The organism is Martinezella rhizogenes (assembly GCF_007002745.1).
GTDB classification, from domain to species: domain Bacteria; phylum Pseudomonadota; class Alphaproteobacteria; order Rhizobiales; family Rhizobiaceae; genus Agrobacterium; species Agrobacterium cucumeris.
Genome location: NZ_SGNY01000004.1, coordinates 168433 through 282360, shown reverse-complemented (window position 1 = coordinate 282360; position 113928 = coordinate 168433). Strand labels below are relative to the sequence as shown.

Here is a 113928-nt window from a genome sequence, read left to right as displayed (position 1 = left end):
AGGCGGTTGAAGGCAGCGGCACTGGTCATCGATTTTTCGAGGAACAGCTGCTCCAGCTGGTCGTCCAGCTGATGTGGCTTGTCCTTGCGCAAATCCACCAGCCACGGCCGGTAGTGGCCTGCAGCGGCGTCGTTCACCATGCAGGCGTCCATCGTCGCGTCGTCGATGCGGTTGAGTTCAAGCGTGAAAAACAGAAGATGTGCGGAAATATCCGTCAGCTTCGCCTGGGCATCTCCATAAAGCTTGCCGTTTGCCGGGTTCGATGTATCGGAAAAATAGGTCAGACCGGCAAAGGAGCCGATGCGACCGATAAGATCGTCCAGCGCCTCATATTCCTTCAGCGCAGTACCGATGCCTTTTTCGCCCGTGGCCTTTGCAGCCGCCTCAAGCTTGCCCTTCCACTTATCCTCGAAAGCGGTCGCCATGGCCGCCGCCTTTTCGATGTCGCCCTTATATTCCGGTGAATCGCCCGACGGGTAGAGATCCGAGAGCTTCCAGCCGGGCAGGTCTCCGAGTACGGGACCGGCAGTTTCGGCAAGGGAGAATGCGGGTTGCGGGGTGAGGCGATTGAGGGTCATCGAACACGTCCTTCTGATTATGCTTGCGAAGCATATGGGGCCTTTGTTTCCCGCAGCAATGGATAAAATGCAAGCAAATCTCAAAACTGGATGTTCAAGTCTCCCGTGCCAGAGTGCGGCACAAGGGACCGCATGACGCAGGTCCATAAACCGGAAACCGGAGCCAAAAATGACCGCGCATGTTCTCGTGATAGACGATGATCCCGTCCAGCGCCGCCTGCTCAAAAATGCGGTGGAACGTTATGGGCATATGGCCTTGCTTGCCGAAAACGGCAGGGCGGGGCTGGAGCTGCTCAAGCAATATAGCGGTGAGATCAATGTCATCGTCCTCGACCTCATGATGCCGGAAATGGACGGTCTTTCCTTTCTGAAAGCCGTTGGCGAACTCGGCACCGATGTTCCCGTCATCGTTCAGACCGGGCAGGGCGGCATCGATACCGTCGTCCAGGCCATGCGCGCCGGCGCTTTTGATTTCGTCGTCAAGCCAGTCTCGCCGGAAAGGATCGGCGCGGCCATTTCCAATGCCCTCAAGCTGGACAGGAGAGAGGCAAAGGCCCGCACGGGCAGGCGTGGACGGAGCAATGCAGTGAATTTTACCGATATCGTTTCCGCCAGCCCGGCAATGCTGAGGGTGATAGAACTGGCGCAGCGCGCCGCCCAGTCCAGTATTCCCGTGGTGCTGGAAGGCGAATCCGGTGTCGGCAAGGAAATGGTTGCCCGTGCCATTCAGTCTGCAGGCGACAGGGCGAACAAGCCGTTCATCACCGTCAATTGTGGCGCCATCCCGCATAATCTGGTGGAGAGCATTCTCTTCGGCCACGAGAAGGGCGCTTTTACGGGTGCTACGGAAAAACACATCGGCAAATTCATGGAAGCGGATGGCGGCACGCTGTTCCTCGATGAAATCGGCGATCTGCCGCTGGACGTGCAGGTGAAGCTGCTGCGCGCGGTTCAGCAGGGCGAAATCGAAACCGTCGGCTCGGCGCGGGTGCAGAAGGTCAATGTCCGGCTGATCTCCGCCACCAACAAGAACCTGATCGAAGAGGTGAAGGAAGGCCGTTTCCGCGAAGATCTTTATTATCGCCTCAACGTTTTCCCGATCACCATTCCGGCGCTGCGTCGCCGAAAGGAAGATATCCCGCATCTGGCGCGGGTTTTTGCCGAGCGTTTTTCCGCAGAACAGAAATTGCCCAATCCCGTCGGCCTTGATGCCAGCGCGCTGGCGCTTCTGACGGCCTATGATTGGCCCGGTAATATTCGCCAGCTTGAAAACGCGGTCTTCCGCGCCGTTGTCCTGTCGCAGGGCGAGGAACTGGCGGATACCGATTTTCCGCAGATCGCGTTGCAGCTGCCGGAATTCGCGACGATGGACGATGCGGGTGACGCCATCCGGTCCCCATCCGGGTCGTCGCTGAAGCTGGCCGCCTATTCGCCGCCGCCTCCGCTCGCCGAAAGCCACGCTGTTGTGGAAGAGACAACGGATGTTTCCACCACCATATACCGGGGCGGAAACCTGATCTCGAGCATGGACGACGCTGGCAATATTCGAAAGCTGGCCGAGATCGAAGAGGAGCTTATCCGCTTCGCGCTACGTTTCTATCGCGGGCAGATGAGCCAGGTCGCCAGAAAACTCGGCATCGGCCGCTCGACGCTTTATCGAAAACTGAAGGATTACGGCATCGATCCCGACGATCCCCTTCGAGATGCCGCATGACGCCGCAAATGGCGCATTGCCCGGCAGATCATGAAATTTGTTAACTTCTGAGCAAGGATATCCGCTTACCGTCTATAAACCTCTTGTTAGTGGCTGATTCACTATATAGAGGAAGGTTGCATGTGTGTGGCAATTTTGCCATCGTGTCACCGTATTTGACGTTCATTTGAGGCAATGTGACATAAATTGTCTTCCAGGCGGGGATCGAATTGCCATATCTGCATCGCAATAACGCGCTTTCGACAAAGATTGCGCGCGGCTTGATCAAGGATATATGCACGAAGCTGTCGGCGCGCGCTGTCACCTTTGCCTGCCTGATGCTCGCCGCCATGCCTTTCGTAGGTGTTTCTGCGACGGAAGCCGCCGCCGAAACGCGCAGCCTCAAACTGTATTATATCCACACCCGCGAGAAGGCGGTCATTACCTTCAAGCGCAATGGAAAATACGACCAGAAGGGCCTGCAGGAGCTGAACCGCTTCTTGCGCGACTGGCGTCGCAATCAGCCCACACGCATGGACCCGCGCCTTTTCGATCTCGTTTGGGAAGTTTATCGCCGCAGCGGCGCGACCGATTATATCAATGTCGTCTCGGCCTTCCGTTCGCCGGAGACCAACGGTCTTTTGCGTTCGCGCACCAAGGGTGTCGCAGAAAAAAGCCAGCATATGCTCGGCAAGGCCATGGATTTTTACATTCCCGGCGTGAAGCTTTCGACCCTGCGTGAAATAGGCATGCAGATGCAGATCGGCGGCGTCGGCTTTTATCCGAGCTCAGGTTCCCCCTTCGTGCACATGGATGTCGGCGGCGTTCGCGCCTGGCCACGTATGAGCCGCCAGGAACTCGTACGTATCTTCCCGAAAGGCAACACGCTGCACGTTCCATCCGACGGCAAGCCGCTTCCCGGTTATGAGCAGGCGCTGGCGGACTACAAGAAGCGCGTCAACTCCTCCTCCGTTCAGGTTGCATCCAGCGCCGGTGCCGGCCCCGCTTCCTCTGGTGGTGGTGGCAAGCGCAAGACGCTGTTGCAGGCGCTGTTTGGCGGTGGTGGTGATGAGGATGAAGATCCCGATAGCATCGCAGCCCCGGCGCCGGCGGAACGCCCGGCCGTCGCTCGCCCGGCAACGCCGCAGCAGGCAGCACCTGAGCCAGAACCGACGATTGCGGTTGCTTCCGCCCAAGCTCTTCCGGGCGTGAACGATGCACCGCTGCCGACGGCTCGTCCCGCCTTTGGCAACCAGCCGCCGGCCAATACCGGCCTTGCCACTGCACTTTACTCCCCGGCCCGCAATGCCGCGCAGGATGCCCTGCAGGCGGCGACGACGCCAACGCCGGCTTCCGCTCCGGCCGAACGCCAGCAATTTGCCGATCTGGCTGAAGTCTCCGTGCCCGTGCCCACACTTCTTGGGCCCCGTGGCATGAGAGGTGATGCGGAAGGATCGATCCTGACGGCTTCTGCCGATGGTGCGACCCCTGCGGCAACCGGTGAGCTTGCCTCTGTTCCGGTTCCCGCCAATCGCCCGGCCGTGGCTGAAGCCCTTCTTGCTGCCGCCAATGCCGATCCGGAAGGCGAAGACGATCTCGCCGAGGCGCGGCAGGATACGCTTTCTCCGACGGTGGTTGCGGCGCTTGAACAGAGCGGTCAGGCCGCGCGTTCGCAGGTCCAGTCCGCTGCCATGCCGACCGCCGCGCCCTTCCCGGCTGCCGTCAACCACAAGGTCACCGTTGCACCGGCTGAAACCGCCAAGGCGGAGCCGCAGGAAGGTTTCGGCGATGCCTTCGATCTGAAGCCTGCCATCAATGGCGGCCTCACTGCCGGCTTGCCGACCAAGGGCTCGCGCCCGAGCAAGCAGGATGCCGCCGTTTCCCACCAGGCGATGGTCGGCGGTGGTCGCCTGACGCAGGATTCGATCTCTGACTGGGCGCTCAACCAGAACAAGGGTACGACCGGACGCTCGGTAAAGGCGCCGCGCGTTATCGCCAACCGCATGCTCAGCCACGACATGTCGGCTTCGGCCACGTCGGCAAGCTTCAAGCCGGGTGCGGCAGCAATCGAGTCCAGCCGCTTCAGCACACCGGTGAAGATGCATTGAAACCTGCTTTTTCTGATATGGCCGAAAGGCCAACAAAAAACCCGCCGTTGCCGGCGGGTTTTTTAATTCCTGGATATTCCTTTATCAGACGCCGCTCTGGCCGTCCGAGCCGATATAGGCGATACGCACCATATTGGTGGCGCCGGGGGTGCCGAGCGGCACGCCGGCAGAGATGATGATGCGGTCGCCCGGCTTGCCGAAACCTTCGGAAACAACAATGCGACAAGCGCGGTTCACCATGTCGTCGAGATCGCTCGCATCACCGGTGACGACGCAGTGCAGGCCCCAGACGACCGACAGGCGGCGTGCGGTCTGGATGATCGGCGAAAGGGCAATGATCGGCACCTGCGGCCGTTCACGTGCTGCACGCAGACCCGTCGTGCCGGACGAGGTGTAGGTAACGATCGCCGACAGTTTCAGCGTTTCGGCGATCTGGCGGGCGGCGAGCGAAATGGCGTCGGCGCCTGTCGGCTCCGGCTGGGCGCGCTGCGCATAGATGATGTTGGAATAATGCGGATCCTGTTCCACGGTGCTGGCGATGGAGGCCATGGTGGAAACCGCTTCGACCGGATAGTCGCCGGAGGCGGATTCAGCCGAAAGCATGATGGCATCAGCGCCTTCAAAGACGGCGGTGGCGACGTCGGATACTTCCGCGCGGGTCGGAACGGGCGCGGTGATCATCGATTCCAGCATCTGCGTGGCGACGACGACCGGCTTGCCGGCGCGGCGGCAGGCGCGCGTCAGCTGCTTCTGGATGCCCGGAACGGCTTCGAGCGGCATTTCGACACCAAGATCGCCGCGTGCGACCATCAAGGCGTCGGAAAGCTCGATGATTTCCTCGATGCGCTCGACGGCCTGCGGCTTTTCGATCTTCGACATCAGGCCAACGCGGCCGCGCGCGATCTTGCGCACTTCGGCAAGGTCTTCAGGACGCTGGACGAAGGAAAGTGCAACCCAGTCCACCTCGTTGGTGGCGAGAACGGCATCAAGATCGACGCGGTCCTTATCGGTGAGGACGCCGACGCCGAGCAGGGTGTCGGGAAGGCTGATGCCCTTGCGGTCTGAAATCTTGGTGCCGGAAACAACGGTCGTGACGATGCTCTTGCCGTCGCATTTTTCAGCGCGCAGATGCAGCTTGCCGTCATCGATCAGCAGGCGGTGGCCTGGCTTGACCGCTTCGAGAATTTCAGGGTGCGGCAGGAAAACGCGGGTGTTGTCGCCGGGCGTGTCGTTGTTATCAAGCGTGAAGGTCTGGCCTGCAACGAGATCGACCTTGCCTTCGGCGAACTTTCCGACGCGCAGCTTGGGACCCTGCAGGTCGGCAAGAATACCGATGGGACGACCGTTACGGCTTTCGACCGAGCGGATACGCTGAATGAGCGTCCGCATCACGTCATGGCTCGCATGGCTCATGTTGATCCGGAAGAGATCGGCGCCGGCGAGATGCAGCTTCTCGATCATCGCCTCTTCCGAAGAGGCGGGGCCGAGAGTTGCAAGAATTTTGACTTTGCGGTTACGCTTCATCAGTTTTGATTTCCCTGTGTGCCTGGCGTATCGGAAAGCTGGACCATCCAGCTGCCCTGTCTGCCCGTGTCATATTCCTTGAAACCCATTCTCTGGAAGCTGCGGGCATAACAATCATCTACGCCGCCGATCTTGAACTCGTTTTCCGCCACGCACATGTTGACGTCACCGGTCCAGCGGCCGCCATGGGCGGCATCTTCGGCATAAAGATAATAATAACGCGATTGCAACTCACCCTCGATCAGCGTCGCGCAGGTCGAGGAGGGGACCTGCCACCAGCCTTCACTGACCCAGCCCTCCTGTGCCCGATAGCCGATTGCGACCCCCACGAGATTTTGCGTGCTGTTGCAGACGCGAAAATCCGCATGCGCGGTTTCCACGAACACAAACGGGGTCATAAACAATGCCGCTGCGGAAAAAAGACGGGCAAGGTGCCTGATGTGGCGAGGACGAGCGAGAGATGACTGAGTCACGGCTTCCATCCGGATTCCATGGTTATAATGAACACACTTCTTGGCGTGGCCGCCAAAGAAAGTCAACGCGAGTTTAATCGATTATATTGTTCGTGGGATCGTGAGTGCGGTAAGGTAGATGGCTGTTCTTCCGCCGAAACTTGCGCCCGGCCTCAAGCCATGCCATCAAGCTTTTCTCCTCAATCCTGCCCCAGAAAATCATCGATGAACGACTTCATACCTTATGAAATCATAGAAGGCGAATATGACAAAGGCATGGTTCTTCTGGCGGACCATGCGATGAACCTTCTGCCGGCACACTACGGCAAACTTGGCCTTCCGCAAACCGCTTTTCATCGCCATATCGCATTTGATATCGGCATAGAAGGGTTGACGCGGTCGCTCGCGGCCCGTCTTGGCGTGCCGGCGGTGCTCGGACGGTTTTCGCGGCTGCTGATCGACCCGAATCGCGGCGAGGATGACCCCACCCTCATCATGAAAATTTCCGACGGGGCAATCATTCCCGGCAATCACCCGATTTCGGATGAGGAATGGCAAAGACGCATCGAGATTTTTCACCGCCCGTATCACAATGCCGTTGACCGCGTGCTGACCGGCGTTGCCGAAGCCTCGGGTGAAGCGCCGCTTGTTCTGTCGCTGCATTCCTACACGCCCTTCTGGAAGGAAACGCCGCGCCCCTGGCATGCGGCGGTTCTGTGGGACACGGATAACCGCGTGGTCGACCCGCTCCTGGCGCATCTGCGCGCGACCGGCGACATTCTCGTCGGCGACAACGAGCCCTATGACGGGGCGTTGAAGGGCGATACCATGTATCGCCACTGCATGATGAAGGGCATACCGCACGCGCTTCTGGAGGTTCGGCAGGATCTGATCGCGGATGAGGAGGGGATTGCGGCCTGGTCCAACCGTCTTGCTCCCATTTTCGCCGCAATGAACGACGATCCGGTTTTGCATGAATATCAGCTGTTCGCCTCCCGCACCGGCCCCTATTGAGCCTGGAGTTGCACCATGACGAAAGAGAACGACACACAGCAGATCGAGTTCGAGGCGGCTGCCTTCCGCCGTCTGGTGCAGCATCTTCGTGAGCGCCACGATGTGCAGAATATCGATCTGATGAATCTTGCGGGCTTCTGCCGCAATTGCCTTTCCAACTGGTATCGGGAAGCGGCTGAGGCGGCTGGCGTTCCGCTCAGCAAGGATCAATCCCGGGAAATCGTCTATGGCATGCCCTATGATGACTGGAAGGAAAAATATCAGGCGGAGGCGAGCGACGCCCAGAAAGCCGCCTTTGAGCAGAACAGACCGAAGGAATAACCCCCGATCGACGGAAACGACTTGACGTGAAGCCCGGCAATGGGCAGTTCACAGGCCTGAATTTGTGCCGCCCGGCTGGCGGCGACCGGCGAAAGTTTTAGCCCGGATACAATGAACAGGGCTCACGCGAAAGAGCCGCCACTACGAAGGATGATATGATGGACGAAACGAGCACCACCGAAACCGTCGCCGCCGCCGAACTGCGCCAGTTCATCGAGCGCGTCGAGCGTCTCGAAGAAGAAAAGGCTGCCATTCAGGGCGACATCAAGGATGTCATGGGCGAGGCGAAGGGTCGTGGTTACGATACCAAGGCGATCCGCACCATCATCCGCCTGCGCAAGAAGGATGCCAACGAGCGCATCGAGGAAGAAACCATCCTGCAGACCTATATGGCGGCACTTGGCATGGAATGATCGGCTGACGGTCACTCAATAAAAAATCGCCGCTTTTGCGGCGATTTTTGTTTGGCCCCTTGGAACTCAGCCGCGTGTGCCGGCAAGCTTCTCGGAAAGATCGATTGCCTGTTTGCGGGCGTCCTTGTCAGCTGGATAAAGCGCCAGATAACGCTCCCATGCTTTCAGTGCCAGTTCGTCGCGTCCGGAGGCTTCGAGGATATTGGCAAGGCTCGCCAGCGCTGGAAAATAGCGCGGCTCCTTTTCCAGCGTCAGGTTGATATCCGCCATCGCCTTGCGGGTGTCGCCATCGGCAAAATGCACCATGGCGCGGCGATAGGGCGCCTGCACATAACCCGGATCGAGCAGAATGATCTGATCGAGAAAATCGTAAGCGGCGGCGTTGCGCTTTTCGTCGGAGGCTTCGCCTGCCCATTGCATCAGGAGATTGATCGTCGCGCTGCCGGAATCGTTCCATTCGGACGCGATCTGGTTGGCGATGCTGCGCGCCTTGACCGCATTCCGCTCTTTTTTCAACGATGCAAAAAGCGTGTCGATGGTTCCGGCCGGTGAAGGCGCCGCTTGCGTGGCCGCAGGCATTTGTCCATCCGCGGCATGAGCGATGGAGGTCAGTCCTGATAACAGGAGACCCTGAGCGACGATAATAGCCATGCAAAAACGATTTGGGCGCATGGGTTAAAGATTAACCCGCCTGCGCCCAATATCAAATGCAAAGTTTTGCTCTGTCAACAAAGTGATCCGCGACGTTGAGCGCGAACCGCAGTCGCAGTCAATCAGCCCTGACGAGCCTTGAAGCGCGGGTTCTGCTTGTTGATGATGTAGACGCGGCCCTTGCGGCGAACCAGGCGGTTATCGCGGTGACGGGCCTTAAGCGCTTTAAGCGAATTCTTGATTTTCATTTTACTGGTCCGCAGTTTTGCACGGCTTTTACCGTGCTTATTCAAACAATCAAAAGCGCGCAACGGGGCGCGCTCTTTTCGGTTGGCAGGCAAATACCCGTTTGACCCCTGCCTGTCAACACTTGCAGGTGTCTTTGCCTTAAAAGACTGAGGCTTTTCCTGTGTGCAAAAGCTCGGTCACATGGCCCATCTTGCGGCCGGGTCGTGCTTCCGTCTTGCCGTAGAGGTGTACGAGACAGTCTTTTTTCGACAGCCATGCCGGAACATCATCAATGTCGTCACCGATGAGGTTGGTCATGACACAATCCGAATGACGGGCCGCGCTGCCGGGCGCAAGGCCGGACACTGCCCGTATATGCTGCTCGAATTGCGAGATCACACAGGCGGCTTCCGTCCAGTGGCCGGTATTGTGCACGCGCGGCGCCATTTCATTGGCAACCAGAGAGCCATCGGACAGCACGAAGAATTCGATGCCGATGACACCGACATAATCCAGCGCCGCCAGAAGCTTCTCCGCAGACTGGACGGAAACTGCCGCAGCCGCTTTTGAGAGCGCAGCCGGCACGGTCGATGTGTGCAGAATGCCGTTCAGATGGACGTTTTCAGCCGGATCGTAGCAGACGACGGTGCCGTCCCTGAAGCGAGCGGCGATGATCGATATTTCCCGCTCGAAGGCGACGAAGCTCTCAAGGATGAGCGGCACGCCACCGAGCGCGTCGAAAGCACCTGCGCTGTCCTCGCCACCGCGGAACAGGCGCTGTCCTTTGCCGTCATAGCCCATGCGGCGGGTTTTCAGCACGCCCTTGCCACCAAAAGCTGCCAGGGCGGCCTCCAGTTCTTCCTGGCTGTCGATGGCGCGAAAATCGGCCGTCGGAATGCCGCAACCGTTGAGGAAGCGCTTCTCGGTCAGCCGGTCCTGCGAGGCGTTGAGCGCCTGCGGCGGCGGATAGACGGGAACGGAGGCGGCGAGCGTTTCGGCTGCCGCCACAGGCACGTTCTCGAATTCATAGGTCACGACATCGCAGCGACGAGCGAGTTCCGCAAGGGCGCTTTCATCGTCATAATTCGCGACGATCTGGTCGTTGCAAACCTGGGCGGCCGGGCAATCAGCCTGCGGCTCCAGCACGATGGTACGGTGGTTGAGGCGCGCCGCCGCCATCGCCAGCATGCGGCCAAGCTGCCCGCCGCCAATGATGCCGATGGTCAGATCATTCATCTTCGCCATCACTGGGCGCTGTCCATCGGATATTCGGCGACGGCTGCCGACTGGCGCGCGCGCCATGCATCCAGCCGGTCGGCCAGATCCTCGTCACCAAGCGCGAGAACCGCAGCCGCCAGAAGTGCGGCATTGATGGCGCCTGCCTTGCCGATGGCAAGCGTACCGACGGGAATGCCGGCCGGCATCTGCACGATGGAGTAGAGGCTGTCCTGTCCGGACATGGTCTTGGACTGTACCGGAACGCCGAAGACGGGCAGCGGCGTCATGGCGGCCGTCATGCCCGGCAGGTGGGCGGCCCCGCCAGCACCTGCGATGATGACCTTGAAGCCTTCGTCTTTGGCGCCATTGGCGAAATCATAAAGCCGGTCCGGCGTGCGGTGGGCGGAAATGATGCGCGCTTCATATTCGACATCAAGCGCATCAAGCGTATCGGCGGCGTTCTTCATGGTCTCCCAGTCCGACTGGCTGCCCATGATGATGGCGACGGGGGGTGTTTCTGCTGTCACGTGATTTCTCCGGATCAGGCGATGATATCGGGAATGACCTGATCTTCGATCTGGGTCATCTTGTCCTTGACGGCCAGCTTCTTCTTTTTCATGCGCTGTATCCGCAGCGCATCGCAGCTGGTCTGGATCATCGCGTTGATCGCCGCGTCATAGTCCTCATGCTCCTGGCGCAGCCGCGCCAGCGTGAGCCTGATGTCCGCCTGGTCCTGATCGGGCATCTTGTCATCCCCATTTTATGCCAGCCGGATAGCCTCCGGCGCGTATGTCATCGTTCACGAGCCTCTATCATCAAATCGCGGTAACGGGAAGTTATCCCTTGCGACCAAATTGCCCACTTATTGCCTTCATTTCGCCTTCGACAATATCGTTAATCCATGTCACATTGTCGTCGCAAACCTGAAACTCCAGCGATGGAGAGCTGGAGGTAGGTTTAAAAAAGGAAGGACGTGCCGCATGACCATTCAGGCTCATATTGCATCGCTCGAAAAGAAACACGGCGCTCTGGAGGAGCAGCTCGAAAGTATTCTTGCTTCCCCGTCTTCGGACGATACGGAGATTGCCGACCTCAAACGTCGTAAACTGCGCCTGAAGGATGAATTGCAGAGGCTCAGAGCCTCCACTAGGCATTGAATTGAATAAACCACACCGCAGCCTTTTATGAAATTAAGGACTGACGGTTTGTTCTCTTTAGGCCCCGGCAGCACCTGTGGTGCAGTCGGGGCTTTTTATTGGCTGGCGAAGGCTAAAGCGGCAACCCGTCCCATAGCAGCTTTGATGCGGCGACAAGCGCCATCGTATACATGAGCGGATAAAACACTGATGGTTTCATGTATTTCACCACTTTGGCGCCAGCGAGTGTCGCCAGCATCGCCACGGGCAGCAGGCTTGCCGATGTCTTGAGGTTGGTGGCGTCAAGCGCGCCCAGCGCAAAATAGGGGATGAGCTTGATTGCATTCATGATGGCGAAGAAACGCACGCTCATGCCGGTATAGGTTTTGGGATCGAGTTTTAGCGGCAGGACGTAGATCTGGAAGGGCGGCCCGCCCGCATGGGCCACGAAACTCGCATAACCCGACAGGCTGGACCAGAGCGTCGCGGCCGCCGGTCGTTGCGGTTTGGCCGGGATTGCCTGCCCCCTTCGGCTTTTGAAGCTCTCGTAAAAATAGCGCATGACGAAGAGGATGGTTACCGAGGCGACGACAAGGCGCATGGCGTCTGCCGATATGAGGCTGGAGGTGGCCCAACCGAGCGTGATGCCGGCGATTGCGCCCGGTAACATGATGAGGAGCGTTTGACGATGGTTATGGTGCCGCCACGCCCAAAGCGCCACGAGATCCATGACGATCAGGATCGGCAGGAAGATAGCCGCCGCCTGCACGGGCGGGATCGCCAGTGCCATAAGCGGCACGCCCATCAGTGCCAGCGCGCCGCCAAGCCCACCCTTGGAAAGGCCGACAAGCACGACTGCGGGAATGGCGACGAGAAAAAAATGAAAATCGGTCAGCATGGATGGATGGTTGATCCTTTCGCCGGTCCGGTTTATCGGATTTATCATATCAAAACGAGTGCAGATCGCTCCGGAAGTGTCTTCTGCCTGAAATGGACGAACCGATGACCATAGTTGAAGACCGCTGCCGCCTTGTCCTGATCGTCCCGCAATCGGGCGATGCGCAAAAACAGGCGGCAGATTTGGAAGACGCATTGCGGGGCGGCGATGTGGCCTCCGTCATCATTCCGCAATACGATCTGGATGACGCGTCTTTCCAGAAGTGGGCCGAACTCATTGTGCCGACCGTTCAGAAAGCGGGTGCTGCCGCTCTCATCGCCGGCGACAGCCGCGTCGCCAGCCGGGTGAAGGCGGACGGCCTGCATGTGGCAGGTAATGCCGAGGCGCTGGCCGAGGCCGTGGAAAACTTTACGCCGAAACTGATCGTCGGCGGCGGCAATGCGGACGACCGCCACAAGGCTCTGGAGATGGGTGAGGCCAACCCGGACTACGTCTTTTTTGGCAAGCTGGAAGGTGACATCAAGCCGGAGGCCCATCCCAAAAACCTGGCGCTTGGCGAGTGGTGGGCGTCGATGATCGAAATCCCGGCCATCGTCATGGGCGGCACGGATCCGTCCTCGGTGGTTGCCGTGGCTGAAACCGGCGTGGAATTTGTGGCGATGCGCAGCGGCGTTTTCGACAATGACGCCGGTGCCGCCCAGGCGGTTTCTGAAATCAACGCTTTGCTTGACGAAAAAGCGCCACGGTTTGGCGGTTGATACAGGCGATGTTCATGCGCTCGGTTCCTTTCTGCTTTTCCGTTTCGCTGCTGGCGCTTGCTTTTGGTGCACCGGCGGGCGTTGCCTTTGCTCAATCCGGGCCGCAAAGCGAGAGCAATGCGCTCTCCCGCCAGATGGAAGATGAGGCGCAGCCTTCCCGTCAGGGCAGGGTGCAATCCGAGGAGCAGAAGGATCTGCAGCCGTCGCAGGGCGTCAATGTCTATCAGCGCATGGGCGCAGACCTGCCGGCACTGCCGCCTGAGAAGGAATTCAAGGGCAGGATAGATGAGGCCTACGGGCATTTCCAGCGCGGCGAATATGTGCAGGCGCTCGACAAAGCGCTGAGCCGCGCGCAAAACGGCGATGCGTCCGCGCAGACGCTGGTGGCCGAAATGATGTCGCGCGGCCTCGGTATCGCCCGCGATGAGAAGACCTCGGCCTTCTGGTATCAGCAGGCGGCGCAGGGTGGCGATCCCGTCGCCATGTTCAAATTCGCCCTTATCCTGATGGAAGGCAAATTCGTTACCCGCGACAAGGTCAAGGCCGACGATTTCATGCGCCGGGCGGCGGAAGCCGGCAATGCGTCCGCCCAGTTCAACTGGGGGCAGATACTGGTTTCGGAAAATCCCGGCGCCAAGGGCCTGCTGATGGCCATGCCATTCTATGAAAAATCCGCCGAGCAGGGCATTGCCGACGCGCAATATGCGGTGTCGCAGATTTACTGGTCGGTCAAGGATGTGCCGGCAGACAAGAAGGCCAAGGCGCGGGACTGGCTGATGCGGGCCGCAAAGGCAGGATACGATACCGCGCAGGTCGATCTCGGCATCTGGCTGGTCAACGGTTTCGGTGGCGAGAGAAATCTGGAAGAGGGCTTCCGCTGGCTTTATGGCGCGGCGCAGCGTGGTAACGTCATTGCGCAGAACAAGGTGGCGCATCTTTACATTCAGGCGCTCGGCACCCGGCCAGATCCGGTGGAGGCGGCCAAATGGTATGTACTCTCCCGCCGTGCCGGTCTGAAGGATCCGGCTCTCGAGGATTTTTATCTTGGCATCACCGACGAGCAGCAGAAAAAGGGGATAGAGGCCGCAAATCGTTTCCGCCCGACGTGATGCAGGCCCGATCTTCCGGTGCCGGCTGGCCGGTGCGGGCTTTTTGCCTTGAATTTCCGCGCGTTTTGTGGTCTTGAACCGAAAACTTTCAATTCAAGAAAATAATGACGTGCCTGCCCGATGCGCTTTCGGGCGGTTCGCAAGCTTTCCAGGAAACAAATTCGATGGCCCGTTCAGCCCTTCTCAATGTCATGGTTCAGGCCGCCATCAAGGCGGGTAAGTCTTTGTCGCGTGACTTCGGTGAAGTGCAGAACCTTCAGGTTTCGGTCAAGGGACCGAGCGATTTCGTCTCGCAGGCGGACCTGAAAGCCGAAAAGATCGTGCGCGACGAGCTGATGAAAGCCCGCCCCACCTACGACTTTCTGGGCGAGGAAGGCGGCGAGGAAAAGGGCACGGATGGCGCGCATCGCTGGATCGTCGATCCGCTTGATGGCACCACCAACTTCCTGCACGGCATTCCGCATTTCGCCGTTTCCATCGCGCTCGAGCGCAATGGGGAAGTTGTCGCCGGCGTGATCTTCAATCCGGCCACCGACGAACTCTACACCGCCGAGCGTGGCGGCGGCGCGTTTCTCAATGATCGCCGCATTCGCGTTGCTGCGCGTAAAGCGCTGACCGATTGCGTCATCGGCTGCGGCGTTCCGCATCTTGGCCGCGGCAATCATGGCAAATTCCTCGTCGAGCTTCGCCACGTCATGGGCGAGGCCGCCGGCATCCGCCGCATGGGCGCTGCAGCACTCGATCTCGCCTATGTGGCAGCAGGCCGTCTGGATGGTTTCTGGGAAGCCGAGCTTTCTCCGTGGGACATGGCAGCCGGTCTGGTGCTGATTCGTGAGGCCGGCGGTTTTGCTTCCGACATCAAGGGCGGCACGGATATCTTCGGCAGCGGCACCGTTGCAGCCGGAAATGAATATATCCACAAGTCGCTTGTGGAAGTCGCCAACCGCCCGATACCGGGCCGCTGATCGATTTCGGCAGAAAACCTGCCGTTTAATGCAAGTTTCAGGCGCCCGGCGAACCCTTGCCGGGCGTTTTTGTTTTTCTGCGCACGGTCCGCTTCCGGTTTTGTAAAATGCCTGTGACGAAAGACCGGCTTTTCGCTTCAAATCGTCGCAATTTTCAAATAGCTTCCGCTAGATACGTGACCGAAGGGAATGCGAACGTTATGGCGGATTCGGAGTTACTTGATCTCGGCGTCGAGAAACCGGTGACCACGCGGCAATACAGCCACAAGCTGTCCAGCCCCACACCGTTTCTGTGGACGATGGTTCTGTTTCTGATCCTCGTCGGCTTCCTGGCGGCCATTCTTTACCGGCAGGCGCACACCGCCTTCATGACCAATCCCGGTCTCAACGGCTTCATTCTCGGCGTTTTGGCCATCGGCATCATTCTGGTGTTTACCCAGACCATGAGCCTGCGCTCTGAAGTGCGCTGGTTTAATGCCTTCCGCGCTGCCGGCAGCGTCGAAAAGGTCGGCCGTGCGCCCAAACTGCTTGCCCCCATGAGCACGCTGATCGGCAAGCGCGGCGAGGTTAGGCTTTCCACCGTCACGCAGCGGACCATCCTCGATTCCATAGGGACGCGTCTTGATGAATCGCGTGACACATCGCGTTATCTCGTCGGCCTTCTGGTGTTTCTCGGTCTGCTCGGCACCTTCTGGGGCCTGATCGGCACCATCGGCGCCATCAGCAATGTCATCCAGTCGCTTGATCCGAGCGCCGGCGACAGCAATGATATTCTAAGCTCGCTCAAAGCGGGTCTCACAGCACCGCTTGCCGGCATGGGAACGGCGTTTTCCTCATCGCTTCTGGGTCTTTCGGGTTCGCTGATCCTCGGTTTTCTCGATCTTCAGGCTGGCCGCGCCCAGAACCGCTTTTATACACAGCTTGAAAACTGGCTGTCTTCTGTCACCGATACGACGGTGGAGGGCCCAAGGGAATTCAAGGCTGAAGCCGGCGCCATGGTCAGCACCGAGCGTTCGCTTGCGGCCATGACCAGCCTTGCCGAAGGTATTCAGGGCCTCGTCAAGAATATGCGCAGCGAACAGCAGATGCTGCGCGACTGGATCGAGGCGCAACAGGAAGAATCGAAATCGCTTCGCCGCACGCTCGACCGGCTGTCGACGCGCATTGACAGCGAAACAAAATCCTCCGGACGCACCCGGCACGATAACGGGAGCGAGTAGCCATGGCGCTTGCGCGCAACCGCCGCCGCGACAGGGGTGTGGATTATTGGCCGGGTTTCGTCGATGCGCTGTCGACGCTGCTCATGGCCATCATGTTTCTGCTGACCGTCTTCGTGCTGGCGCAGTTTGTCCTGTCGCGGGAAATTACCGGCAAGGACGAGGTGCTGACGCGCCTCAACAGCCAGATTGCCGAATTGACCGAACTTCTGGCCATGGAAAAGGGCAACAAGCAGGATATTGAGGACGCGCTGGCAAGCCTGCAATCGACGCTCGCCTCATCGGAAAATGAGCGTTCGCGCCTGCAGGCGCTTCTCGATGCGGGATCGGGCAGCAGTGCCAACGCCAATGCCCGGATCGGCAGCCTGACCGGCGAGCTGGATGACCAGAAGCAGGCCAACTCCCGTGCGTCTGCGCAGATCGAATTGCTCAACCAGCAGATTGCGGCGCTGAGGGCGCAGATCGCTTCAGTGGAAGCCGCCCTGCAGGCATCGGAAGCCAAGGACACCTCGTCTCAGGTCAAGATCGCCGATCTCGGCCGCCGCCTCAATGTCGCGCTGGCACAGCGGGTGCAGGAACTGAACCGCTATCGCTCGGATTTCTTCGGCCGGCTGCGCGAAATCCTCTCGGATCGCGAAAATATCCGCATCGTCGGCGACCGTTTCGTCTTCCAGTCCGAAGTGCTGTTTCCTTCCGGCGGAAATGACCTCAATCCAGCCGGGCAGGCGGAAATGGAGAAGCTGGCGGCCGCGCTTATCGATCTCGCCAAGGAAATCCCGGCCGAGATCAACTGGGTACTGCGTGTGGATGGCCATACGGACAATGTTCAGCTTTCCGGTTCCGGTCGTTTCCGCGACAATTGGGAACTTTCCTCGGCCCGCGCCACCTCGGTGGTGAAATTCCTGATCTCCAGGGGCGTGCCGGCAAACCGGCTGGTTGCCGCTGGCTTTGGCGAGTTTCAGCCGATTGCTGAAGGCGATACGCCGGAAGCCCGCCAGCAGAACCGTCGTATCGAACTCAAGCTCACCGAACGCTAGTCCTACGGAGAACATATGACATTCTCAGATGAGCCTTATGCTGTAGCACAACTGGCAATGTCACAATTGAAGTCGGCCATCTATCTTTTGTTGAAAAGCGACAAGAGTGAGGGAATGAAGAATTCCGAGATCGGCCGTTCACTTGGAATCTACACGGGCCACGTAGAGCACGAAGGCCATATTTCACGTACTTTGCTGTCCATCATGGAGGCAGAGGGTGTGGTAGAGCAGAACAAAGAAACGAAGCTTTGGTCACTCAAGAAATTTTAGTCCGCACTGCTTTCAACATCTCCCACATGCGGCCATTGTGCGTTAATTTACAGTTTACGTTCGCGTAAAGGTAATTCCGCCATGTCTGGGAGGGGTTGATGGAGCGATATGATGTGATCATCGTCGGTGCGGGGCTTGCCGGGCTGGTGGCGGCGACCGAGGCGGTCGAGCGAGGACTGAGCGTCTGTGTCGTGGATCAGGAGGGCGAGCAGAACCTTGGCGGACAGGCGTTCTGGTCGCTGGGTGGTCTGTTTTTTGTTGATAGCCCCGAGCAGCGTCGGATGCGGGTGCGCGACAATCTCGATCTCGCAAGGCAGGACTGGTTCGGTTCGGCCGGTTTCGACCGTCCCGAGGATCACTGGCCACGCCGCTGGGCGGAAGCCTATCTGGATTTTGCGGCTGGCGAGAAGCGTGAATGGTTGCACCGGATGGGCATGCGCTGGTTTCCCGTGGTCGGCTGGGCTGAACGCGGCGGAGCGCTTGCCGATGGTCACGGCAATTCCGTTCCGCGGTTTCATGTCACCTGGGGAACCGGCCCCGGTGTGCTGGCACCTTTCGTTGAAAAGGCGAAGGCCATGGCGGCAAATGGTCGGCTCACCTTTCGTTTCCGCCACCGCGTTGACCATCTGGATATGACCGATGGCCGGGTGACTGGCGTTTCCGGGGCGGTCCTTGCAACGGATCCGGTGTTGCGTGGGCAACGGAGCAGCCGCGAAGTTGAGGGTGATTTCACCCTTTCGGCCTCGGCGGTTATTGTCAGTTCCGGTGGCATTGGCGGTAATCAGGAGATGGTAAGGCGCAACTGGCCGGTGGAGCGGCTGGGCAAGCCTCCGGCAGATATGGTCTGCGGCGTGCCGGCACATGTGGATGGCCGCATGATCGCGATCACCGAGGCGGCGGGCGGCGCCGTCATTAACCCCGATCGCATGTGGCATTACACGGAAGGCGTGAAGAACCACGACCCGATCTGGCCGGGTCACGGTATCCGCATCCTGCCCGGCCCCTCATCCTTCTGGTGCGATGCGGATGGAAACCGTCTTGCCGCCCCCGCCATGCCGGGCTTCGATACGCTCGGCACGCTAAAAATGCTGGGCGAGCGCGGCAGCGGTCATAGCTGGTTCATCCTGACCAAGGCGATCATCAAGAAGGAATTCGCGCTTTCCGGCTCCGAGCAAAATCCGGATCTGACGGGCAAGGATGTGCGGCTGCTGCTCAAGCGGTTGGGCAAGGAGCCGCCGGGACCTGTGCGGGCTTTCATGGAGCGCGGTGAGGATTTCGCTGTCCGCGATACGTTGGAAGAGCTTGTGGCGGCGATGAACGCCATCAGCGGCGACGCGCGGCTGAATATCGATCACATCCGCCGGCAGATTGAAGCGCGTGACCGCGAAATCGTGAATGGTTTCAGCAAGGATGCGCAGGTAACCGCGATCCATGGCGCACGCCGTTATCTCGGCGACAAGCTGATGCGGACGGCGAAACCACACCGTTTGCTCGATCCCGCGATGGGACCATTGATCGCGGTGCGCCTGCATGTGCTGACGCGCAAAACGCTTGGTGGCCTGCATACCGACCTTGAGGCGCGGGTGCTGGATGCTGCCGGTGAGCCGGTGCCGGGCCTTTATGCCGCCGGTGAAGTGGCCGGTTTTGGCGGCGGCGGCATGCATGGCTATAATGCGCTCGAAGGCACATTTCTTGGCGGATGTTTGTTTTCAGGCCGCGTTGCGGGGCGCAGCGTACTGGCTTAAACGGCTCAGGCCTGGGCGCGCAGCTCATCCGGGCTGGTCTGGAATTGCAGCCGGGCCAGTCGTGCATAAAGGCCATTCTGGCGAATGAGGCTCTGATGCGTGCCTTCCTCGATGATGCGGCCGTCATCCATCACCAGAATGCGGTCGGCTTTCAGCACGGTGGCCAGGCGGTGGGCGATGACGATGGTTGTGCGCGTGTTCATCAACTCATCGAGCGCCTTTTGCACCAGCGTTTCGCTTTCCGCATCGAGCGCTGAGGTCGCTTCGTCGAGAAGCAGGATCGGCGCGTCGCGTAAAATGGCGCGGGCAATGGCGATGCGCTGGCGCTGGCCGCCGGAAAGCGTCACGCCGCGCTCGCCCACCTGCGTGTCATAACCATCGGTGAGGCGCTCGATGAAACTGTCCGCCTGCGCGGCGATGGCCGCGGCGCGGACCTCTTCGCGGGTCGCCTGCGGTCGGCCGAAGGCGATATTATCGTGAATGGAAGATGCAAAGATCGCCACATCCTGCGGAACGATGGACAGGCGCGCGCGCAGATCGGTCAGGCTGACATCGCGAATATCAGTGCCATCGACCGTGATGCGGCCCTGTTGCGGATCGTAAAACCGCATCAGCAGCGAAAACACCGTGCTCTTGCCAGCACCGGATGGGCCGACAATGGCCACCGTCTCGCCGGCGCCGACCTTGAACGAAAGGCCGGAAAGGGTTGGGCGTCCCGCCGCCAGCGGATAGACAAAATCGACATTTTCGAATTCCGCCTCGCCGCGCGGCGGCTCAACCATGGCAACAGGTGCCGTGGGTTCGATCACGGGTGAGCGCTCATTCAGCAGCTCGGAAAGCCGTTCGGCAGCACCACCCGCCTGTGCCAGCTCACCCCAGACTTCCGAGAGCTGGCCAAGACCGCTGGCGGCGATGACCGAATAAAGCACGAACTGGCCGAGCGTTCCTGCCGTCATGCCGCCGGAAAGGACGCTCTGCGCGCCATACCAGAGAATGCCGACAACGCTTCCGAAGACCAGCGCAATGGCGACGGCGGTGAGGATGGAGCGGGCGCCGATCGCCGCGCGTGCACCCTGATAAGCCGCTTCCACGGAGGTGCCGTAACGGGCATTCGCCAGCGCTTCGGCATTGAAGGACTGCACGGTGCGGCTTGCGGCGATCGTCTCGGAGGCATAGGCGGCAGAATTGGCCAGCGTATCCTGCGTCGTGCGGGAGCGGGCACGAACAGACCGTCCGAAAGCGATCAGCGGAAAAACGATGAAGGGAATGGCAAGCAGCGCGAGGCCGGAAAGACCGGGGCTGGTATAGATCATCATCACCACTGCGCCACAACACATGATGATGTTGCGCAGTGCCACCGAGGCCGATGAACCGAAAGCCGAGCGAATCTGCACCGTATCTGCGGTCAGCCGCGAGGTCAGTTCGCCGGAGCGGTTACTATCGAAAAACTGTTGCGACAACGTGGTGAGGTGGGCAAAGACATCGCGACGCAGATCAGCGACAACCCGCTCACCAATCGTCATGACATAATAATAACGCATGGCGCTGGCGAGCGCGAGCAGGACGGCAATTGCCAGAAGCACCGCGAAATAGCTGTTGATCATGCCGCCATCCGGCGTCTGAAAACCGTGGTCGATGATGCGACGAACGGCAAGCGGCAGCGCCAGCGTGGTGGCGGAAGAAAGAACAAGCGCAAAAAGGGCCGCCGCCATCAGGCCGCGATAACGCCTGAGATAGGGAAACAGGCTGAGAAGTGGCTTCAGGCTTCTCTGTTTTGCTGCTTTCTGCTCTTCTATGTCTGCCACGTGCCTGATGCTCCTCGTTCCATGCCATTTTCGGCCATTTAGGGAGAAGATTTCCGGCGTGCGGTAAAATTCCTGCCCTGGCGGCCATCTCCTTTCACAAGGGTATGGCAGGCTCTTGTTATCTCGGCGACCTTCATGTATAGGCTCCGCATCGAATTGGGAAGCCATAGCCCATCTGGTCTATGGCTTCATTTATTGAAATGGCTCAATTGACGCAATTGCGGCAATGGACCGCACGTCACTTAACCAGGAAGATTGTCATGAAGGCTGATATCCATCCCGCTTACCACACGATCAAGGTGGTCATGACCGATGGCACCGAATACGAAACCCGCTCCACCTGGGGTTCGGAAGGCGCTGTCATGAACCTTGAAATCGACCCCAAGTCCCATCCGGCATGGACGGGCGGCAACCAGCAGCTTATGGACCGCGGTGGTCGCGTTTCCAAGTTCAACAAGCGTTTCGGCGGCCTTGGCCTCTGATCCACTTGCGGACGGATCGTTTTAAAAAAAAGCCCGGTTTTGCCGGGCTTTTTTGTTGCCCTGTTTTGGTGGTGGCGTTCACTCGACATAATACCAAAACAAAAAAGCAGGCCGATGAGCCTGCTTTTCAAATTGTCCGGATAAGGTCGTCTTTTCTCAGTTGATGGAGAAAGCCGTGCGCAGGAGATTGAGCTGCGCCTGCACGCTGTTTTCATTGTCCGGCACCTTGGTGGCTTCGGACGGACGGTATATTTCGCGGTCGAGAAGGGCGATGCGGTTCTGGAGACGCAGCGACCGTTCGATGAGGTCACGGAAAGATTCCGGCAGGTCGTTCCAGCCCGGCGCATTGCGGTCGACATTGAAGCTGTCGAGACGCACCTTGCTCTTTTCGCTCAGAACCTGGTCCCGCGTCATTTCGCCATTGTTGACGGCGCGCTGCAGAAGCAGCCAGGAGGCCATCTGCATCAGGCGGGTGGTGAGACGCATCGATTCTGCTGCGTAAAGGACCGATGCCATGCGCGGCAGAACCTTCGAGGCAACGCGGCCGGCGCCATCGAGATAGCTTGCCGTTTCCTCAACCAAAGTCATGCCCTCAGTATAGAGGGTTTTGAACTGGTTGGAAGCAGCAGCGCGCCCCGCAAAGCTTATGGTATTTAAAACCTGTTCCGACATTTCTTTAAATCCCTGCTCACGCACCACACTGTCAGGCAACGAAGACTCGGATGTTTTGTTCCGGCCTTTTAGTGTTTTCAGGATGGTATCTTTACCCGAAATGCGCAAGGCAATTATTAAAGAAGGGTTAATACCCACAGTTTTACCGAAACCGGTGCGCGGTAAAAAAAGAGCCGCGAAAGCGGCTCTCAAGGTAAAACAGGGAGAAAAATCAGACCAATTCGCCGTATGGAGAAGATGCCTGAGGTCCAGAAGAACTGGACATGTATAGTAATCTCTCAGAAAGCTTAATTTTTGGTTAATGGTAAACGAAAGACTGCGCCAGAATATTCATTCCCGTTTACCATCAACGCTGCAGCTTGCCGCCGAAGGGCATTGACTGCGGGTTTTTCTTTAATTTCTGTCAGGATCGGAAGAGGTTTTCCGCCGCCAGTCGGCCGGCGGATTTTCGGGTCCTCTCCTCCTCCAGCCGGGTGATTTCGGCCTGCAGAAGATCGATACGGCTACTCAGCTCATCGACTGAAAGAAGGCTGAGATCGCTGCCGATCTCATGCGCCACGGGTTTTTGCGGGCGGTCATCGTCAAAGAGGCTCATATGCCTGCTCCTTTTTCCACATAGTCGCCATCGTCTTCGGAATATTGCGGCGCGCGCGGGTCAAGCGCAATACTTTCCGGCGTAACAAGCGGTGAAGGTGTGGTTGGCATCATCGTCGAGAAATTGTCTTTCTCGTCGGTTGAAAGGGCGGCGCGCTGACGGCTTCTGATGATGGCATATGCTGTGATCAGCACGTGGGCCACGGCCGTGACCAGAAACAGGGCATAGGGACCGGAATAGGTCATGACCGCGCCGCCGAGTGTCGGGCCGATAATGGTGCCGATGCCGTAAAGCAGCAACAACCCGCCGGAGACCTTCACGAAGTCTTCCGAGGCGGCATAGTCGTTGGCGTGCGCGACGGCAATGGGATAGAGCGCGTTGGCAGCGGCACCATAAACGGCGATCATGGCAATCAGTACATAGACATCATGGGGTTGCACCGCCGCGACGGCAAGGCCCGCGACCGCGCCGAGCCCGGCCAACCCGGCCAGTACGTAACGGCGATCTATCCGGTCAGAGAGGCGACCCGCCGGAAACTGCGCCAGGGCGCCGACGAAAATGGTGACGGAGACCATGATGGCGATCATGGTCGGGTCAAGACCGGCGCGTGCGCCGAAGACAGCGCCAAGTGTACCATAAGCGCCGTTGGCGATGCCGATCATCAGAATGCCGACGAAAGAAACCGGTGAATTGCGGTAGAGCGCCGGTAAATCCAGACTGACCTTCTGCAAGGGTTGGGGGCTCGCCGCCTTGGAAAGCGTGGCCGGCAGAATGGCGATGCAATAGATGATGCCGCAGATCATGAACAGCGAGGTATTGCTGATGTCGCCCATCGGCACGATCATCTGCCCCGCCACGACGCCGAGCAGCGTAATGGCGATATAGAGCGAAAAGATCATGCCGCGGCTCTCATTGGTGGCGCGTTCGTTCAGCCAGCTTTCGATGATCATCGAGGTGCCGGCGGTGCAGAAGCCGGTAAGTGCGCGCAGGGCAATCCACCAGACATCATCGACGATCAGGCCGGTCATCAGCACCGTCAGGCAGATCAGCGCGACGAAGGAGCCGAAGGCCCTCACATGGCCTGCACGGCGAACGATGGCGGGCGCCACGAAACAGCCGATGACGAAGCCGGCCGCCCAGGAGGTGCCGAGAAAGCCCAGGATTTCATTGGAGTAACCTTCCGCCGAACCGCGAACCGGCAGCACGAGGCCCTGAAGGCCGTTCCCGAGAAAAAGAAACAGAGTGCTGGATAAAAGAGCGAATACGGGTAGAAGATTTCTGCTCATGAAGACACTCTCATGCGTTCGGACGGACGGTCGGACAGGCCATAGAACGGGATTACCCGAATGAGTTGCACTCTTCTGGTGAACGGTAAAAATGTCCAGCCTGTGACGATGCAGAAATAAAGAAAAGGCTCAATAAATGACAAAGGCGATCGGGCTTTTTTTACTGCTGGCGATGGTGGTCCAGATCATCCGGCCTTTGGGTCTGCCGGGCCTTAAGAAAAGAGGCGATTGCTGGAAGATAGCGGTGGCCGCCTTTGTCATCTGGTCGGCGACGCTTCTGCTGCGCCCGTAAAGAAAAAGCCGCCCATCGGGGGCGGCTTTGATTGTTTTGACTGCCTGTCGAAGCGCCTTATGCGGCCTTTTCGAGTTCCAGCTTCCAGTTGCCCTTGGCGGCAAGGCTGTTCATGGCGGCGCGGTGCGTGAAGGCGCGCTGGCCGGCAGCAACATTCTCCTGCTTGCCGCCCCATGTCTTGAGTGCGGTGTCCTGGAGCGCGCGGCCATACGAATAGGTCAGCGACCAGGGCAGGTCGTAACCGGAATTCATGGCGGAGAGATGCGCGGTCGCTTCTTCGGAGGACTGGCCGCCGGAAAGGAAGGCGATGCCCGGAACGGCGGAGGGCACGGTGGCCTTCAGAACCTTTACGGTCTTTTCCGCTACTTCCTCGACCGAAGCCTTGCGGGCCTTCTTGCCGTCGATGATCATGTTCGGCTTGAGGATCATGCCTTCAAGGTTGACGCGGGCGTCGAACAGATCCGCGAACACGGTCTGGAGGACCCATTGCGTGACTTCCGCACAGCGATCGATGTCGTGCGTGCCGGGTTCGCCGTCCATCAGCACTTCAGGCTCCACGATCGGCACGATATCCGCCTGCTGGCAGAGAGCGGCGTAACGGGCGAGCGACTGGGAGTTAGCCTTGATCGAACCCCAGCTCGGACGCTGCTCACCGATGGTGATGACGCCACGCCACTTGGCGAAACGGGCGCCGGCCTCGTGGTACTTGCGCAGACGCTCGTAAAGACCGTCGAGGCCTTCGGTGATGAATTCATGCGGGTGGTAAGCCATCGGCTTTGCACCGATATCCACCTTGATGCCCGGCAGGCTGCCGGCGGCCTTGATGATGTCAACAAAAGGCGTGCCATCGGCAGCCTTCTGGAACAGGGTTTCTTCGTAAAGGATGACGCCGGAGATGTATTTCTTCATGGCGTCGTCGGAGCGGAACAGCATCTCGCGATAGTCGCGGCGGGCGGTCTCGGTGGACTCCAGATTAATGCTGTCGAAACGCTTTTTGATCGTTCCTGTGGATTCGTCGGCGGCGAGCAGGCCCTTGCCGTCGGCGACCATTTTGATTGCAATGTCTTCGAGACGTTCGGTCATTTGCTATTCTCCCAAGGCACAATAAATTCCCGATAACAGAAGTTCCAGGGCAGGGAAATGGCACGCTAACTCATTGAAACGATTGAAATGATTTCAATCGTTTGAAACTTTTCCTCCCATGTGCACTTACCAAAAAACAAGGCCGGGCAAGCAGGGCTTGTCCGGCCTCGTGTCAGGCAAGTGAAATGAGTTTACTTGGCAGCGGTCAGGATGGCAACGCCCGGCAATTCCTTGCCTTCCATCCATTCAAGGAAGGCGCCGCCTGCCGTCGAGATATAGGTGAAATCGTCGGAAACACCGGCATGGTTGAGCGCCGCGACCGTATCGCCGCCGCCGGCGACGGAAACGAGTTTGCCCGATTTCGTGCATTCGGCGGCGTGTTTTGCCGCTGCAACGGTCGCCGCATCGAAAGGCTCGATTTCAAAGGCGCCGAGCGGGCCATTCCAGACGAGTGTTTCCGCGCGGGAAATCCAGGCCTTGATGCTTTCAACCGATTTTGGCCCGACATCGAGAACCATGGCGTCAGCGGGGATGGCGTTGATATCGACCGTTTCATTGGCCGCACCGGCCTTGAACTCGCGGGCCACCACGCCATCTTCCGGCAGGACGATCGCACAGCCGGATGTCGCTGCCTCGATCATGATCTGTTTTGCGGTTTCCGCCAGATCGTGTTCGCACAGCGATTTGCCAACCTGCGCACCGCGGGCGGCAAGGAAGGTGTTGGCCATGCCACCGCCGATGACGAGCGCATCGACCTTCTTGACGAGGTTCATCAGGAGATCGATCTTGCTCGACACCTTGGCGCCGCCGACGATGGCGACCACCGGACGGACCGGCTGGCCAAGGCCCTTTTCCAGCGCCTCAAGCTCGGCCTGCATCGTGCGGCCGGCATAGGCGGGCAGGTGGCGCGCTAGGCCCTCGGTGGAGGCATGGGCGCGGTGAGCGGCGGAGAAGGCGTCATTCACATAGATATCGCCATTGGCGGCCAGTGCCTCGACGAATGCCGGATCGTTCTTTTCTTCGCCCTTGTGGAAGCGGGTGTTTTCCAGAAGCAGGATATCGCCATCGTTCATCTTCGCGACCGCGTCCGCTGCCGGCGCGCCAATGCAATCGGTCGCGAAGGAAACGGCGTGATCCAGCACTTCCTCGACGGTGGGGACGATCTGCGACAGCGACATGTCGGCCACCGGTTCGCCCTTCGGCCGGCCGAAATGGGCAAGCAGGATGACTTTCGCGCCCTTGCCGGACAGTTCCAGAATGGTCGGTGCAACCCGCTCGATACGGGTCGCGTCCGTTACTTTGCCATCCGCAACCGGCACGTTGAGATCAACGCGGACGAGGACGCGCTTTCCGGCAATGTCGTTAAGGTCGTCGATGGTCTTGAAAGCGGGCATGGGTCGATCCTGATTTGTTGCGAGTTCGGCACGGACCATACTATGCCTGATTGCCGACGCAAGCCGGTTAGCCTTCATTTTCTCTCACGGCGTTCGAAGGTGCGGCAGTGTCTTCGATAGCGTTGCCGGAGCGCGATTGACGCCGTTGCGCCAGATGGTCGCGCACCCGGCGAATGATCTCGCCGAAGCTGATGAAGATCGGCAGGCTGGTGGCCGGTTCGACTGGTTCCAGTGAGATACCGATGCCGGTGATGGCCTCATGTTCGTCCAGCGTCCGGACGATGAGGACAATCGAGCCGAGGCGGACGCGGTCGGCATAATCAGCTTTTCCGGAAAGGCGCGCCTCGATCAATTCGGCAATGCTCATCGCCTGTTCGGCCTGAGAAATAAGGCCAGGACCATAGGCCGCGTCCAGCTCCTTGGCCGGTCGGGCGGGGGAGATAAGGAAGGTGCCGAAGAAATCGGCATCGTCATCGGCAACCGGCAGGGCGCTGGCGAACAGCCGGTCGATCAGCCGCGAATAACCGGGCGCAATGAAAAGATAGACGAGGTCGTTTTCCCGCAGCCGGCCGGCATATTGGTAGCGGATAGACTTGCCATCGCGCACCACCAGCGAAGGCATCGCCCAGCGTGGAATGCGCTCGCCCTGCATGATGGCGCTGCCGTTGGCGACGCGGTAGGAGATCAGTTCGTGATTGGCGGTGCCGGGAAGGTCGACTTCCAGCTTGTCGACGTCGCCCATGCGCGGCGGCACGATCAGCCCGAGCCTTGTTGCCACCGGCTTGATTGTCCAGCCCTGCACCAGGAGCGATACCAGAACGATGATGAAGGCGGCGTTGAAATAGATCTGCGCATCATCCAGCCCGCCAAGAATGGGCATGATGGCAAGCAGGATGGAAACCGCGCCGCGCAGGCCGACCCATGCCACGAAGGATGTTTCCTGCTGGGTATAGCTGAAGGGCATGAGGCTGAGCCACACCGCGAGCGGGCGGGCGACGAAGATCAGGAAAAGTGCCAGCAGCACGGCCGGGATGGCGATTGCCGGAAATTGCGACGGCGTGGCGAGAAGGCCGAGCATCAGGAACATGATGATCTGGGCAAGCCAGGTCAGCCCTTCATGGAAACGTCGTATGGTCTCCTTGGCGAAAATCCTGCGGTTGCCGGCGACGATGCCCGCCACATAGACGGCGAGAAATCCGCTGCCGCCGATTGCGCCGGTGAAGGAAAAGACCAGCAGCGCCAGCGCCAGCACGAAGATTGGTGCCAACCCGCGGTCTGCTGCGAAGCGATTGACCACGGTAGCTATCATGAGGCCGCCGAGCAGGCCGAAAATCACCCCAAGGCCCATTTCTTCGATGAACAGCAGCAGGAAACCGCTGTCTATGCCTGCCAGTCCCTGACCCTTGGCAATGATTTCGACCAGAGCGACGGTCAGAAATATGGCCATGGGATCGTTGGTGCCGGACTCTACTTCCAGCGTTGAGCGCACCTGATCGCGGATGTGAATGCCACCGATGCGCAGCAGGAAGAATACGGCCGCTGCATCCGTGGAGGCGACGATTGCGCCGAGCAACAATCCCTCCAGCCAGGAAAGGCCGAGCAGCAGGGCGGCCGCGCCGGCGAAAAACACGGATGTGAGGATGACGCCGACTGTGGCGAGCGCGACGGCGGGTGCTGCCGAAAGCCGGAAGGATTGTATCGACGTGCCAAAACCGGAATCGAAAAGGATGACGGCAAGCACAAGCGAGCCGAGCATATAGGCGAGCGGATTGTTGGTGAATTCGATGCCGAGGCCATCCACGCCCGCGGCAAGGCCGATCATCAGAAAGAGCAGCAGCAGCGGCGCACCGAACCGGAAGGCGATGAGGCTGGAAAAGGCTGCGACGAGAACCAGAACAGTTGCCACCAGCAACAGAAGATAAAATGATTCCACGTCCACCGCCTCATTCAAACCGCGTTGGCCGCCGCAATGAATGCTCTGCGCGTCTGCAGCCAATGCGCCACGGGTTGCGGTCTGTCAGCGCTTGAGTTGTTGGCGTTGAAAGGCGACGCAAGGCGGGGTGTATCGAATGATACGGCAGGGCCGAAGTGCATTGCGCACGACCGTTGTCCCTGTGTTTCTTGTCGGTCTCAAAATGGACCAGACAAAGGCAGGAAATGGGAATTTTTTCGGCGAGCGAGCGAAGGTGCGCCGCTTGAAGCAACGCCTGTTCTGCGTCTGGAGCTTTTGCTTGGGATGGACAGGCAGTTTACCGAAATAGATTCGTCAGCCGTGTTTTCACGTAACATAGCGATAATCCAGCCGCGCTAGTTGTCACCTCCGAATTGCTTTTCATCATTACCGGAGCGATCGGATGAAACGAATATCCATCATTATATTAGTGGCGGCAGGCTCGATTGTTTCGGGTTGCTCCAGCACCGAGCAGACAGCTGAAAACATGGCCGCCCAACGCGAACGCTGTCGGGTATTTGGTTACCCTGAAGGTTCGCGTGATTTCGCAGACCGCATGATGAAGCTTTCGATGCAGCAAAGCGAACTGCGGCAGCAGACTTTCGATACGATCTGGAGCAATGCCGGCGACCGTGGCCCGGTCATCATCAACAATAAAAGATGACGGATGCGATTGTCTCATCCGTCGTATTGGGGAACGGCCAGTTTTTCGGCCGGCGACCGTTTTCGATCCGAAGCGTCCCCGCCTTGCTTCAGGATCGGCGCCGGCGGGATCCCTCAATCCCGCCGGCTTTTTTTCGGCAAACAAAAACCGGCAGGATTGCTCCTGCCGGTCTTTTGATGGAGCGATTTATGCTCAGATGGTCTTCGCGAAGGCGACGGCGGTGTCCGACATGCGGTTGGAGAAGCCCCACTCATTGTCGTACCAGGACAGAACGCGCACGAACCGGCCTTCCATGACCTTGGTCTGGTCGATCGCGAAGATCGACGAATGGCTGTCATGGTTGAAGTCGCGGGAAACCAGCGGCTCTTCGGTGTAGCCGAGAATGCCCTTCAGCTTGCCGTTGGAAGCGGACTTGATCGCTTCGTTGACTTCTTCAACCGTCGTGTCGCGCTTGGCGATGAACTTGAAGTCGACGACCGAAACATTCGGGGTCGGAACGCGGATCGACGTGCCGTCCAACTTGCCCTTGAGGTGCGGCAGAACGAGGCCAACGGCCTTGGCTGCGCCCGTCGAGGTCGGGATCATGGACAGGGCTGCGGCGCGGGCGCGGTACAGATCCTTGTGCATGGTGTCGAGCGTCGGCTGGTCGCCCGTGTAGGAGTGGATCGTGGTCATGAAGCCATGATCGATGCCGACGACGTCATCGAGAACCTTCACGACCGGCACGAGGCAGTTGGTGGTGCAGGACGCGTTGGAAATGACCAGATGGTCCTTCGTCAGTTGGTCGTTGTTGACGCCGAAAACGACCGTCAGGTCTGCGCCGTCAGCCGGAGCCGAAACGATGACGCGCTTTGCGCCGGCCGTCAGGTGAGCGGCAGCCTTGTCGCGGGCGGTGAAGATGCCCGTGCATTCCAGCGCGATGTCGACGCCGAGTTCCTTGTGCGGCAGCGTTGCCGGATCGCGAACGGCCGTCACCTTGATCGGCTTGCCGCCGCCAACGATGATCGTGTCGCCTTCGACCTTCACATCGGCCGGGAACTTGCCGTGGATCGAATCGTAGCGCAGCAGGTGAGCGTTGGTCTCCACCGGGCCGAGGTCGTTAATGGCAACGACTTCGATATCGGTGCGGCCGGATTCGACGATGGCACGCAGAACGTTGCGGCCGATGCGGCCGAAGCCGTTAATGGCAACTTTTACAGTCATTTACAGTCTCCCGAACAAGAATGGGCGTGGTCTTTGCTGAATGGTGAGGGCCTGGGAAGCCCTCACGCAAGTTTTGCCTCGACTGCGGCGACGACGGCTTCCGCCGTGATGCCGAAGTGCTTGAAGAGATCCTTCGCCGGCGCGGACGCACCGAAGGAATGCATGCCAACGAAAGCGCCGTCGGAGCCGATGAAATAATCCCAGCCCTGGCGGATGGCGGCTTCGACCGCGATCTTGACCGGAGCCTTGCCGATGATGGCGTTGCGATAGGTTTCAGGCTGTTCCTTGAAAAGCTCGAAGCAGGGAACGGAAACGACACGGACGGAAACACCGTTGTCCTTCAGCGTTGCGGCGGCCTTCAGCGCCACTTCGACTTCCGAACCGGATGCGAAGATCGAAACCTTGGCGTCGCTGGCGGAAACGAGTTCGTAAGCGCCGTAAGCGGACAGGTTCTTCTCTTCATATTCCTTGCGCGAGGGGGCAAGGTTCTGGCGGGTAAGCGCCAGCGCGGAAGGACGATGCTTCTGTTCCAGCGCGAGCTGCCAGCATTCCGCCGTTTCGGTTTCATCCGCAGGGCGGAAGACGAGCAGGTTCGGAATGGCACGAAGGGCTGCGATCTGCTCGACCGGCTGGTGGGTCGGGCCGTCTTCACCGACGCCGATGGAATCATGCGTCAGAACGTGGACGACACGGATGCCCATGAGCGCTGCAAGGCGGATCGACGGACGGCAATAATCCGAGAAGATCAGGAAGCCGCCGGCATAGGGGATGAGACCGCCATGCAGCGCGATGCCGTTCATCGCCGCCGCCATGCCGTGCTCGCGGATGCCGTAATGCAGATAACGGCCGGAGAAATCCGTCGGCGTGATGGACTTCATCTGGCTGGTCTTGGTGTTGTTGGACGGCGTCAGGTCAGCCGAACCGCCGACCATTTCCGGCAGGACGCCGTTGATGACTTCGAGCGAATCTTCCGAAGCTTTGCGCGTCGCGACGGTCGGGTTGTTCTCGATGATCTTCTTCTTGAAGGCATCGATGGCGCTGTCGAAATTGCCGGGCAGGTCGCCGGCGAAGCGGCGCTTGAATTCGGCCTTCTTGCCGGCTTCAGCGGCTTCAAGGCGGGCTTCCCAGTCCTGGCGGGTCTTGGTGGAGCGCAGGCCCGCAAGACGCCATGCATCCAGCACGTCTTCCGGAACGACGAAGGCTTCCGCTTCCCAGTTCAGATGCTTGCGGGTGGCGGCGATTTCTTCGGCGCCGAGCGGGTTGCCATGAACCTTGTGGGTGCCCTGCTTGTTGGGTGCGCCGAAGCCGATGACGGTCTTGCAGGCGATGAAGGTCGGGCGGTCGGATTTCTGCGCGGCTTCGATGGCGGCGGCAATCGCGTCCGGATCGTGGCCATCAACGCGGATGGTGTTCCAGTGAACGGCCTGGAAGCGGGCGATCTGGTCGGTGCTGTCGGAGAGGCCGACTTCGCCGTCGATGGTGATGTTGTTGTCATCCCAGAACAGAACGAGCTTGTTGAGCTTCAGGTGGCCGGCAAGTGCGATGGCTTCGTGGCTGATGCCTTCCATGAGGCAGCCGTCGCCGCACAGGACATAGGTGAAGTGGCTCTGCAGGTCGGAGCCGAATTCCTCTTCCAGCTTGCGTTCGGCAATCGCCATGCCGACGGCGTTCGCGATGCCCTGGCCGAGCGGACCGGTCGTGGTTTCGATGCCGGTCGCATGGCCATATTCGGGATGGCCGGCGGTCTTGGAACCGAACTGACGGAAACGCTTGATCTCGTCGATCGTCATGTCCTCGTAGCCCGTCAGATAGAGCAGCGAGTAAAGAAGCATCGAGCCATGACCTGCCGACAGCACGAAGCGGTCGCGATCCGCCCAGAGCGGTGCCTTGGGATCGAATTTCAGGTAACGGGTGAAGAGAACGGTGGCGACATCAGCGGCGCCCATCGGCAGACCGGGATGGCCGGAATTGGCCTTCTCCACTGCATCCATGGCAAGAAATCGGATCGCATTTGCCATCCGGTTGTGTTTGTCGCGAGAAATCATGGCTTTTCCGTCTGTTTCCGGGTGAAAGGAGATAGTTTTACGCAACTATCCAAAAAGCGGGTTGATCCATAGCAGGTGAGGCCGGCAAGTCAATAAATCCACGGGCGTTTGCGGTTCGCTGAGGGAGAAAAAATCGTTTAGAAAATCGGGCATCCTGACAAAATCCATGCGATATGCGCTGCCGCCTCTTCGTTCATCCACAGAGCAAAACGTCTCAATGCACTGGTTTGATTGACGGGATGGTAAATCGGGTAATAACCTCGTGATTGTTGAAAAGGCCTGAAACCGGACGATTCGGCCGGTGGCGTGCGAGTTGGAAAAAACGATGTCGGCTGACAAGACCGTACAATCTGCGCTGACGGAGCTGAATGCTGCCATCACAAATCTCGAAAATGCCATCGATATGCGTATCGAGCGGCAAAGGGAGACGGGCGAGATCGATAATGAGGTCAAACGGGTCCATGTCGACCGCGCCAGGCTGGCGCAGGAGCTGGACCAGGCCGAGTTTCGCGCCAACCGTCTTGAAGAAGTCAACCGCGAGGTTTCCCGCCGTCTGGTGACGGCGATGGAAACGATCCGCGCGGTGCTGGATCGATAGGAGCGGTTTCATGGCGCAAGTCACTGTTATGATCGACGGCAAGGCCTATCGCATGGCATGCGAGGCGGGGCAGGAAGATCACCTGACCGACCTTGCCACGCGTTTTGACCGTTATGTCGGGCACCTCAAGAGCCAGTTCGGTGAAATCGGCGATCTCAGGCTCACCGTCATGGCCGGCATCATGGTGATGGACGAGCTTTCCGAAATCAACCGCAAGCTCGAGAAGCTGGAAGGCGAAGTCACCTCCCTTTCCCGCAACCGCGACGGCATGGCCGAGCACAGGGCGAAATCGGACGAGATGGTGGCGCTTGCCATCGGCGATCTGGCCGATCGCCTCAACGGAATAACCGACAAACTGCTGGCCCGGCCAAAGCCGGCGGCACATTGATTGGCTGAGGAGTTCTGAGGCGGCAAAATTTCACACCGCCCCTCTGGCGGTTTTCCCCGATCCGTCCTATATCTTGGATGCGTTCTGCGCTTCCCGACAGGAACCACAATCCCTGGGGCCATACTCGATCCAAAGGGAGCTGTCCCTGGCCAGTCCCGTGGGGCTGGACACACGGTGCCCACCTACTTTTGTAGGCACCCAGGATCGTAAATCTCCATCGGTCGCCGTGGATCGCGCTTGAAGTTTCGGGTCAACCCCGGTTCTTCACCTGATTATTTTATCGTCGACAGTTATTTTTAACTACTGCCGGGAACGGCTTTTTTATAGTGCCGTCATTGCAATGGCGGAACAATTCCCTATTATCCGGATTGGTATGTCTGTCATGCCCTTTTATAAAAAGGGCGCTGCGGCCAAAACCGCGACGTGCCGTTCAACAGCCCAAAGAGCTAAACTTGTTTACTGAAATTATGATCGTGGTCCTGCTCACCGTATTGAACGGTGTGCTTGCCATGTCCGAGCTTGCCGTTGTCTCCTCCAGACCGGCGAGGCTCAAGGTGCTTGCCGCGCAAGGCAGCAGAGGCGCCACCATGGCGCTCGGCCTTTCCGAAAATCCCGGACGCTTCCTTTCCACGGTGCAGATCGGCATCACGCTGGTCGGCGTTCTGTCCGGTGCGTTTTCCGGCGCCACACTCGGCGCCCGGTTCACTGCATGGCTTCTGGAGCAGGGCGTTCCCGATCGTGCCGCCGATGCGATCGGTGTCGGTTCGGTGGTTGTCGCCATTACCTATCTGTCGCTGATCGTCGGCGAGCTGGTGCCCAAGCAGATCGCGCTGCGCGATCCCGAAAAGGTTGCCGCCCGCGTCGCGCCAACCATGGTGATGCTGTCGCGGGTCGGCGCGCCGCTGGTATGGCTGCTCGACAAGTCGGGCAAGGCCGTCCTCGCCCTTCTCGGCCATAGCGGCGAGTCCAACGCCTCGGTGACCGACGACGAAATTCGCACGGTTCTTGCCGAGGCCCATAGCGCCGGCGTGATCGAAACCGAGGAATCGGCGATGATCACCAGCGTCATGCGTCTTGCCGACCGCAATGCGCGTGGCCTGATGACGCCGCGCCGTGACGTGGAAGTGGTCGATATCGAAGACAGCGCGGAAGAAATCCGCGAGCAGCTTCGCGGCACCCAGCGTTCGCGCCTGCCGGTGCGCAACGGCGCTTCCGATGAAATTCTCGGCGTGCTTTTCGCCAAGGACGCCTTTGATGCGCTGGCCTCCGGCAAGGAGCTCGATGTGCGCGAGCTTCTGCGCGAAGTTCCTGTCGTCTCGGATCTGACGAGCGCGGTGGATGTCATCCAGTCATTGCGTCGTTCGACCGTGCATATGGTGCTGGTCTACGACGAATACGGCCATTTCGAAGGTATCGTCAGCTCCGGCGACGTTCTGGAGGCCATCACCGGCGCGTTCCAGGAAGATAACGACGAGGAGCCGGCAATGGTCGAGCGCGAGGACGGTTCATTCCTCGTCGCCGGCTGGATGCCGGCCGATGAATTCGCTTACCGCATGGGGTTCCAGATCGACGAGGACGCCGAGTTCGAGACCGTTGCCGGTCTTGTGCTGGATGAGTTCCGTCGTCTGCCGGAACTGGGCGAGCACATCACCCGCAACGGCTGGCGTTTCGAAGTCATCGACCTCGACGGCCATCGTATCGACAAGGTGCTTGTGAGCCGGGCCGCCTGATGTCTGGCGACATTGCCGAAAAAGCAAGACTGCGCGGCGAAAGGCTTGCCGCGCGCGATGCGCTGACGCAGGCCGAGCGGCAGGAAAAAAGCCAGGCGCTGACCGCCCATGGCGCATCCGCCATCTCGTTTGTGCCGGGCGCGATCATTTCCGGTTTCATGCCGATCCGTTCCGAGGCCGATATCCGGCCGCTGATGGAGGCGCTGCGGGCAAGGGGCGGGCACCTTGCGCTTCCCGTGGTACTGGACCGCGAAACCATCGTTTTCCGCGCCTTCGACGCGGATACCACACTGGTGAAGACCGGCTTCGGCACGACCGGACCGGGGGTCGATGCGGATGTTCTCGATCCGGATATTCTGCTCGTGCCGCTGTCTGTTTTCGACGGGCAGGGTCAGCGTATCGGTTATGGCGCGGGCCACTATGACCGCGCCATTGCACGATTGCATGGCAAGGGTCGGAGCCCCGTTCTCATCGGTGTCGCCTTTGATTGTCAGGAAGTACCGTCGGTGCCGGCGGAGCCGCATGACGTGCCGCTTGATGCAATTCTGACGGAGAGCGGCCTGCGCTGGTTTTCCGAACGGCGGTTGACGCCCGATCAGGGGCAAACGGCGCTTTAGCACTTTTTAAAACACGGATTACCCGCTAGAGGGACGCAATCCAAAGAACATACGCAAAACGGGGCGGTGAATGAGACTTCTTTTTCTCGGAGATATGGTGGGCAAGACCGGACGCACGGCGGTCTGGGACAGGTTGCCGGGACTGATTTCCGATCTGAAGCTCGATTTCGTCATCGTCAACGGTGAAAACGCCGCCGGCGGTTTCGGCATCACCGAGGATATCTATCTCGAGACCATCAATGCCGGCGCCGATGTGGTAACGACAGGCAACCATGTCTGGGACCAGAAGGAGGCGGTTTCCTTCTGTGAGCGCCACGACCAGTTCCTGCGGCCCGCCAATTATCCCGATGGTACGCCTGGCAAGGGCTCAGGCATTTTTTACGCCCGTAACGGCGCTCGTATCCTCGTCGCCAACATTATGGGGCGGGTGTTCATGCATCCGGAACTTGATGATCCCTTCAAGTCCGCCGAGGCTATTCTTGCCGCCTGCCCGCTGAAAGAGCAGGCCGACGCCATCATTTTCGATTTTCATGCCGAGGCGACCAGCGAAAAACAGTGTTTTGGTCATTTCGTCGACGGCCGCGCAAGCTTCGTTGTCGGCACCCATACGCATGTTCCGACGGCGGATGCGCAAATCCTCAATGGCGGCACCGCCTATATGTCGGATGCCGGCATGTGCGGTGATTATGACAGCTCGCTCGGCATGGAGAAGGAAGAGCCGATCAACCGCTTCATCTCCAAGATGCCGAAGGGGCGCTTCGAGGCGGCAAGCGGGCCTGCGACCATCTGCGGTGTCGGTGTCGAGATTTCCGACCGCACCGGACTGGCTGAGAAGATTGCGCCGCTGCGCATCGGACCGCGGCTGGCCGAAACCTTACCGTCTTTCTGGGCCTAACCTTCCTTCGGCGGCAATGCTCACAATGACGAGATTGTGAGCATTCTCGCCGCTCTTGCAACTGGACGGCTTGCAAAACCTGTCTCATCCTCTGCGCATCGCAAGTTCAGGGGAGTGGCATGATGCTGCGTGTGCTAATGCTTGCAATAACGGGATTGCTCACCTGCGCGGGAGCGGCCTTCGCCCAGACGGAAAGTCGCCCGCCCGTCAGCCAGTGCCAGGCGATTGCCCGCAATATTCCCGGTGTGATGTTCGCCAGTTTCAATCCACCCGGCGTTCAACTTGCCCAGGCCGCTTCCCGGGAAGAGGTGAAGATCAGCTTCATCGGCCATTCCACCTATCTTATCGAAAGCCCCGGTGGGGTGACGATTGCCACCGACTATAATGGCGTCTATCGCCCGCCCGTCACCCCGACGGTGGTGACGATGAATAGGGCGCATTCGACTCATTTCACCCTAAACCCGGATCCGGCGATTCAATACGTGCTGCATGGATGGAGTGATACGCCGGGAGAAAAGGCCGAACACAGGGTTCTGGTGGGAGATGTCTATATCCGGAATGTCGCGACCGATATCCGCAACCGCTGGGGTGACTACGAATCCTTCCAGGAGAACGGCAATTCCATCTTCATTTTCGAAATTGCAGGACTGTGTATAGGCCATCTCGGCCACCTGCATCACGAATTGACAGACACGCATTATGCCGAAATAGGCCGTCTGGATGTGTTGATGGTGCCGGTGGATGGCGGCCTGACCATGGGGGCCGACAGCATGAGCCGGGTGGTGAAACGCCTGCGCTCCGCGCTTATCCTGCCGATGCACCGCACCGGGCCGCCGCTCGAACAGTTTCTGACGATGTTCGGCGAAAGTTTCCAGATTGCTTATGCCGCCGATCCGGTGATCCGCGTTTCAATGAGAAACCTTCCCCGCCAACCGCAGATACTGGTGCCGAAAGGCATGTAGCAGGCGGTGGGCGAGGAAGGCCGGGGGAGCCCGGAAAATCAGGAGCTAGAACCCAGGCAAAGGTATCAGGCAAAGGTGAGGTGCTGGCGGACGCCGACGTCAGGTGTCTTGTCATCCGACATGTTGGCCTTGGCGATTTCCCAGCCGAATTTCAGCGTGCTGTCGGTTGACGCCCAGATATCGGCATCATCGACGTGAAGTGCCAGCATCGTCAGCAGCGGGTCGGCCTTGCCATGTTCGAACCAGGCGGCGGTGACGGAATTCCAGTATTCGTCGATCTTCGCCCTGTCGTCACGCGCTTCCAGAATGCCGGAGAGGCAGGCGTGATAATCATGGTCCTTGCCGACGAGGCAGAAATGCGCACGCGAGCCCGACTTCAGCGATTTTACGAGATCGGTGTCTTTTTTGGAGAAAAACCAGATGGTGTTGGTTTTCGGGTCAGCATGAGGCGCCATGGGCTGCATGTGGTTGTGCAGTCCCTCTAGACCGAGCATGCCGGCATGGACGGAATTGATCTCGTCCCAGAGCTGGCGGGCAGGGGCTTCTCTTGCTTCAGTCAGGCTGACCATATGTTTTCTCCTTCCGGTCTGTTTTGCTGCGACGGAGAGAAATCCATGCCTCATCTGCCGCGTTCATGATCAAAACGAGAAGCGGATAAATCAGTTCCTTCTATTGTTCACGGAAGAGAAAGCGCTTGCGGGGTTGAACGGCGGGCGTATCGCACTTATAAGGCCCGCAATCTCCAAATTAAGACAATCAGGTTTTCCATGGCTGGTCATTCACAGTTCAAGAACATCATGCACCGCAAGGGCAAGCAGGACTCCGTACGGTCCAAAATGTTTTCCAAGCTTGCGCGTGAAATCACCGTTGCGGCAAAGGCGGGCATGCCCGACCCGAACATGAACGCGCGCCTGCGTCTGGCAATCCAGAACGCCAAAGCCCAGTCCATGCCGAAGGACAATATCGAGCGCGCGATCAAGAAAGCTTCCGGTGCTGACAGTGAAAACTACGATGAAGTCCGTTACGAGGGTTACGGCCCGGGTGGCGTCGCCGTCGTCGTCGAGGCTCTGACCGACAACCGCAACCGCACTGCCTCCAACGTACGCTCCATCTTCACCAAGGCTGGTGGCGCACTCGGTGAAACCGGCTCGGTCTCCTTCTCCTTCGACCGCGTTGGCGAAATTACCTATAAGGCGGAAGTGGGAGATGCCGACAAGGTCATGGAAGCGGCCATCGAAGCGGGCGCTGACGATGTCGAATCCTCCGAAGACGGCCACACCATCATCTGCGGTTTCGAAGCGATGAACGAGGTTTCCAAGGCGTTGGAAGGCGTGCTTGGCGAGGCCGAAAGCGTCAAGGCCATCTGGAAGCCGCAGAACACGGTGCCGGTGGATGAAGAAAAGGCGCAGTCGCTGATGAAGCTCATCGACAATCTCGAAGACGATGACGACGTGCAGAGCGTCTATTCCAACTTCGAGGTTTCCGAAGAAATTCTCGCCAAGCTTTCCGCCTGACGTTTCATGATCTTAAAGAAAAGCCCCGGCAGCGATATCGCTCCGGGGCTTTTTTATTCAGGCGGCCTTCCTGATGGAACTCCGCACATCGGCGAAAATTTCCACGGAACGCAGCCGTTTTTCGATGTCATGGATCGGCATCGATACGATCAGTTCGTCTGCCTGCGTTTCGGCAAGGAAACCACCGAGATGGCGCTCGATCGTTTCCGGCGAGCCGACTGCGGCGAAACGCAAAGTGTGTTCCACCGAGAAGCGTTCCATCTCGTTCCAGTAATCGTCCATGCTGTGCACCGGCTTCGGGAACGGGGTGCGGACATTGCGGCGCAGATTGACGAATTGCTGCTGTGATGAGGTGAAGAGATGCTGTGCCTCCTCATCCGTCTCGGCGCCGACACCCATCACACCCACCATCACATAGGGCTTGTCCAGTACCTCCGAGGGCTGGAAGCGCTCGCGATAGATATGGATCGCCTCCATCAGCATGTCGGGGGCAAAATGCGATGCGAAGGAATAGGGCAGGCCAAGTGCCGCGGCGAGATGCGCGCTATAGGTGCTGGAGCCGAGCAGCCAGAGCGGCACGTTGGAATTCATGCCCGGCACGGCAAGGATCGCCTGATCCTGCTGCGGCGGGCCGAGGTAACGCTGCAACTCGATGATGTCCTGCGGGAAGTTTTCCGCACCGGCATCGAGATTGCGGCGCAGTGCCCGTGCCGTGCGCATGTCGGTTCCGGGCGCGCGGCCAAGACCGAGATCGACCCGGCCGGGCAGCAGCGCCGCTAGCGTGCCGAACTGCTCGGCAATGACGAGAGGGGAATGGTTGGGCAGCATGATACCGCCGGAGCCGACACGGATATGTTTCGTGGCCGCCCCCACATGGGCGATGACGAGCGATGTCGCGGCGCTGGCAATGCCCGGCATGCCATGGTGTTCCGCCAGCCAGATGCGGTTATAGCCATGGTCTTCGGCCTTGATTGCCATGCGGCGGGAATTTTCAAGCGCCGCGCTGACGCTCTCGCCTTCGCCGATGGGCGAAAGGTCGAGAATGGAAAAGGGGATCATCCGACGCTCCTGCGTAAATTCAAATCTTTGCTGCGGATGTAAGGCGCGTGTCCCGATTTACCATAGAAGTCGCATAGAATTGATGGATGGTTCAAAAAAATTGGGGCCTCCGAAGAGGCCCCCATATTCAGCCGGTCCGCCGGAATTGAGGGGTTTTGCCGTGTGCCGCTGCTTGCCCGTCAGTGGCCAGCACAAATTGTCCGAGCCTGCCGTCCATCTCGCCCGCTTCGGAGGCGAGGTTATGAATGGCGGCCGTCGTTTCCTCCACCATGGCGGCATTTTGCTGCGTCATGGTGTCGAGGCTGGTGACGGTGCCATTGATTTCCGCAAGCGTTTGCGCTTCCTCGCGGGTCGATTCCATGATCTCCTCGATGCGGGAGCTGATGGTCTGCACATGCTTGCCGATGCCGGTGAGTGACGCGCCCGCCTTTTCGACTAAGACAACCCCTGCGGATACCTCGTCGGTGGAGCGTTTCAGCAGACTGGAGATTTCCTTGGCGGCAGCGGCCGAACGCTGCGCCAGTTCACGCACTTCCTGCGCCACAACCGCAAACCCCCTGCCGGCGTCGCCAGCGCGGGCGGCTTCCACACCCGCATTCAAAGCAAGAAGGTTGGTCTGGAAAGCGATTTCATCGATGACGCCAATGATCTGGTTGATCTGGCGCGATGAGGTCTGGATCGCCTCCATGGCGGCGATGGTCTGCTCCATCACGCGGCTGGATGCTGTCGCCTCCGTGCTCGCGTCATGGGCGATACGCGTTGCCTGTTCTGCACGTTCGATCTGATCGCGGACGGCCTCGGTGATGGCCTTGATGGCGCTTGCAGTCTCGGTAATGGAGGCCGCCTGCCGCTCGGTGCGTTCCGCCAGCTGGTCGGCACCCACCCGCATTTCTTCGGAACCGCCACGAACGGCGGTGGAATTGCCGCCGATGGCCTGCATGGTCTCGCTGAGCCGGGCAAGCGCCGTATTGAAGTTGTGGCGCAGGCTTTCGAGATCCTCGGGGAATACTGTGTCGATGCGATAAGCAAGATTGCCATTCGCCAGCCGGTCCAAGCCTTCGTCCAGAGACTGCACGACCATCTGCAGGGTTCCGGCTTCGGCTTCGCGCTCGGCAAGATGGGCGCGGCGGGCGGTTTCGGCTTCCTCCCGGGTGCGCGATGCGGTCTCTTCCATCTCCCGCTGCAGAATAAGCTTTTCACGGAAACTGCCGAGCGCCCGCGCCATGCGGCCGATCTCGTCCTTCCGGTCCTGATTGCCGATCTCAGTATCGAGACGACCTGCCGCCACTTCGCCAGTCAGACCGGCGAGCTTTTCCAGCGGGGCGAACAGGCGCCGTGCGAAAAAGGCCGTTGCCGCACACATGGCGGCCAGAACGCAAAGGCCGATCACGGCAAGTGTGCCGGCAATCGAGATGGAACCCGCATTCAGTTCGCTGCGCAACATGCTTTCGACGGCGAGATATTTTTCACCTGCAAAGGAGAAGGGGCGGGCATAGGCATTGGCCTCGCCATCCGGGCGGTCGATCTTGGCAATCGTCATGCCGGCGGCGTTCAGCGCCTGTCCATGGAACCCGTAGATTGCCGGGTCGAGACCGATGAGCTTTTCGCCCTGTACGCCCAGAACCTTGCCGTCCGCCGAAATGATTGCCGATTGTTCGGAACTGCCGGCCGCGATGCCCTTTGCGAGTATCTGGCTGAACACGTCTTCCTTGACACGGAAGAGGACGATGCCCTTGAAGGCACCGAATTTGACGACCGGAACGCCGAAATAAATGCCGGCCTCCTTTGTTGCCGTGTCTATGCGCAGGCCGGAGAAACTGGTCTGCGCAATGTCGTTGACGGCTTTCTCGGCATTCGCGGCACCGCGTGCAAATGCCGCGCCAAGACCACTTTCCGTCCAGACGCCGCCGGTTACGGTTTCCGCAAAGGCCGTTCCCTTCAGATAAGAGTAATAGACCGTGCCGGCCGGATCGATGAAAAGGACGTCGCTGAACGGCGTTCCCTGCAGATATCCGCCGATATCCGTCTGGGTCTTTTCATGGGTCGAATAATAAAAGCCGCTTGGGTTTTCCGGCTTGATCAGCTTTTCCTTTTCGCCGAATGGATTTTCCTTGACGAAGACGCGCTGCAGTTCCGCTTTTGCGTCACCGGAATTCTTCTGTACGGTCGCCCAGCCGCTGCGCATGGAAACAACAGCCATTTGCAGCGCTTCGATCTTGGCGATGGAGTCCGCCTGCGTCTTCAGCTGTTCAAGGCGTTCCTGAAGCATGTCGCCGCGGAAGACGAGAATGCTCTCCATCGATTTCGACGCCTGTTCTTCGAGAACGCCACTGCTGCTTTGATAACCGAGAAGTGTCAGAGCCCCGGTGGATACCGCCATCAGCGCCAGGAAAATCACCAGCACTTTGGTGGATATGGAATGAAAACGGTTCAGCATGGCCGAAGCAGCCCCCAATGCCGGATCAGTTCCCGCGCCATGCATGGATGGCGCCATCGGACGGCTGATATGGCGAAAATACTGTGCTGCGGATCATCATGTCCGCAGCTCCCCTTTTTTTTGGTTTTGTGGGGGAACAATGCGGTACGCGGTTTAAGCAGAGGTAAATGCTGTGTTGCAAATTTGATCAATGTTGTCGTTTTGTTCACTTATCGCTGGCAGGGTCGCAACCGGAAAGATAAGGTAACTCATGCAAAAGACGATTCGAATCATCGGCATCGACCCCGGACTGCGGCGCACCGGCTGGGGTGTGATTGACACCCTCGGCAACAGCCTGCGGTTTGTCGCTTCCGGCACGGTAACGTCGGACGGCGATATGGACCTTGCCTCCCGGCTCTGCCAGTTGCATGACGGGCTGGCGGACATCGTGCACAGCCATCAGCCCGATGAGGCGGCGGTGGAGCAGACCTTCGTGAACAAGGATGCGGTGGCCACGCTGAAACTCGGTCAGGCGCGCGGCATTGCCATGCTGGTTCCGGCACGGGCAGGATTGCCGGTCTTCGAATATGCGCCGAATGCGGTCAAGAAAGCGGTTATCGGCGTCGGGCACGGCGAAAAGCAGCAAATTCACATGATGCTGAAAATCCTGATGCCGAAGGCCGAATTCAAGGGTAACGATGCGGCGGACGCGCTCGCCATCGCCATCTGCCACGCCCATAATCGCGGTGGTGACAGGATGCGGCGGCTCCTGGCGGCCGGTTGAATATAGGTCTCATTGAGCGGGCGGCATCATGATCGGAAAATTGAAGGGCAGCATCGAGGAAATCGGCGCGGATTACGTGCTGGTGGATGTGCATGGCGTTTGTTACGTCGCCTATTGTTCGGCGCGGACACTGTCGAAAATCGGCTCCGTCGGAGAGGCGGTGGTGCTGTTCATCGAGACATATGTGCGCGAGGACCAGCTTAAGCTGTTCGGATTCCTCTCCGCACTGGAGCGGGAATGGTTCAACCTGCTGCAGAGTGTGCAGGGAGTGGGCTCAAAAGTGGCGCTGGCCGTCTTGTCCACCCTGTCGCCTTCCGAGCTCGCCAATGCCATAGCACTTCAGGACAAGGTAATGATTTCGCGTGCGCCCGGCGTGGGGCCGAAAGTGGCGGTTCGCCTCGTGACGGAACTTCGCAACAAGGCGCCCGCTTTCGCTGGGGATGCTTCGGCGTCCATCGGGCTCAAGCAGGAACTTGGGGAAGGCGTTGCCTCCGCGCCGGTTGCCGATGCGGTCTCCGCGCTCACCAATCTCGGCTATTCCCGTGATCAGGCCGCCAATGCGGTTGCCGCCGCGCTGAAGAATGGCGGTGAGGGCGGCGATAGCGCCAAGCTGATCCGGCTGGGGCTGAAGGAACTTTCGCGGTAAGACTGGCTTGGCAGGCGGGCGTGGAGCGCAGGCCTATCCTGAATTTCGTGAAGCGCCTTGTTGCGATACTCATGATATAGCGGCGACGGTTACCTGATGAATTCGGCTATAACAATGGAATGCCCTGAATGAGCGATGCGGAGAGACTGATTACCCCGGAAAAGCGCGGTGAGGATATCGACACCACGCTACGCCCGCAGTCGCTGGACGATTTTACCGGCCAGGCAGAGGCCCGCGCCAATCTCAAGGTGTTTATCGAGGCCGCCAAGAACCGGGGCGAGGCGCTCGATCACGTGCTGTTCGTCGGCCCTCCCGGTCTCGGCAAGACGACGCTGGCGCAGATCATGGCCAAGGAGCTCGGCGTCAACTTCAAATCCACGTCAGGGCCGGTCATTGCCAAGGCGGGTGATCTTGCCGCACTTCTCACCAATCTCGAGGAGCGCGATGTCCTCTTCATCGACGAAATTCACCGCCTCAACCCAGCGGTGGAAGAAATCCTCTACCCCGCCATGGAGGATTTCCAGCTCGATCTCATCATCGGCGAGGGGCCGGCGGCGCGCTCGGTGAAGATCGACCTTTCCAAATTCACCCTTGTTGCCGCCACGACCCGCCTCGGCCTGCTGACGACACCGCTTCGCGACCGTTTCGGCATTCCCGTCCGGCTGGCCTTCTACACGGTCGATGAGCTGGAACTGATCGTCCGGCGCGGGGCGCGGCTGATGGGGCTCAATATGACCGATGGCGGTGCGCGGGAAATCGCAAGGCGCGCGCGGGGCACGCCGCGCATTGCCGGTCGGCTTTTGCGCCGCGTGCGCGATTTCGCTGAAGTGGCGCGGGCCGAAGCCGTTACCCGCGAGATTGCCGACGAGGCTTTGACGCGGCTCCTGGTCGACAATATGGGCCTCGACCAGCTGGATATGCGTTATCTCACCATGATTGCCGTCAATTTCGGCGGCGGCCCGGTCGGCATCGAAACCATCGCCGCGGGCCTCTCGGAGCCACGCGATGCCATTGAGGACATTATCGAACCCTACATGATCCAGCAGGGTTTCATCCAGCGTACGCCACGCGGGCGTATTTTGACTGCAACCGCCTGGAAACATCTTGGCATGCAGCCGCCGAAGGATCTCGAGGCCGCGCAGTTCCGGCTGACGCTGGAAGACGATTGAGGGAACAAGCCCCGGCGAGCTGGCATTTGACCATCTTTGGTAAGGAGATGATCATGTCGGCATTTCGCAAGGGAACGAAAGTTCGCTGGAACTGGGGTAACGGAACCGGTGAAGGTAAGATTGTCGAGACCTTCACGGATGATGTCGAGCGCACAATCGCCGGCTCCAGGATCAAGCGGAAGGCGAGCAAGGACGAGCCCGCTTTCTGATCGAACAGAAAGACGGCGCAAAGGTTCTGAAAAGCCGATCGGAGCTTGAGCGGGCCGATTGAACAGCGCCGCCATCCGGCGGTCACGGAGGGACGCTGATGCCTTACGATCCGCTGCGGATTTTCCGCAAACTCGCTCGCAACAACCGGTTGGCCAATTTTCGACTGCATCAGGCCTGTCTTCGGCTTTCGCAGGAAGCGTTCATCGCTCCGCGCGTCAGTTTTTTCCCCACTCTAAGGGCGACGCTGAACCACATCTACACCGTCGACCGCTTCTATATCGATGCCCTGCAGGGTGGAACGCTTGGTCTGGCCGCCTTTGCCGAAGAGGAGCCCTTCTCCACCATGGCGGAACTGCACACCGCCCAGACGGAACTTGACGAGGTACTGATCGCCTTTGTCGACGGTTTGGATGAAGACGGCCTCGCGGCCACGGTCAATATCCATCGTGGCGCGCGTATCCAGCAGGATCGTTGCGACGATGTCCTCTCCCATCTCTTCCAGCACCAGACGCATCATCGCGGGCAGGCGCACGCCATGCTGTCCGGCACGGCGATAAAGCCGCCGCAACTGGATGAATTCATTGTGGGGGATGATGCAAAGGCGAGAAAAGAAGAGATGGATGCGTTAGGGTGGGCGGAAGATGATTTGATGTTTCCAGCCCACAGGCCAGCATGATGACGCATGATAACAAAAACCAGGACACTCGCATCCGGATGAAATTCAAGCCGAAGCGCATCTTCCAGATGCGCGTTGCGGGTCTGGCGTTTCGTGATGGCCATGTGCTGGTGCATCGGGCGTCGCATGAAAAATTCTGGACCTTTCCGGGCGGTCGCGCCGAAATGGGCGAACGCTCCGAGGAAACGCTGGCGCGTGAAATGGTGGAGGAGCTTGGCGTCGAGGCCAAGGTGGGGCGGCTTCTCTGGGCGGTCGAAAACTTCTTCCTTTATGAAGGCAAGGACTGGCACGAACTCGGTTTTTATTACCTGATGGACCTGCCGGAGACGCTGGCCTTTCATCCGACAGACATCATCCACCGGGTTCAGGATGGTGACAACGAACTGGAGTTCCGCTGGGTCGCGGCAACGCGTGAGGCGTTGACGGAACTGGATATTCCGCCCTATTTCATCGCCGACGAAATAGAACACCTGCCGCAGACCACAAGACACCTCGTCTGGCATGACGGCGATCTGGACGATAAATGACTTTTGCCCCCGAACGCCATATGATCCGGCTGGACCGCAAGCCGCAGCTTTTCAGCATGCGCGTGGCGGCGTTGATCTTCCAGAATGGCCATGTTCTCGTTCAGCGCGGCACAACGGACAGTTACTGGGCCCTGCCGGGCGGACGGGCGGAAATCGGCGAAAGCTCCGAAGAAACCATTATCCGCGAAATCGGCGAGGAGCTTGAGCGAGATTGTTCGGTCGAACGCCTTTTATGGTCCGCCGAGAATTTTTTTGCTTACGGCGATTATGCCGCGCATGAGCTGGCGTTTTATTATCTGGTGTCGCTTCGCCAGGCGTTTCCCTTTCATGAAAGCGATATCGTTCACCGGGTGCTGGATGGTATCGAGGTGGAGTTCCGCTGGTTGCGTGCACAATCCTCCACTCTGCTGGAGCACGATCTCAGACCCCGTTTTATTGCAGACCGCATTGAGGTGCTGCCTCCGCGCCACGAACATCTCATCGTCCGCGAAGGTGGTATCGATGCGGACGCACTTACCAAGGAGACATTATGAGCGAGCTTGTGGTTTCGCTTTCCGGCGAACTCATCGAACATGGGCACCGCCTGACACAACGCGTCTATTACGAGGACACGGATTTTTCCGGCCTCGTTTATCACGCGCGCTACCTGCATTTTCTCGAGCGCGGCCGTACCGATTACCTGCGTTGCCTCGGCTGCGAGCAGAGCGCGCTTTTGACCGCTGACGAGGAGGGCCTTGTCTTCGTCGTTCATCGCATGGAGATCGATTTCAAGACCCCGGCGCGGATGGATGATGTCTTGACGATCACCACGGTGACCGAAAAGGCCGGCGGCGCAAAAATGGTGCTCAATCAGGAAATCCGGCGTGGTGAAACCCTGCTGGTCGCCGCCAAGGTCATCATCGCCGTCATCAATGCCAATGGCCGGCCAAGGCGTCTTCCGGAGACGGTTGCGGAAAAATTCCTGAAGTAATTGGCGGCCGGGTTCAGTAAATCCACCCGGCGTGCCCCGGTTGTAACACTCCTTTAACCATAATGGTGTCTTACTTTAGCAACTGGCATTTGTGCGGCGCACGCCTTCCTTTCACCAAATTTATTGGCAAGTAAGGCTTACTGGCAAGTATCGGGGTATGGCAAAGGGGTTAACGGCTGCGGCCGCATGACTTCGAGCGTTAACACGCGTTTGAATCGCCCGGTCCCGTACCGGGCGTTTGGATTCGGGGATTGGATATTTATGGAACAGGCAGGTTTGGCAGCGGCGACGCACGATGTAAGTCTCTGGGCACTGTTTATGCAGGCGGGCCTCATCGTGAAGCTCGTGATGATCGGACTTATCGCCGCCTCGGTCTGGACGTGGGCGATCGTCTTTGACAAATATGTGAGCTTCGGCAAGGCAAAGCGCCAGTTCGACCAGTTCGAACAGGTGTTCTGGTCGGGCCAGTCGCTTGAGGAGCTTTATCGCACGCTGGCGGAACGCCAGAATGGCGGTCTTGCAGCTATTTTCGTTTCCGCCATGCGGGAATGGAAAAAATCATTCGAGCGCGGCGCGCGTTCTCCCATCGGTCTGCAGATGCGCATCGATCGGGCAATGGACGTGACGATTGCGCGTGAAGGCGAACAATATGAGGCCCGCCTCGGTTCGCTGGCCACCATCGGTTCGGCCGGTCCCTTTATCGGCCTCTTCGGTACGGTTGTGGGTATCATGACCTCGTTCCAGGCGATTGCCGGTTCGAAGTCGACCAACCTTGCGGTTGTGGCGCCCGGTATCGCTGAAGCGCTTCTGGCAACGGCCATCGGCCTTGTCGCGGCTATTCCCGCGGTTATCGCCTATAACAAGTTCACGGCTGATGCGCACAAGCTTTCCGCCCGCATGGAAGGTTTCGCAGACGAGTTCTCCGCGATCCTGTCGCGCCAGATCGATGAAAAACTTCAGACACGGCAGGCCGCCCAGTAAGCGGCCGCGCAACTTGCATGCTGTGCAGTAATTTGCCGCAAGGCAAAATGGAGTAAAAACTATGGGTATGTCAGCAGGTGGCGGCGGCGGCGGTTCCGGTGGACGCCGGGGTGGGCGCGGCGGACGGCGCAAAGGCGGCGCGATCAGCGAGATCAACGTAACGCCGCTGGTCGACGTCATGCTCGTGCTGCTTATCATCTTCATGGTGGCGGCACCGATGATGACGGTCGGCGTGCCGATCGATCTGCCGCAGACATCCGCCAATGCGCTGAATTCGGACACGCAGCCGATCACGATTTCCGTCAATGCCAATGGCCAGATCCATTTGCAGGAAACCGAAATCCAGGCGGCCGAGGTGGCCGACAAGCTGCAGGCAATCGCCACGACAGGTTATAACGAACGTATCTTCGTCCGCGCGGATTCCGTTGCCGCATACGGCGTCGTCGCCGATGTGATGGCGCGTATCCAGGCGGCAGGCTTCAAGAATATCGGCCTTGTGACCCAGCAGAAACAGGACAATTGACGTAAAACGATGAAGGGCAGCATCACCACATCCGCGATCGTGCATGCGTCGCTTCTGGCTTTCGCCCTGGTTTCCCTGGGCTCGCCGGAACCGCTCGACGTATCGCAGGCCGAGGCCTTGCCGGTGGAACTGGTGCCTATCGAGGAATTGACCCAGATCCAGCAGGGCGACAAGAACGCTCCGAAGGCCGAAAAATCGGCTCCTGTTCCGACCACACGCCCTGACATCATCGAAAACGCCCAGAATATCGGTAATAACACCGCCGATATAGAAGCGCCGCCGACGCCGACGACAAAGCCCAATGACAATATCAGCGCCGCTGCCCCGCCAAAGCAGGAAAAGCCGCAGCCGGTCGTCGATACCAAGGCGAATGAAGTAAAGGAAATCGTCAAGGAAGAAACCTCGGCTCCGAAGCCGCAGGAAATGGCCGCCTTGCCGCAGACCAAACCGGAAATAGCGCCGCAGCCGAAGACGGAACCGCCGCCGCAGGAAACCAAGGCGGAAGAACCGCCGCCGGCCACGCAGGAGCCGGCCGAAATCCCCGTGCCGCAGAACGTGCCGCGCCCGAACTCCCGCCCCGAACCGCCGAAGCCGGAAGAGCCGAAACAGGCAGAAACCAAGCCTGCCGAGCAGAAGCCTGCTGAAAAACCGGCCGAGACCAAGCCCGACCAGGCAAAGTCCACCGACAAGCCTTCCGACAAGAAGCCGGGCGAGAAGAAGCAGGAAACGGCTAAATCCGCCTCGTCCAAGGAAAGTGATTTCAACGCCGACGATGTTGCAGCCCTGTTGAACAAACAGGCACCCTCCGGAGGCGGCGCGAAGCGGTCGACACAGACGGCGTCGCTTGGCGGTAAAAAGACAACGGGCGGTTCGACGCTCAGCCAGACGGAAATGGATGCGCTACGTGGTGCGATCCAGAAGAACTGGCAGATCATTCCCGGCATGGCGGATGCCTCGGACGTTCGCGTTCGGGTCACCATGAAGCTCGACCGTGATGGAACCATCATCGGTCGGCCCGAGATCGAGGCGACGGGTGGTTCCGAAGGAACGCGCCGTGCTCTTTCCGGCGGAGCCTATCGCGCCATCATGCGTTCTGCTCCGTTCACGAACCTTCCTGCCGACAAATATGACGCATGGAACGAAGTCGTTGTGAACTTCGATCCCAGTGAATTGCTATGAATGCTGAAAGGCCTGGCAACATGAAGATATTTTCGCCGATCCGGCTGGTGCTCGCTGTCGCGGCCCTCATGTCGGTTTTCTCCGCACCGGCTTTTGCGCGGGTGGAAATCAACATCAACAAGGGTAACGTCGAGCCGCTGCCCATCGCCATCACCGACTTCATGTCGAGCGACGGTATCGGCGCACAGGTCTCGGCGGTCATCGCCGCCGACCTGCAGCGTTCCGGCCTTTTCGCGCCGGTCAACAAGAGCGCCTTCATCGAAAAGATTACCAGTCCGGATCAGCAGCCCCGTTTCGAAGACTGGAAGGTCATCAACGCACAGGCGCTCGTGACTGGCCGTGTGACGCGCGAAAGCGATGGTCGCCTGCGCGCCGAGTTCCGCCTGTGGGATACTTTCGCAGGCCAGCAGATGACCGGCCAGCAATTCTTCACCCAGCCGGAAAACTGGCGTCGCGTCGCCCACATCATCGCGGATGCGATCTATGAGCGCATCACCGGCGAAAAGGGTTATTTCGACACCCGCGTTGTCTTTGTCTCTGAAAGCGGCCCGAAGACAGCTCGCAAGCGCCAGTTGTCGATCATGGACCAGGACGGTTTCAACGTCCGCAACCTAACCAATTCGAACGACATCGTTCTGACGCCGCGTTTCTCGCCGAACCGTCAGGAAGTGACCTACATGTCCTTCGAAGGCCAGCAGCCGCGCGTTTACCTGCTGCAGCTGGAAACCGGACAGCGCGAAGTGGTCGGCAATTTCCCCGGCATGACGTTCTCGCCGCGCTTCTCGCCGGATGGACAGAAGGTCATCATGAGCCTTCAGCAGGATGGCAACGCCAATATCTACACCATGGATCTGCGTTCGCGCACCACGACCCGCCTGACGAACACGTCGGCGATCGATACGGCGCCGTCATTTTCGCCGGATGGCCAGCGCGTCGCCTTTGAAAGCGACCGTGGCGGCCGCCAGCAGATTTATGTGATGAATGCCGATGGTTCCGGCCAGCAGCGTCTTTCTTTCGGCGACGGTTCCTATTCCACGCCGGTTTGGTCGCCGCGCGGCGATCTGATCGCCTTCACTAAGCAGTCGGGCGGCAAGTTCTCGATCGGCGTGATGAAGACCGACGGTTCGGGTGAGCGCATTCTGACCAGCGGCTTCCACAATGAAGGTCCCACCTGGGCACCGAATGGCCGCGTGCTGATGTTCTTCCGCCAGAACGCCGGTGCGGGCGGCCCGCAGCTCTATTCGATCGACCTGACGGGCTACAATGAACAGCTCATCAAGACGCCAACCTTTGCTTCGGACCCGGCATGGTCGCCGCTTCTGGACTGATATTAACTGCCATGACGGCGCCGGTAACTCCGGCGCCGTCATGTTTTACGCATGCCACACGGGAAAATGCCTCTTTCTTGCCGCAAAGTGTTGTGAGGGAGCAAAAAAGTGGGACATTTCCTTTCTGTTAACCATAAGCGTTTGCCGGCTATTAACCGCGATCAGTTAGTGTCTGGCAACGTTATTGAAATTTCCAAGGAGAGACCGGCGATGAGCCGTACACACATTTCGGCACTCAGCCCGATGCAGAAACTGGCCCGTAACCCGGCTGTTATCGCCATGACGCTCGCACTTGCCCTTGCAGGCTGCGCGAAGAAGAACATGCCGAACAATGCCGGTGAACTCGGTCTCGGTGGCGCAGGTTCCGCAACGCCGGGCTCCCAGCAGGACTTCACGGTCAATGTCGGCGACCGCATCTTCTTCGATACGGACTCGACCTCGATCCGCGCCGATGCGCAGCAGACCCTGCAGCGCCAGGCCCAGTGGCTTGCCCGTTACCCGAACTACGCCATCACCGTCGAAGGCCATGCCGACGAACGCGGTACGCGTGAATACAACCTCGCGCTCGGCGCCCGTCGTGCGGCTTCGACCCGTGACTTCCTGGCTTCCCAGGGCGTTCCGGCAAACCGCATGAAGACGATCTCCTACGGTAAGGAGCGTCCGGTCGCCGTTTGTGACGACATCTCGTGCTGGTCGCAGAACCGCCGCGCCGTGACAGTTCTTGGTGGCGCGGGCATGTGATTGCCTGACGTTATTGTGATCTTGAATGGAAGGCGGTCTTCGGGCCGCCTTTCGTTTTTTTCATAGTTTGGCCGAAGTTAAGTTGCTTTTTTGGTTGATATGGAAAAAATCCGGCTTGCGCCATTCCGGTGCAAATCAGTTAAGGCAGGACGAATGAGATGAAGAAACTTGTCGTGGCGGGAATGCTGGGGCTTGCAGCCTGCACCGGCCTGAGCGGCATTGCCGTTTCGGGTCCGCTGTTCGGTGCGGGGGGTAGCTTCGGCACGATCAACTCTCAGCAGGCCCCGGTCATCCGGGTTCAGGCCAACGAAGCGTATCGGGTTCAGCAGCTTGAAGAGCAGATCCGGCAGCTCAACGGCCGTATCGAGGAAATGAGCTTCCAGCTTCTGCAGATGCAGGAAACGATCCGTAAGGCGCAGGAAGACAATGAATTCCGCTTCCAGGAACTGGAAAGTGGTAATGCCGGCGGCAAGGGCGCAAGTCCTACGGCGCCGAAAAAGAAGGCGGAAGCCAGTCCGGTCAGTCCGGGCACGCCGCCGACCGACGACGTTGCAACGATCATCGAAACGCCACCCGAGGGTGGCGCTTCCGTTTCGCCGTCTGCTCCATCCAATGCACCGACAGGTGCACCGGGAGAGACGACGCTCGGCTCGATCGAGCTTGATTCCAAGGGAATGCCGATCGGTGGGACGCTCAATCAGGGTGCCAACAATTCTTCCGGCAGTCTTCCCGGTGTGACCACCGGCAATACGCCGCGCAAGACGACCGATCCGGTCAACACAGCGGCGCTGACCAGCGAAAGCGATATTTATCAGGCCGCTTACGGCCATGTTCTGTCCGGCGATTACAGGCTGGCGGAGCAGGGGTTCCAGCAGTATCTGCAGGGTTATCCCAAAGGCACCAAGGCAGCGGATGCAAGCTTCTGGCTGGGCGAGGCGCAATATTCGCAGGGCAAGTTCAACGAGGCGGCAAAAACCTTCCTCAATGGTCACCAGGCCTATGGCAAATCTCCCAAGGCTCCGGAAATGTTGATGAAGCTCGGCATGTCGCTTGCAGCTCTCGACAATACCGAAACCGCCTGCGCTACGCTGCGCGAGGTGCCGAAGCGTTATCCCAGTGCGTCGAAGACCGTACTGAACAAGGTTGCAAGCGAACAGAAGCGGCTGAGCTGCTGATCTTTTTCCTGCCATGGTGGCGATCTTTCCATGCCGGTTGATGCCCGCATTCTAAGCGACAACACAGCTGCGCCGCTTGCGGCGGCAAGGTCTTTCATCGAAAGCCTCCGCAAACCCGCCCATATCCTCGTCGCAATCTCCGGCGGTAGCGATTCCACCGGCCTGTTGCTGGTATTACATCAGGTAATGACGGAGGCGGATCGCGACGGATTGCGGATTTCCGCCATTACGGTCGACCATGCACTGAGAGCGGAATCCGCCGATGAGGCCCGCAAGGTTGCCGCGCTTTGTGCCGAACTGAATATCTTTCATGCCACGCGCCGATGGGGCGGCATCAAGCCGGCGGCCGGCATCTCCGAAGCATCCCGTCTTGCCCGCTACCGCCTGATCGCCGGGGTTGCCCAGGAGGTCGGCGCTGATCTTGTCGTGACCGGGCATACGATCGGCGACCAACGGGAAACCGTGGCGATGCGTGCCGCCCGCAGCGCGGGGGCTGACAATCTCGGCCTCTCGGGCATGGCGGACGCGGTATTATACGATGGGCGCTATTGGATCATGCGGCCGTTCCTGAAATGTGAGAGGCAGGCAATCCGCGACTACGTGTCATCCCGCTCGCATGGCTGGTTTGACGATCCGAGCAACGAGAACACAAAATATGAGCGCGTGCGCGTGCGGCAGACGCTTCCCGATTTTCCGGTGCAGCCTGATGCGGAGGCCGCCGCGAAAAGGCACGCGCTTTCTGAAAAAAGCGCCGATTTCCTGCGTAGGCACGCGCAGATATTTCAGGCCGCAATCGCCAGATTGCCGGTGGACAGCAAGCTGGTCGATCACCCCGAATTCCGGCACGGGCTGGCGGCGCTCATCGCCGCGCTTGGCGGAAGGGCCTATTTCCCGGCTGCGAGCAGCATGGCGCGGGTTCTGCAATTTCTCAAAACCGGTGAAAACGGTCGGATGACGGTCGGTCGCGTCCTGCTCGATCGCCGGCGGGATGGGCTTTATATTTTCCGTGAGCAGCGAAACCTGCCGGAGCTTCGTCTCGAGGCTTCCGAAGAGGGACTGTGGGACGACCGTTTTTCAGTGAGGAACGGGTCCACATTTCCGATCCGCGTTGCGGCAGGCAGGGTGGGTGATGCTCTGGAAGCGGCTAGGCTTTTTCCGTCGGTGCCGCCCGGGGTGGCAAAATCGGCGATGGCGGGCCTGCCGCAAATCGCCGCAGCCGGATCGGCCTCCTTTGCGGGAGGCGTCGAGATTACGACACGGCTTGCACCATTTGATCTTTTCCTGCCGCGTTTCGACCTTGAGTTGGCGAATGCAATCGCAATTTTATTCGGTCGCCCGGCATATCCACAGCCCCCGGTTTAAATCGGGCCTCTTTTTCGTGAATTGCCTTGGAATACTTTTTACACCAAAACGCATCAGATAACGCCGTTCGCCTTGGCAACGGCAGATGTCGTCCTTATGTTAGGGGCACATAATAGCGGGCAGCAGATATGTCCGTGTGAGTTCGGGGAGTTCGATGAACCCAAATTTCAGAAATTTCGCCTTGTGGGCCGTGATCGCCCTCTTGCTGATCGCGTTGTTCAGCATGTTCCAGACGTCGCCGACGCAAACGGGTTCGCGGGAAATTCCGTATTCCCAGTTTCTTCGCGACGTGGATTCCGGGCGAGTTCGCGACGTGACCGTCACCGGTAACCGGGTTCTCGGAACCTATACCGAAAATGGCACGGCCTTTCAGACCTATTCCCCCGTCATCGACGACAGCCTGATGGAGCGCTTGCAGAGCAAGAACGTCACCATCGTGGCGCGTCCCGAAAGCGACGGCTCTTCCGGCTTTCTGAGCTATCTCGGCACGCTTCTGCCGATGTTCCTCATTCTCGGCGTCTGGCTGTTTTTCATGCGGCAGATGCAGGGCGGCTCGCGCGGCGCGATGGGCTTTGGCAAGTCCAAGGCGAAGTTGCTGACGGAAGCTCATGGCCGCGTGACGTTTGACGATGTTGCCGGCGTGGACGAGGCCAAGCAGGACCTTGAGGAAATCGTTGAGTTTCTGCGTGATCCGCAGAAGTTCCAGCGCCTCGGCGGTAAAATCCCGCGCGGTGTGCTGCTGGTCGGCCCTCCGGGCACCGGTAAGACGCTTCTGGCGCGGTCTGTCGCTGGCGAAGCCAATGTGCCGTTCTTCACCATTTCCGGTTCGGACTTCGTGGAAATGTTCGTCGGCGTTGGCGCAAGCCGCGTGCGTGACATGTTCGAGCAGGCCAAGAAGAATGCACCATGCATCATCTTCATCGACGAAATCGACGCCGTCGGTCGCCATCGTGGCGCCGGTCTTGGCGGCGGTAACGACGAACGCGAACAGACGCTGAACCAGTTGCTGGTCGAAATGGACGGTTTCGAGGCGAATGAAGGCATCATTCTCATCGCCGCCACCAACCGCCCCGATGTTCTTGATCCAGCACTTCTGCGTCCCGGCCGTTTCGACCGTCAGGTCGTTGTGCCGAACCCTGACATCGTCGGCCGCGAGCGCATCCTCAAGGTGCATATCCGCAACGTGCCTCTGGCGCCGAATGTCGATCTCAAGGTTCTGGCCCGCGGTACACCCGGCTTTTCCGGCGCGGATTTGATGAACCTCGTCAACGAAGCAGCCCTCATGGCCGCCCGCCGCAACAAGCGTGTGGTCACCATGCAGGAATTCGAGGACGCCAAGGACAAGATCATGATGGGTGCGGAACGCCGCTCCTCTGCCATGACCGAGGCCGAAAAGAAGCTGACCGCCTATCATGAGGCCGGTCACGCGATCACCGCGCTGAAGGTTGCCGTGGCCGATCCGTTGCATAAGGCGACGATCATTCCGCGCGGCCGGGCGCTCGGCATGGTGATGCAGCTGCCGGAAGGCGACCGCTATTCCATGAGTTACAAGTGGATGGTGTCGCGCCTCGTCATCATGATGGGTGGCCGCGTTGCCGAGGAGCTGACCTTCGGCAAAGAGAACATCACGTCAGGCGCTTCTTCGGATATCGAGCAGGCCACCAAGCTTGCCCGCGCCATGGTGACGCAATGGGGCTTCTCCGATGCTCTCGGCCAGGTGGCTTATGGTGAAAACCAGCAGGAAGTGTTCCTTGGCCATTCTGTCTCGCAGTCGAAGAATGTCTCCGAGGCGACGGCCCAGACGATTGATACCGAAGTTCGCCGCCTGATCGACGAGGCCTACACCGAGGCACGGCGTATCCTGACCGACAACCACGATGGCTTTGTCGCGATTGCCGAGGGTCTTCTCGAATATGAGACCCTGACGGGCGACGAGATCAAGGCATTGCTGAGGGGCGAGAAGCCCGCGCGCGATCTGGGTGACGATTCTCCGGGCAGCCGTGGTTCGGCGGTGCCGAAAGCCGGCGCCAAGAAGGACGGCCCCAGTGAAGTGAAGGGTGACGGCGAAGCCAAGGGCGACGGCGAGGCCGAAGGCGGCATGGAGCCGCAGCCGCACTGATCGCCTGTATCAGCCAAGCTATTGTAAAAGGCCATCCGGTTTCCGGGTGGCCTTTTCAGTTTGGTAACAAGATATAAGCCATTTTCGCGGTAATTTACGTGCTGTTTATCGTGGTTTGTGGCATCTAGCCAAAAACGCTTCCGGCTGTTTTCACCTTTGCCGGAGTGCTCGAAAGATTTGGAGTTCAAATGGCACGCCGTTATTTCGGAACCGATGGTATCCGCGGACAATCGAACGTCTTCCCCATGACGCCGGATCTGGCGATGCGTGTGGGCATTGCGGTCGGCACGATCTTCCGCCGTGGCCATCATCGCCATCGCGTCGTCATCGGCAAGGATACGCGCCTTTCCGGTTATATGCTGGAAAACGCACTGGTTGCCGGTTTCACCGCAGCCGGCCTCGATGTTTTCCTGCTCGGCCCCATTCCGACGCCCGCCGTCGCCATGCTGACCCGCTCGCTGCGCGCTGATATCGGGGTAATGATCTCGGCATCGCACAATCCCTTCTCCGATAATGGCATCAAGCTTTTCGGACCTGACGGATACAAGCTTTCCGACGAGCTGGAGCTGGAGATCGAAGATCTTCTCGACAAGGATATCTACGCACAGCTGGCGAAGCCGAGCGAAATCGGCCGCGCCAAGCGCGTGGATGGCGATATTTACCGCTATATCGAATTCGTCAAACGGACTTTGCCGCGCGATGTGACGCTGAGCGGCCTGCGGATCGCCATCGACTGCGCCAATGGCGCAGCCTACAAGGTGGCTCCCGCCGCCCTCTGGGAACTCGGCGCTGAAGTGGTCACCATCGGCAACGAACCGAATGGCATCAATATCAACCTCGAATGCGGCTCCACCCATCCGGAAGCCCTGCAGAAGAAGGTGCATGAGGTGCGGGCCGATATCGGCATCGCACTCGATGGCGATGCGGACCGTGTCATCATCGTCGATGAACGCGGTGAGATCGTTGACGGCGACCAGCTGATGGCCGTCATCGCCGATAGCTGGGCCGACGATAACACGCTGCGCGGCGGCGGCATCGTCGCGACCGTCATGTCCAACCTTGGCCTGGAACGGTTCCTTGGCGACAAGGGCCTCACACTTGCCCGCACCAAGGTCGGCGACCGTTATGTGGTCGAGCATATGCGCAACCACAATTTCAACGTTGGTGGTGAGCAGTCCGGCCATATCGTATTGTCGGATTACGGCACGACCGGTGATGGTCTTGTCGCGGCATTGCAGGTTCTCGCCAAGGTCAAGCGCTCCGGCCGCACGGTCAGCGAAGTATGCCGCAAGTTCGAGCCGGTGCCGCAGCTTTTGAAAAATGTGCGCATTTCCGGTGGCAAGCCGCTGGAAAATCCGGTCGTGCTGCAGGCGATCGCCGATGCGGAAAGCGCGCTGGCCAATAATGGCCGCCTCGTCATCCGTCCTTCCGGCACCGAGCCGCTGATCCGCGTCATGGCGGAGGGTGACGACAGTGCGAAAGTGGAAAAGATCGTCAACGATCTGGTCGGCGTCATCTCCAGCGCCCGCTCGGCCGCGTGAGTTATCGCGACAGTAACGAAAGACAAAAGCCGGCCTCCCAGCCGGCTTTTTCTTTGAGTATTTGCTAATAAATATAGTGAATGATCGTGGTTAATCGGGACTTAACCATTTTACGCCACTCTCCAGAACTGAACAGTTCACTGGCAGCTGCCGCAACGCACGTGCCTCTTCTGGAGTGGAAGTCATGAAAAACGCCCTGGCCGGATTTCTGGCCGTTCTGCTGACCGGCACAAGCGCCGTCGGCGCCGACCTTTATCAAGCCGAACCAGCACCCGCCTATGTCGAAGCGCCGGAAGTTCAGATCACGCAGTCTAGCGGCTGGTATCTGCGCGGCGACGTCGGCTATTCTTTCAACAAACTGCGCGGTGCCCATTATTATCAGGGCGGTCCTGGCGGTTATCTGCAGGATTTTGATACGGCTGATATCAAGGACAGCTATGTCGTTGGCGCCGGTGTCGGTTACCAGTTCAACAACTATTTCCGCAGCGACGTAACCTTCGACTATATGGGAAAATCGGATTTCCGCGGCTCCACAAGCGGTTTCTGCGGCTCCGTTCCCGGTCGCTGTGTTTCGGCTGATCTGAGCTCGCTGAGAGCCTATACGCTGATGGCCAACGCCTATGTCGATCTCGGCACTTATGGCCGTGTCACACCTTATGTCGGTGGTGGTATCGGTGGCTCTTACGTCAAGTGGGATAAGCTGCGCAACACATCGTGCAGCGTTAATGGCCTCGGCTGCGACCCAACCACCGAGCACGGCGGCAAGGGCAAGTGGCGCTTCGCTTACGCCCTGATGGCAGGTGCGTCGATCGACGTCACCTGTAACCTGAAGGCCGATATCGGTTACCGTTTCCGCCACATCAACAAGGGCGACATGTTCGGTTATGAGAACGGCGGCGGTCCGGGCCGTGACAAGGGTCTCTATTCGCATGAAGTGCGTGTTGGCGGCCGTTATGTCTTCAACGGTTGCGATACGGCACAATACATGCCGCCTGCTGATATTCCGCTGCAGCCTGCCGTTTATAAATAAACGTCACGCCAGACTGCTAGTTTCAAACCGTCCGCATCCTTCGGGTGCGGGCGGTTTTGTTTTGGCGGCATCTTGCGCGGTGCGTGACGCATATGGACTAAAATTTCCATGCGTAGCGACATATTCCGCTTGACTGAGGTCGATGACAGGAATAGCAACGACGGCAGGACACCTCTCCCTAACGAGAGGCGCCTATCTGAAAGGGTAGTCAAATGACAGATATAGTGAAGCCGGACCTCCGTCCGGGCAATAGGCATTTCTCTTCTGGTCCCTGCTCGAAGCGTCCCGGTTGGTCGCTAGATGCTCTCTCCGATGCACCGCTCGGTCGCTCGCATCGCGCCAAGGTTGGCAAAGCCAAGCTGAAGCAGGCCATCGATCTCACCCGTGAAATTCTAAACGTTCCCGCCGACTATCGCATCGGCATCGTTCCCGCATCCGACACCGGCGCTGTTGAAATGGCACTCTGGTCGCTGCTCGGTGAACGTGGCGTCGATATGCTCGCCTGGGAAAGCTTCGGCGCCGGCTGGGTCACCGACGTCGTCAAGCAGCTGAAGCTGAAGGACGTCCGCAAATTCGAGGCCGATTACGGCCTGCTGCCGAACCTTGCCGAAGTCGATTTCGACCGTGATGTCGTCTTCACCTGGAACGGCACGACATCGGGCGTCCGCGTTGCCAATGCCGATTTCATTCCTGCTGACCGCAAGGGCCTGACGATCTGCGACGCCACCTCGGCGGCCTTCGCACAGGACATGGACTTTACGAAACTCGACGTCGTCACCTTCTCCTGGCAGAAGGTTCTGGGCGGTGAGGGTGGCCATGGCGTCATCATCCTTTCGCCCCGCGCTGTCGAGCGCCTACTGAGCTATTCGCCGGCATGGCCTCTGCCGAAAATCTTCCGCATGGTCTCCGGCGGCAAGCTGATCGAAGGCATCTTCACCGGCGAAACCATCAACACGCCGTCCATGCTCTGCGTTGAAGACTATATTGATGCGTTGCTGTGGGCGAAGAACCTCGGTGGCCTGAAGGCGCTGATCGGCCGTGCCGATGCCAATGCCAAGGTCATTTACGACTTCATCGAGAAGAATGACTGGATCGCCAACCTGGCCGTCAAGCCGGAAACCCGCTCCAACACCTCCGTCTGCCTGAAGATCGTTGACCCAGAAGTTCAGGCGCTGGATGCGGCCGCGCAGGCGGATTTCGCCAAGGGCATCGTTGCCCTGCTCGAGAAGGAAAATGTCGCGCTCGATATCGGCGCTTACCGTGACGCACCGTCCGGTCTGCGCATCTGGGCCGGCGCCACCATCGAGACGGCCGATATGGAAGCCGTCATGCCCTGGCTCGCCTGGGCCTACCAGACGCAGAAGGCAGCACTTTCCAAGGCTGCCGCCTGATTTTGATACCGGCCCTGCGCTGATGCAGGGCCGCGCATTCTCCATTCGCACATCTCAATCGTTTCCTCCAAGGAGCCCGTAAACCATGGCACCTCGCGTACTCGTATCCGACGAACTGTCGGAAACCGCCGTCCAGATTTTCCGTGATCGTGGCGTCGAAGTCGATTTCCAGCCGAAGCTCGGCAAGGACAAGGACAAGCTTGCCGAAATCATCGGCAATTACGATGGTCTGGCCATCCGCTCCGCCACCAAGGCGACAGAAAAGCTGATCGAGGCTGCGACCAACCTCAAGGTCATCGGCCGCGCCGGCATCGGCGTCGACAATGTCGATATTCCGGCAGCCTCGCGCCGCGGTATCATCGTCATGAACACGCCATTCGGCAACTCCATCACCACTGCCGAACATGCGATTGCGCTGATGTTTGCCGTCGCGCGCCAGCTTCCGGCAGCCGATAGCTCCACGCAGGCCGGCAAGTGGGAAAAATCGAAATTCATGGGTGTCGAAATCACCGGCAAGACGCTCGGCGTCATCGGTGCCGGCAATATCGGCGGCATCGTCTGCTCGCGGGCCCTGGGCTTGAAGATGCATGTTCTGGCCTATGACCCCTTCCTCTCGCCGGAGCGCGCGCAGGAAATGGGCGTCACCAAGGTCGAGCTGGACGAGCTGCTGGCGCAGGCCGACTTCATCACCCTGCATGTGCCGATGACCGACAAGACACGCGGCATTCTCGGTGCGGAAAACCTTGCCAAGACCAAGAAGGGCGTTCGTATCGTCAACTGCGCCCGTGGCGGTCTGGTTGATGAGGCAGCGCTTGCCGAAGCCATCAAGTCCGGCCATGTCGCCGGTGCCGGTTTCGACGTGTTCGAAGTCGAACCAGCCACTGAAAGCCCGCTTTTCGGCCTGCCAAACGTAGTCTGCACGCCGCATCTCGGCGCTTCGACCACGGAAGCACAGGAAAATGTCGCCCTGCAGGTTGCCGAGCAGATGTCGGATTATCTCGTCAAGGGTGCCGTTTCCAACGCCATCAACATGCCGTCGATCACGGCTGATGAGGCGCCGCGCCTGAAGCCCTTCATCCGTCTGGCGGATGTTCTCGGCTCCTTCGTCGGTCAGGTGCAGGAAAGCGCCACCAAGGAAATCGAAATCCTCTATGATGGCGCAACCGCCAACATGAACACCAAGGCATTGACCAGTGCATTGCTGGCCGGCCTGATCCGCAGCCAGGTGGCTGACGTGAACATGGTTTCGGCTCCTGTCATGATCAAGGAAAAGGGCATCATCCTTTCCGAAGTCAAGCGCGACAAGACCGGCGTTTACGACGGCTATATCAAGCTGACGGTCAAGACGGAAAACCAGATCCGCTCGGTTGCCGGCACGGTGTTTTCGGATGGCAAGCCGCGCTTCATCCAGATCAAGAACATCAACATGGATGCCGATGTCGGATCGCACATGATCTACATCACCAACACCGACGTTCCCGGCATGATCGGCTTCATGGGCACCACGCTCGGCGAGGCTGGCGTCAACATCGCCAACTTCCAGCTCGGCCGTGAAAAGGAAGCCGGTGACGCCATCGCGCTGCTTTATGTCGATGGTCCGGTTTCCGAAACGGTGCTGGACAAGCTGCGCGCCAACCCGGCGATCCGCCAGGTCAAGCCGCTGACGTTCAACGTCGACTGATCTTATCGTTCCTCCCAAGGGGACAATAAGGCCCGGTTCAGGGGAAACCCTGTGCCGGGTTTTTCGTGTTTTCGGTCATGGATTTTATGGCAATACGCGTCTGTCTCGCGTGGCGGTTGCATATCACGAAAAATTTAAGCCGAGTGGTCTAAAAATGATGATCATGAGTTGCTATATCGCCTGCTGAGATGCTGCTCATGGGAGGGCGGCCAACAGGAGATAGTGATGTTTGCTGCCTTTCGGCGCTTCAAGGGTTTGTTCGCAGTCGCCGCACTTGGTATCGCGGTGTCTTTCGTGGCGGTTGATATGGCCGAGGCACGCCGTGCCGGCGGTGGTTTCGGCAGCCGTGGTACGCGGACATACTCCGCACCACCTGCGACCACCACTGCGCCGGGCCAGACCGCGCCGATTAATCGCAGCATGACCCCCAATACCAACCAGGCGGCGCCCAATGCTGCCCAGCCGGCGCGCCCCGGTGCGCAGGCGGCCCCGCAGCAGAGCCGTGGCCTGTTTGGCGGCATGATGGGTGGTCTTATGGGTGGCCTGTTGATGGGCGGCCTGTTCGGCATGCTGATGGGCGGTGGTTTTGGCGGTATGGCCGGTTTCTTCGGCATGCTGATGCAGGTACTGCTTATCGGTGGTCTGGTGATGCTCGCCATGCGTTTCTTCGCGTCGCGCCGTCAGGGCCAGCCCGCTTATGGTGCAGCCGGCGGCTCGCAGCGCACGGATCATTCCGGTTCGTCCTTTAATGGTGGCTCGCAGGCAGGTCCTTCCGCATCCTCGTTCAAGATCCCGAAGATCGGCGCTCTCGCCGGTGCTACGGGCGGTGCGGCGGCAGTCACTGCGGCAGCGGCCAAGCCGGTGGCGCATGAGAACGCCGTTTCCGAAGGTGACGAGATCGGCATCACCCAGGGCGACCTCGAAACCTTCCAGAAAATGCTCGAAGACGTCCAGTCCGCCTATGCTGCAGAGGATTACGGCACGTTGCGCAAGCTGACGACCCCGGAAGCCATGTCCTATCTCGCCGAGGAACTGAGCGACAATGCCACGAGCGGTGTGAAAAACGACGTCCGCGACGTGACGCTGCTGCAGGGCGATGTTGCCGAAGCCTGGCACGAAGAGGGCCAGGACTATGCGACGGTGGCCATGCGCTACTCCGCCATCGACATCATGCGCGATCGCACCTCGGGCAAGGTTATCGAGGGTGACGAGCACAAGCCTTTCGAAGCGGTGGAAATGTGGACCTTCGTGCGCCGTGGCGGCAACGACAACTGGCAGGTCGCCGCCATTCAGGCCGCCGCCTGAGGCGAGAGCGAGTTTCATTTCTAGACTGAACAGCCCGGAGGTTACCAACCTCCGGGCTTTCGTTTGTCAGGATCAGCGATATCGCCGATTTCGGCGTTGATTCGGGTTGTGCCCCGGGCGCAGATGGGGGCAGGGCAGGGGCACAAAAAAAAGGCTGATAAATCTAACGGGTGATATCTGCCGCACCCACAAATCCGGACTTGGCCTCTCGCCCTGCCATGCAAGGGTTTGCGTGCTCACTGCCAAGGCATCGTGTCTGCGCATGGCTCGGTGCTTCCACGGAATCGCCTTTTTTCATTCATCCGGCATTCAGTCCGCGCGTCCTACCACGGGGCATACACGTCAATGTGACTTTTCGCGCCGGTTCTAAACCGCTTTGGAAAGGGAACCTCAGCCGCAAAACAGCGTTGACAATCCAATCCCCGGCCCGCCTCCCGCACGCCGGGCTGGGTGGCCGGGCAACGCAGGCCCTGTGAGAGAACGGAGAGCTATCGAGATGAAACGCTTTGACCTGATCGACGGGATGCGTGGTTACTTCCTCGTTTTCATGCTGATCAACCATCTGGTGTTTGCCGGCGGCTTCTGGCTGGTGGAAATCAATCACCGGCAGTTTGCCTTTGTCGAGGACGCGCAGGGCTTCGTGTTCCTGTCCGGTCTCCTGATCGGCATGGTCTATGCCCGCAAGATGATGAAATATGGTTATGACGCCGGCAAGCAGATGATCTGGAACCGGGCAATGGAGCTTTATCGCTACGCGATGGGCCTTGTCATTGCCGTACTGTTCTTCCGCATGGTCATCCCGCATGCGCCTTACATTTGGTACAACTGGCTCGGCATGACGACCTTCGACGATCCGCTGCGTCTCGCTGCAATTGCGACATTCCTCTTCCAGCCGACCTTCATGGATATTTTGCCGCAGTACATCGTCTACATGCTGTTTGCGCCGATCCTCGTGAAGCTCTGCCTTGATGGCAAGTGGGCTTATGTCATGGCGGGCTCCCTGCTGGTCTGGATGGCTGGCCAGCTTGGCCTGCAGCAGATCGTCACGACGCCGCTCAACGAACTCGTCAAGGGTGCGGACGAGCAGGGCATCCGCGTCAGCTTTAACCTGCTGGGCTGGCAGCTGGTATTCTATTCGGCACTGGTGATGGGCGCGATGACGGCGCAGAACCGTATCCCGTGGAAGGCGATCTTCTCGCCGCAACATACGTGGTTGCCTAAGGCCGCGCTGCTTATCTGCCTGTTCTTCCTGCCGCTGCGCATTGCCACGGCTTGGGGTCTGATGCCTGAATTCATGATGGGCAAGTTCTCCACCATGGAAATCCGCGCCGATTTCGGCCCCGTCTATCTCATCAACTTCCTCGCCGTCGGCGTCGGCCTGACCTGGCTGGTGATTGCCGGTCCGAAGCATCACAACCCGCTCGTGCGTTCCATTGCCGAAGGCGTGATCTGGGTGCTGTCGTTGAAGTTCCTGCAATTGCTCGGCCGCCATTCGCTGCAGGTCTATGTCTGGCACGTGGCGATCGTCTACGGCGTCTATTATCTTGATGGCCGCACGGCGGAACTGTCGCAGGTCAGCAAGACGCTGATTGCCTTCACGGCCATCGGACTGCTGGCGTTGCCGGCCCTGTGGCGGGAGCGCGACAAGTGGATCGGCAGCAGCGGCCAGAAAACGGCTGGCGCTTAACACCACCACTATTTCCGGTGTCTTAGGGCTTTACGGGGCGGTTTTCCGCCCCGTACTTGCGTGCGCGGCCATTCCTTTCTATATGCAGCCCTTAAATCCGCAGGATGGCGGGGCAGGACAGTCCGGTTTTTCCGGCTGATGCCCACGCGGCGGATGACCGACAGGCGGCGGGGCCTTTACCCCCGTTATGACTGACGATGGGAAAAAACGTGAATACGCTCGATTTTGACAAGAGGCCGGAAGATACCCGGATCGTTGTCGCCATGTCCGGTGGCGTCGATTCTTCGGTTGTGGCCGGTATCCTCAAGCGCGAGGGCTATGATGTCCTTGGCATTACGCTCCAGCTCTATGACCATGGTGCTGCCGTGCACCGCGCCGGTTCCTGTTGCGCGGGGCAGGATATTGATGATGCGCGCAGGGTCTGCGAAACGCTCGGTATTCCGCATTATGTGCTGGATTACGAAGCGCGGTTCCGTGAAACCGTCATCAATCCTTTTGCCGAAGCCTATGCGATGGGTGAAACGCCGATCCCCTGTGTCGCCTGCAACCAGACAGTAAAATTTGCCGATCTGCTCGCCACCGCGCAGGAACTGGGCGCCGATGCGCTGGCAACCGGCCATTATATCCGCTCACGCCCCAATCCCGTGTCTGGCCAGCCGGGCCGCCGCGCGCTTTATCGCCCGATCGATAGCGATCGCGACCAGAGCTGGTTCCTGTTCGCCACCACGCAGGAGCAGATCGACTATCTGCGCTTTCCGCTGGGTGGTCTCTCCAAGGCCGAAACGCGGGCGCTGGCGGAAGATATGGGGCTCGTCGTTGCCAAGAAGGCCGACAGCCAGGACATCTGTTTCGTGCCGCAGGGCAAATATACCGATATCATCAACAAGCTGAAGCCGAATGCGGCTCTGGCCGGCGATATCGTGCATCTGGATGGCCGTGTGCTCGGCCGCCATGATGGCATCGTGCATTATACGATCGGTCAGCGTCGTGGCATCGGTGTTGCCACCGGGGAGCCTCTCTACGTCGTGCATCTCGATGCGCGTGGCCGCCGTGTCATTGTCGGCCCGCGTGAGGCGCTGGAAACCCGCCGCGTCTATCTGCGTGACATGAACTGGCTGGGTGACGGCGAACTGGCTGTCGACGCCGGGCAGGGTTTTGCCTGTTTCGCCAAAGTGCGCTCCACGCGCCCACCAACCGAAGCGGTGCTGCATGCCGACGAAAACGGCATCTATGTGGATCTGATGACCGGCGAAGCCGGTGTCGCCCCGGGCCAGGCCTGCGTGCTCTATTCAGCGCCGGGCGCGGATGCCCGCGTTTACGGTGGTGGTTTCATCGAACGTTCGGAACGCTCGGTGGAAGCCGAGGCTTCGCTGAAGGCACTTCTGGAAAAGCCGGTTGCGGCCTGAAACAGTTCGCTTTTTGCCGCGAGGTGGAAAGCGAATTTTTTGCGCATCTTGCGCTTGACACTTTGGGGAGCGGCACCTTATAAGCCGCTCATCCTGATGGAGCGGCCAGTCACATGACTGTCACGTTTCCCCTGTGGCGGGGTAGCTCAGGTGGTTAGAGCAGCGGAATCATAATCCGCGTGTCGGGGGTTCAAGTCCCTCTCCCGCTACCACTTTCATCCAAAGTACAAAATTAAATAAGCGCCTTGTGCGCCTGTTTTTTGCCGTCTGGCCAAGGCCGGAAAGTGTCTACAGCAGCGTATTGGCCCATAGCGGTCGCCAAAAAAAGGGAAACCCGCCTGCTGCCAAAATGCAGCCAGCGGGTCTCGACCTCTACCCCCTCCCACAAGGGCGGCTGCACAAAAGCACATCAAATGAATTATGGCAAGATCATGGCGACCATATTGTTGCCGTGGACGGCTCCGTTCGCCAATTTAGTGGCGGATGGCACAGTGTGACCAGTTCCGTGTGCCGCTGGTAAGGCGCCTGATAGGAGACGATGTTCTCGGAGCAGCGCATTTCGGTGCGATTCGAATAGGTGTTCTCAGCCCGGTGTGACTGATAATGGTCTCTATGCCGTGAAGGCTGATCCTGACCATAAACGACCATGTCTGCCGCGAAGGCGGCGGCCGGCATCGTTACGGCAGCGAGTGCTGCAATCAAAAGAGTTTTCGAAATTGCGGACATGGGTGTTTCCCCCCGGTGTTGATCAACACAGGGAAACGCCCTCTATACGGGCGATGTTCCGGACGGGAAGATTTATTTTTTGGCGGCAGATGCCAAAAAAATGCCCGCTCATGGCGGGCAATTCAGAGGGGAACCGAGGTTAGGAGCCTCGCATCTGAAACGACCATTTCTGACGGAAGTTCCATTCGTCCGATAATTTCATTGCGGTTCTGAAAAGAGACGATGACGAACTCTTGAGCGCCGAGCCGCATAACCCAGCACAATACGGCTGGTCTGAAATTCGGTATTCCGCTGAAAGATTACGTCTCTTGGAAAATTTGGAGCGGGCGAAGGGATTTGAACCCTCGACCCCAACCTTGGCAAGGTTGTGCTCTACCCCTGAGCTACACCCGCTCAAATCCACCGGTCCGGGGTAGTCGCTGAACCGTGGGTCACCACGTTGCGGCGACGGGCGCTATATCGCTCAATCGTTTTTGGAATGCAACAGGGAAATGACAAAAACGCGAAAATTTCTTTGAAAAATGCGACAAGCGACGGAAATGATTGGCGGTTTTTCATCTCTGCGTTTTTTCCGGCGTTGCCAAGCGCCGGTTGCCCCCTTAATCAGGAATGCAATGATATTGGAATCGGCAGAGGCGGGCGGCGGAATATGGCGGAGAATTCTCCCAGGACGGCAACGGAGCTCTTCCAGTTTCTGGATGGGCTCGGCATTTCTCATGCCACGAAACAGCACGAACCGGTGTTTACCGTTGCCGAATCGCAGTCGCTGCGCGATCTCATTCCCGGCGGCCATACGAAAAACCTTTTCGTGAAGGACAAGAAGGATCAATATTTTGTTCTGACTGTCGAAGAAAATGCCGTCGTCGATCTCAAAAGCGTTCACAAGACGATAGGTGCTGCAAGCCGCGTGTCCTTTGGCAGGCCGGAAAAAATGCTTGAATATCTGGGCGTCGTGCCGGGATCGGTAACGGTGTTCGGGGCGATCAACGACACTGGCAGGCAGGTCACCTTCGTGCTCGACAGTGATCTTCTGGAAAACGAACTGGTCAATGGCCATCCGCTTTCCAACGACCAGACGACGACGATCGCGTCGAAGGATCTTATCCGCTTTCTTGAGGCGACCGGACATGCGCCGCTTGTCTTGAAAGTCAGCGAGTGAGATACGATCTTTGCTTCAACTGAGACATACGACAGAAATTGCGGGAGACCGGCATGAGCGACACCAATAATCCTTACGGCGGTTCCTATGGCGGGCAGATGTCTGCAAGCGCGCATCATAACGGCGAGCTGAATGGTGCTGCCTCCGGTCACATCAAGGACACAACGACGGCTGCTTTCTCCAAGGATGTTCTTGAGGAATCGCGCCGCCAGCCGGTTCTGGTGGATTTCTGGGCGCCCTGGTGCGGCCCGTGCAAGCAGCTGACGCCCGTGCTCGAAAAGGTCATCAACGAGGCGAACGGCCGTGTGAAGCTTGTGAAGCTGAACATTGACGATCACCCGTCCATTCCGGGCCAGCTCGGCATCCAGTCCATCCCCGCCATCGTCGCTTTTGCCGATGGCCGGCCGGTGGATGGCTTCATGGGCGCGGTGCCGGAAAGCCAGATCAAGCAGTTCATCGACAAGATTGCCGGCCCGGATGCGGGTGATCCCAAAGCCGAAATCGAGGCGGCTCTGACCGAGGCGAAACAGCTTCTGACGGATGGCGATTTTAACGGCGCTGCACAGCTGTTCGGCGCCGTCATGCAGGCCGATCCGGAAAACCCCGCGGCGATTGCCGGTATTGCCGAATGCATGATTGCTGCCGGTCAGTATGAGCGGGCAAGCGAACTGCTCTCCTCCCTGCCTGCGGAGCTTAACGAAGATGCGGGCATTCAGCTCGTTCTGAAAAAGATCGCGCAATATGAGGAAGCCCGAAAGATCGGAGATCCGGTGGCGCTGGAAAGCGATCTGGCGCTCAATCCCGATCATCACGAGGCGCGGGTGAAGCTCGCCAAGGTGCTGAACGCTCAAGGGCGGCGCGATGAAGCGGCAGACCATCTGCTCTATGTCATGCGCAAGGACCGGACCTTTGATGATGACGGCGCGCGCCGCCAGCTTCTGGAGTTTTTCGAGGCCTGGGGCTTCAAGGACCCGGCAACCGTTGCCGGCCGCCGGAAGCTTTCGGCAATATTGTTTTCGTAATGCGGGCATATCCCGGCCGCGGCGGTTGATCTGCAGGCAGGGCAGCAGTGAACAGGGGGCTTGATCCCATGCATGTCGGAAATGCGAGATATGTGAAGAATGACGATCTGCCGGAAACCGTGCCGGTATTTCCCTTGCCGGGTGCCCTGCTGCTACCGGAAGGCCATCTTCCACTCAATATTTTCGAGCCGAGATATCTCGCCATGATCGACATGGCACTGGCTGGCCACCGTGTCATCGGCATGGTGCAGCCGGCCCTGAACGTCATTGAGGCGGGGATTGAAGGCGGGCCTTTGAGCGCGGTCGGATGTCTCGGCCGCATTACCTCCTTTTCGGAAACCGGGGATGGCCGTTACGTCATCTCTCTCACCGGTGTCTGCCGTTTCCGCTTGCTGGAAGAGGTGGAGGCAGGCAAGCCCTATCGCAGCTTCCGTCACGCGCCTTTCATTGCCGATCTTTCCGGCGAATATGACGAGGAAGCGGTGGATCGCGAAAATCTGCTCCGGGTATTTCGCGCGTTTCTGGACGCAAACCAGCTGGAGGCTGATTGGGAAAGCGTGGAAAGGGCGGGCAATCGTGTCCTCGTCAATTCCCTTTCCATGATGTCTCCCTTCGGTCCGGCCGAAAAACAGGCGCTGCTTGAAGCCCCCGACCTGAAGACACGGGCCGAAACATTGATTGCCATCACCGAGATCGTTCTTGCCCAGGGGTCGGGCGAGGGCGGCACCGTGCTGCAATAGGATCGCCCCATGGACGACAGAATGAGCAATGTCGATCCGAAGCTCCTGGAGCTGCTGGTCTGCCCTTTGACCAAGGGGCGTCTCTCTTATGACCGGACCCACAACGAGCTCATCTCCGAAAGCGCAAGGCTCGCTTACCCGATCCGCGACGGCGTGCCGATCATGCTGATTTCCGAAGCGCGTAAAATAGAAGACTAGCCTCCCCGTCTGCTGGCCTCCACGCATCCTCCTGTTGTGAATTGACGAAGATGCGTTGACAACCATGCGTGGATTTGACCAGAGTCCCGCCCGACATGTCTGTTGCGGGAGAATACTGATGTCGTTGCGCGCGCTCGTCCGGATTTCGTTGGTTGCGGTCTCTACCGCCCTGATTTTTCTCCCGGCCACGGCGGCCGAACCTTCGCGGAAAGTGGTAACCACGCAAAACGGCGATTATTTCGGCTTCGATCTTCGGACGGAGCAGAATGTCTCGCTGGAACAATGCGGCGAGATTTGCGTCGGCGACGCTGCCTGCAAGGCCTTTACCTACAATCCCAAGGTGAAATGGTGCTTCCTCAAATCGGATTTCAACCAGCTGAACGCTTTCCCCGGCGCGGTTGCCGGCAAGATCGTGGAAGTGGCGACGGAAGCCGATATCGGTGCGCCGCAACGCCTTTCCTTCGTGACGGATAGCCTGCAGCAGGAAGCCCGCCGGCTGAAATCCGGCCTTGCTGCCAGTGACGGTGACGAACAGGGCGTGGAAGCCCTTGTGCAGACGGCGCGGCAACAGGCAGCCGCAGGCAATGTTGCCGATGCGGTCACGACCTATAAACAGGCTCTAGCCATCACGCCTGATGACGGTGCGCTCTGGGCGGAATTGTCGGAAAAGGCGGCGCAGGTCACGGATAATTATTCGATTGCCGGGCAGGCGGCGTCTGCCGCCATCAACGCCTATCAGCTGAGCCGCACGGTCAGCGCCCGCACCGAGGCCCTGAACCGGCTGGCGAAGGCTTTTGAGCGAACCCAGAATTATCGCGCGGCACTCAATTCCTATAAGGAGAGCCTTGCGCTCACCGATAACGCACAGACAAAGGCGGCCTATGCCGATCTGCGCACGCGTCAGGGTTTCCGCGTCATCAACAACACGGTTGATACCGATAGCGTCAGCCCGCGCGCCTGCGTGCAGTTTTCCGAACCGCTGGTGAAGAACGGCGTCGATTATTCCTCCTTCATCACGCTGGATGGGGCAGCCCCCAAGGCCATCGAAGCGAAGGGCAGCGAGATCTGCGTGGAAGGCCTGACCCATGGCCAGCGCTACAAGATAGCGCTGCGCGCCGGCCTGCCGTCTTCGGTGGAAGAGCCTCTGGAAAAGCAGGTCAATCTCGATATTTATGTGCGTGACCGCGCCGCCAGCGTGCGCTTCACGGGTGAAAATTTCGTACTGCCGGGTACTGCGCGCCGCGGCATTCCGATCGTCTCCGTTAATGCCGACAAGGCCGATCTGAAGCTCTATCGCGTCGGTGATCGCAACATCACCGCGCTGCTTTCCAATTCGCAGTTTCTGACGCAGATGGACGGTTACAACGCCGACCGCATCGAAAATGAAATCGGCGAACTCGTCTGGCAGGGCGCGATCGATATCCAGCCGGATCTCAACAAGGATGTGGTGACGAGCTTCCCGGTGGATGAAGCTTTGCCGGAGCGGAAACCTGGCATCTATGTGCTGACAGCCGTGCCGCCCGGCACCGCGCCGGAAACATGGGATTCCCGCGCCACGCAATGGTTCCTCGTATCCGATACCGGCATCACGACCTATGCCGGAACCGATGGGCTCAATGTCTTCGTCCGCGCCCTTGGCAGCGCCAAGCCGCTCGCGGACGTGGATTTGCAGCTGCTTGCCAAGAATAATGAGGTGCTTGGCACGGCTAAGACCGATGCGGACGGCCGCGCGGTGTTTTCCGCCGGCTTGATGCGCGGCACGGCTGCGCAGGCGCCCGCAATCCTCACCGCACGCAACGGCGACAAGGACTACGTGTTCCTCGACATGACCCGCGCCGGCTTCGACCTCTCGGATCGCGGCGTGACGGGACGTGCAGCACCCGGCGCGATCGATGTGTTCAGCTGGACCGAACGCGGCATCTACCGCGCCGGTGAGACCGTGCATGCCGCAGCGCTTGCCCGCGACGTCGACGGCAAGGCAATCGAGGATCTTCCGCTCACTTTCATCTTCTCGCGCCCTGACGGTGTCGAGGACCGGCGTTTCGTCAGCGACGGCAAGGCGCTGGGCGGCCATGCGGTCGATCTGCCGTTGCAGGCAAATGCCATGCGCGGCACCTGGACGATGCGCATCCATACCGACCCGAAGACGGCTGCCATCAGCGAAAAGAGCTTCCTCGTCGATGATTTCGTGCCTGATCGCACCGAGTTCGATCTTTCCAGCAAGGCAAAACAGATCGACCCGGCTGCGGAAACGGCAATCGACGTCGATGGCCGTTATCTCTATGGCGCGCCCGCTGCCGGCCTGACGCTGGAAGGCGAGGTCGCGATCAAGCCGACGCGCACCAGCGCCGATTTCGAAGGTTATTTCTTTGGTCTGGCCGATGAGGAAAGCGAAGAGGAAAACCGCACCACGCTTGCCGATCTGCCGGTTCTGGATGAAGAGGGCAAGGCGAGCTTTAATGTCGATCTGACCGATCTGCCCTCCACCACGCAGCTGCTTTCCGCCAACATCACCGTGCGCATGCAGGAGGCGGGTGGACGTGCCGTGGAGCGCTCGCTGACGCTGCCTATCAAGGCGGAAGCCCCTGTTATCGGCATCAAGCCGCAATTTTCCGGCGATCTCGCCCAGAATTCCGTTGGCCGTTTCCACATCATCGGCGTCAGCGCCGATGGCGTGAAACAGCCGATGAGCGGCCTCAACTGGAAGCTCATCAAGGTCGAGCGGAACTATCAATGGTATCGTCAGGGCAATTCCTGGCGTTACGAGCCGGTGGAATACACCAAGCAGCAGGAAGCCGGCAGCTTGTCCGTCGATGCCAATGGCGGCGAGGTTTCCGTGCCGGTCACCTGGGGCCGCTACCGGCTGGAAGTGGAGGGTGCCGGTAATGGCGCACCGGTCTCCAGCGTTGAATTCGATGCCGGTTTTTATGTTGAGGCAAGCTCGACGGAAACGCCGGATGCGCTGGAAATTGCGCTGGACAAACAGAGCTACAAGATCGGCGATACGGCGAAACTCAAGGTTTCCTCACGTTTTGCCGGTGAGCTGATGATCACGTCCGGTTCCGAGAAGCTGATTTCCGTTCAGAATGCCGAGATAGGCGCGGATGGCGGCGAGATCGACATTCCGGTCACCGAGGAATGGGGTGCGGGCGCTTACGTCACGGCCACGCTGTTCCGGCCCGGCGATGCGCAGGAAAGCCGCATGCCGATGCGCGCCATCGGCATCAAATGGCTTGCCGTCGATCCGGCCGAGCGCAAGCTTGCCGTCACCCTCGGCGCGCCGCAGAAGACGCTGCCGCGCCAGCCGCTTGAAATTCCGATCACGGTTGCGGGCGCTGGTGTCGGCGAAAAGGCCTATGCCATCGTTGCGGCCGTGGATGTCGGCATCCTGAACCTCACCCGCTATGAACCGCCGAAGCCGGATGAATGGTATTTCGGCCAGCGCCGGCTGGGGCTGGAAATCCGCGACCTTTATGGCCGCCTGATTGACGGTTCGCTTGGTACCACCGGCCGGTTGCGCACCGGCGGTGATGGCGCAGGCGCCGCCCTTCAGGGCAGCCCGCCCACCGAAAAGCTGGTGGCCTTCTTTGCCGGTCCGGTCGAACTCGACGGTGACGGCAAGGCGACGGTTAGCTTCGATATTCCGCAGTTCAACGGTACAGCGCGCATCATGGCGGTGGCCTGGACGAAGACGGGCGTGGGACATGCTGTCTCCGATGCCGTCATCCGCGATCCCGTCGTGGTCACGGCCAGCGCGCCGAAATTCCTCGCGCCCGGCGATGTCTCGCAGTTGCGGCTCGATATCGCCAATACCGATGGCGAGGCTGGCGATTACCGGCTGGATGTCACAAGCAACACGGCCTTGACGGTCGATCAGGGCGAGATGTCGCAGACCTTGGCGCTGCAAAAGGGCGGTAAGTCGTCGCTGACGGTTCCGCTGACGGGCGAACAGCCCGGCAATGGCGCAATCACCATCAAGGTTTCCAATGCTGCGGGTGTCTCGCTGGAGCAGGTTCTGAATGTTCCGGTGCGCCCGGCCGTTCTGCCTGTCACAACGCGGCGCGAAATCAAGATTGCGCCGAACAGCAGCCTGACGATCAACGGCGATCTTCTGGCCGACAGCATGCTGCTCGGCTCTTCGGTCGCCGTCAATGTCACGCGCTCGCCCGCCTTTGATATTCCGGCGCTGGTGATGATGCTGGACAAATATCCTTACGGCTGCGCCGAGCAGACGACGAGCCGCGCTTTGCCGTTGCTCTATCTTTCGGAGCTGACGAAGGATAGTGGCATGGCCGAAGACCCCGATACCCGCAAGCGGGTGCAGGAGGCGATTTACCGGGTGCTGTCCTTCCAGTCCAGTTCCGGAAGTTTTGGCCTCTGGTCGCCGGGTTATGGCGATCTATGGCTCGATGCCTATATCAGCGACTTCCTGACCCGCGCCCGCGAGCAGAATTATGATGTTCCCGAAGCGGCCATGGTGCAGGCGCTGAACAATCTGCAGAACGGCCTTTCCTATGACAGCAACGTCAAGGATCGCGGTAACGAGATCGCCTATTCGCTTTATGTGCTGGCACGCAACCGCAAGGCGGCGATCAACGATCTGCGTTATTACGCGGATACGGCGCTTGCCGATTTCCCGACGCCGCTTGCCAAGGCGCAGGTTGCCGCCGCGCTTTCGCTTTATGGCGATCAGGCCCGTTCGAAGAGTGTGTTCGGCGCTTCGCTCGATATGGCAAGCCGTGCCACCAATGTCAGCTTGGCGCGGGCAGATTATGGCTCTGCGCTGCGTGACGGCGCGGCGACACTGGCGCTTGCGGCCGAAAGTCGTCCGGTTCCGGCCGTCGTGCCGCAGCTTGCCGGTGCGGTGGCCAAGGAATGGGAAAAGAAGCCCTATACCAGCACCCAGGAACAGGCCTGGATGCTGCTGGCCGCCCGTGCCGTCAAAGGCGAGGACAAGGATATCCGCCTCGACGTGAACGGCGACCTGCAGACCGGCGGTTTCGGCAAGCGGATGAGCGGCGATGAATTGCTGGCCGCTCCCTTGAAGATCGCCAATGCCTCGGCCGATCCGGTCACGGCTGTTGTCACCACGGTCGCGCCGCCGGCGCAACCGCTTGCGGCGGGCGGCGAAGGCTTCACCATCACCCGCACCTATTATTCCATGGATGGCGAGGAGGTGAACCCGAGCGAGGTCACGCAAAACGAGCGTTATGTCGCGGTGCTGAACGTCGTGCCGCAAAATAACTGGCAGTCGCGCATTCTCGTGACGGATCTGCTGCCCTCCGGTTTCGAAATCGACAATCCGAGCCTCGTCAATTCGGCAGCGCTTTCGAATTTCGACTGGTTGCCGGAAACGGAAGCGGCCCATACCGAATTCCGCTACGACCGCTTCGTGGCGGCCTTCGACCGCTCGGCGGGCGACAGTTCGGAGATCACGCTTGCCTATGTCGTCCGCGCCGTTACTCCGGGCACCTATGACCATCCGGCAGCCTCGGTTGAAGATATGTACCGGCCGCAATTTGCCGCCCGCACGGCAACCGGCCGCATGGAGGTGCGCTCGGCAACCCCATGAGGCGACGCAAGGCGATCATCGTCGGCATCGTGTCAGCCGCGCTGCTTCTCGGCGGCGCGGCCTTCGGTCTTGATGCACTGGACAAGGCCTATCCGCCGCCGCTGGAGGCTGCGCAGCAACGATCCTTCGAGGTGCTGGACCGCGACGGCAAGCTGTTGCGCGCCTTTGCGACAGCGGATGGCCGCTGGCGGCTGAAAACCGCGGCCGCCGAGGTCGATCCGCAGTTCCTGCGCATGCTGGTCGCTTATGAGGACCAGCGGTTCTACGATCATCACGGGGTCGACCCATGGGCGCTTATGCGCTCCGCCTGGCAACTGGCCAGCAACGGCCGGATCGTCTCCGGCGCTTCGACTCTTTCCATGCAGGTGGCGCGGCTGATCGAGCCGCGCGCCGACCGCTCATTCTCGGCAAAATTGCGGCAGGCCATGCGGGCGCTCCAGATCGAAAGACGGCTCGACAAGGCTGATATCCTCGATCTCTATCTGAATATCGCGCCCTATGGCGGCAATCTCGAAGGCGTCAGGGCCGCAAGCCTCGCCTGGTTCGGCAAGGAGCCGGGCCGGCTCGATACGGCGGAGGCGGCCCTGCTGGTGGCGCTGCCGCAGCTGCCGGAGAAACGTCGTCCGGACCGTTTTCCGGAAGCGGCAAGGCAGGCGCGCGAGCGGGTGCTGCAACGGCTTGCCGTCGAACGCGTGGTGGGCGAAGGGGAAGTGGAGCGGGCGTCTCTTTCCGCCGTGCCCGCCAGCCGTCGCGACCTGCCGGCCTATGCGCCGCATATGGCCGTCGCCGCGCGGGCGAAATTTCCGAATACCACAGAGGCGCGCTCGACGCTGAAACTGCCGATCCAGCGGGAGCTCGAGGGGGTTTCCCGCCATGCGGCGGAAAAGCTCGGAGACAAGGTCTCCGTCGCCATCGTCATGGCCGACGCGCAGACCGGTGATATTCTGGCGGAGGTCGGCTCGGCGGATTATCTCGATACGGCGAGGCGTGGTTTCGTCGAGATGAGCCGGGCGGTGCGCTCGCCGGGCTCCACCCTGAAGCCGTTCATCTATGGCCTTGCCTTTGAAGACGGTCTTGTCGGGCAGGAAACCATCATCGAGGATCGCCCGGCGGATTTTTCCGGTTATCGACCGCGCAATTTCGATATGCATTATCAAGGCGATGTCAGCATCCGGCAGGCTCTGCAACTGTCGCTCAACGTACCCGCCGTCAAGTTGCTGGATGCGGTCAGCCCATCGGCGCTGATGGTGCGGTTCCGGCGGGCGGGCGTCCGGCTGGTGCTGCCGTCAAGCGAGGCGCCCGGACTTGCCATTGCGCTTGGCGGGGCGGGTATCTCGCTTCTTGATCTGGTGCAGCTTTATGCCGGGCTTGCCGGCAGCGGTGATCCCGTGCGGTTGGGCGACGGCGTCCGCTCAGTCCCTGAGCGCCTTGCCGGTGACCGGCTGTTTTCCGATGCTGCGATCTGGAATGTCTCTGACATACTTTCCGGCGTGCTGCCGCCGCTCGGTATGAAACAGCGCGGCATCGCCTACAAGACAGGCACGAGTTACGGTTATCGTGATGCCTGGTCGGTGGGTTATGACGGGCGGCACGTGATCGGCGTCTGGGTCGGCCGGGCTGATAATGGCGCGGTGCCGGGTATTGCCGGTTACGCGACAGCGGCCCCGATCCTGTTCGAGGCCTTCGCAAAATCCGGTGTGGCGATCACGCCGATGCCGGGCGCACCCTCCGGTGTGGCGCGCGTTGCTGTCACCGACCTTCCCGCCAACCAGCGGCGTTTCACCCTGACCGCAAGCGGCCTGCTTTCGGCCTCGAGACGCGAAAGCGCCCCGCGCATCGTTTATCCGCCGGAAGGAGCAAGGGTGGAGCTTTCCGGCCAGTCGGGCATTTCACCGCTGGTGCTGAAGCTGCAAGGCGGGCGCGCTCCCTTCCGTTGGCTCGCGAATGGCATGCCTCTGCCCGACGCTTCCCATCGCCGCAACAGCGAGTGGCGACCCGAGGGGCAAGGGTTTTCCACCCTCACGGTGATCGATGCCGATGGCCGCGCCTCGAGCGTGCGGATTTTCGTCGAGTGAGTTTTGCGGCCTGACGGTGCCGCTTTTAACTGCCGTTCCCCAAAAACGATATGGAGCATATCCAGGAAAAGTGGCTCCCGGATTTCCCTCCGGAAATGCGACAATGCTCCAGTCGTGCGGTGCGGTCGGCGAAGCCGCGGCATCCGGGCCCGGCGCTCTCCTCAATCATCTTCCGGGGTATGGTGGTCGGTGGCCCACGAGTGAGATTTTGGAAATTTTATTGCCGTATAGAAATTCTGCAATTTTTGTTGCGAATCCCGTTCCATCCCGCTATGTTGAAACTGCGCCCGGAAAATACCCGGGCGCATGGGAGAGACGGGCGCAGCACTAAAGCTGCGCGCAAACAGTGCTGCCGTTTCGACTGATCGACAGGACATGACTTCGCTTGAGGCGGATTTTGCTGCTGCATCCGTCACCGGCGAAGCCATGCCTGGAGACGGCCGGGAGGCGCCGGTTTGGGTGATCGCACACATTCGTCACGTGCGGGGAAAAGAGGAGGAGAAAATCTCGTGATCAAAAAAATCGTAATCACAACCGCATTCTGCGCCCTGATGGCAAACGCTGCCCATGCCGAGAAGATCGGCGTGGCGATGTCGCTTTTCGACGACAACTATCTCACCGTATTGCGCCACAACATTCAGCGCCATGCCGGGGACCTCGGCGTCGAAGTCCAGATGGAAGATGCGCAGGGCGATATCGCCCGCCAGCAGTCGCAGATCGAAAACTTCGTGGCGGCTGGCGTTGATGGCATCATCACCATGCTGGTGGATGCGGATTCCGGCAGGGCGATGTCGAAGATCGCCGATCAGGCGGGTATCCCGCTGGTCTTCGTGAACATGCTGCCGGCCAATATGGAAAAATTCCCGGAAAAGCAGGCATGGGTCGGTTCCAATGAGGAGCAGGCCGGCGAATTGCAGGCGACCGAGGTTTGCAAGCTTGCCAGCGGCAAGGGCGATGCGGTCATTCTTATGGGGCAACTTGGCACCACCGGCCAGCGCGGCCGTACCGCGGCGGCTGAACGTGTCCTCAAAAGCGATGCCTGCAAGGACATCAAGGTACTGGACGCGCAGACCGCGAACTGGATGCGTACCCCTGCCATGGACCTGATGACGAACTGGATCACATCCGGCATGAAGCCGACCATCGTGCTTGGAAACAATGACGAGATGGCGCTCGGCGCGATCCAAGCGTTGAAATCATCCGGTGTCGGTATGAAAGATGTCATCGTCGCGGGTGTTGATGCAACGCAGGATGCGCTGGCGGCGATGGAAGCGGGCGACCTTGACGTCACCGTCTACCAGTCCGCCAAGGGGCAGGGCGAAGGATCGCTTGATACCGTCCTTAAAATCGCACGCGGTGAAAAATTCGAGCACAAGGTCGATGTGCCCTTTGAACTCGTCACCCCCGCCAATGTCGCTCAATACAAGTCCAACAACTGATTTGTGGCCGGCGACCGGGCATTGTCCCGGTCGCCGGCACAGCAAATCACGGCCTGGCCGTTGGCCGGATAAAGGACGGGTGAGATATGATTTCCACAACCACCTTAGAGGCGATCGAACGCTTCAAGCAGGCCGCCGGCCCCTACCTTCTCGAAATCGAGGGGGTGCGCAAGGAATTTCCGGGTGTCGTTGCGCTGGATGATGTGCAGTTTCGGCTGCGCCCCGGTTCCGTGCACGCGCTGATGGGCGAAAATGGCGCTGGCAAGTCGACGCTCATGAAGATCATCGCCGGTATCTACAGCCCGGATGCCGGCACCGTCAGGCTGCAGGGAGAGGATGTCCGCCTCAAAAGTCCCCGCGATGCGCTGGAGCGCGGCATCGCCATGATCCATCAGGAACTGGCGCTGATGGACTGGATGAGCGTGGCGGAGAACATCTGGATCCGCCGCGAGCCGAAAAACCGCCTCGGCCTCATAGACCATGCGAAAATGCTGGCGGAGACGCAGGCGCTGTTTAACCAGCTGAAGATCAATATCGATCCGGCGGCGGAGGTCAACACGCTGACGGTGGCGCAGCGGCAGATGGTCGAAATCGCCAAGGCCGTCAGTTACCAGTCCAGCGTCCTCATCATGGATGAGCCGACATCGGCTCTGACGGAGTCCGAGGTCGCGCATCTCTTCGAGATCATCCGCGATCTGCGGTCACGCAATATCGGCATCGTCTACATCACTCACAAGATGAACGAGCTGTTCGAGATCGCCGACGAGTTTTCGGTGTTCCGCGACGGGCGATATGTCGGAACCCATGCGAGCACCGATGTCACGCGCGACGACATCATAAAAATGATGGTCGGCCGCGAGATCACCAACATGTTTCCCAAGCAGGAGGCATCGATCGGCGACGTGGTTCTTGAGGTCCGCGATCTCGGCTTGTCCGGGGTTTTCCGCGGTATTTCCTTCGATCTGCATCGTGGTGAAATCCTCGGCGTGGCGGGGCTGGTGGGATCCGGCCGTTCCAACGTCGCCGAAGCGATTTTCGGGGTGGTGCCGGCGAGCGAAGGGACCATCCGCATCAACGGTGCCCCGGTCACGATCCACTCGCCGGCGGATGCGATGCGCAGGGGCATGGCGCTGCTGACGGAGGACCGCAAGGCAACCGGCTGTTTTTTGCCGCTTTCGATCCTTGAAAACATGCAGATCGCAGCCCTCCAGAATGGCCATGCGGCGATGGGTTATGTCGATGAACGCGGTTTGACGGTGCTGTGCAACGACATGAAGAAGGCACTGCGCATCAAGACGCCCGATCTCGACGAGCGGATCGAAAACCTGTCCGGCGGCAACCAGCAGAAGGTGCTGATCGCCCGCTGGCTTCTGACGAAACCGGCAATCCTCATTCTCGACGAGCCGACGCGCGGCATCGATGTTGGCGCCAAGGCGGAAATCCATCGCCTGATTTCCAGTCTGGCGAAGGAAGGTGTCGCCGTCATCATGATCTCGTCGGAACTGCCGGAGGTTCTTGGCATGTCCGACCGGATTGTCGTGATGCATGAGGGGCATATGACCGGGATTCTCGATCGCGCCGAAGCGGACCAAGTCAAAATCATGGAACTGGCGGCCCGCTGAGGCTGCGACGGCGGTAACGCCGGGGAGGAAAAATCATGGATAGCGTACAGACCGAACCGGTCGAACGGAAAAGGCGCAAGCTACCTCAGGAACTGAATATTCTGACCGTGCTGATCGGCGTTGCACTTGTGTTTGAGTTGCTCGGCTGGTTCGTGCAGGGGCAGAGCTTTCTCGGCAGTCCACAGCGCCTGACGATCATGATCCTGCAGGTCTCCGTCGTCGGCATCATCGCCGTCGGGGTCACCCAGGTCATCATCACCGGCGGCATTGACCTCAGTTCGGGCTCGGTGGTGGCGATGACGGCCATGATCGCCATGAGTTTTGCGCAAAGCAGCGATTTCGCCCGGGCGATCTATCCGGCGCTCACCGATATGCCCGTGGTGGTGCCGCTGGCCGTCGGCCTCGGTCTCGGCCTGATCGCCGGCATCGTTAACGGCATGCTCATCGCGGTGACGGGAATACCGCCCTTCATCGCCACGCTGGGCATGATGGTGACCGCACGCGGCATCGCCAAGTGGTATACGAAGGGGCAGCCGATCTCCTTCCCGACGGAGAGCTTCGCGTCGATCGGCTCGGGCGCATGGCCTGTCGTCATCTTCCTGCTCGTCGCCGTCACCTTCCACATTGCCCTGCGTTATACGCGTTATGGCAAGTTCACTTATGCGATCGGCGCGAACATGCAGGCGGCCCGCGTGTCGGGCATCAATGTCCAGCTGCATCTGGTCAAGGTCTATGCCATTGCCGGCCTGCTCGCGGGCCTCGCCGGCATCGTCACCGCCGCCCGTGCGGAAACGGCGCAGGCCGGCATGGGCATGATGTATGAACTCGACGCCATCGCCGCGGCGGTCATCGGCGGCACATCCCTTTCCGGCGGGCGGGGACGCATTTTCGGCACCGTTATCGGCACGGTGATCCTCGGTCTGATGATGTCGGGCTTCACATTTCTGCGTGTGGATGCTTACTATCAGGAGATCGTCAAGGGACTGATCATCGTCAGCGCGGTCGTTGCTGATGTCTACCGTCAAAAAGCCCGGCTCAGGAAGGGCTGATATTCATGCGCGCGGTGCCCCGGCAGGGGTGCCGGCGGCAATGCTGAGGAGATGCACTTGAACCTTTTCAACTCTCCTCTGGAACTGGGCGTCACCGTGCTTGCCGTCGTGCTGGTCGGGCTTTCCAAGGGTGGGCTCGGCGGCATGAGCCTGCTTGGCGTGCCGCTGATGGCGCTGGTGATGTCACCGGTCACGGCGGCCGCCATCCTGCTGCCCATTCTGGTGGTCATGGACATGGTCGGCGTGGCGGCCTGGCGCAAATGGGTCGACTGGCGGATCATGCGCCAGCTTCTGCCGGCAGCCGTTCTCGGCATCGGGCTTGGATGGATGACCGCCGAGATCACCTCGGATGCCGTGGTGCGCCTGATCGTCGGCCTTGTCTCGGCCGTGTTCGTGCTGCGCGTCGTGCTTTCAAGGGGCGTCCTGGTGACGGTTGCGAAGGAGCGGCCGATGGCGGGACGCTTCTGGAGCCTGCTTGCGGGTTACACCAGTTTTGTCGCCCATGCCGGCGCGCCGCCGCTGCAGGTCTACCTGTTGCCGCTTCGCATGGACCCGAAGGTTTTCACCGGCACCAATGTGATGTTCTTTGCCATCACCAATGTTCTGAAGCTCGTGCCCTATGCGGCTCTCGGCGGTTTCGGCGCGCAAAATCTCGGCCGCGCCGCCCTGATGGTGCCGCTGGCGATCGTCTCCACATGGCTTGGCGCCTGGACGGTGCGCCATATGCGCGCCTCGATCTTTTATCCGCTGACCTATGTGTCCGTGGCGCTGGTCGCGGTGAAGCTGATCTGGGACGGCGTGACAGGGCTTTGAGTGTGGGTGCCTAGAGGCCGGTCACCGTCGGAATGCGCGGCGCCGTTTCGTTCTTCTGAACACGCGCGGCAACGGCGACGGCCAGAGCCTGCGCAAGGCACATCGGCGCGGCCAGAGACCGGGAAAAGCTGTAATCGTGCTCGGGGACCGAGAACAGGACCTTTGCCGATTTTGCCAGCGGCGACAGGGTGCTGTCGGAAATCGCCACGGTCGGCACACCGATCCTTTCCGCCTCCTCGACGATATTCACCACTTCCGTCGCGTAAAATCGGAACGACACCGCGATCAGCACGTCACCGGTCTTCATCGTCCGCGCCATATGGGTGGCGAGGCCGCCGCCCGGATCGAGAAGGATACATTGCTTGCCGAGCATGGTGAGGATGTAACGCAGCAGTTCCGCCACCGGTGCGGAGCGCAGCTGGCCGACGAGATAGACTGTACCGGCGGCCTCGATCAGATCGGCGGCGGTGCCGAGCTGCTCGGCGCTGATGCGTTCGAGCAGGTCCTGAAGGGAGGCGATATCCCTGACGACAAGATCGTGAAGGAAACCGTATTCCGAACGATCCTCGCGGCTTTGCAATTCATCGTCGAGCGCGCGCACGCGTGCCTCGAAACCCGGAGCCGCCGTCGCCAGCCGTTTCTGGAACAGCGCCTGGAGTTCCTTGAACCCCTTGTAGCCCAGCGACTGCGCAAACCGCACGAAGCTGGAGGCGTGGATGTTGTGCCGCTCGGCAATGGTATTGACCGAATGCACGGCGACTTCATTGGGGTTCTGCGTCAGATAAACGGAAATCCGCTGATAGGTCTTGCTCATCTGATCATGACGATCATGGATGAGGCGGATCAGTTCTTCGTAATCTTTCGGAGGGTCGACGGGCTGCGGTTGTTGCTTCATGGCATGATCTTGCAATATTTATTGCGGTTTTCCAAGAGGCATGAAGGTCCGCAGCCCGCCGCTTAATCCAGGATTTCAGGCATCGACATCCAGCCATTGCCGTGTGGATGACGAGCGCTGGATCGTCTCGACCAGCCGCTGGATGCGCAGGCCGGCAGCGAAGCCGAAAGGCTCTGGTGCCTGTCCCGCGATCGCCCGGAGATAACCTCCGATTTCGATGGCTTTCAGGTCGTTGAAGCCGAGCTGATGGCCGGGCGCGACGCAGAAGCGGCCATAGGGCGCGTGGTCAGGAGAGGCCTCTATTTTGCGGAAGCCACGGCGGCCGGCCGGGTCAGCGGCGGAATAGAAATGCAGCTCGTTGAACCGCTCCTGTGTGAAATAAAGCGCACCCTTGTCGCCGTAGATCTCGAAATCATGCTGCATCTTGCGGCCGGTGGCGATCCAGTTGCCTTCGACCGAGCCCTGCGCACCATTGGCGAAACGCAGGAAGGCGCGCCCCACATCGTCCACTTCCACCTTGCGTGCGCCGCCCTTGCCATCCGGCCGCTCGGTAATCAGCGTCACGCAATCCCCCATCACTTCGGTTATCGGGCCGAGCAGGAATTCGGCGGTAGCAAGTGCGTGAGAGCCGATATCGGCAAGCGCACCGCCGCCGGCCGGATCGTGGCGGAAGGTGAAGGCGCCTGCGGCGTCGGCCATATAATCTTCTGCGTGCAGACCACGATAACCGCGTATCTTGCCGAGTTCGCCTGCCGCCACCATTTCCCGCGCCAGCCGCAGCATGGGATTGCAGAGATAGTTGAAGCCCACTTGTGTTTTGACGCCACGCGCAGCCGCGGCTGCCGCCATCTCGCCGGCATCCGCAGCAAGCGGCGCCAGCGGTTTTTCGCAATAGACATGTTTGCCGGCGGCAATCGCGGCAATCGCCATTTCCTTGTGCAGGGCGTTCGGCGCGGTGATGTCGACGAGGTCAATATCCGGATCGGCGATGATGCTGCGCCAGTCCGCCGTGGAATGGGCAAAGCCGAAATCCGCAGCTGCCCGTGCAGCCGCATCTTCGGTGATGTCGGCAACGGTGTGCAGTTCGATCCGGTAGGGGAGGTCGAAGACCTTCTGGGCAGAGGCGAAACCGAAGACATGGGCTTTGCCCATGAAGCCGGTGCCGATGAGGCCGACGCGTAGAACGGGTTTTTCAGACATGGGCAAATTCCGGATTGACGATGAGGCCGGGATCGATCGTCCCTTTCAGATAATTGACGGCGTTCTGGATGGACGCGATGGCCATCCTCTCTCCGCATTCCGTCGTAAGCCCCGCAATATGCGGCGACAGGACGGTGTTGAACTGCGATAGCAGCGGGGAGGAGCTTTCCGGCGGCTCGTCGTCGAAGACATCCAGCCCGGCCGCACCGACATGACCCGAGGCAAGTGCTTCGCTGAGCGCCTTTTCGCAAACGACACCGCCACGGGCCGTGTTTGACAGGACGACGCCGGGTTTCATCAGTGCGATTTCGGCGGCGCCGATTGCCGGGCTTGCTCCCTTGGGAATATGCACGGAAATATAGTCGGCCCAAGGCAGGCCCTCTTCCAGCGATACGGGTCCTGTCGGCCCCTCGGGCCATCCCGATTGCAGCAGGTAGGGGTCATAGGCGCGGATATGCATGCCGAAACCCGATGCCATTCTGGCGAGATGCCGCCCGATCCGGCCATAACCGAGGATGAGCAGGTTCTTGCCGGATATTTCCTGCTGTTCCAACCTGTTGCGCCAGCTCCACTGTCCGGCCTCCCGGACAGCGCGGTCGGCGAGTATGGCCCGCTTTGCCGCCGCCAGCAGCAGCATCATCGCATGTTCGGCGACGGAGACGGAATTGACATCACCGACGATGGTGAGTGCGATGTTGCGGCGGTTGAGTTCGGCAAGATCGACGCTATCGTAACCCACCCCATGGCGGGACACCACTTTCAGCCGTCCGGCCCTGGCAATGGTGGCTGCCGAAAGCGGCTGTGTGCGAATGACGATGGCATCCGCTTCTTCGATGAAAGGCGCGTAGGAGGCTTCGGAAACGTCTTCGATATAGCGGACGGAGAAGCCGAGGGCCGGCAGGTCACGCAGCATGGCCTCGCCGGAAGGATGAAGTTTTCCGGCCACGAGAAGGTTCGGCATTCAATACCCCCCTTTGCCATCGGTTTTTTTGGCGGTCTTTTCCACCAGCCTGCGCCAGGTCGCAGTCGATTCCGTCGCTGCAGCGGCCAGCAGGCGGGAATCGCCTGATACGGTGGTCATGTCGAAACCCCATTCCACCGCGCGTGCCGCGTAATCCGCCGTGCCGCAATGGAGGGCCGCCTTGATGCCGTTGCGGTGGCAGGCATCGAGAATACGCTTGATGGCGTCGATGACTTCGGGCTCCTCGCGGTCGAAGGCAGGTGTCAGTTGCCCTTTAGAGAGCGAGAAACTGAGATCGGCGGGGCCGACATAAATCCCGTCGAGGCCGGGGGTGGAGGCAATCTCTTCGAGATTGTCCATCGCCTCTGCCGTTTCGATCATCGCAAAGGCGAGGATTTCGTCATTGGCTTCCGCGGCATAATTGCCGCCGGCGGCGTAAACGGCGCGGGTGGGGCCAAAGCTGCGTTCCCCGAGCGGCGGGTAGCGCATGTAACGGACGAATTGCTCGGCCTGCGCCCGGTTGTTGATCATCGGGCAGATGATGCCATAAGCCCCGGCATCCAGAACCTTGGATATCCACGCCGGGTCGAGCCAGGGCACCCGCGCCATCAGCACCTTGTCGGAAGCGCGCATGGCCTGGAACATGCCGAGCACGTCCTTGTAGTCGACCGCGCCGTGCTGGATGTCGATGGAGATGGCGTCGTAATCCTGCGCCGCCATGATTTCGGCGCTGAACGGGCTGGCAATGGACAGCCAGCCATGCAGCACCGGACGTCCCTCGGCCCAGATTTCCTTCAACTTGTTTTTCCGCATGGGATTCTCCTGCAAGGTTGTCTGTCGCTAGAGCACGTAAACAGAATCGTCGGATGTGCTCTAGCCCTTTGTTTTTCCGCATTTTCCGGACGTAAAACCGCTGCGCACTTTTACTGGAAATGCTCTAAAAGACGATCTGGGCGAGTTTGGTTTCGAGATAATCGCTTATCCCCTCGATACCACCCTCACGCCCCATGCCGGAATGGTTAGTGCCGCCGAAAGGCGCTTCGGATGCGGCGAGCGCGAAGCTGTTGATGCCGACCATGCCGGATTTCAGTGCCGCTACCGTTCGCCGTGCCCTGTCCGGAGAACGGGTGAAGGCATAGGCGGAAAGGCCCATGTCGGAGGCGTTGGCCCGCTCCAGAACCTCGTCCTCGGTGCTGAAGCGGGTGATTGCGGCAATCGGACCGAAATTTTCTTCGGCAAAAACCTTCATCGTGTCCGTCACGCCGGTCAGCACGGTGGGCTCGAAAAAGAAACCGTGGTTCAGGTGTGGGGGGCGTTTGCCGCCATGGGCGATTTTTGCACCGGCGCGCACGGCGTCGGCGACCACCGCCTCGATGTCCTCCAGGCGACCGGCATTGATGAGCGGACCCATTCCGGTATCGGGATCGAGCCCGTCACCAAGCCTGATCTTCGCCGCGCGTGCCACGAAACCGTCGACAAAGGAGTCGTGCAGGCTCTCGTGGACGAAGATGCGATCCGGCGTGACGCAGACCTGGCCGCAATTGGCGAATTTGGTCGGCACGGTAAGGTCGAGGACATTGTCGAGATCCGCGTCGTCATAGACGATGAGAGGCGCGTTGCCGCCCAGTTCCATGGACACTTTCTTCACGGTCTCTGCCGCATCGCGGATCATTTGCTGGCCGACGCGGGTGGAGCCGGTCAGAGACACCTTGCGCACGCGCTTGTCCGCCATGATCGGGCCATAGGTATCGGCGGTCGAACCGACAACCAGATTGACGGCGCCATCGGGAAAGCCGGCGGCCCTCAGGCAATCGACCATCACCATGGCGACACCCGGCGTCTGGGATGAGGGGCGCAGCACGACGGGGCATCCGGCGGCGAGCGCCGGGGCGAGCTTGCGGGCCGGAAGGGCGGCCGGAAAATTCCAGGCGGTGAAAGCGCCGACGATGCCGACGGCTTCGCGGGTCACCTCCAACCGTCCGCCGGGCACCCGGCTGTCGATGATGCGGCCATAGATGCGGCGTGCTTCTTCGGCGAACCAGCGGAACTGGTCGCAGGAAAGCGTCCATTCACGGCCCGCCTGGGCAATCGGTTTGCCGGTCTCCAGCGAGATGATCTTCGCGCCCTCATCGGCACGGCGCAACATTTCGTCGGCTGCCCGGTGCAGGGCTTCGGCACGCGCGAAGCCGCCCATGGCGCGCAGTTTGGGAAGGGCCGCAGCCGCCGCGTCAATCGCATCGCGGGTTTGATCGGCGCTGGCAAGCATCACCTCGCCGAGCACAGCGCCGGTGACCGGAGAGACGACCTCTCCCGTTGCGGCACCGGCAAGCCAGCGGCCATTGATGAAAAGTCCAAAATTCGCGTACATGGCTTACCCGATCTCGCTTGTGTTGACGGTGCGCCCCTCGGCGACAGAGCGGATCGCCGCTTCGGCCAGAAGCAATGCCAGCCGGCCGTCTTCGAAGCCGACTTCCGCTGCCTTGCCCTGTTCCACCGCATCAACGAAGGCGCTGATTTCCGCTGCGAAAGCATCGGCATAACGATCGATGAAGAAGTTCATCAGCGGTGCTGCACGATCGGTGCCGCTTTCGGTGTGGAGGCGCAGGTGATTGAGCGTCCGGTTTTCGGAAATCGCCATGCCGGCACTTCCGAAAGCTTCCACCCGCTGATCGTAGCCATAAACCGCGCGGCGCGAATTGCTGATCGTGCATTGTTTGCCCGAAGCGGTTTTCAGCACCACGGTCACGGTGTCGTAATCGTCGCATTTTTCCATCAGCGCCGGATCGACCAGCCGCGAACCGGTGGCCGAGACTTGGCTGATCTCTTCACCCAGAATGAAGCGGGCCATGTCGAAATCATGGATCGTCATGTCGCGGAAAATGCCGCCCGACATTTCGATATAGGCGGCGGGCGCCATGCCGGGGTCGCGCGAGGTGATGACGACCTGATGCAGATCGCCTATCGTTCCGTTTTCGACGGCCTCACGCACGGCGCGGTGTCCGCTGTCAAAACGCCGGACGAAGCCGAGCATGATCGGTACATCGCTGCCGGCAATTTTTGTTGCACAGGCGTTGACGCGGTCGAGGGAGAGATCGATGGGCTTTTCGCAAAGCACCGGTTTTCCGGCGGCAACCGCCTTTTCCAGCAGATCCGCATGGGTGGGCGTTGAGGTGGCGATCAGCACGGCGTCGACCTCAGGCGAGGCAAAAACCGCCTCGGCCGACTCAAATCGTGTCACATCAAGCTTTTCGGCAATTTCTTTCGCCGAGGGCTCGTATACATCAAAGATACCAGCCAATGTCGCGCGTGGATGAGCGACGATGTTTTCCGCATGCATGCGGCCGATACGGCCCACGCCAAGCACTGCAATTCTCAGCATTGAAATTTTCCTCCCGAGGTATTTGGCAATAATCATTGCAAAGTACAGAATTTGTCAATATGTATTCCAAAAACATATCAACAACCATCCGCAGGAGGAGGCGAGATGACCGCGAAGACCTTACGCCTGACCATGGCCCAGGCGCTAGTACGTTACCTGTGCAACCAGTTTACCGAGATCGACGGAGAGCGCGTTCCCCTGTTCGCGGGCGTGTTCGCCATTTTCGGGCACGGCAATGTCACATGCCTTTCCGAAGCTCTGGAGACGGTGCAGGACCAGTTGCCGACCTGGCGCGGGCAGAATGAACAATCCATGGCGCTTGCCGCAATCGGCTTTGCCAAGGCAAAGCGGCGCAGGCAGATCATGGTCGCTGCGACTTCGATCGGGCCGGGGGCGCTGAACATGGTGACGGCCGCCGGCGTCGCCATGGCCAACCGGCTGCCCGTTCTCCTCATTGCGGGCGATACCTTCGCAAGCCGCCTGCCGGACCCGGTTCTGCAGCAGGTCGAGCATTTCGGCGATCCGACACTGACCGTCAATGACGCGTTCAAATCCGTGGTGCGTTACTGGGACAGGATCGTGCTGCCGGAGCAATTGCTGCAATCGCTGCCGCAGGCGGTCGCCACCATGCTCGATCCGGCCGATTGCGGCCCGGCCTTTATCGGTCTTGCGCAGGATACGCAGGAAATCGCTTTCGATTATCCGGCGGTCTTCTTTGAACCGAAAGTCTGGAAAATTCCTCGGCCGCGTCCTGACCGTGACGCTGTGGCGGCCGCCGCCCGGCTGCTGGCGCAGGCGAAACGTCCGCTCATCATTTCCGGCGGTGGCGTGCGTTACTCGCTGGCGGAAGAGCGCCTTGCCGATTTTGCTGCAAAGCGCGGCATTCCCGTTGTCGAAACCATCGCCGGCAAGGGCGCGCTCACCCATCACCATCCGGTCCATGCCGGGCCGATCGGCATCGTCGGATCAACCTCGGCGAATGCGCTGGCCAAGGATGCGGATGTCGTGCTGGCGATCGGTACCCGGCTTCAGGATTTCACCACGGGTTCCTGGACGGCTTTCTCCCGCGATGCGCAGTTCATTTCCGTTAACGCCGCCCGCTTTGATGCGGTGAAACACCGGGCGCTTTCCGTGGTCGGCGATGCGCTCGAGACAATCGACGATCTAGACCACGCGCTCGGAGCCTACAAGGCCGATGCCACCCACATGCAGCGGGCCAAAACGCTGTTTGCCGAATGGGATAATCTGCTCGACGAACACCAGCGCATCACCAATGCGCCGGTTCCGTCCTATGCGCAGGTGGTTGGCGTGCTGAACCGGGTTGCGCGGCCCGAAGATACGCTGATTGCGGCGGCGGGTGGAACGCCGGGTGAAGTGACCAAGGGCTGGCGGGTCAAGAACCCGAATACGTTCGATTGCGAATTCGGATTTTCCTGCATGGGTTATGAAATCGCTGCCGGCTGGGGCTGCTCCATGGCGCAGGAAGGGCCGGGCGGTGCCGGCGGCGTTCCAATCGTCATGCTGGGGGACGGCACCTACATGATGATGAACTCTGATATTTATTCAGCCGCGCTTACCGGGCACCGGATGATCGTGGTGGTCTGCGATAATGGCGGCTACGCCGTCATCAACCGTCTGCAGCAGGCCAAGGGCGTTCCCGGCTTCAACAATCTGCTGGCAGATTGCCGCGTCAGGGACAGGGAAAATCCGCTGCATGTCGATTTCGTCAAACATGCGGAAGCCATGGGCGCCCATGCGCGCAGGGCCGAAAGCCTTGCCGATCTTGAAGACGCGATGATCTGGGCGCAGGGCAATGATGGCGTGACCGTCATCTCCATTGTTTCCGATGCCTGGAAATGGGTGCCGGGCGACGCCGACTGGGATGTCGGTGTTCCCTCCGTCTCCAGTTTCGAGACCGTGCGTGCCGCCCGCGCCGCGCAGGAAAACATCCGCAAGGCACAGCGAGTGGGGGTTTGAGATGAAAGCAAGACTTGGTATCGCGCCGATTGCCTGGTGGAATGATGATCTTGCCGAGCTTTCCGATGATGTGAGCCTTCAGGAATGCCTGCGGCAGGCAAGCGAAGCCGGCTTTACCGGTATGGAGACCGGGCGTCGGTTTCCGATGGATATGGCGGAGCTCGGGCCGATCCTCGACCGCTACGGCATATCGGTGTGCGGCGGCTGGTTTTCCGGCCTGCTGCTGGATGGTGACATCGAGGTGGAGAAAGACCGCATCGCGCAGCAGATGGAATTCTTCATCGCCGCCGGCGCGCCCTACATCGTTTATGGTGAAACGGCGCGCTCCATTCAGGGCGTGCGCTCCGCACCACTTGCCACGAAGCCAAGGCTCGACGAGACCGGCATGGCGGCCTATGGCCGCAGGATGTCCGACTTTGCCGACTGGTGCGCGGCGAAGGGCATGCCGATTTCCTATCATCACCATATGGCGGCCGTGGTGGAGACCGAGCCGGAACTTGATCTCTTCATGAAGCACTCCTCCGTGCCCCTGCTGTTTGATGCCGGGCACATGGCCTTTGCGGGCGGCGATATCATGCGTGTCATCGAAAACCACCATGCACGCGTTACCCATGTCCACACCAAGGATATCCGGCGTGAGGTTGTCGACGGGCTGGACAGGAGCCGGGAGAGTTTCCTCGATGCCGTCATCAAGGGCGCCTTTACCGTGCCGGGTGATGGCAGCCTGGATTTCGGGGCGATCGTCAAGGCGCTGGCGTCGAAAGGTTACGAGGGCTGGTTCGTGGTCGAGGCAGAGCAGGACCCGGTCAGGAACCCGCCGCTGGACATGGCCCGCAAGGGGCACAGGGAATTGCTGCGCGTGATGGACGCCGCTGGATATGAGGTCGTGAAATGAACCGTATTGAAGGAAAAATCGCCGTTATTACCGGCGGAACCCAGGGTCTGGGCGCAGCGGTTGCGCAGGTGTTTGCGCAGGCGGGCGCGGCGGGGATCGTCATTGTCGGGCGCGGTGTGGAAAAAGGACAGGCGGTCGCGGATGCCATCACGCAGAAATCCGGCGTGCCGGTTGAGATGGTGGCGGCCGATCTCGGCGATATCGATGATGTCCGCAGCATCATTCCGGCGACGGACAAACGCTTCGGTCGGGTCGATATCCTCGTTAACGCGGCGGGCCTGACGGATCGCGGCAATATGCTCAACACGACGCCCGAGCTTTTCGACCAGATGTTCGCGGTTAACACGCGTGCGCCATTCTTTCTCATTCAGGATGCGGCAAAGGTGATGATCCGCGAGGGTATCGAGGGTCGGGTCGTTAATGTCGGATCAATGTCGGGTCTGACAGGCCAGCCTTTCCTTGCGCCCTATGCGGCGTCCAAGGGCGCGCTTGCCACCGTCACCCGCCATGCCGGCTTTTCGCTGATGCGCCACCGTATCCATGTGAACCAGCTCGATATCGGCTGGATGAATTCCGATCACGAGCGCAAGCTTGTCCTTTCCGAGACCGGCGATCCCGATTTCATCGACCGTGCGGCGGCGGCCAAGCCGTTCGGGCGCATCCTCGATCCGCTCGAAGTGGCCCGCGCCATCCTTTGGATGTCCTCCGACGACAGCGGCATGATGACGGGCGCGGTTATCCCCTTCGATCAGTCGGTCTATGGCGGTTACGACGACGCGCCGGTGCCGGCGAAAAAGCTGGAGGAATAAGATGATGCGGACCATCAAGGGGCCGGGTGTCTTTCTGGCGCAGTTCGCGGCCGATGATGCGCCCTATAATTCGCTTGCCTCGTTGGCGGCGTGGGCCGCGGCCAAGGGCTTCAAGGGCGTGCAGATTCCCACCTGGGATACGCGCCTGATCGATATGAAACAGGCGGCGGAAAGCGATGCCTATTGTGATGATCTGAAGGGCATGCTCGGCGAGCACGGGCTGGAGATCACCGAACTCGCCTCCCACATCACCGGGCAGCTTGTGGCGGTGCACCCTGCCCATGACGCGATCATGGACAGTTTTGCGCCGGAACATGTGCGTGGCAATCCCGCAAAGCGTCGGGCATGGGCCGAGGAACAGCTGCGCTTTGCCGCCCGCGCCTCAAAGCGTCTCGGCATCGACCGCCATGTGACTTTTCCCGGGGCGCTTTTATGGCCCTATCTTTATCCCTATCCGCAATGGCCGGAAGGGCTGGTGGAGGAAGGCTTTGACGAGCTTGCCCGCCGCTGGACGCCGATTCTCGATGATTTCGACGCCCATGGTGTGGATGTCTGCTATGAAATCCATCCCAGCGAAGACCTGCATGACGGCCACAGCTGGGAGATGTTTCTCGACAAGGTCAAGGAGCATCCCCGGGCGAACCTGATGTATGATCCCTCGCATCTGGTTCTGCAGGGAATAGATTATCTCGCCTTCATCGACCATTACCACGAGCGGATAAAAACCTTCCACGTCAAGGATGCCGAGTTTCGTCCAGACGGAAAATCGGGCGCCTATGGCGGTTATCAGCCCTGGTCCAAAAGGGCCGGCCGCTTCCGCAGCCCCGGCGACGGGCAGGTCGATTTCGGGGCGATCTTCACCAAGCTCACCACCTACGGCTTTGATGGCTGGGCGGTGCTGGAATGGGAATGTTTCGTCAAAAACCCGGAAGACGGGGCGTCGGAAGGTGCGCGTTTCATCGCCGATCACATCATCCGTGTTTCGGACCGTGCCTTTGACGATTTCGTCAAATCCGGTGCGAACCGCAATGCCAACCGCGCCATGCTGGGGCTGGAGGAATAATGACTATCGAAAGACCACTTCGTCTGGGTATGATCGGTGGCGGTCAGGGGGCCTATATCGGCAATATCCATCGTCTTGCCGCACGCCTTGACGGCAAATGGGTGCTTGTGGCCGGATCCTTCGATGCCGATCCCGAAAGGGGCCGTGCCTTTGCGATCAATGAAGGGCTTGACCCGGCCCGCGGCTATGGCAGCTATCAGGAGCTGATTACCGGCGAGGCTGCCCGCGAGGATCGTGTCGATGCGGTTGCAATCTGCACACCGAATTTCACCCACTATCCGATCGCGAAGGCGCTGATCGAGGCAGGTTTCGACGTGATCTGCGAAAAACCGCTGACCGCGACGCTGGAAGACGCCATTGCGCTGGAAAAACTGTCGCGGGAAAGCGGCCGCTTCGTTGGGGTGACCTACACCTATTCCGGCTATCCGATGGTGCATGAAGCGCGTGCGCGCGTCGCGGCGGGTGAGATCGGCGAGGTTCGCACCGTGCAGGTGGAATATCCGCTGGAATGGATGGCGACGGCCATCGAACAGCAGGGCAATGCCCAGGCGGCATGGCGCACCGACCCGAAGAAGAACGGCCGCGGCGGCTCCATCGGCGATATCGGCACCCATGCCTATCATCTGGCTGGCTTCGTGACCGGGCTGAAACTGCAGTCGCTCACCGCCGATCTCGCCACTTTCGTGCTGGGGCGGGCGCTGGATGACAATGCCCATGTGATGATGCGTTATGAGGGCGGCGCACGGGGGCTCCTGTGGTCGTCGCAGGTGGCGCTCGGCAATTCCAACGGCGTGCGTCTGCGGATTTTCGGCGCGGCCGGCTCCCTGCAATGGTTTCAGGAACAGCCGAACGAACTCGTCTATACGCCGCTTAACGGGCGTGTGCAGACCATCAAGCGGGGCGCGGATGATCTTTCCGAAGATGCGAAGGTTCGAACCCGCACTCCGCCCGGCCACCCGGAGGGATATTTGGAGGCCTTCGCCAACCTCTATGCCGGTTTCGCGGAAACCATCCGTGCCCGCAAGGCGGGCCGAGAGCCTGATGCCATCGGCCGCAACATTCCGCTTGCCTATGACGGGCTGAAGGGTGTGGCCTTTGTGGAAGCGGTTGTGGACAGTGCCGAAAGCGCCGATCCGCGCTGGATCACGCCGGTGGCGGTGTAGGCGCGCAACCGGTTACTGGCTTGCGCCGAGAAACTCACCCTTCGAATAGGCCAAACCTGTTCGAAGGGTTTCGGCTATTCGGATTCCAGATGTAGGCGTCGCCTGTGTTGTTGCAGCGGATAGCAGGGAATGATGCCTCAATTCGGTTAACGCACCAGAGTACCAGTAGCGCCGAATACCCGCTCGCTCCTTGTCCCGGTTTTTTCGTCCTTTGGCTTGAAGCCTGCTTTTAGCGGACCAAAACTCACGCTGGCGCCGAAACCTCTTTTATACCAAGTTTCGATCTCATTTCCGACGGCGACTTGGTCAACAACCAGATAGGGCTTGTTGCGCGGCAACACAGCGTCAAAACAACTGTCTTTGCCTCGTTTTACATTGGCCAAGATATAGGAAGCGTCCACAGGGCTATTGCCGTCGCGGACATCATAGGTCTTGTAGCCCTTTACCTTGATGCTGTTGTACGTCGCGAGCGATTGGCCCAAAACTTCGATCTCGATATCCCTCGGACGATCCGCAATGGTCTCTGAGCTTTCTTCGACTTTGATGGGAGACAATACCTTCAACTTGTTTTGTTGCTCGATATCTTTCCCACAAATTTCTCTGAAATCGTTGTCCGCTATTTTATAGATGCGTCCGGGTAGAAGTTTTTTAGGGCTAACGAGTGCAATATTTTGTGCGGAGCCATCCAGTGCCTGCTGTGCTGCTGTTTTCCCAATAAAGGGGCTTGGGGGAACTATCACTCCATTACTCTCGCAAGCAGTGAGCGTGCCAATAATGGCGAACGCAAAAAATGTTCTTTGCATTGTCTCCCCCCTAAAACATAAGACTTCCAGCAATAGGGTTGATTCTCCTCCTCATGTCAACTTCCGCGTGTTTTGTTGTGCGAATTTTGTAAATAATGATGGTATAGATGCGAAATCAGGAATGAGAAACTGAATAAGATTGTCGAATTATTTGAATTTAAACAAAGGTATCAACGATGTACGTCTCTATGTTTTGAAGCGGTGAAGGTGAATAATAGAGGAGAGTGGCAGCTTCAATGAAATGATTTTTCAAAAGTCTTAAAAAGACAAAGGGCAAATTGCCACTCTCACCCTTTTCTTGCCCTTACATATTTGTGAAGCATATCCCAGAGAGACGCAGAAGCCGGATGGAACGGCAGGTTTATCCCACCTTGTTTTTAGAAGGTAAATTTCAGGAAAAAATGGTGTCCACGAGAGGATTCGAACCTCCGACCCCAGGATTCATACCACTTCGGCTTTAACCGCCGTCCCGCCGAAAATAGGCAGGGCGTTCGTGGTCTGGACTGTCCCTTCACCATGGACCTTGCGGCCTTTAGGCGCTGCCCTACCAGTCTCTACACCTTCAACAGGCTTTCGCCTGAAGCTTGGCTCGGGATTGGCATGCTGGAAGCCCAGCTAAGCGTTCCCCGAATTTGAGCAGATCGACTACAGCCTTTCGGACCGCAGCCCCCAATTATCAACTAGGAATCCTGTGCTCTATCCTGCTGAGCTACGTGGACACTGAATTGCTCTTTAACCTGACGATGCCTGCGGATCAACCGCGTTCTTCATCGCGGTTGATCTGTTCCTCGGCTTTCTTTGCGCTCGCCGGCAATCAGCTCGTGAGACGCTGTTCAGCCAGCTTCACCCAGTAGGAAATGCCGTAGGCGATGGCCTCGTCGTTAAAATCGTAGCCGGGATTATGAAGCCCGGCCGAATCGCCATTGCCGAGGAAGATGAAGGCGCCCGGCCTTTCCTTCAGCATGAAGGAAAAATCTTCGCCGGCCATGGAGGGATCGACATCGGGATCGACATTGTGGTCTCCCGCCACATCGCGGGCGACGCGGATGGCGTGGTCGGTCTCGGCGGCGTGGTTGAAGGTCACCGGGCAATAACGCTCATAGACGACTTCGGCTTCTGCGCCATTGGCAAGGGCTATGCCTTCCGCCATCTGCTTGATGCGCTCCTGCGCGAGATCGCGCACCGTTTCGTCGAGGCTGCGCACCGTGCCGGCAATCAGCGCCTCGTTGGGGATGATGTTGTGGCTGGAGCCGGCGTGAAAGCGGGTGACGGACACGACGACCGAACGGATCGGATCGGCATTGCGCGAGGCGATCATCTGCAGGTTGCCGACGATCTGTGCGCCGATGGTGATGGGGTCGATGGTGCGGTGCGGCTGTGCCGCATGGCCGCCCCGGCCCTTGACCGTGATGGAGAACTTGTCCGGTGCCGCCATGATGCCGCCCTTGCGGATGGCGAAGGCGCCGAGAGGAATGCCCGGCATGTTGTGCATGCCATAGACCTCGTTAATGCCGAAACGCTCCATCAAGCCGTCCTCGACCATGGCGAGCGCGCCAGCGCCACCTTCTTCGGCGGGCTGGAAGATGACGGCGATCGAGCCCGCGAAGTTGCGGGTCTCGGTGAGATATTTGGCTGCGCCGAGCAGCATGGCGGTATGGCCGTCATGGCCGCAGGCATGCATCGCGCCCGCTGTTTTCGATGCCCAGGGCTTGCCGGTTTCCTCGAAAATGGGCAAGGCGTCCATATCCGCGCGAAAGCCGATGGTGCGTTCACCGGCAAGATTGCCCCTGATGATGCCGACCACACCCGTGCGGCCGAGACCGGTCACGATTTCGTCAACGCCAAAAGATTTCAGCTTGTCCGCAACGAAGGCCGCGGTGTTGTCGACATCATACAAAATCTCGGGATTTTCGTGCAGGTGACGCCGCCATTCGCTGACTTCCTGTTGAAGTTCGGCGGCTCTGTTCAAAATCGGCATTTCGTTCATTCCTGGGTTCATCGGTGCGGCGTGTGGTAAAAGCCATCCTCCGTGGTGGATAGTGCGCCGCATAATTGACGTAATCAATGTACTTTGCCATTGCTAGGACATATATGGTGAATATTGCCATTCCCCGACCGAAGACGGGAATTCGAGGACAAGCCTTGCCACAGACAGTTAAATCGCCAAACGCCGCCCGGCGGCTCTCCGCAGCCGTTGCCATCATGACCGCAGGCCTCGTTGCCGCAGCACCCGTGGCCAATGCCAATCCGAAAATGGTGGTGGATGTTAAAACCGGCAAGGTGATTTCCCATCAGGAAGCCTTCCGCAAGTGGTATCCGGCGTCGCTGACCAAGCTGATGACCGCCTATATCGCCTTTTCGCAGATGAAGGCCGGCAAGCTCAGCCCGCAGACGGAAGTGGTGATGAGCAAGAAGGCCGCCGACCAGCCGGCCTCGAAAATGTATTTCAAGCCCGGCCAGAAGCTGACGATGGACAGCGCGCTGAAGCTGCTGCTGATCAAATCCGCCAATGATATTGCCGTGGCGATTGCCGAGACGATCGGTGGCACGTCCGATAATTTCGTGGCGCAGATGAATGCACAGGCGCAGCGGCTGGGCATGAGCTCCACCCATTACGTGAACGCCAACGGCCTGCCCGGCAAGGGGCAATATACGACCGCGCGGGATCTGGCGCTGCTGGCGCTGATCATCAAGCGCGAATTCCCGGAATACGCCCACTATTTCTCGCTGGAAGGCGTCACCACCGGCAAGAAGAATTATGCCAACTTCAATATGCTGGTCGGCCGCTTTGATGGCGCTGACGGCATGAAGACCGGCTTCATCTGTGCCTCCGGTTTTAACCAGGTGTCCTCTGCCGTGCGCAATGGCCGCTCCGTCATCACCGTGGTGCTGGGCGCGGACAGCCTTGCCGGACGAACCGACCAGTCTGCTGATCTGCTGCAGATGGGGCTGACGGCGCCTTCCGGGCAGGGCGTTTCGCTTGCTTCGCTGGCGCCCTATGGTGATACAGGCGATGTAAACGATGTCAGCGCCGAAATCTGCAATCCGAAGGCTGCAAAGGTGCGTAGCGAGGGCCGCGATGAAGCCGGCCGCATGGTCATCCATTCGCCCTATGTGACGGAGATGACCCGCCCGCCGGAATATTCCTTCGCCGGTCTTATCCCGGGCAGCGAGACCGTGGCTGTCAACACGACCAAGGGATCTGCGGCCAAGGGCGAACTGGCCAACGTGCCGATCCCGATCCCACGCCCGACATTCTGATTGGCTTGATCGCTCTTCAGTGATGAAGGGCGACTGCGCCCGCGGATTGGCTATTCGCAGCTCTGATCTGTTATGATATTACAGTCTCGCCCATGACCTCAAGCATTGGGCGATTTCTGTTTTATCGCGCGGTTCCGGCTCGAACATCGTTCAACGATCTGCCGGAGCGGCCCTCAACATACAGGCAAGGCATGTCTCGCGAGCGTATACCGGTCTCCATCATCACCGGATTTCTCGGCGCCGGAAAATCGACGCTGCTCAACCGGCTCCTCAAGGACCCCGAGATGAGCGACGCCGCAATCATCATCAATGAATTTGGTGATGTCAGCATTGATCATATGCTGGTTGAAAGTGCCGGCGAGGGCATCATCGAACTGGCGGAAGGCTGCCTCTGCTGCACGGTGCGCGGGGAACTGGTGGATACGCTGGCAGAGCTGATGGATGGTGTCCAGACCGGCAAGCTGAAGCCGGTGAAGCGGGTGGTGATCGAGACCACCGGCCTTGCCGATCCTGCCCCGGTCATGCAATCGATCATGGGCAATCCGGTGATCGCGCAGAATTTCGTGCTCAACGGCATGATTACGGTGGTGGATGCCGTGAACGGCCTCTCCACGCTCGACAATCACGAAGAAGCCGTGAAGCAGGCGGCCGTTGCCGACCGGTTGGTGATGACCAAGCGAGCGCTCGCCGACGTTTCCACAATTGCTGCACTGACGGCGCGCCTGCAGACGCTCAACCCGCGCGCAACGATCGAGGATGGCGACAAGCCCGACTGGAGTGCCTCGGCGCTTCTCGACAACGGTCTTTATGATGCCGGCAGCAAAAATGCCGATGTTGGCCGCTGGCTGGGCGAAGAGGCGGCCCATGATCATCACGACCACGACCACGACCACGACCAGGACCACGGGCACGACCACCACCACCACCATCACCATGGCGACCATGGCCATCACCATCACGATGTGAACCGGCACGATGCGTCGATCCGTTCCTTCTCGATCATTCATGACAAGCCGATCGAGCCGATGGCGATCGATATGTTTGTGGATCTGCTGCGCTCGGCGCATGGTGAAAAGCTGTTGCGCATGAAGGCCGTCGTCAAGCTCTCGGACAATCCGGACCGGCCGCTGGTGCTGCATGGGGTGCAGAACATTTTCCACAGGCCGGAGCGCCTTGCTGCCTGGCCTGACCCGTCTGATCAGCGCACGCGCATGGTGCTGATCACCAAGGACTTGCCGGAGGCTTTCGTACAGGACCTGTTTGCCGCATTTACCGGCGCGCCGGGTATCGATCGTCCGGACAGGCAGGCGATGACGGATAATCCGCTGGCGATTTCGGGGATGCGGTTTTGAGGTGAGTGGCGAAAGTCTGCGGCAGCCGGCACCCCCCTCTGTCCTGCCGGACATCTCCCCCTCAAGGGGGGAGATCGACAAGCGGCTTGCTCCCAATATTTTTACCTGTGGCTAAGACCGCAATGACCAACATTGCGAAGGAATGAACGAGTGCCTCACCTGATCTCCCCCCTTGAGGGGGAGATGTCCGGGAGGACAGAGGGGGGTAACCTCCGCAGCGAGCGCTCTACGCCCCCTTCACAATCCGAAACCGATGTCCCTTACCCACTGCCACGGTCTCAACCAGACTATGCCCATCCTCATTGCACATATGCGCAATATCGATGACAGCCAGCGGGTCCGTCGTCTCGACAGTCAAAACATCGCCCGCTTTCAGCGCAGCAAGCTTCTTGCGGCTTCTTAAAACCGGAAGGGGGCATTTAAGCCCCCTCAAATCGTAAATCACTTCGGCCGTGTCGCTCATTCCTTGGCCCAGAACTTCCAGAAGGGCTTCTTCTCCGGCGCTTCCGGTGCCGGTGCGGAATAGGCGAGCGGGTTGAGGGCTGGAACCGGGATGCCCTGTGCGGCCGCACCGCTCTGGTCGTTGGCCGAAGGCGCGGGGGTGGCTGTCGCAACCATGGTCGGGGCCGCAGGCGCCGGGTTCGACTGTGGGGCGGTTGGCTGGGGCGTCGAGGTGCGTGGGCCACGCAGGGATGAGGCGGTGGCTGCGGTCGCCGGGGAGGACGACGTCACCTGCTGCGCCTTCTTTTCCATCAGCGCGGCAAATTCCGTTTCCTTCATCAGCTTGCCGGCCTTCAGTGCCGAGCCGGTCGGGGCATAGGCGGGTTCGCGTCCCTTGCGCTTTTCGGCGACCAGCGCCTTGCGCTCCGCCTCGCTCGGGTCGTACCAGGCCATGCCGTCATATTTCTTCATCGCCTTTTCATAGGCGAGATCATAGGTCTTTTCGTAACTTGAAAGCGCGCTGACCAGTGCGGGCGGCGTGCTCATGCCCGGGCACTGCGCGGAGGCGTTGAAGCTGCCGCCTGCCGTCTGCTGGTTGAAGACATATTTCTTCTCGCAGACATTCACCTCCGGCGGGCGCTTGGTGACTTCGAAATTGTCGTAACCGACCTTCAGCATCTTCCAGAATTCGAGATGTTCGCTCTGGCGGTGGCGGGCCATGTTTTCCGCTGTCATGCGGAAGGGAAAGGCCTGCAGCTGCACGGTCTTCTGGCCACCCTTGAAGGCGTCGCGTGCGAAACCGTAGATTTCAAGAATCTGCGCATCCGTCATCGAATAACAGCCTGAGGATGAACAGGCGCCATGGATCATCAGATTGGTGCCGTTGCGGCCATTGGCGGCATCGTAACGGTTCGGGAAGCCGGTATTGATGGCGAGATAATATTTCGAGTTCGGATTGAGATGCGCAGGTGTCAGGTTGTAGAAACCTTCCGGCGCCTGCCGGTCGCCTTCCTTCACCTTCGGGCCGAGTTTGCCGGACCATGCGCAAATCTCGTAGCCGGCGATCTTCTCGAAACGGTTGTCGCGCCTGGCTTTCCAGATTTCCAGCGCACCTTCTTCCTTGAAGATGCGGATCATGATCGGCGAAGTGCGATCCATGCCCCTTTTGTCGATCTCGGCCAGAATGGACGGAGACAACGGGTAATCGACCTTGTTCTTGACGTGGGAAACGTCGCGTTCGACGGTTTCGAGCGTATCGTTGCAACCGGTAAGAACGAGCGCGGTGCAGGCGAGCAGGGCAAAATGTGTCAAACGCATGATCTGATCCGAAAGACGATGGCACGGGCGGCGAAGTTCTACACCGTCCCGCGTGTATTTTAAATACGGTATTAACCGTTTACATCTTCTTAACTCAAATCGGATCCGCCCCCGCGGCCGCCGATACATCTGTTGATGTGACCGGACTATGGCCGAGTTGGGGCGATATTCAAGGAAAATGAGGCCGGGAGTTTGATCATTTTGGCGTTTCTTCGAACCGCCAAAAAATCTAACTCTCTCTTTGTACGCATTTTCCGGACGTAAAACCGCTACGCACTTTTACTGGAAATGCTTTAAAGGTTCCGGCCGATATCCAGGAATTTCTGGCGACGCTCGGCACGCAGCTGCGTACCCGAACGCTGTGAAAGATCGGCCAGAGCCTTGGCGATCACGTCACCTGTCGCGTTGATCACGGTCTCCGGAGCGCGATGCGCCCCGCCGATCGGTTCGGGGATGATGCCGTCGATAACGCCGAGCGACTTTAAGTCTTCGGACGTGATCTTCATGTTGGTTGCGGCTTCCTTGGCGCGGGTCGAATCACGCCAGAGAATGGAGGCAGCACCTTCCGGTGAAATCACCGAATAGATCGAATGCTCGAGCATATAAACGCGGTTGCCGGTGGCGATGGCGATAGCGCCACCCGAACCACCTTCGCCGATGACGACGGAAACGATCGGCACCTTGACGTTAAGGCACATTTCCGTCGAGCGGGCGATGGCCTCTGCCTGGCCGCGTTCTTCGGCGCCAACGCCGGGATAGGCGCCTGCGGTATCGATGAGGGTGACGACCGGCAGCGAGAAACGGTCAGCCAGTTCGAGCACGCGGATCGCCTTGCGGTAACCTTCCGGACGTGCACTGCCGAAATTATGCTTCAGGCGGCTTTTGGTGTCGTTACCCTTTTCCTGGCCGATGATGGCGACGGGCTGGCCGTTGAAGCGGGCAAGGCCCGCCTGAATGGCGGCGTCTTCGGAAAATTTGCGGTCGCCGGCAAGCGGCGTGAAATCGGTGAACAGCGCCTTGGCGTAATCGACGAAATGCGGACGCTGCGGGTGACGCGCGACCTGCGTTTTCTGCCAGGCGTTCAGCTTGGAATAGATGTCCTGCATCGCGTCGTTGACGCGCGATTCCAGACGGTTGATCTCCTCCGAGGTGTCTATGCTCTCGTCTTCATCGGCAAGCTTCTTCAGCTCGATGATCTTGCCTTCAAGGTCCGAGATAGGTTTTTCGAAGTCGAGATAATTGTGCATGAGATCCGTTTCCGATCGTTTTGCGCAAGGTTTGACCGGATTATCCGGCGGTTCCGGTCGCTCTAATCAAGGTTTTTGCCCTGTTTGGCAAGGGGGTGATGTGTTTGTACCAGTTCTTGCAAGCGTTCTTCCAGCACATGCGTATAGATTTGTGTCGTGGAAATGTCGGAATGGCCGAGAAGCTCCTGCACGGCGCGCAGGTCTGCGCCGTTCTGCAGGAGGTGGCTGGCAAAGGCATGACGCAGGACATGCGGTGACACCGCCGAAGGGGTAAGGCCGGCGCGAATGGCAATATCTTTGAGGTCGCGGGCGAAGACCTGCCTTGGCAGATGACCTTCCTTGCTGCTCGAAGGAAACAGCCATGGGCTTTCCGGTGCTTCGGCTTTTTTTTGCGCCTTGGCCTTCTCCGGCGCGAGCGCCTTTCTGGCGGCGTCGTATTTTTCCATGGCTTCGATCGCGGCGCGGGACAGAAGCACCATGCGGTCCTTGTTGCCCTTGCCCCGGATCATCAGGAAGCGGCCCTCCTGGCGCAGCACCTTGACGGGCAGGGAGACGAGCTCGCTGACGCGCATGCCGGTGGCATAAAGCAATTCAAGCAGCAGATGCATGCGAATGCGGGCAAGCTGGCCGGGACCGGCGGTGGCCGCCTCCTCAGCCGCGATGCGGAGAAGTTTGGTCACATCGGCAACGCTCATCGTCTTCGGCAGGCTGAGACCCTTTTTAGGGGCGTCGATTATGCCGGTCGGATCGTCGCCGCGCAGTCCTTCCGAATAGAGGAAACGATAGAACTGCCGCATCGATGACAAGCGTCGCGCCTGCGAGGTGGCGGCAAAGCCCTGGGTGGAAAGATGGGTAAGATAAGCGGACAGGTCTGGCGTGGCCGCCTCGACCAAGGACTGACCCCGGCCGGCCAGAAATTCACGCAGATCCGAAAGGTCGTGTTCGTAAGAGGAAAGCGTGTTGGCGGCAGCGCCCCGCTCGGCGCTCATCATTTCCAGAAAACTTTCAAGCCGTGCGCCGTCGCGCCCTCCCGCCAGTGCGTTCATGGAGTGCGCCTTGCCGGTTCTGCCGCCGGTGGGTTCAGGCGTTCGGAAGGAATGCGCACGGTCACCTCGCGGTCGCGTGGTTTCACGACCATGACAAGCAGCACCATGCCGCCATAGATCAGCCCCGCGATGGTCGCCAATATCATCGTGAAGCGGAAGAGGGTGGGCATGGCGGCTCCGTGAAGGTGGCGGTCGAACTTATATGCGGTGCGGCGAAAGCGGCGGCAAGATCAAAAAGCCGGCTTTCGCCCCGTGCCGCATGCGGCGATGATTGTGATTCAACGCCATTCAGTCAGCAATTTGGCTTGACGCTTCGTAAACATTTGCAGATATCCATGCCAAACGGGCTTTCAAATTTATGAATGAAACGAATTTATCCGTCCCGGCAACACTCGGGGAGCAAGCACGGGCAAAGCTCGGGAGGCGCAACATCGTCTTTGTCGGGCTGATGGGGGCTGGAAAGTCTGCGATAGGTCGCATGGTTGCCCAGCAGCTCAAGGTCCAGTTCATCGATACGGATGTGGAAATCGAGCGCGTTTCGCGCATGACGATATCGGAACTTTTCGCCACCTATGGTGAGGAAGAGTTCCGGGCGCTGGAAACACGGGTCATCAAGCGGCTTCTGCGCGGCGGTCCCAAGGTCATCTCCACCGGCGGCGGCGCGTTCATCAACGACAATACCCGGCGTCACATCACGCGCGGCAGCATTTCGCTGTGGTTGAAGGCCGATCTTGAGGTTTTGTGGGAAAGAGTCAACAAGCGCGATCATCGTCCGCTTCTCAAGACCGAAAACCCCAAGGCCACGCTGGCGGCGCTGATGGAGAAACGTTACCCGATCTATGCCGGAGCGGATCTCACCATCGAATCCCGTGACGTCCGCAAGGAAATCATCGTGACTGAAGTGCTGGCCGCCATCGCCGGCATCGAACAGAAAGACTGACCACCATGACGCCTTCCGAAATCCATGCCGACGAACGCCTTGTCCATGTGCCGCTCGGTGAGCGCGCCTATGATATTCTGATCGGGCCGGGACTGATCGGCAGGGCGGGCGGTGAGATTTCGGCGCGTCTGAAGGGCCGGCGTGCGGCGATCATCACCGATGAACATGTTGCGCCGCTTTATCTCGAAGGCCTGATGGACGGCCTGCAGACTGATGGTATCGAGGCGGTGTCGCTGACCCTGCCAGCCGGTGAAAAGACCAAGAGCTTCGAACATCTGGTCACCGTCTGCGATGCGGTTCTCTCCGCGCGCGTGGAACGCAACGATGCGGTCATCGCACTCGGTGGCGGCGTGATCGGTGATCTCGCGGGTTTTGCAGCCGGCATCGTGCGCCGTGGTGTGCGCTTCGTGCAGATACCGACCTCGCTTCTGGCGCAGGTTGATTCCTCGGTTGGCGGCAAGACCGGCATCAACAGCCGCCACGGCAAGAACCTCATCGGCGTTTTCCACCAGCCGGATCTGGTGCTGGCGGATACGGCGGTGCTCGATACGCTGAGCCCGCGAGAGTTCCGCGCCGGTTATGCCGAAGTGGTTAAATACGGGCTGATCGACAAGCCGGATTTCTTCTTCTGGCTCGAAAAGAACTGGGATGAAATTCGCACCGGCGGCCCCGCCCGCATAGAGGCGATTGCCACAAGCTGCCAGGCCAAAGCCGATGTTGTTGTGGCCGACGAGAAGGAAAACGGCGTGCGCGCCCTTTTGAACCTCGGCCACACATTCGGCCATGCGCTGGAGGCGGCGACCAATTACGACAGCAAGCGGTTGGTGCACGGTGAAGGTGTGGCGATCGGCATGGTGCTGGCGCACCAGTTCTCCGCCCGTCTCAACCTCGCAAGCCCTGATGATGCGGCGCGCGTCGAAGCCCACCTGAAGGCGGTCGGCCTGCCGACAAAGATGAAGGATATTCCGGGCGAATTGCCGCCGGTCGAGACGCTGATGACGGCAATCGCACAGGACAAGAAGGTCAAGGGCGGCAAGCTCACCTTCATCCTCACCCACGGCATTGGCCAGTCTTTTGTGGCGGATGATGTGGCGTCGTCGGAGGTGCAGTCGTTCCTGTCGGAGAAGCATCCGGGGTGAGCTGGCACCGAGGAGTACGGTGAGGCCCCCCTCATCGCCTCGCTTCGCTCCGACACTTCTCCCCGGCCGGGGAGAAGAACAAGCCGTTGGAACAATGCCATACCGATACATTTGTACATCGACACTGAGGTCAACGTTTTAGCAAAGCGCTGCCGCACGGTTTCTTCTCCCCGGCCGGGGAGAAGGTGGCCCGAAGGGCCGGATGGAGGGGGCTTGCTCTCGGTCTTAATGGCAGCCCCAATTAAAACCGCACCGTTTCCCCCGGTGCCGCCACCTCGATCGCGAGCGCATGCAGGCCCGCGTCGAGCTCGGGCTTCAAAACGGCATTGATCGCCCGGTGGCGTTCGACGCGAGACTTGCCGGAGAAGCTTTCCGACACTATCTGAACACGCATATGTGTCTCGCCCGTGCCGGTTATATCCGGCTGGTGGCCCGCATGCATCTGGCTTTCATCGACGACTTTCAGGCGCTCTGGTGAAAAGCTCTCACGGAGCTTCGTTTCTATACGTTCTCGCAGGGACATGCGAAGGGCTCCATTCCTGTTGGCTGGTCTTGAAGGGGGTTACCTAAAAGCCAGCAACATTCCGCTTTGTCAATTCTTGTTGTGCGGCTTTTCGCACTCCATAATCAGGGCATCATGAAACTGGATTCGAAATATTTCGACCGCATCCGCACGCGCCGGAAAAGGGAGCGGGAACCTGAGGTTCAGGCTCCTACCTGCCAGTGGGACGGATGCGATAAACCGGGCGTTCACCGCGCACCTGTCGGCCGCAATGCCGAGGGGCAATTCTTCCTGTTCTGTTTTGAGCATGTGAAAGAATACAACAAGGGCTATAATTACTTCTCCGGCCTCTCAGACGGCGAGATCGCCCGTTACCAGAAGGAGGCGATCACCGGTCACCGTCCGACCTGGACGGTGGGCGTCAACAAGACGGCGCGCGACAGCCCTTTGCATTCCACACTTCGATCCGGCACCGCCAGCGGCAATGCCCGCATTCGCGATCCCTTCGGCTTCGCCGGCGGTTTTGCGGGCGGGGCAAAGGCCGGTGGACAGCGCATGCAGCAGGACCGCAAGCTGAAGACGCTGGAGGCGAAAGCCTTCGATACGCTCGGTCTTTCTGCCAGTGCGAAGCAGGAAGAGATAAAAAGGCGCTATAAGGAGCTTGTCAAAAAGCACCATCCTGATGCTAATGGTGGCGATCGTGGTTCGGAAGAACGTTTTCGGGCTGTTGTTCAAGCATATCAATTGTTAAAGCAGTCAGGTTTCTGCTAAGCCAACTTACGTGTTTACCGCCTGATTGATGATGTGGCCGGGTGGCTGCCGCCCGCCTTGGAGACGTGATGAGCAAAATCGACCTTGATATTTCCAACCTGCCCGACACGACTGTGTCCGTGCGGGAGGTTTTCGGCATTGATACGGATCTGCGGGTTCCCGCCTATTCCCAGGGCGACGCCTATGTGCCGGACCTCGATCCCGACTATCTTTTCGACCGCGATACGACCCTCGCGATCCTAGCCGGTTTTGCTCACAACCGACGTGTCATGGTTTCCGGTTTCCACGGCACCGGCAAGTCCACCCATATCGAGCAGGTGGCTGCCCGCCTCAACTGGCCCTGCGTGCGCGTCAACCTCGACAGCCATGTCAGCCGTATCGATCTCGTCGGCAAGGACGCCATCGTCCTGAAGGACGGCAAGCAGGTTACCGAATTCAAGGACGGCATTCTGCCCTGGGCCTACCAGCACAATGTCGCGCTGGTCTTCGATGAATATGATGCCGGCCGCCCGGACGTGATGTTCGTCATCCAGCGCGTACTGGAATCCTCCGGCCGCCTGACCCTGCTCGACCAGAGCCGTGTCATCCGTCCTCACCCCGCCTTCCGCATTTTCGCGACCGCCAACACGGTCGGCCTTGGTGATACGACCGGCCTCTACCACGGCACGCAGCAGATCAACCAGGCGCAGATGGACCGCTGGTCCATCGTCACCACGCTGAACTACCTGCCGCATGAGCAGGAAGTGAACATCATTGCCGCCAAGGTGAAGAGCCTCGACAATCCGAAGGGTCGCGAAACCGTCTCCAAGATGGTGCGCGTGGCGGATCTGACCCGTTCGGCCTTTGTTAATGGCGACCTTTCCACGGTGATGAGCCCGCGTACCGTCATCACCTGGGCGGAAAATGCGGAAATCTTCGGCGATCTCGCCTTTGCCTTCCGTGTGACCTTCCTCAACAAGTGTGACGAGCTTGAGCGTACCCTGGTAGCCGAGCAGTATCAGCGTGCCTTTGGCGTTGAGCTCAAAGAAAGCGCCGCGAACATCGTTCTCAGCGCCTGATCATCCCCGGTTTTCCGGAGAAGATCACCGATGACTTGAAGACGCCGGCGGCTGCGCATCCTCTGATGGGTGGGCCGCAGGCGTCGGCAACTGACAGGAAAGACAATGGCAGGGCGCGGCGACAATTCCAGAGCGAAACCGGGTACGGCGGTCGATACGGAGCCGTTGCGTCAGGCGATTGCCGGATGCGTGCGATCCGTTGCCGGTGATGCCGAGGTCGAGGTCGTCTTCGCCAATGAGCGGCCGGGCCTTGCCGGTGAGCGCATGCGCCTGCCGGAAATTTCCAAGAAACCCACTGCGCAGGAGATCGCCATCACGCGTGGTCTCGGCGATTCCATGGCGCTGCGTCTCGCCTGTCACGATGCGGACACGCATGCGATGATGTCGCCGCATGGCGCCGAAGCGCAGCTGGTTTTCGATGCCGTCGAACAGGCGCGGGTGGAATCCATCGGCGCGCTGCGCATGCCGGGCATGGCCTCCAATATAAAGGCCATGAATACGGAAAAATATGCCAAGGCCAATTTCTCCGGCATCAACAATAAGGATGACGCACCGCTCGCCGAGGCGGTGGCGCTTCTGGTGCGCGAGAAACTGACAGGCGAAAAGCCGCCCGCGAGCGCCGGCAAGGTTCTCGATCTCTGGCGCGACTTCATCGAAGACAAGGCCGCAGGCGACCTCAACGACCTTTCCCGCGTCATTACCGACCAGAAGGCGTTCTCGCGGCTGGTGCGCAAGATGTTGACCTCCATGCAGATGGCGGAAGATTTCGGCGACGAGGATAACGAGCCGGAAAGCCAGGAAGCGGAATCCAACGAGGACCAGCCGCGCACCAACGAGACCGAGGAAGAGCAGGTCGAGGAAGAGGCCGGCTCCGATGCGACGCCCGCCGATGAAAACGAGGCCTCGCAGGAGGAAATGGAAGAAGGCGAGATGGACGGCGCCGAGATGTCGGACGAAGAAATGTCCGACGATCTCGACGAGGACTCCGAAACGCCCGGTGAGACCCGCCGCCCCAACAGCCCCTTCGATGATTTTAACGAGAAGGTCGACTACCGCATCTTCACCGAGGAATTCGACGAGGAAATCCGCGCCGAGGAACTGTGTGACGAGGCCGAGCTTGACCGGCTGCGCGCCTTTCTCGACAAGCAGCTCGCGCATCTTCAGGGTGCGGTCGGGCGCCTGGCGAACCGTCTGCAGCGCCGCCTGATGGCGCAGCAGAACCGCTCCTGGGATTTCGATCTGGAAGAGGGTTATCTAGATCCGGCGCGCCTCGTCCGGCTCATCATCGATCCCATGCAGCCGCTCTCCTTCAAGAAGGAACGCGACACCAAATTCCGCGATACCGTGGTTTCGCTGGTCATCGACAATTCCGGCTCGATGCGCGGCCGTCCGATCACGGTCGCAGCCACCTGCGCCGACATTCTGGCGCGCACGCTGGAACGTTCGGGCGTGAAGGTCGAAATTCTCGGCTTCACCACCAAGGCGTGGAAGGGCGGGCAATCGCGCGAACAGTGGCTCGCCAATGGCAAGCCCGCTTCGCCGGGTCGCCTCAATGATCTGCGCCACATCATCTACAAGTCGGCGGATGCCCCGTGGCGGCGCGCCCGGCGCAATCTCGGCCTGATGATGCGCGAAGGACTTCTGAAGGAAAATATCGACGGGGAAGCGCTGATGTGGGCGCATAACCGCCTGATCGGCCGCCCCGAGCAACGCAAGATCATGATGATGATCTCCGACGGCGCGCCGGTGGATGATTCGACCCTGTCGGTTAATCCGGGCAACTATCTGGAGCGGCACCTGCGCGCGGTCATCGAGCAGATCGAGACGCGTTCGCCGGTGGAACTGCTGGCAATCGGTATCGGCCATGACGTGACCCGTTATTACCGCCGCGCCGTGACCATCGTTGATGCGGATGAGCTTGCCGGTGCGATGACCGAGCAGCTTGCTGCTCTCTTCGAAGATACGAGCAGCGCCTCCGGTTCGTCCCGCAGGGTCCGCCGTGCCGGATAAGCGGGGCCGGGTGGCCTTTTCCTGCAAGTCTCTGGCGGTCGCTGCTGTGCTTGCGGCGGCTTCGCTGTTTCCCATTCCCATCGGCGCATCGACCATCGATGTACCGGTGAGCGTTCGCCTGCTGTCGGGGTTCGAAGTCGGCACCAGCGCAAAACGGTTCGGCAGGCTGGAATTTATCGGCGGCATGGTGATGAGCGCCCCGGAAAAGCTGTTCGGAGCGATATCCTCCATCCGCTTCCGCCCCGATGGTGAGGAATTTATCGCGGTGCTGGATACTGGCCACTGGCTGACGGGCAGGATTACGCGTGGTGCTGCCGGCGCGTTGTCCGGGCTTGCCGATGTCCGCATCACCCCCATGCTGGACATGAGTGGCCGCGAACCGCCGCGCAAGATGGAAATGGATGCGGAAGGGCTGGCGCTGCGCGACGGCCAGGTGTTCGTCAGCTACGAGCAGCGGCACAGGATCGATATCTATCCGGATCCGGGTTTTGCAACAGCAAAGCCACTCAGCCGCCTGCCACATCTCATCCCCAATAATGAACTGCGCCATAATGGCGGCATGGAGGCCCTGGCGGTTTCGCCGGCCAGTTCGCCGCTCGCTGGCGCTCTTGTCGTGGTGGCTGAAAAGAGTATCGATGCGGACGGCAATCTGCTTGCGGCCATATTGGAAGGCCCGCTGAAGGGTACATTCGCTGTCACCCATCATCCGTCATTCGATGTGACTGATGGCGCTTTCCTGCCGAACGGCGATCTGCTGCTTCTTGAACGGCGCTTCAATTTCGCCGAAGGCGTCGGCATGCGCATCCGCCGCATCCGCGGGGCCGATATCCGGCCGGGTGCCGTGGTGGATGGCGAAACCCTCATGGAAGCGGGCATGGCCTACCAGATCGACAATATGGAAGGCATGGATGTGGTGAAGGGGCCGGATGGCTCGACGCGCCTCATCATCGTGTCTGATGACAACCACTCGTTCCTCCAGCGCAACCTGATGCTGGAATTCAAGCTGGTGGAGTGAATATCAGGCCTTTTCCTGTACCGCCTTGTAGGCAGCGAGGAGATCCTCGACCGGAATGCCGTCGATCTTCATGCCGGTCATTCGGCATGCCGTTATCTGCGCGCCGGACAGGTTCGTGTTGCTCAGCTTCAGTCCGGTAAAATTGACGTCATCGATCGACCAGCCGGACATGTTGCTGTCCGTAAACGAGGCACCGGAAAAATTGATGTCGTTGAAACGTGTGCCGGCCAGATTGACATTGTTGAAGGCCGTTCCCGACAGATTGACGTCGTCAAAGCTGGAGCCTGAAAGCGTGGCGCTTGTCGCATCCACAATGTCGATAACATCCTTGATCTGCATGCCGATCCGCCTCCGAGCCTTGCCACGGACGGCAGATTGCAACGCCGCCCGTGGGTTTGCAAGCGCGATTTGATCCACGCCTTGCACAGCTTCAAACGCGGCTGGCGGATAATGTCAGCTTGGTTTGACCGCGCCCGGCATCGGCTTCAGCGTATTCATCAGCGCGCCGTAAGGCAGCAACATGACGAGGCCGACGAGAATTTTTACCGAAAGATCGCCCAGCGCCCAGGAGATCCAGCGTGGCGCCTCAAGTGTAAGTACGCCAAGTATGGGCGCGTTTTCGATGGCGAAGGCATCGTTGGGGCCGATGAAGGCGAAGCTTGCAGCAAAGGCGATGGAGAAGAACAGCGCCGTATCCAGCACGGAACCCAGCATCGAGCCGGCAAGTGGCGCATGCCACCAGCGCTGGCGGCGCAGGCGGTTGAAGACCGAAATATCGAGCAGCTGGCCGATGAGATAGGCGGTGCCGGAAGCGACAGCGATACGCGGGATGGATGTCCAGAACGACAGCGT

At 59.6% G+C, this 113928-nt stretch carries 107 protein-coding genes, 2 tRNA genes and 1 other RNA gene (2 of these 110 cut by a window edge); 72 read left to right on the top strand and 38 right to left on the bottom strand.

What is annotated here, in order from left to right:
• Window positions 1-578, bottom strand: partial view of a M3 family oligoendopeptidase gene (locus EXN68_RS14565; RefSeq protein ID WP_142841568.1) — the 5' end (the start) only. It extends 1273 nt beyond the left edge of the window; 578 of the gene's 1851 nt are visible here — the first part of the coding sequence; its start codon is at window positions 576-578; its stop codon lies beyond the left edge, outside the window.
• Between the two features lie 169 nt (window positions 579-747).
• On the opposite strand from EXN68_RS14565, the gene EXN68_RS14560 reads away from it, so the two are divergent.
• Window positions 748-2292, top strand: coding sequence for a sigma-54-dependent transcriptional regulator (locus tag EXN68_RS14560; RefSeq protein ID WP_142841567.1), 1545 nt, complete (start codon window positions 748-750; stop codon window positions 2290-2292).
• Window positions 2293-2501: 209 nt separating this feature from the next.
• On the top strand, window positions 2502-4379 hold the full coding sequence (locus tag EXN68_RS14555) for a peptidoglycan L,D-endopeptidase MepK (protein ID WP_161991348.1): 1878 nt from the start codon (window positions 2502-2504) through the stop codon (window positions 4377-4379).
• An 84-nt stretch (window positions 4380-4463) separates the two neighbouring features.
• On the opposite strand, the gene pyk is transcribed toward EXN68_RS14555, so the two are convergent.
• Window positions 4464-5903 (bottom strand): pyruvate kinase, encoded by a 1440-nt coding sequence (pyk, locus tag EXN68_RS14550; RefSeq protein ID WP_062653036.1) that lies wholly within the window; start codon window positions 5901-5903, stop codon window positions 4464-4466.
• Window positions 5903-6301: a DUF1036 domain-containing protein gene (locus EXN68_RS14545; protein WP_225244082.1), complete on the bottom strand. Its 399-nt coding sequence runs from the start codon at window positions 6299-6301 to the stop codon at window positions 5903-5905. Before EXN68_RS14545 ends, pyk begins: the two co-directional genes overlap by 1 nt.
• Window positions 6302-6580: 279 nt before the next feature.
• Here EXN68_RS14545 and EXN68_RS14540 point away from each other — a divergent pair, with 279 nt between their 5' ends.
• The 3 genes from EXN68_RS14540 (at window position 6581) to EXN68_RS14530 (ending at window position 8103) form a co-directional block, all read left to right on the top strand.
• Window positions 6581-7369, top strand: coding sequence for an N-formylglutamate amidohydrolase (locus tag EXN68_RS14540; protein ID WP_142841565.1), 789 nt, complete (start codon window positions 6581-6583; stop codon window positions 7367-7369).
• Between the two features lie 15 nt (window positions 7370-7384).
• On the top strand, window positions 7385-7690 hold the full coding sequence (locus EXN68_RS14535; RefSeq protein ID WP_142841564.1) for a DUF1244 domain-containing protein: 306 nt from the start codon (window positions 7385-7387) through the stop codon (window positions 7688-7690).
• 155 nt (window positions 7691-7845) lie between these two features.
• Window positions 7846-8103, top strand: a complete 258-nt coding sequence (locus tag EXN68_RS14530) for a DUF2312 domain-containing protein (protein ID WP_006314683.1) — start codon at window positions 7846-7848, stop codon at window positions 8101-8103.
• 66 nt (window positions 8104-8169) lie between these two features.
• On the opposite strand, the gene EXN68_RS14525 is transcribed toward EXN68_RS14530, so the two are convergent.
• The 5 genes from EXN68_RS14525 to EXN68_RS14505 all read right to left on the bottom strand — a co-directional run bounded on the left by EXN68_RS14525 (window position 8170) and on the right by EXN68_RS14505 (window position 10945).
• Window positions 8170-8775: a tetratricopeptide repeat protein gene (locus EXN68_RS14525; RefSeq protein WP_142841563.1), complete on the bottom strand. Its 606-nt coding sequence runs from the start codon at window positions 8773-8775 to the stop codon at window positions 8170-8172.
• Window positions 8776-8876: 101 nt separating this feature from the next.
• Complete coding sequence (gene ykgO / locus EXN68_RS14520) at window positions 8877-9002, bottom strand: type B 50S ribosomal protein L36 (RefSeq protein ID WP_003497670.1); 126 nt, start codon at window positions 9000-9002, stop codon at window positions 8877-8879.
• A 139-nt stretch (window positions 9003-9141) separates the two neighbouring features.
• Entirely contained in the window at window positions 9142-10227 is a 1086-nt protein-coding gene (locus EXN68_RS14515; protein WP_142841562.1) for a 5-(carboxyamino)imidazole ribonucleotide synthase, read from the bottom strand.
• Entirely contained in the window at window positions 10227-10694 is a 468-nt protein-coding gene (gene purE, locus EXN68_RS14510) for a 5-(carboxyamino)imidazole ribonucleotide mutase (RefSeq protein WP_034501985.1), read from the bottom strand. The genes EXN68_RS14515 and purE overlap by 1 nt, the downstream gene beginning before the upstream one ends.
• 47 nt (window positions 10695-10741) lie before the next feature.
• Window positions 10742-10945, bottom strand: coding sequence for a YdcH family protein (locus EXN68_RS14505; RefSeq protein WP_006314698.1), 204 nt, complete (start codon window positions 10943-10945; stop codon window positions 10742-10744).
• Between the two features lie 235 nt (window positions 10946-11180).
• Here EXN68_RS14505 and EXN68_RS14500 point away from each other — a divergent pair, with 235 nt between their 5' ends.
• Entirely contained in the window at window positions 11181-11357 is a 177-nt protein-coding gene (locus EXN68_RS14500) for a YdcH family protein (protein ID WP_142841561.1), read from the top strand.
• A gap of 112 nt (window positions 11358-11469) precedes the next feature.
• Here EXN68_RS14500 and EXN68_RS14495 read toward each other — a convergent pair whose 3' ends face one another.
• Entirely contained in the window at window positions 11470-12234 is a 765-nt protein-coding gene (locus tag EXN68_RS14495; protein ID WP_142841560.1) for a sulfite exporter TauE/SafE family protein, read from the bottom strand.
• A 104-nt stretch (window positions 12235-12338) separates the two neighbouring features.
• Between EXN68_RS14495 and EXN68_RS14490 the strand changes: the two genes are divergently transcribed.
• The 7 genes from EXN68_RS14490 to EXN68_RS14460 all read left to right on the top strand — a co-directional run bounded on the left by EXN68_RS14490 (window position 12339) and on the right by EXN68_RS14460 (window position 19335).
• Window positions 12339-12992, top strand: a complete 654-nt coding sequence (locus tag EXN68_RS14490; protein ID WP_142841559.1) for a thiamine phosphate synthase — start codon at window positions 12339-12341, stop codon at window positions 12990-12992.
• 8 nt (window positions 12993-13000) lie between these two features.
• Window positions 13001-14101 carry a tetratricopeptide repeat protein gene (locus EXN68_RS14485; RefSeq protein WP_161991346.1) on the top strand — a complete coding sequence of 367 codons (1101 nt, stop codon included), beginning with the start codon at window positions 13001-13003 and terminating at the stop codon, window positions 14099-14101.
• Between the two features lie 164 nt (window positions 14102-14265).
• Complete coding sequence (locus EXN68_RS14480) at window positions 14266-15066, top strand: inositol monophosphatase family protein (RefSeq protein WP_142841557.1); 801 nt, start codon at window positions 14266-14268, stop codon at window positions 15064-15066.
• Window positions 15067-15266: 200 nt separating this feature from the next.
• A complete protein-coding gene (locus EXN68_RS14475; RefSeq protein ID WP_142841556.1) occupies window positions 15267-16286 on the top strand; it encodes a flagellar motor protein MotA in 1020 nt (339 codons plus the stop codon).
• A gap of 2 nt (window positions 16287-16288) precedes the next feature.
• Window positions 16289-17320, top strand: a complete 1032-nt coding sequence (locus tag EXN68_RS14470; protein ID WP_142841555.1) for a peptidoglycan -binding protein — start codon at window positions 16289-16291, stop codon at window positions 17318-17320.
• Window positions 17321-17335: 15 nt separating this feature from the next.
• Window positions 17336-17590 (top strand): hypothetical protein, encoded by a 255-nt coding sequence (locus EXN68_RS14465; protein WP_142841554.1) that lies wholly within the window; start codon window positions 17336-17338, stop codon window positions 17588-17590.
• A 98-nt stretch (window positions 17591-17688) separates the two neighbouring features.
• Entirely contained in the window at window positions 17689-19335 is a 1647-nt protein-coding gene (locus EXN68_RS14460) for an FAD-binding dehydrogenase (RefSeq protein ID WP_142841553.1), read from the top strand.
• Between the two features lie 5 nt (window positions 19336-19340).
• Here EXN68_RS14460 and EXN68_RS14455 read toward each other — a convergent pair whose 3' ends face one another.
• On the bottom strand, window positions 19341-21140 hold the full coding sequence (locus EXN68_RS14455) for an ABC transporter transmembrane domain-containing protein (RefSeq protein WP_142841552.1): 1800 nt from the start codon (window positions 21138-21140) through the stop codon (window positions 19341-19343).
• A 260-nt stretch (window positions 21141-21400) separates the two neighbouring features.
• On the opposite strand from EXN68_RS14455, the gene rpmE reads away from it, so the two are divergent.
• Window positions 21401-21622, top strand: a complete 222-nt coding sequence (gene rpmE, locus EXN68_RS14450) for a 50S ribosomal protein L31 (protein ID WP_003506183.1) — start codon at window positions 21401-21403, stop codon at window positions 21620-21622.
• A gap of 156 nt (window positions 21623-21778) precedes the next feature.
• On the opposite strand, the gene rcdA is transcribed toward rpmE, so the two are convergent.
• From rcdA to EXN68_RS14435, 3 genes are all read right to left on the bottom strand, one after another.
• The gene (gene rcdA / locus EXN68_RS14445; protein WP_137087995.1) at window positions 21779-22294 is read right to left on the bottom strand and encodes a protease adaptor protein RcdA; all 516 of its coding nucleotides are present in this window, start codon (window positions 22292-22294) and stop codon (window positions 21779-21781) included.
• 403 nt (window positions 22295-22697) lie between these two features.
• Entirely contained in the window at window positions 22698-22889 is a 192-nt protein-coding gene (locus tag EXN68_RS14440) for a DUF1192 domain-containing protein (protein WP_142841551.1), read from the bottom strand.
• On the bottom strand, window positions 22886-24175 hold the full coding sequence (locus EXN68_RS14435) for an MFS transporter (protein WP_142841550.1): 1290 nt from the start codon (window positions 24173-24175) through the stop codon (window positions 22886-22888). The genes EXN68_RS14440 and EXN68_RS14435 overlap by 4 nt, the downstream gene beginning before the upstream one ends.
• A 136-nt stretch (window positions 24176-24311) precedes the next feature.
• Between EXN68_RS14435 and EXN68_RS27660 the strand changes: the two genes are divergently transcribed.
• On the top strand, window positions 24312-24467 hold the full coding sequence (locus EXN68_RS27660; protein WP_003497629.1) for a hypothetical protein: 156 nt from the start codon (window positions 24312-24314) through the stop codon (window positions 24465-24467).
• 57 nt (window positions 24468-24524) lie between these two features.
• On the opposite strand, the gene EXN68_RS14430 is transcribed toward EXN68_RS27660, so the two are convergent.
• The 3 genes from EXN68_RS14430 to EXN68_RS14420 all read right to left on the bottom strand — a co-directional run bounded on the left by EXN68_RS14430 (window position 24525) and on the right by EXN68_RS14420 (window position 28877).
• Window positions 24525-25550, bottom strand: coding sequence for a class I fructose-bisphosphate aldolase (locus EXN68_RS14430; protein WP_142841549.1), 1026 nt, complete (start codon window positions 25548-25550; stop codon window positions 24525-24527).
• A 191-nt stretch (window positions 25551-25741) separates the two neighbouring features.
• On the bottom strand, window positions 25742-26944 hold the full coding sequence (locus EXN68_RS14425; RefSeq protein WP_142841548.1) for a phosphoglycerate kinase: 1203 nt from the start codon (window positions 26942-26944) through the stop codon (window positions 25742-25744).
• A gap of 67 nt (window positions 26945-27011) precedes the next feature.
• Window positions 27012-28877 (bottom strand): potassium/proton antiporter, encoded by a 1866-nt coding sequence (locus EXN68_RS14420; RefSeq protein WP_142841547.1) that lies wholly within the window; start codon window positions 28875-28877, stop codon window positions 27012-27014.
• A 421-nt stretch (window positions 28878-29298) separates the two neighbouring features.
• Here EXN68_RS14420 and EXN68_RS14410 point away from each other — a divergent pair, with 421 nt between their 5' ends.
• Complete coding sequence (locus EXN68_RS14410; protein WP_142841545.1) at window positions 29299-29559, top strand: hypothetical protein; 261 nt, start codon at window positions 29299-29301, stop codon at window positions 29557-29559.
• A 192-nt stretch (window positions 29560-29751) separates the two neighbouring features.
• Here EXN68_RS14410 and gap read toward each other — a convergent pair whose 3' ends face one another.
• Window positions 29752-30762, bottom strand: coding sequence for a type I glyceraldehyde-3-phosphate dehydrogenase (gap, locus tag EXN68_RS14405; RefSeq protein WP_142841544.1), 1011 nt, complete (start codon window positions 30760-30762; stop codon window positions 29752-29754).
• Between the two features lie 62 nt (window positions 30763-30824).
• The gene (tkt, locus tag EXN68_RS14400) at window positions 30825-32807 is read right to left on the bottom strand and encodes a transketolase (RefSeq protein WP_142841543.1); all 1983 of its coding nucleotides are present in this window, start codon (window positions 32805-32807) and stop codon (window positions 30825-30827) included.
• A gap of 325 nt (window positions 32808-33132) precedes the next feature.
• On the opposite strand from tkt, the gene EXN68_RS14395 reads away from it, so the two are divergent.
• The 7 genes from EXN68_RS14395 to EXN68_RS14360 all read left to right on the top strand — a co-directional run bounded on the left by EXN68_RS14395 (window position 33133) and on the right by EXN68_RS14360 (window position 37997).
• On the top strand, window positions 33133-33405 hold the full coding sequence (locus tag EXN68_RS14395) for a DUF4164 domain-containing protein (protein WP_142841542.1): 273 nt from the start codon (window positions 33133-33135) through the stop codon (window positions 33403-33405).
• Window positions 33406-33415: 10 nt separating this feature from the next.
• A complete protein-coding gene (locus tag EXN68_RS14390) occupies window positions 33416-33793 on the top strand; it encodes a cell division protein ZapA (RefSeq protein ID WP_142841541.1) in 378 nt (125 codons plus the stop codon).
• Between the two features lie 78 nt (window positions 33794-33871).
• Window positions 33872-34030, top strand: a non-coding RNA gene (gene ssrS / locus EXN68_RS14385) — 6S RNA.
• 230 nt (window positions 34031-34260) lie between these two features.
• Window positions 34261-35523: a hemolysin family protein gene (locus EXN68_RS14375; RefSeq protein WP_046799910.1), complete on the top strand. Its 1263-nt coding sequence runs from the start codon at window positions 34261-34263 to the stop codon at window positions 35521-35523.
• Complete coding sequence (locus EXN68_RS14370) at window positions 35523-36140, top strand: 5-formyltetrahydrofolate cyclo-ligase (protein WP_142841540.1); 618 nt, start codon at window positions 35523-35525, stop codon at window positions 36138-36140. Before EXN68_RS14375 ends, EXN68_RS14370 begins: the two co-directional genes overlap by 1 nt.
• 70 nt (window positions 36141-36210) lie before the next feature.
• A complete protein-coding gene (locus tag EXN68_RS14365) occupies window positions 36211-37035 on the top strand; it encodes a TIGR00282 family metallophosphoesterase (protein WP_142841539.1) in 825 nt (274 codons plus the stop codon).
• Between the two features lie 119 nt (window positions 37036-37154).
• Window positions 37155-37997, top strand: a complete 843-nt coding sequence (locus EXN68_RS14360; RefSeq protein ID WP_142841538.1) for an MBL fold metallo-hydrolase — start codon at window positions 37155-37157, stop codon at window positions 37995-37997.
• Window positions 37998-38062: 65 nt separating this feature from the next.
• Here the strand turns inward: EXN68_RS14360 and EXN68_RS14355 are convergent, their stop codons facing one another.
• Window positions 38063-38566: a pyridoxamine 5'-phosphate oxidase family protein gene (locus EXN68_RS14355; RefSeq protein ID WP_142841537.1), complete on the bottom strand. Its 504-nt coding sequence runs from the start codon at window positions 38564-38566 to the stop codon at window positions 38063-38065.
• A 198-nt stretch (window positions 38567-38764) separates the two neighbouring features.
• Between EXN68_RS14355 and EXN68_RS14350 the strand changes: the two genes are divergently transcribed.
• On the top strand, window positions 38765-39511 hold the full coding sequence (locus EXN68_RS14350; RefSeq protein WP_003497595.1) for a YebC/PmpR family DNA-binding transcriptional regulator: 747 nt from the start codon (window positions 38765-38767) through the stop codon (window positions 39509-39511).
• Between the two features lie 57 nt (window positions 39512-39568).
• Here the strand turns inward: EXN68_RS14350 and EXN68_RS14345 are convergent, their stop codons facing one another.
• Window positions 39569-40570 (bottom strand): LLM class flavin-dependent oxidoreductase, encoded by a 1002-nt coding sequence (locus EXN68_RS14345; RefSeq protein ID WP_142841536.1) that lies wholly within the window; start codon window positions 40568-40570, stop codon window positions 39569-39571.
• A gap of 127 nt (window positions 40571-40697) precedes the next feature.
• Window positions 40698-43007 (bottom strand): methyl-accepting chemotaxis protein, encoded by a 2310-nt coding sequence (locus tag EXN68_RS14340; protein ID WP_142841535.1) that lies wholly within the window; start codon window positions 43005-43007, stop codon window positions 40698-40700.
• A gap of 250 nt (window positions 43008-43257) precedes the next feature.
• Between EXN68_RS14340 and ruvC the strand changes: the two genes are divergently transcribed.
• The 24 genes from ruvC to EXN68_RS14220 all read left to right on the top strand — a co-directional run bounded on the left by ruvC (window position 43258) and on the right by EXN68_RS14220 (window position 67629).
• Window positions 43258-43770, top strand: coding sequence for a crossover junction endodeoxyribonuclease RuvC (gene ruvC / locus EXN68_RS14335; protein ID WP_003523217.1), 513 nt, complete (start codon window positions 43258-43260; stop codon window positions 43768-43770).
• A 28-nt stretch (window positions 43771-43798) separates the two neighbouring features.
• Window positions 43799-44416 (top strand): Holliday junction branch migration protein RuvA, encoded by a 618-nt coding sequence (gene ruvA / locus EXN68_RS14330; protein ID WP_046799902.1) that lies wholly within the window; start codon window positions 43799-43801, stop codon window positions 44414-44416.
• A 128-nt stretch (window positions 44417-44544) separates the two neighbouring features.
• On the top strand, window positions 44545-45585 hold the full coding sequence (ruvB, locus tag EXN68_RS14325; protein WP_065117401.1) for a Holliday junction branch migration DNA helicase RuvB: 1041 nt from the start codon (window positions 44545-44547) through the stop codon (window positions 45583-45585).
• A 53-nt stretch (window positions 45586-45638) separates the two neighbouring features.
• Entirely contained in the window at window positions 45639-45794 is a 156-nt protein-coding gene (locus EXN68_RS14320) for a hypervirulence associated TUDOR domain-containing protein (RefSeq protein WP_309546938.1), read from the top strand.
• Window positions 45795-45892: 98 nt separating this feature from the next.
• The gene (locus tag EXN68_RS14315; RefSeq protein WP_142841534.1) at window positions 45893-46471 is read left to right on the top strand and encodes a DinB family protein; all 579 of its coding nucleotides are present in this window, start codon (window positions 45893-45895) and stop codon (window positions 46469-46471) included.
• Window positions 46471-46998 carry an NUDIX hydrolase gene (locus EXN68_RS14310; protein ID WP_142841533.1) on the top strand — a complete coding sequence of 176 codons (528 nt, stop codon included), beginning with the start codon at window positions 46471-46473 and terminating at the stop codon, window positions 46996-46998. Before EXN68_RS14315 ends, EXN68_RS14310 begins: the two co-directional genes overlap by 1 nt.
• A complete protein-coding gene (locus EXN68_RS14305; protein ID WP_142841532.1) occupies window positions 46995-47531 on the top strand; it encodes an NUDIX hydrolase in 537 nt (178 codons plus the stop codon). The genes EXN68_RS14310 and EXN68_RS14305 overlap by 4 nt, the downstream gene beginning before the upstream one ends.
• Entirely contained in the window at window positions 47528-47968 is a 441-nt protein-coding gene (gene ybgC / locus EXN68_RS14300) for a tol-pal system-associated acyl-CoA thioesterase (RefSeq protein ID WP_045019133.1), read from the top strand. The genes EXN68_RS14305 and ybgC overlap by 4 nt, the downstream gene beginning before the upstream one ends.
• Before the next feature lie 261 nt (window positions 47969-48229).
• Window positions 48230-48949 (top strand): protein TolQ, encoded by a 720-nt coding sequence (gene tolQ, locus EXN68_RS14295; RefSeq protein WP_003497570.1) that lies wholly within the window; start codon window positions 48230-48232, stop codon window positions 48947-48949.
• 61 nt (window positions 48950-49010) lie between these two features.
• Window positions 49011-49472, top strand: coding sequence for a protein TolR (tolR, locus tag EXN68_RS14290; protein WP_020012206.1), 462 nt, complete (start codon window positions 49011-49013; stop codon window positions 49470-49472).
• 9 nt (window positions 49473-49481) lie between these two features.
• Entirely contained in the window at window positions 49482-50651 is a 1170-nt protein-coding gene (locus tag EXN68_RS14285; RefSeq protein WP_142841531.1) for a hypothetical protein, read from the top strand.
• 20 nt (window positions 50652-50671) lie between these two features.
• The gene (gene tolB / locus EXN68_RS14280; protein WP_052819686.1) at window positions 50672-51979 is read left to right on the top strand and encodes a Tol-Pal system beta propeller repeat protein TolB; all 1308 of its coding nucleotides are present in this window, start codon (window positions 50672-50674) and stop codon (window positions 51977-51979) included.
• A 210-nt stretch (window positions 51980-52189) separates the two neighbouring features.
• Window positions 52190-52720, top strand: a complete 531-nt coding sequence (gene pal / locus EXN68_RS14275) for a peptidoglycan-associated lipoprotein Pal (protein ID WP_046799894.1) — start codon at window positions 52190-52192, stop codon at window positions 52718-52720.
• Between the two features lie 158 nt (window positions 52721-52878).
• The gene (ybgF, locus tag EXN68_RS14270) at window positions 52879-53895 is read left to right on the top strand and encodes a tol-pal system protein YbgF (protein ID WP_161991345.1); all 1017 of its coding nucleotides are present in this window, start codon (window positions 52879-52881) and stop codon (window positions 53893-53895) included.
• A 30-nt stretch (window positions 53896-53925) separates the two neighbouring features.
• Entirely contained in the window at window positions 53926-55257 is a 1332-nt protein-coding gene (gene tilS / locus EXN68_RS14265; RefSeq protein WP_142841530.1) for a tRNA lysidine(34) synthetase TilS, read from the top strand.
• A gap of 154 nt (window positions 55258-55411) precedes the next feature.
• Complete coding sequence (ftsH, locus tag EXN68_RS14260; RefSeq protein WP_046799891.1) at window positions 55412-57376, top strand: ATP-dependent zinc metalloprotease FtsH; 1965 nt, start codon at window positions 55412-55414, stop codon at window positions 57374-57376.
• Between the two features lie 188 nt (window positions 57377-57564).
• Window positions 57565-58917 (top strand): phosphoglucosamine mutase, encoded by a 1353-nt coding sequence (gene glmM / locus EXN68_RS14255; RefSeq protein WP_046799890.1) that lies wholly within the window; start codon window positions 57565-57567, stop codon window positions 58915-58917.
• 184 nt (window positions 58918-59101) lie between these two features.
• Window positions 59102-59947, top strand: coding sequence for an outer membrane protein (locus EXN68_RS14250; protein WP_142841529.1), 846 nt, complete (start codon window positions 59102-59104; stop codon window positions 59945-59947).
• Between the two features lie 212 nt (window positions 59948-60159).
• Window positions 60160-61338, top strand: a complete 1179-nt coding sequence (locus tag EXN68_RS14245; protein WP_142841528.1) for a phosphoserine transaminase — start codon at window positions 60160-60162, stop codon at window positions 61336-61338.
• An 85-nt stretch (window positions 61339-61423) separates the two neighbouring features.
• Window positions 61424-63019 carry a phosphoglycerate dehydrogenase gene (gene serA / locus EXN68_RS14240; protein WP_142841527.1) on the top strand — a complete coding sequence of 532 codons (1596 nt, stop codon included), beginning with the start codon at window positions 61424-61426 and terminating at the stop codon, window positions 63017-63019.
• A gap of 225 nt (window positions 63020-63244) precedes the next feature.
• Complete coding sequence (locus tag EXN68_RS14235; RefSeq protein WP_142841526.1) at window positions 63245-64324, top strand: Tim44 domain-containing protein; 1080 nt, start codon at window positions 63245-63247, stop codon at window positions 64322-64324.
• Between the two features lie 496 nt (window positions 64325-64820).
• Complete coding sequence (locus EXN68_RS14230) at window positions 64821-66011, top strand: OpgC family protein (protein WP_142841525.1); 1191 nt, start codon at window positions 64821-64823, stop codon at window positions 66009-66011.
• A 209-nt stretch (window positions 66012-66220) separates the two neighbouring features.
• Window positions 66221-67417 carry a tRNA 2-thiouridine(34) synthase MnmA gene (gene mnmA, locus EXN68_RS14225; protein WP_142841524.1) on the top strand — a complete coding sequence of 399 codons (1197 nt, stop codon included), beginning with the start codon at window positions 66221-66223 and terminating at the stop codon, window positions 67415-67417.
• A gap of 135 nt (window positions 67418-67552) precedes the next feature.
• Window positions 67553-67629, top strand: a tRNA-Met gene (locus EXN68_RS14220).
• A gap of 832 nt (window positions 67630-68461) precedes the next feature.
• On the opposite strand, the gene EXN68_RS14215 is transcribed toward EXN68_RS14220, so the two are convergent.
• Window positions 68462-68536, bottom strand: a tRNA-Gly gene (locus EXN68_RS14215).
• Window positions 68537-68792: 256 nt separating this feature from the next.
• Here EXN68_RS14215 and EXN68_RS14210 point away from each other — a divergent pair.
• From EXN68_RS14210 to EXN68_RS14160, 11 genes are all read left to right on the top strand, one after another.
• On the top strand, window positions 68793-69302 hold the full coding sequence (locus EXN68_RS14210) for a prolyl-tRNA synthetase associated domain-containing protein (protein WP_142841523.1): 510 nt from the start codon (window positions 68793-68795) through the stop codon (window positions 69300-69302).
• A gap of 53 nt (window positions 69303-69355) precedes the next feature.
• Window positions 69356-70324, top strand: a complete 969-nt coding sequence (trxA, locus tag EXN68_RS14205; RefSeq protein ID WP_046799884.1) for a thioredoxin — start codon at window positions 69356-69358, stop codon at window positions 70322-70324.
• A 68-nt stretch (window positions 70325-70392) separates the two neighbouring features.
• The gene (locus EXN68_RS14200; protein WP_161991344.1) at window positions 70393-71064 is read left to right on the top strand and encodes an LON peptidase substrate-binding domain-containing protein; all 672 of its coding nucleotides are present in this window, start codon (window positions 70393-70395) and stop codon (window positions 71062-71064) included.
• A gap of 9 nt (window positions 71065-71073) precedes the next feature.
• Entirely contained in the window at window positions 71074-71262 is a 189-nt protein-coding gene (locus EXN68_RS14195) for a Trm112 family protein (protein ID WP_006310303.1), read from the top strand.
• A gap of 118 nt (window positions 71263-71380) precedes the next feature.
• Entirely contained in the window at window positions 71381-76834 is a 5454-nt protein-coding gene (locus EXN68_RS14190; protein WP_142841522.1) for an alpha-2-macroglobulin family protein, read from the top strand.
• Window positions 76831-78909, top strand: coding sequence for a penicillin-binding protein 1C (pbpC, locus tag EXN68_RS14185; protein ID WP_161991343.1), 2079 nt, complete (start codon window positions 76831-76833; stop codon window positions 78907-78909). The genes EXN68_RS14190 and pbpC overlap by 4 nt, the downstream gene beginning before the upstream one ends.
• Before the next feature lie 375 nt (window positions 78910-79284).
• Complete coding sequence (locus EXN68_RS14180; RefSeq protein WP_161991342.1) at window positions 79285-79422, top strand: hypothetical protein; 138 nt, start codon at window positions 79285-79287, stop codon at window positions 79420-79422.
• A complete protein-coding gene (locus EXN68_RS14175; RefSeq protein ID WP_161991359.1) occupies window positions 79422-80348 on the top strand; it encodes a substrate-binding domain-containing protein in 927 nt (308 codons plus the stop codon). The genes EXN68_RS14180 and EXN68_RS14175 overlap by 1 nt, the downstream gene beginning before the upstream one ends.
• Before the next feature lie 86 nt (window positions 80349-80434).
• Window positions 80435-81970: a sugar ABC transporter ATP-binding protein gene (locus tag EXN68_RS14170; RefSeq protein ID WP_142841520.1), complete on the top strand. Its 1536-nt coding sequence runs from the start codon at window positions 80435-80437 to the stop codon at window positions 81968-81970.
• A gap of 35 nt (window positions 81971-82005) precedes the next feature.
• Complete coding sequence (locus EXN68_RS14165) at window positions 82006-83019, top strand: ABC transporter permease (RefSeq protein WP_046799878.1); 1014 nt, start codon at window positions 82006-82008, stop codon at window positions 83017-83019.
• A gap of 57 nt (window positions 83020-83076) precedes the next feature.
• Complete coding sequence (locus EXN68_RS14160; RefSeq protein ID WP_237681410.1) at window positions 83077-83832, top strand: sulfite exporter TauE/SafE family protein; 756 nt, start codon at window positions 83077-83079, stop codon at window positions 83830-83832.
• 10 nt (window positions 83833-83842) lie between these two features.
• On the opposite strand, the gene EXN68_RS14155 is transcribed toward EXN68_RS14160, so the two are convergent.
• The 6 genes from EXN68_RS14155 to iolG form a co-directional block, all read right to left on the bottom strand.
• Window positions 83843-84727, bottom strand: coding sequence for a MurR/RpiR family transcriptional regulator (locus EXN68_RS14155; protein WP_110758040.1), 885 nt, complete (start codon window positions 84725-84727; stop codon window positions 83843-83845).
• Window positions 84728-84802: 75 nt separating this feature from the next.
• Window positions 84803-85927 (bottom strand): Gfo/Idh/MocA family protein, encoded by a 1125-nt coding sequence (locus EXN68_RS14150; protein WP_142841518.1) that lies wholly within the window; start codon window positions 85925-85927, stop codon window positions 84803-84805.
• Window positions 85920-86888: a hydroxyacid dehydrogenase gene (locus EXN68_RS14145; RefSeq protein ID WP_142841517.1), complete on the bottom strand. Its 969-nt coding sequence runs from the start codon at window positions 86886-86888 to the stop codon at window positions 85920-85922. The genes EXN68_RS14150 and EXN68_RS14145 overlap by 8 nt, the downstream gene beginning before the upstream one ends.
• Window positions 86889-87701, bottom strand: a complete 813-nt coding sequence (locus tag EXN68_RS14140; protein WP_127755588.1) for an HpcH/HpaI aldolase family protein — start codon at window positions 87699-87701, stop codon at window positions 86889-86891.
• Window positions 87702-87825: 124 nt separating this feature from the next.
• A complete protein-coding gene (locus tag EXN68_RS14135) occupies window positions 87826-89256 on the bottom strand; it encodes an NAD-dependent succinate-semialdehyde dehydrogenase (RefSeq protein ID WP_142841516.1) in 1431 nt (476 codons plus the stop codon).
• Window positions 89257-89259: 3 nt separating this feature from the next.
• A complete protein-coding gene (iolG, locus tag EXN68_RS14130; RefSeq protein WP_142841515.1) occupies window positions 89260-90267 on the bottom strand; it encodes an inositol 2-dehydrogenase in 1008 nt (335 codons plus the stop codon).
• Window positions 90268-90372: 105 nt separating this feature from the next.
• Between iolG and iolD the strand changes: the two genes are divergently transcribed.
• The 5 genes from iolD to EXN68_RS14105 are packed head-to-tail and all read left to right on the top strand — an operon-like array spanning window position 90373 to window position 96174.
• The gene (gene iolD / locus EXN68_RS14125) at window positions 90373-92244 is read left to right on the top strand and encodes a 3D-(3,5/4)-trihydroxycyclohexane-1,2-dione acylhydrolase (decyclizing) (RefSeq protein ID WP_142841514.1); all 1872 of its coding nucleotides are present in this window, start codon (window positions 90373-90375) and stop codon (window positions 92242-92244) included.
• A 1-nt stretch (window position 92245) separates the two neighbouring features.
• The gene (gene iolE / locus EXN68_RS14120; protein WP_142841513.1) at window positions 92246-93139 is read left to right on the top strand and encodes a myo-inosose-2 dehydratase; all 894 of its coding nucleotides are present in this window, start codon (window positions 92246-92248) and stop codon (window positions 93137-93139) included.
• Entirely contained in the window at window positions 93136-93948 is an 813-nt protein-coding gene (locus EXN68_RS14115) for an SDR family oxidoreductase (RefSeq protein WP_142841512.1), read from the top strand. The genes iolE and EXN68_RS14115 overlap by 4 nt, the downstream gene beginning before the upstream one ends.
• 4 nt (window positions 93949-93952) lie before the next feature.
• Window positions 93953-95011, top strand: a complete 1059-nt coding sequence (locus EXN68_RS14110; protein WP_142841763.1) for a sugar phosphate isomerase/epimerase family protein — start codon at window positions 93953-93955, stop codon at window positions 95009-95011.
• On the top strand, window positions 95011-96174 hold the full coding sequence (locus EXN68_RS14105; RefSeq protein ID WP_237681409.1) for a Gfo/Idh/MocA family protein: 1164 nt from the start codon (window positions 95011-95013) through the stop codon (window positions 96172-96174). The genes EXN68_RS14110 and EXN68_RS14105 overlap by 1 nt, the downstream gene beginning before the upstream one ends.
• Window positions 96175-96320: 146 nt before the next feature.
• Here EXN68_RS14105 and EXN68_RS14100 read toward each other — a convergent pair whose 3' ends face one another.
• Complete coding sequence (locus EXN68_RS14100) at window positions 96321-96977, bottom strand: hypothetical protein (RefSeq protein ID WP_142841511.1); 657 nt, start codon at window positions 96975-96977, stop codon at window positions 96321-96323.
• A gap of 814 nt (window positions 96978-97791) precedes the next feature.
• Window positions 97792-98955 carry a M20 aminoacylase family protein gene (locus EXN68_RS14095; protein WP_142841510.1) on the bottom strand — a complete coding sequence of 388 codons (1164 nt, stop codon included), beginning with the start codon at window positions 98953-98955 and terminating at the stop codon, window positions 97792-97794.
• A gap of 224 nt (window positions 98956-99179) precedes the next feature.
• Here EXN68_RS14095 and EXN68_RS14090 point away from each other — a divergent pair, with 224 nt between their 5' ends.
• Window positions 99180-100238 carry a D-alanyl-D-alanine carboxypeptidase family protein gene (locus EXN68_RS14090; protein WP_161991358.1) on the top strand — a complete coding sequence of 353 codons (1059 nt, stop codon included), beginning with the start codon at window positions 99180-99182 and terminating at the stop codon, window positions 100236-100238.
• A 191-nt stretch (window positions 100239-100429) separates the two neighbouring features.
• Window positions 100430-101590, top strand: coding sequence for a CobW family GTP-binding protein (locus tag EXN68_RS14085; protein ID WP_142841508.1), 1161 nt, complete (start codon window positions 100430-100432; stop codon window positions 101588-101590).
• A 226-nt stretch (window positions 101591-101816) separates the two neighbouring features.
• Here EXN68_RS14085 and EXN68_RS14075 read toward each other — a convergent pair whose 3' ends face one another.
• From EXN68_RS14075 to EXN68_RS14055, 5 genes are all read right to left on the bottom strand, one after another.
• A complete protein-coding gene (locus EXN68_RS14075; RefSeq protein WP_142841507.1) occupies window positions 101817-102053 on the bottom strand; it encodes a sulfurtransferase TusA family protein in 237 nt (78 codons plus the stop codon).
• Window positions 102050-103348, bottom strand: a complete 1299-nt coding sequence (locus EXN68_RS14070; RefSeq protein WP_142841506.1) for a L,D-transpeptidase family protein — start codon at window positions 103346-103348, stop codon at window positions 102050-102052. Before EXN68_RS14070 ends, EXN68_RS14075 begins: the two co-directional genes overlap by 4 nt.
• Window positions 103349-103641: 293 nt before the next feature.
• Window positions 103642-104595, bottom strand: coding sequence for an acetyl-CoA carboxylase carboxyltransferase subunit alpha (locus EXN68_RS14065; RefSeq protein WP_142841505.1), 954 nt, complete (start codon window positions 104593-104595; stop codon window positions 103642-103644).
• A 62-nt stretch (window positions 104596-104657) separates the two neighbouring features.
• A complete protein-coding gene (gene xerD, locus EXN68_RS14060; protein ID WP_142841504.1) occupies window positions 104658-105641 on the bottom strand; it encodes a site-specific tyrosine recombinase XerD in 984 nt (327 codons plus the stop codon).
• Window positions 105638-105811 (bottom strand): hypothetical protein, encoded by a 174-nt coding sequence (locus EXN68_RS14055; protein ID WP_052819510.1) that lies wholly within the window; start codon window positions 105809-105811, stop codon window positions 105638-105640. The genes xerD and EXN68_RS14055 overlap by 4 nt, the downstream gene beginning before the upstream one ends.
• Before the next feature lie 188 nt (window positions 105812-105999).
• On the opposite strand from EXN68_RS14055, the gene EXN68_RS14045 reads away from it, so the two are divergent.
• Both EXN68_RS14045 and aroB read left to right on the top strand, forming a co-directional pair.
• A complete protein-coding gene (locus EXN68_RS14045) occupies window positions 106000-106581 on the top strand; it encodes a shikimate kinase (RefSeq protein WP_046799848.1) in 582 nt (193 codons plus the stop codon).
• A 5-nt stretch (window positions 106582-106586) separates the two neighbouring features.
• A complete protein-coding gene (gene aroB, locus EXN68_RS14040; protein WP_142841503.1) occupies window positions 106587-107720 on the top strand; it encodes a 3-dehydroquinate synthase in 1134 nt (377 codons plus the stop codon).
• A gap of 241 nt (window positions 107721-107961) precedes the next feature.
• Here aroB and EXN68_RS14035 read toward each other — a convergent pair whose 3' ends face one another.
• Window positions 107962-108243: a BolA family protein gene (locus tag EXN68_RS14035; protein WP_046799846.1), complete on the bottom strand. Its 282-nt coding sequence runs from the start codon at window positions 108241-108243 to the stop codon at window positions 107962-107964.
• Window positions 108244-108357: 114 nt separating this feature from the next.
• On the opposite strand from EXN68_RS14035, the gene EXN68_RS14030 reads away from it, so the two are divergent.
• The 4 genes from EXN68_RS14030 (at window position 108358) to EXN68_RS14015 (ending at window position 113076) form a co-directional block, all read left to right on the top strand.
• On the top strand, window positions 108358-108993 hold the full coding sequence (locus EXN68_RS14030) for a J domain-containing protein (RefSeq protein WP_142841502.1): 636 nt from the start codon (window positions 108358-108360) through the stop codon (window positions 108991-108993).
• A 68-nt stretch (window positions 108994-109061) separates the two neighbouring features.
• Complete coding sequence (gene cobS, locus EXN68_RS14025; RefSeq protein WP_003509875.1) at window positions 109062-110051, top strand: cobaltochelatase subunit CobS; 990 nt, start codon at window positions 109062-109064, stop codon at window positions 110049-110051.
• A gap of 105 nt (window positions 110052-110156) precedes the next feature.
• Entirely contained in the window at window positions 110157-112061 is a 1905-nt protein-coding gene (gene cobT, locus EXN68_RS14020; RefSeq protein ID WP_142841501.1) for a cobaltochelatase subunit CobT, read from the top strand.
• Window positions 112051-113076 carry an esterase-like activity of phytase family protein gene (locus EXN68_RS14015; RefSeq protein ID WP_142841500.1) on the top strand — a complete coding sequence of 342 codons (1026 nt, stop codon included), beginning with the start codon at window positions 112051-112053 and terminating at the stop codon, window positions 113074-113076. Before cobT ends, EXN68_RS14015 begins: the two co-directional genes overlap by 11 nt.
• 3 nt (window positions 113077-113079) lie before the next feature.
• Here the strand turns inward: EXN68_RS14015 and EXN68_RS14010 are convergent, their stop codons facing one another.
• Window positions 113080-113415, bottom strand: a complete 336-nt coding sequence (locus EXN68_RS14010; protein WP_142841499.1) for a pentapeptide repeat-containing protein — start codon at window positions 113413-113415, stop codon at window positions 113080-113082.
• A gap of 114 nt (window positions 113416-113529) precedes the next feature.
• On the bottom strand, window positions 113530-113928 hold the 3' portion of the coding sequence (locus EXN68_RS14005) for a queuosine precursor transporter (RefSeq protein WP_142841498.1). Its footprint extends 240 nt past the window's final position; only the last 399 of its 639 coding nucleotides appear in the window; its start codon lies off the right edge, out of view — the gene reads right to left on this strand; its stop codon occupies window positions 113530-113532.

What these genes read in the sequence shown, in the direction of transcription:
- EXN68_RS14560 (WP_142841567.1), top strand. Translation starts at nt 748, where the DNA reads ATGACCGCGCATGTTCTCGTGATAGACGATGATCCCGTCCAGCGCCGC.
- pyk (WP_062653036.1), bottom strand. Translation starts at nt 5,903, where the DNA reads ATGAAGCGTAACCGCAAAGTCAAAATTCTTGCAACTCTCGGCCCCGCC.
- EXN68_RS14545 (WP_225244082.1), bottom strand. Translation starts at nt 6,301, where the DNA reads ATGACCCCGTTTGTGTTCGTGGAAACCGCGCATGCGGATTTTCGCGTC.
- EXN68_RS14540 (WP_142841565.1), top strand. Translation starts at nt 6,581, where the DNA reads ATGAACGACTTCATACCTTATGAAATCATAGAAGGCGAATATGACAAA.
- EXN68_RS14535 (WP_142841564.1), top strand. Translation starts at nt 7,385, where the DNA reads ATGACGAAAGAGAACGACACACAGCAGATCGAGTTCGAGGCGGCTGCC.
- EXN68_RS14530 (WP_006314683.1), top strand. Translation starts at nt 7,846, where the DNA reads ATGATGGACGAAACGAGCACCACCGAAACCGTCGCCGCCGCCGAACTG.
- EXN68_RS14525 (WP_142841563.1), bottom strand. Translation starts at nt 8,775, where the DNA reads ATGCGCCCAAATCGTTTTTGCATGGCTATTATCGTCGCTCAGGGTCTC.
- ykgO (WP_003497670.1), bottom strand. Translation starts at nt 9,002, where the DNA reads ATGAAAATCAAGAATTCGCTTAAAGCGCTTAAGGCCCGTCACCGCGAT.
- EXN68_RS14515 (WP_142841562.1), bottom strand. Translation starts at nt 10,227, where the DNA reads ATGGCGAAGATGAATGATCTGACCATCGGCATCATTGGCGGCGGGCAG.
- purE (WP_034501985.1), bottom strand. Translation starts at nt 10,694, where the DNA reads ATGGGCAGCCAGTCGGACTGGGAGACCATGAAGAACGCCGCCGATACG.
- EXN68_RS14505 (WP_006314698.1), bottom strand. Translation starts at nt 10,945, where the DNA reads ATGCCCGATCAGGACCAGGCGGACATCAGGCTCACGCTGGCGCGGCTG.
- EXN68_RS14500 (WP_142841561.1), top strand. Translation starts at nt 11,181, where the DNA reads ATGACCATTCAGGCTCATATTGCATCGCTCGAAAAGAAACACGGCGCT.
- EXN68_RS14495 (WP_142841560.1), bottom strand. Translation starts at nt 12,234, where the DNA reads ATGCTGACCGATTTTCATTTTTTTCTCGTCGCCATTCCCGCAGTCGTG.
- EXN68_RS14490 (WP_142841559.1), top strand. Translation starts at nt 12,339, where the DNA reads ATGACCATAGTTGAAGACCGCTGCCGCCTTGTCCTGATCGTCCCGCAA.
- EXN68_RS14485 (WP_161991346.1), top strand. Translation starts at nt 13,001, where the DNA reads ATGTTCATGCGCTCGGTTCCTTTCTGCTTTTCCGTTTCGCTGCTGGCG.
- EXN68_RS14480 (WP_142841557.1), top strand. Translation starts at nt 14,266, where the DNA reads ATGGCCCGTTCAGCCCTTCTCAATGTCATGGTTCAGGCCGCCATCAAG.
- EXN68_RS14475 (WP_142841556.1), top strand. Translation starts at nt 15,267, where the DNA reads ATGGCGGATTCGGAGTTACTTGATCTCGGCGTCGAGAAACCGGTGACC.
- EXN68_RS14470 (WP_142841555.1), top strand. Translation starts at nt 16,289, where the DNA reads ATGGCGCTTGCGCGCAACCGCCGCCGCGACAGGGGTGTGGATTATTGG.
- EXN68_RS14465 (WP_142841554.1), top strand. Translation starts at nt 17,336, where the DNA reads ATGACATTCTCAGATGAGCCTTATGCTGTAGCACAACTGGCAATGTCA.
- EXN68_RS14460 (WP_142841553.1), top strand. Translation starts at nt 17,689, where the DNA reads ATGGAGCGATATGATGTGATCATCGTCGGTGCGGGGCTTGCCGGGCTG.
- rpmE (WP_003506183.1), top strand. Translation starts at nt 21,401, where the DNA reads ATGAAGGCTGATATCCATCCCGCTTACCACACGATCAAGGTGGTCATG.
- rcdA (WP_137087995.1), bottom strand. Translation starts at nt 22,294, where the DNA reads ATGTCGGAACAGGTTTTAAATACCATAAGCTTTGCGGGGCGCGCTGCT.
- EXN68_RS14440 (WP_142841551.1), bottom strand. Translation starts at nt 22,889, where the DNA reads ATGAGCCTCTTTGACGATGACCGCCCGCAAAAACCCGTGGCGCATGAG.
- EXN68_RS14435 (WP_142841550.1), bottom strand. Translation starts at nt 24,175, where the DNA reads ATGAGCAGAAATCTTCTACCCGTATTCGCTCTTTTATCCAGCACTCTG.
- EXN68_RS27660 (WP_003497629.1), top strand. Translation starts at nt 24,312, where the DNA reads ATGACAAAGGCGATCGGGCTTTTTTTACTGCTGGCGATGGTGGTCCAG.
- EXN68_RS14430 (WP_142841549.1), bottom strand. Translation starts at nt 25,550, where the DNA reads ATGACCGAACGTCTCGAAGACATTGCAATCAAAATGGTCGCCGACGGC.
- EXN68_RS14425 (WP_142841548.1), bottom strand. Translation starts at nt 26,944, where the DNA reads ATGCCCGCTTTCAAGACCATCGACGACCTTAACGACATTGCCGGAAAG.
- EXN68_RS14410 (WP_142841545.1), top strand. Translation starts at nt 29,299, where the DNA reads ATGAAACGAATATCCATCATTATATTAGTGGCGGCAGGCTCGATTGTT.
- gap (WP_142841544.1), bottom strand. Translation starts at nt 30,762, where the DNA reads ATGACTGTAAAAGTTGCCATTAACGGCTTCGGCCGCATCGGCCGCAAC.
- tkt (WP_142841543.1), bottom strand. Translation starts at nt 32,807, where the DNA reads ATGATTTCTCGCGACAAACACAACCGGATGGCAAATGCGATCCGATTT.
- EXN68_RS14395 (WP_142841542.1), top strand. Translation starts at nt 33,133, where the DNA reads ATGTCGGCTGACAAGACCGTACAATCTGCGCTGACGGAGCTGAATGCT.
- EXN68_RS14390 (WP_142841541.1), top strand. Translation starts at nt 33,416, where the DNA reads ATGGCGCAAGTCACTGTTATGATCGACGGCAAGGCCTATCGCATGGCA.
- EXN68_RS14375 (WP_046799910.1), top strand. Translation starts at nt 34,261, where the DNA reads ATGATCGTGGTCCTGCTCACCGTATTGAACGGTGTGCTTGCCATGTCC.
- EXN68_RS14370 (WP_142841540.1), top strand. Translation starts at nt 35,523, where the DNA reads ATGTCTGGCGACATTGCCGAAAAAGCAAGACTGCGCGGCGAAAGGCTT.
- EXN68_RS14365 (WP_142841539.1), top strand. Translation starts at nt 36,211, where the DNA reads ATGAGACTTCTTTTTCTCGGAGATATGGTGGGCAAGACCGGACGCACG.
- EXN68_RS14360 (WP_142841538.1), top strand. Translation starts at nt 37,155, where the DNA reads ATGATGCTGCGTGTGCTAATGCTTGCAATAACGGGATTGCTCACCTGC.
- EXN68_RS14355 (WP_142841537.1), bottom strand. Translation starts at nt 38,566, where the DNA reads ATGGTCAGCCTGACTGAAGCAAGAGAAGCCCCTGCCCGCCAGCTCTGG.
- EXN68_RS14350 (WP_003497595.1), top strand. Translation starts at nt 38,765, where the DNA reads ATGGCTGGTCATTCACAGTTCAAGAACATCATGCACCGCAAGGGCAAG.
- EXN68_RS14345 (WP_142841536.1), bottom strand. Translation starts at nt 40,570, where the DNA reads ATGATCCCCTTTTCCATTCTCGACCTTTCGCCCATCGGCGAAGGCGAG.
- EXN68_RS14340 (WP_142841535.1), bottom strand. Translation starts at nt 43,007, where the DNA reads ATGCTGAACCGTTTTCATTCCATATCCACCAAAGTGCTGGTGATTTTC.
- ruvC (WP_003523217.1), top strand. Translation starts at nt 43,258, where the DNA reads ATGCAAAAGACGATTCGAATCATCGGCATCGACCCCGGACTGCGGCGC.
- ruvA (WP_046799902.1), top strand. Translation starts at nt 43,799, where the DNA reads ATGATCGGAAAATTGAAGGGCAGCATCGAGGAAATCGGCGCGGATTAC.
- ruvB (WP_065117401.1), top strand. Translation starts at nt 44,545, where the DNA reads ATGAGCGATGCGGAGAGACTGATTACCCCGGAAAAGCGCGGTGAGGAT.
- EXN68_RS14320 (WP_309546938.1), top strand. Translation starts at nt 45,639, where the DNA reads ATGTCGGCATTTCGCAAGGGAACGAAAGTTCGCTGGAACTGGGGTAAC.
- EXN68_RS14315 (WP_142841534.1), top strand. Translation starts at nt 45,893, where the DNA reads ATGCCTTACGATCCGCTGCGGATTTTCCGCAAACTCGCTCGCAACAAC.
- EXN68_RS14310 (WP_142841533.1), top strand. Translation starts at nt 46,471, where the DNA reads ATGACGCATGATAACAAAAACCAGGACACTCGCATCCGGATGAAATTC.
- EXN68_RS14305 (WP_142841532.1), top strand. Translation starts at nt 46,995, where the DNA reads ATGACTTTTGCCCCCGAACGCCATATGATCCGGCTGGACCGCAAGCCG.
- ybgC (WP_045019133.1), top strand. Translation starts at nt 47,528, where the DNA reads ATGAGCGAGCTTGTGGTTTCGCTTTCCGGCGAACTCATCGAACATGGG.
- tolQ (WP_003497570.1), top strand. Translation starts at nt 48,230, where the DNA reads ATGGAACAGGCAGGTTTGGCAGCGGCGACGCACGATGTAAGTCTCTGG.
- tolR (WP_020012206.1), top strand. Translation starts at nt 49,011, where the DNA reads ATGGGTATGTCAGCAGGTGGCGGCGGCGGCGGTTCCGGTGGACGCCGG.
- EXN68_RS14285 (WP_142841531.1), top strand. Translation starts at nt 49,482, where the DNA reads ATGAAGGGCAGCATCACCACATCCGCGATCGTGCATGCGTCGCTTCTG.
- tolB (WP_052819686.1), top strand. Translation starts at nt 50,672, where the DNA reads ATGAAGATATTTTCGCCGATCCGGCTGGTGCTCGCTGTCGCGGCCCTC.
- pal (WP_046799894.1), top strand. Translation starts at nt 52,190, where the DNA reads ATGAGCCGTACACACATTTCGGCACTCAGCCCGATGCAGAAACTGGCC.
- ybgF (WP_161991345.1), top strand. Translation starts at nt 52,879, where the DNA reads ATGAAGAAACTTGTCGTGGCGGGAATGCTGGGGCTTGCAGCCTGCACC.
- tilS (WP_142841530.1), top strand. Translation starts at nt 53,926, where the DNA reads ATGCCGGTTGATGCCCGCATTCTAAGCGACAACACAGCTGCGCCGCTT.
- ftsH (WP_046799891.1), top strand. Translation starts at nt 55,412, where the DNA reads ATGAACCCAAATTTCAGAAATTTCGCCTTGTGGGCCGTGATCGCCCTC.
- glmM (WP_046799890.1), top strand. Translation starts at nt 57,565, where the DNA reads ATGGCACGCCGTTATTTCGGAACCGATGGTATCCGCGGACAATCGAAC.
- EXN68_RS14250 (WP_142841529.1), top strand. Translation starts at nt 59,102, where the DNA reads ATGAAAAACGCCCTGGCCGGATTTCTGGCCGTTCTGCTGACCGGCACA.
- EXN68_RS14245 (WP_142841528.1), top strand. Translation starts at nt 60,160, where the DNA reads ATGACAGATATAGTGAAGCCGGACCTCCGTCCGGGCAATAGGCATTTC.
- serA (WP_142841527.1), top strand. Translation starts at nt 61,424, where the DNA reads ATGGCACCTCGCGTACTCGTATCCGACGAACTGTCGGAAACCGCCGTC.
- EXN68_RS14235 (WP_142841526.1), top strand. Translation starts at nt 63,245, where the DNA reads ATGTTTGCTGCCTTTCGGCGCTTCAAGGGTTTGTTCGCAGTCGCCGCA.
- EXN68_RS14230 (WP_142841525.1), top strand. Translation starts at nt 64,821, where the DNA reads ATGAAACGCTTTGACCTGATCGACGGGATGCGTGGTTACTTCCTCGTT.
- EXN68_RS14210 (WP_142841523.1), top strand. Translation starts at nt 68,793, where the DNA reads ATGGCGGAGAATTCTCCCAGGACGGCAACGGAGCTCTTCCAGTTTCTG.
- trxA (WP_046799884.1), top strand. Translation starts at nt 69,356, where the DNA reads ATGAGCGACACCAATAATCCTTACGGCGGTTCCTATGGCGGGCAGATG.
- EXN68_RS14200 (WP_161991344.1), top strand. Translation starts at nt 70,393, where the DNA reads ATGCATGTCGGAAATGCGAGATATGTGAAGAATGACGATCTGCCGGAA.
- EXN68_RS14195 (WP_006310303.1), top strand. Translation starts at nt 71,074, where the DNA reads ATGGACGACAGAATGAGCAATGTCGATCCGAAGCTCCTGGAGCTGCTG.
- EXN68_RS14190 (WP_142841522.1), top strand. Translation starts at nt 71,381, where the DNA reads ATGTCGTTGCGCGCGCTCGTCCGGATTTCGTTGGTTGCGGTCTCTACC.
- pbpC (WP_161991343.1), top strand. Translation starts at nt 76,831, where the DNA reads ATGAGGCGACGCAAGGCGATCATCGTCGGCATCGTGTCAGCCGCGCTG.
- EXN68_RS14180 (WP_161991342.1), top strand. Translation starts at nt 79,285, where the DNA reads ATGACTTCGCTTGAGGCGGATTTTGCTGCTGCATCCGTCACCGGCGAA.
- EXN68_RS14170 (WP_142841520.1), top strand. Translation starts at nt 80,435, where the DNA reads ATGATTTCCACAACCACCTTAGAGGCGATCGAACGCTTCAAGCAGGCC.
- EXN68_RS14165 (WP_046799878.1), top strand. Translation starts at nt 82,006, where the DNA reads ATGGATAGCGTACAGACCGAACCGGTCGAACGGAAAAGGCGCAAGCTA.
- EXN68_RS14155 (WP_110758040.1), bottom strand. Translation starts at nt 84,727, where the DNA reads ATGAAGCAACAACCGCAGCCCGTCGACCCTCCGAAAGATTACGAAGAA.
- EXN68_RS14150 (WP_142841518.1), bottom strand. Translation starts at nt 85,927, where the DNA reads ATGTCTGAAAAACCCGTTCTACGCGTCGGCCTCATCGGCACCGGCTTC.
- EXN68_RS14145 (WP_142841517.1), bottom strand. Translation starts at nt 86,888, where the DNA reads ATGCCGAACCTTCTCGTGGCCGGAAAACTTCATCCTTCCGGCGAGGCC.
- EXN68_RS14140 (WP_127755588.1), bottom strand. Translation starts at nt 87,701, where the DNA reads ATGCGGAAAAACAAGTTGAAGGAAATCTGGGCCGAGGGACGTCCGGTG.
- EXN68_RS14135 (WP_142841516.1), bottom strand. Translation starts at nt 89,256, where the DNA reads ATGTACGCGAATTTTGGACTTTTCATCAATGGCCGCTGGCTTGCCGGT.
- iolG (WP_142841515.1), bottom strand. Translation starts at nt 90,267, where the DNA reads ATGCTGAGAATTGCAGTGCTTGGCGTGGGCCGTATCGGCCGCATGCAT.
- iolD (WP_142841514.1), top strand. Translation starts at nt 90,373, where the DNA reads ATGACCGCGAAGACCTTACGCCTGACCATGGCCCAGGCGCTAGTACGT.
- iolE (WP_142841513.1), top strand. Translation starts at nt 92,246, where the DNA reads ATGAAAGCAAGACTTGGTATCGCGCCGATTGCCTGGTGGAATGATGAT.
- EXN68_RS14115 (WP_142841512.1), top strand. Translation starts at nt 93,136, where the DNA reads ATGAACCGTATTGAAGGAAAAATCGCCGTTATTACCGGCGGAACCCAG.
- EXN68_RS14110 (WP_142841763.1), top strand. Translation starts at nt 93,953, where the DNA reads ATGCGGACCATCAAGGGGCCGGGTGTCTTTCTGGCGCAGTTCGCGGCC.
- EXN68_RS14105 (WP_237681409.1), top strand. Translation starts at nt 95,011, where the DNA reads ATGACTATCGAAAGACCACTTCGTCTGGGTATGATCGGTGGCGGTCAG.
- EXN68_RS14100 (WP_142841511.1), bottom strand. Translation starts at nt 96,977, where the DNA reads ATGCAAAGAACATTTTTTGCGTTCGCCATTATTGGCACGCTCACTGCT.
- EXN68_RS14095 (WP_142841510.1), bottom strand. Translation starts at nt 98,955, where the DNA reads ATGCCGATTTTGAACAGAGCCGCCGAACTTCAACAGGAAGTCAGCGAA.
- EXN68_RS14090 (WP_161991358.1), top strand. Translation starts at nt 99,180, where the DNA reads ATGACCGCAGGCCTCGTTGCCGCAGCACCCGTGGCCAATGCCAATCCG.
- EXN68_RS14085 (WP_142841508.1), top strand. Translation starts at nt 100,430, where the DNA reads ATGTCTCGCGAGCGTATACCGGTCTCCATCATCACCGGATTTCTCGGC.
- EXN68_RS14075 (WP_142841507.1), bottom strand. Translation starts at nt 102,053, where the DNA reads ATGAGCGACACGGCCGAAGTGATTTACGATTTGAGGGGGCTTAAATGC.
- EXN68_RS14070 (WP_142841506.1), bottom strand. Translation starts at nt 103,348, where the DNA reads ATGCGTTTGACACATTTTGCCCTGCTCGCCTGCACCGCGCTCGTTCTT.
- EXN68_RS14065 (WP_142841505.1), bottom strand. Translation starts at nt 104,595, where the DNA reads ATGCACAATTATCTCGACTTCGAAAAACCTATCTCGGACCTTGAAGGC.
- xerD (WP_142841504.1), bottom strand. Translation starts at nt 105,641, where the DNA reads ATGAACGCACTGGCGGGAGGGCGCGACGGCGCACGGCTTGAAAGTTTT.
- EXN68_RS14055 (WP_052819510.1), bottom strand. Translation starts at nt 105,811, where the DNA reads ATGCCCACCCTCTTCCGCTTCACGATGATATTGGCGACCATCGCGGGG.
- EXN68_RS14045 (WP_046799848.1), top strand. Translation starts at nt 106,000, where the DNA reads ATGAATGAAACGAATTTATCCGTCCCGGCAACACTCGGGGAGCAAGCA.
- aroB (WP_142841503.1), top strand. Translation starts at nt 106,587, where the DNA reads ATGACGCCTTCCGAAATCCATGCCGACGAACGCCTTGTCCATGTGCCG.
- EXN68_RS14035 (WP_046799846.1), bottom strand. Translation starts at nt 108,243, where the DNA reads ATGTCCCTGCGAGAACGTATAGAAACGAAGCTCCGTGAGAGCTTTTCA.
- EXN68_RS14030 (WP_142841502.1), top strand. Translation starts at nt 108,358, where the DNA reads ATGAAACTGGATTCGAAATATTTCGACCGCATCCGCACGCGCCGGAAA.
- cobS (WP_003509875.1), top strand. Translation starts at nt 109,062, where the DNA reads ATGAGCAAAATCGACCTTGATATTTCCAACCTGCCCGACACGACTGTG.
- cobT (WP_142841501.1), top strand. Translation starts at nt 110,157, where the DNA reads ATGGCAGGGCGCGGCGACAATTCCAGAGCGAAACCGGGTACGGCGGTC.
- EXN68_RS14010 (WP_142841499.1), bottom strand. Translation starts at nt 113,415, where the DNA reads ATGCAGATCAAGGATGTTATCGACATTGTGGATGCGACAAGCGCCACG.